Annotated in this window: 104 protein-coding genes, 2 tRNA genes and 4 pseudogenes (2 of these 110 cut by a window edge); 75 read left to right on the forward strand and 35 right to left on the reverse strand. The window is 48.9% G+C overall.

Annotation, left to right across the window (positions count from 1 at the left end; translation table 11 throughout):
- Both LPB400_RS04635 and pmbA read right to left on the reverse strand, forming a co-directional pair.
- Positions 1 to 296 carry the 5' portion of a glycosyltransferase gene (locus LPB400_RS04635; protein ID WP_070461404.1) on the reverse strand. Its footprint begins 874 nt before the window's first position, so 296 of the gene's 1,170 nt are visible here — the first part of the coding sequence; it begins with the start codon at positions 294 to 296; its stop codon lies beyond the left edge, outside the window.
- Positions 297 to 383: 87 nt separating this feature from the next.
- The gene (gene pmbA, locus LPB400_RS04640) at positions 384 to 1,715 is read right to left on the reverse strand and encodes a metalloprotease PmbA (protein ID WP_070461405.1); all 1,332 of its coding nucleotides are present in this window, start codon (positions 1,713 to 1,715) and stop codon (positions 384 to 386) included.
- A gap of 124 nt (positions 1,716 to 1,839) precedes the next feature.
- Here pmbA and yjgA point away from each other — a divergent pair, with 124 nt between their 5' ends.
- The 4 genes from yjgA (at position 1,840) to LPB400_RS04660 (ending at position 5,912) form a co-directional block, all read left to right on the forward strand.
- On the forward strand, positions 1,840 to 2,373 hold the full coding sequence (gene yjgA / locus LPB400_RS04645; protein WP_070461406.1) for a ribosome biogenesis factor YjgA: 534 nt from the start codon (positions 1,840 to 1,842) through the stop codon (positions 2,371 to 2,373).
- Positions 2,374 to 2,444: 71 nt separating this feature from the next.
- Positions 2,445 to 3,155, forward strand: a complete 711-nt coding sequence (locus tag LPB400_RS04650) for a hypothetical protein (RefSeq protein ID WP_070607903.1) — start codon at positions 2,445 to 2,447, stop codon at positions 3,153 to 3,155.
- Positions 3,156 to 3,257: 102 nt separating this feature from the next.
- Positions 3,258 to 4,958: a single-stranded-DNA-specific exonuclease RecJ gene (gene recJ, locus LPB400_RS04655; protein WP_107792410.1), complete on the forward strand. Its 1,701-nt coding sequence runs from the start codon at positions 3,258 to 3,260 to the stop codon at positions 4,956 to 4,958.
- A gap of 18 nt (positions 4,959 to 4,976) precedes the next feature.
- Entirely contained in the window at positions 4,977 to 5,912 is a 936-nt protein-coding gene (locus LPB400_RS04660) for a DMT family transporter (protein WP_070461408.1), read from the forward strand.
- A gap of 94 nt (positions 5,913 to 6,006) precedes the next feature.
- Here the strand turns inward: LPB400_RS04660 and LPB400_RS04665 are convergent, their stop codons facing one another.
- Entirely contained in the window at positions 6,007 to 7,488 is a 1,482-nt protein-coding gene (locus LPB400_RS04665) for an aldehyde dehydrogenase family protein (protein ID WP_070461409.1), read from the reverse strand.
- 340 nt (positions 7,489 to 7,828) lie between these two features.
- Here LPB400_RS04665 and adhP point away from each other — a divergent pair, with 340 nt between their 5' ends.
- The gene (adhP, locus tag LPB400_RS04670) at positions 7,829 to 8,872 is read left to right on the forward strand and encodes an alcohol dehydrogenase AdhP (RefSeq protein ID WP_199900394.1); all 1,044 of its coding nucleotides are present in this window, start codon (positions 7,829 to 7,831) and stop codon (positions 8,870 to 8,872) included.
- Positions 8,873 to 8,941: 69 nt separating this feature from the next.
- On the opposite strand, the gene LPB400_RS04675 is transcribed toward adhP, so the two are convergent.
- Positions 8,942 to 9,865 (reverse strand): RluA family pseudouridine synthase, encoded by a 924-nt coding sequence (locus LPB400_RS04675; protein WP_107768833.1) that lies wholly within the window; start codon positions 9,863 to 9,865, stop codon positions 8,942 to 8,944.
- A 211-nt stretch (positions 9,866 to 10,076) separates the two neighbouring features.
- On the opposite strand from LPB400_RS04675, the gene LPB400_RS04680 reads away from it, so the two are divergent.
- Positions 10,077 to 10,379, forward strand: coding sequence for a hypothetical protein (locus tag LPB400_RS04680; RefSeq protein WP_107768832.1), 303 nt, complete (start codon positions 10,077 to 10,079; stop codon positions 10,377 to 10,379).
- 55 nt (positions 10,380 to 10,434) lie between these two features.
- Here LPB400_RS04680 and LPB400_RS04685 read toward each other — a convergent pair whose 3' ends face one another.
- Entirely contained in the window at positions 10,435 to 10,878 is a 444-nt protein-coding gene (locus tag LPB400_RS04685) for a hypothetical protein (RefSeq protein ID WP_225905490.1), read from the reverse strand.
- A gap of 29 nt (positions 10,879 to 10,907) precedes the next feature.
- On the opposite strand from LPB400_RS04685, the pseudogene LPB400_RS04690 reads away from it, so the two are divergent.
- The 37 genes and pseudogenes from LPB400_RS04690 to LPB400_RS04865 form a co-directional block, all read left to right on the forward strand.
- A pseudogene (locus LPB400_RS04690) lies at positions 10,908 to 11,177 on the forward strand (meta-pathway of phenol degradation family protein); the annotation flags it as partial.
- Positions 11,178 to 11,219: 42 nt separating this feature from the next.
- A pseudogene (locus tag LPB400_RS04695) lies at positions 11,220 to 11,462 on the forward strand (class IIb bacteriocin, lactobin A/cerein 7B family); the annotation flags it as partial.
- A 267-nt stretch (positions 11,463 to 11,729) separates the two neighbouring features.
- Positions 11,730 to 12,017, forward strand: coding sequence for a hypothetical protein (locus LPB400_RS04700; RefSeq protein WP_070461413.1), 288 nt, complete (start codon positions 11,730 to 11,732; stop codon positions 12,015 to 12,017).
- A gap of 293 nt (positions 12,018 to 12,310) precedes the next feature.
- On the forward strand, positions 12,311 to 12,538 hold the full coding sequence (locus tag LPB400_RS04705) for a hypothetical protein (protein ID WP_070461414.1): 228 nt from the start codon (positions 12,311 to 12,313) through the stop codon (positions 12,536 to 12,538).
- Between the two features lie 113 nt (positions 12,539 to 12,651).
- A complete protein-coding gene (locus tag LPB400_RS04710) occupies positions 12,652 to 12,930 on the forward strand; it encodes a hypothetical protein (protein WP_070461415.1) in 279 nt (92 codons plus the stop codon).
- Between the two features lie 580 nt (positions 12,931 to 13,510).
- Positions 13,511 to 13,779 (forward strand): annotated as a pseudogene (locus tag LPB400_RS10995) (hypothetical protein).
- 138 nt (positions 13,780 to 13,917) lie between these two features.
- Positions 13,918 to 14,574, forward strand: a complete 657-nt coding sequence (locus LPB400_RS04715; RefSeq protein WP_070461513.1) for a C39 family peptidase — start codon at positions 13,918 to 13,920, stop codon at positions 14,572 to 14,574.
- A gap of 319 nt (positions 14,575 to 14,893) precedes the next feature.
- Positions 14,894 to 16,219, forward strand: coding sequence for a replication initiation factor domain-containing protein (locus LPB400_RS04720; protein ID WP_413231327.1), 1,326 nt, complete (start codon positions 14,894 to 14,896; stop codon positions 16,217 to 16,219).
- Between the two features lie 53 nt (positions 16,220 to 16,272).
- Positions 16,273 to 16,569: a hypothetical protein gene (locus LPB400_RS04725; protein ID WP_070625698.1), complete on the forward strand. Its 297-nt coding sequence runs from the start codon at positions 16,273 to 16,275 to the stop codon at positions 16,567 to 16,569.
- 3 nt (positions 16,570 to 16,572) lie between these two features.
- Complete coding sequence (locus LPB400_RS04730; protein ID WP_070625700.1) at positions 16,573 to 16,770, forward strand: hypothetical protein; 198 nt, start codon at positions 16,573 to 16,575, stop codon at positions 16,768 to 16,770.
- A 79-nt stretch (positions 16,771 to 16,849) separates the two neighbouring features.
- The gene (locus LPB400_RS04735) at positions 16,850 to 17,068 is read left to right on the forward strand and encodes a major capsid protein (protein WP_219089569.1); all 219 of its coding nucleotides are present in this window, start codon (positions 16,850 to 16,852) and stop codon (positions 17,066 to 17,068) included.
- 12 nt (positions 17,069 to 17,080) lie between these two features.
- Positions 17,081 to 17,356 (forward strand): hypothetical protein, encoded by a 276-nt coding sequence (locus tag LPB400_RS04740; protein WP_219089572.1) that lies wholly within the window; start codon positions 17,081 to 17,083, stop codon positions 17,354 to 17,356.
- A gap of 392 nt (positions 17,357 to 17,748) precedes the next feature.
- Positions 17,749 to 19,308 carry an IgG-binding virulence factor TspB family protein gene (locus tag LPB400_RS04745; RefSeq protein WP_225905489.1) on the forward strand — a complete coding sequence of 520 codons (1,560 nt, stop codon included), beginning with the start codon at positions 17,749 to 17,751 and terminating at the stop codon, positions 19,306 to 19,308.
- Between the two features lie 9 nt (positions 19,309 to 19,317).
- Complete coding sequence (locus LPB400_RS04750; RefSeq protein ID WP_219089574.1) at positions 19,318 to 19,608, forward strand: DUF2523 domain-containing protein; 291 nt, start codon at positions 19,318 to 19,320, stop codon at positions 19,606 to 19,608.
- Between the two features lie 4 nt (positions 19,609 to 19,612).
- Entirely contained in the window at positions 19,613 to 20,782 is a 1,170-nt protein-coding gene (locus tag LPB400_RS04755) for a zonular occludens toxin domain-containing protein (RefSeq protein ID WP_219089576.1), read from the forward strand.
- A gap of 300 nt (positions 20,783 to 21,082) precedes the next feature.
- Positions 21,083 to 22,033, forward strand: a complete 951-nt coding sequence (locus LPB400_RS04760; RefSeq protein WP_219089704.1) for an IS110 family transposase — start codon at positions 21,083 to 21,085, stop codon at positions 22,031 to 22,033.
- 224 nt (positions 22,034 to 22,257) lie between these two features.
- The gene (gene hisS, locus LPB400_RS04765; protein ID WP_219089578.1) at positions 22,258 to 23,553 is read left to right on the forward strand and encodes a histidine--tRNA ligase; all 1,296 of its coding nucleotides are present in this window, start codon (positions 22,258 to 22,260) and stop codon (positions 23,551 to 23,553) included.
- Positions 23,554 to 24,183: a YfgM family protein gene (locus LPB400_RS04770; RefSeq protein ID WP_219089580.1), complete on the forward strand. Its 630-nt coding sequence runs from the start codon at positions 23,554 to 23,556 to the stop codon at positions 24,181 to 24,183. It begins immediately after the preceding gene.
- 141 nt (positions 24,184 to 24,324) lie between these two features.
- A complete protein-coding gene (gene der, locus LPB400_RS04775) occupies positions 24,325 to 25,782 on the forward strand; it encodes a ribosome biogenesis GTPase Der (RefSeq protein ID WP_049331367.1) in 1,458 nt (485 codons plus the stop codon).
- 297 nt (positions 25,783 to 26,079) lie between these two features.
- On the forward strand, positions 26,080 to 26,376 hold the full coding sequence (gene hfq / locus LPB400_RS04780; RefSeq protein WP_036493792.1) for an RNA chaperone Hfq: 297 nt from the start codon (positions 26,080 to 26,082) through the stop codon (positions 26,374 to 26,376).
- Positions 26,377 to 26,454: 78 nt separating this feature from the next.
- Positions 26,455 to 27,024 (forward strand): tRNA (mnm(5)s(2)U34)-methyltransferase, encoded by a 570-nt coding sequence (locus tag LPB400_RS04785; RefSeq protein ID WP_219089582.1) that lies wholly within the window; start codon positions 26,455 to 26,457, stop codon positions 27,022 to 27,024.
- Positions 27,025 to 27,079: 55 nt separating this feature from the next.
- Positions 27,080 to 27,454 (forward strand): SirB2 family protein, encoded by a 375-nt coding sequence (locus LPB400_RS04790; RefSeq protein ID WP_219089584.1) that lies wholly within the window; start codon positions 27,080 to 27,082, stop codon positions 27,452 to 27,454.
- 15 nt (positions 27,455 to 27,469) lie between these two features.
- Positions 27,470 to 27,958, forward strand: coding sequence for a 2-amino-4-hydroxy-6-hydroxymethyldihydropteridine diphosphokinase (gene folK, locus LPB400_RS04795; protein WP_219089586.1), 489 nt, complete (start codon positions 27,470 to 27,472; stop codon positions 27,956 to 27,958).
- 97 nt (positions 27,959 to 28,055) lie between these two features.
- Complete coding sequence (locus LPB400_RS04800; RefSeq protein WP_070713023.1) at positions 28,056 to 28,691, forward strand: deoxynucleoside kinase; 636 nt, start codon at positions 28,056 to 28,058, stop codon at positions 28,689 to 28,691.
- A 36-nt stretch (positions 28,692 to 28,727) separates the two neighbouring features.
- On the forward strand, positions 28,728 to 29,171 hold the full coding sequence (locus tag LPB400_RS04805; protein WP_003683206.1) for a peroxiredoxin: 444 nt from the start codon (positions 28,728 to 28,730) through the stop codon (positions 29,169 to 29,171).
- 75 nt (positions 29,172 to 29,246) lie between these two features.
- The gene (xerD, locus tag LPB400_RS04810) at positions 29,247 to 30,125 is read left to right on the forward strand and encodes a site-specific tyrosine recombinase XerD (protein WP_083303962.1); all 879 of its coding nucleotides are present in this window, start codon (positions 29,247 to 29,249) and stop codon (positions 30,123 to 30,125) included.
- Positions 30,126 to 30,357: 232 nt separating this feature from the next.
- Positions 30,358 to 30,558, forward strand: a complete 201-nt coding sequence (locus tag LPB400_RS04815; protein WP_003681978.1) for a (2Fe-2S)-binding protein — start codon at positions 30,358 to 30,360, stop codon at positions 30,556 to 30,558.
- 131 nt (positions 30,559 to 30,689) lie between these two features.
- Positions 30,690 to 30,923: a glutaredoxin family protein gene (locus LPB400_RS04820; protein WP_036472354.1), complete on the forward strand. Its 234-nt coding sequence runs from the start codon at positions 30,690 to 30,692 to the stop codon at positions 30,921 to 30,923.
- 69 nt (positions 30,924 to 30,992) lie between these two features.
- The gene (gene scpB / locus LPB400_RS04825; RefSeq protein ID WP_219089588.1) at positions 30,993 to 31,601 is read left to right on the forward strand and encodes an SMC-Scp complex subunit ScpB; all 609 of its coding nucleotides are present in this window, start codon (positions 30,993 to 30,995) and stop codon (positions 31,599 to 31,601) included.
- Positions 31,602 to 31,889: 288 nt separating this feature from the next.
- Complete coding sequence (gene recN / locus LPB400_RS04830; protein ID WP_070461420.1) at positions 31,890 to 33,551, forward strand: DNA repair protein RecN; 1,662 nt, start codon at positions 31,890 to 31,892, stop codon at positions 33,549 to 33,551.
- 115 nt (positions 33,552 to 33,666) lie between these two features.
- The gene (gshB, locus tag LPB400_RS04835; protein WP_070584324.1) at positions 33,667 to 34,623 is read left to right on the forward strand and encodes a glutathione synthase; all 957 of its coding nucleotides are present in this window, start codon (positions 33,667 to 33,669) and stop codon (positions 34,621 to 34,623) included.
- Between the two features lie 68 nt (positions 34,624 to 34,691).
- Positions 34,692 to 35,075, forward strand: a complete 384-nt coding sequence (locus LPB400_RS04840) for a diacylglycerol kinase (protein ID WP_219089706.1) — start codon at positions 34,692 to 34,694, stop codon at positions 35,073 to 35,075.
- 131 nt (positions 35,076 to 35,206) lie between these two features.
- Positions 35,207 to 35,686 carry a copper chaperone PCu(A)C gene (locus LPB400_RS04845; RefSeq protein WP_219089590.1) on the forward strand — a complete coding sequence of 160 codons (480 nt, stop codon included), beginning with the start codon at positions 35,207 to 35,209 and terminating at the stop codon, positions 35,684 to 35,686.
- A 126-nt stretch (positions 35,687 to 35,812) separates the two neighbouring features.
- Positions 35,813 to 36,916 (forward strand): tRNA 2-thiouridine(34) synthase MnmA, encoded by a 1,104-nt coding sequence (gene mnmA / locus LPB400_RS04850; RefSeq protein ID WP_219089592.1) that lies wholly within the window; start codon positions 35,813 to 35,815, stop codon positions 36,914 to 36,916.
- 93 nt (positions 36,917 to 37,009) lie between these two features.
- A complete protein-coding gene (locus LPB400_RS04855; protein WP_070461425.1) occupies positions 37,010 to 38,665 on the forward strand; it encodes an AMP-binding protein in 1,656 nt (551 codons plus the stop codon).
- A 124-nt stretch (positions 38,666 to 38,789) separates the two neighbouring features.
- Positions 38,790 to 40,424, forward strand: coding sequence for a CTP synthase (locus LPB400_RS04860; RefSeq protein ID WP_049348005.1), 1,635 nt, complete (start codon positions 38,790 to 38,792; stop codon positions 40,422 to 40,424).
- Between the two features lie 392 nt (positions 40,425 to 40,816).
- On the forward strand, positions 40,817 to 41,932 hold the full coding sequence (locus tag LPB400_RS04865; RefSeq protein WP_070461426.1) for a porin: 1,116 nt from the start codon (positions 40,817 to 40,819) through the stop codon (positions 41,930 to 41,932).
- A gap of 63 nt (positions 41,933 to 41,995) precedes the next feature.
- On the opposite strand, the gene LPB400_RS04870 is transcribed toward LPB400_RS04865, so the two are convergent.
- Positions 41,996 to 42,607: a CNP1-like family protein gene (locus tag LPB400_RS04870; RefSeq protein ID WP_199900396.1), complete on the reverse strand. Its 612-nt coding sequence runs from the start codon at positions 42,605 to 42,607 to the stop codon at positions 41,996 to 41,998.
- A gap of 109 nt (positions 42,608 to 42,716) precedes the next feature.
- On the opposite strand from LPB400_RS04870, the gene LPB400_RS04875 reads away from it, so the two are divergent.
- The 3 genes from LPB400_RS04875 to pyrC all read left to right on the forward strand — a co-directional run bounded on the left by LPB400_RS04875 (position 42,717) and on the right by pyrC (position 44,679).
- Entirely contained in the window at positions 42,717 to 42,941 is a 225-nt protein-coding gene (locus LPB400_RS04875) for a sulfurtransferase TusA family protein (RefSeq protein ID WP_003681929.1), read from the forward strand.
- A 12-nt stretch (positions 42,942 to 42,953) separates the two neighbouring features.
- Entirely contained in the window at positions 42,954 to 43,547 is a 594-nt protein-coding gene (locus LPB400_RS04880; protein WP_107792417.1) for an NMCC_0638 family (lipo)protein, read from the forward strand.
- 97 nt (positions 43,548 to 43,644) lie between these two features.
- Complete coding sequence (pyrC, locus tag LPB400_RS04885; RefSeq protein ID WP_107792418.1) at positions 43,645 to 44,679, forward strand: dihydroorotase; 1,035 nt, start codon at positions 43,645 to 43,647, stop codon at positions 44,677 to 44,679.
- A 134-nt stretch (positions 44,680 to 44,813) separates the two neighbouring features.
- Here pyrC and LPB400_RS04890 read toward each other — a convergent pair whose 3' ends face one another.
- The gene (locus tag LPB400_RS04890; protein WP_107792419.1) at positions 44,814 to 45,377 is read right to left on the reverse strand and encodes an RBBP9/YdeN family alpha/beta hydrolase; all 564 of its coding nucleotides are present in this window, start codon (positions 45,375 to 45,377) and stop codon (positions 44,814 to 44,816) included.
- A 233-nt stretch (positions 45,378 to 45,610) separates the two neighbouring features.
- Positions 45,611 to 46,543 (reverse strand): sulfate adenylyltransferase subunit CysD, encoded by a 933-nt coding sequence (gene cysD / locus LPB400_RS04895; protein ID WP_264081764.1) that lies wholly within the window; start codon positions 46,541 to 46,543, stop codon positions 45,611 to 45,613.
- A 197-nt stretch (positions 46,544 to 46,740) separates the two neighbouring features.
- On the opposite strand from cysD, the gene trhA reads away from it, so the two are divergent.
- Positions 46,741 to 47,367 carry a PAQR family membrane homeostasis protein TrhA gene (gene trhA / locus LPB400_RS04900; RefSeq protein WP_219089595.1) on the forward strand — a complete coding sequence of 209 codons (627 nt, stop codon included), beginning with the start codon at positions 46,741 to 46,743 and terminating at the stop codon, positions 47,365 to 47,367.
- A gap of 58 nt (positions 47,368 to 47,425) precedes the next feature.
- On the opposite strand, the gene LPB400_RS04905 is transcribed toward trhA, so the two are convergent.
- Complete coding sequence (locus LPB400_RS04905) at positions 47,426 to 48,856, reverse strand: alanine/glycine:cation symporter family protein (RefSeq protein ID WP_003745950.1); 1,431 nt, start codon at positions 48,854 to 48,856, stop codon at positions 47,426 to 47,428.
- 367 nt (positions 48,857 to 49,223) lie between these two features.
- Between LPB400_RS04905 and LPB400_RS04910 the strand changes: the two genes are divergently transcribed.
- Positions 49,224 to 49,952 carry a YebC/PmpR family DNA-binding transcriptional regulator gene (locus LPB400_RS04910; protein ID WP_049331317.1) on the forward strand — a complete coding sequence of 243 codons (729 nt, stop codon included), beginning with the start codon at positions 49,224 to 49,226 and terminating at the stop codon, positions 49,950 to 49,952.
- A gap of 60 nt (positions 49,953 to 50,012) precedes the next feature.
- On the opposite strand, the gene LPB400_RS04915 is transcribed toward LPB400_RS04910, so the two are convergent.
- The 4 genes from LPB400_RS04915 to tgt all read right to left on the reverse strand — a co-directional run bounded on the left by LPB400_RS04915 (position 50,013) and on the right by tgt (position 53,441).
- Entirely contained in the window at positions 50,013 to 50,504 is a 492-nt protein-coding gene (locus LPB400_RS04915) for a disulfide bond formation protein B (protein ID WP_039864291.1), read from the reverse strand.
- A 205-nt stretch (positions 50,505 to 50,709) separates the two neighbouring features.
- Positions 50,710 to 51,108 (reverse strand): c-type cytochrome, encoded by a 399-nt coding sequence (locus LPB400_RS04920; RefSeq protein WP_219089597.1) that lies wholly within the window; start codon positions 51,106 to 51,108, stop codon positions 50,710 to 50,712.
- A gap of 120 nt (positions 51,109 to 51,228) precedes the next feature.
- On the reverse strand, positions 51,229 to 52,239 hold the full coding sequence (gene hemH / locus LPB400_RS04925; RefSeq protein WP_219089599.1) for a ferrochelatase: 1,011 nt from the start codon (positions 52,237 to 52,239) through the stop codon (positions 51,229 to 51,231).
- Between the two features lie 86 nt (positions 52,240 to 52,325).
- A complete protein-coding gene (gene tgt, locus LPB400_RS04930; RefSeq protein ID WP_003745960.1) occupies positions 52,326 to 53,441 on the reverse strand; it encodes a tRNA guanosine(34) transglycosylase Tgt in 1,116 nt (371 codons plus the stop codon).
- A gap of 237 nt (positions 53,442 to 53,678) precedes the next feature.
- On the opposite strand from tgt, the gene LPB400_RS04935 reads away from it, so the two are divergent.
- The 11 genes from LPB400_RS04935 to accD all read left to right on the forward strand — a co-directional run bounded on the left by LPB400_RS04935 (position 53,679) and on the right by accD (position 63,480).
- A tRNA-Val gene (locus tag LPB400_RS04935) sits at positions 53,679 to 53,755 on the forward strand.
- A gap of 52 nt (positions 53,756 to 53,807) precedes the next feature.
- Positions 53,808 to 55,721, forward strand: coding sequence for a threonine--tRNA ligase (thrS, locus tag LPB400_RS04940; protein ID WP_219089602.1), 1,914 nt, complete (start codon positions 53,808 to 53,810; stop codon positions 55,719 to 55,721).
- Between the two features lie 17 nt (positions 55,722 to 55,738).
- Entirely contained in the window at positions 55,739 to 56,260 is a 522-nt protein-coding gene (infC, locus tag LPB400_RS04945; protein ID WP_079453677.1) for a translation initiation factor IF-3, read from the forward strand.
- A 142-nt stretch (positions 56,261 to 56,402) separates the two neighbouring features.
- On the forward strand, positions 56,403 to 56,600 hold the full coding sequence (rpmI, locus tag LPB400_RS04950; protein ID WP_003675505.1) for a 50S ribosomal protein L35: 198 nt from the start codon (positions 56,403 to 56,405) through the stop codon (positions 56,598 to 56,600).
- A 12-nt stretch (positions 56,601 to 56,612) separates the two neighbouring features.
- A complete protein-coding gene (gene rplT, locus LPB400_RS04955; protein ID WP_003675502.1) occupies positions 56,613 to 56,972 on the forward strand; it encodes a 50S ribosomal protein L20 in 360 nt (119 codons plus the stop codon).
- Positions 56,973 to 57,220: 248 nt separating this feature from the next.
- A complete protein-coding gene (pheS, locus tag LPB400_RS04960) occupies positions 57,221 to 58,210 on the forward strand; it encodes a phenylalanine--tRNA ligase subunit alpha (RefSeq protein ID WP_003683075.1) in 990 nt (329 codons plus the stop codon).
- A gap of 103 nt (positions 58,211 to 58,313) precedes the next feature.
- Positions 58,314 to 60,677 carry a phenylalanine--tRNA ligase subunit beta gene (gene pheT, locus LPB400_RS04965; protein ID WP_107768813.1) on the forward strand — a complete coding sequence of 788 codons (2,364 nt, stop codon included), beginning with the start codon at positions 58,314 to 58,316 and terminating at the stop codon, positions 60,675 to 60,677.
- 115 nt (positions 60,678 to 60,792) lie between these two features.
- Positions 60,793 to 61,095, forward strand: a complete 303-nt coding sequence (locus LPB400_RS04970; protein ID WP_003680933.1) for an integration host factor subunit alpha — start codon at positions 60,793 to 60,795, stop codon at positions 61,093 to 61,095.
- A complete protein-coding gene (locus LPB400_RS04975; protein ID WP_063076401.1) occupies positions 61,079 to 61,426 on the forward strand; it encodes a hypothetical protein in 348 nt (115 codons plus the stop codon). The genes LPB400_RS04970 and LPB400_RS04975 overlap by 17 nt, the downstream gene beginning before the upstream one ends.
- 326 nt (positions 61,427 to 61,752) lie before the next feature.
- A complete protein-coding gene (gene trpA / locus LPB400_RS04980; RefSeq protein WP_070461439.1) occupies positions 61,753 to 62,538 on the forward strand; it encodes a tryptophan synthase subunit alpha in 786 nt (261 codons plus the stop codon).
- 75 nt (positions 62,539 to 62,613) lie between these two features.
- Positions 62,614 to 63,480, forward strand: a complete 867-nt coding sequence (gene accD, locus LPB400_RS04985; RefSeq protein WP_070461440.1) for an acetyl-CoA carboxylase, carboxyltransferase subunit beta — start codon at positions 62,614 to 62,616, stop codon at positions 63,478 to 63,480.
- Positions 63,481 to 63,543: 63 nt separating this feature from the next.
- Here accD and LPB400_RS04990 read toward each other — a convergent pair whose 3' ends face one another.
- The 6 genes from LPB400_RS04990 to LPB400_RS05015 all read right to left on the reverse strand — a co-directional run bounded on the left by LPB400_RS04990 (position 63,544) and on the right by LPB400_RS05015 (position 69,951).
- Positions 63,544 to 63,990, reverse strand: a complete 447-nt coding sequence (locus LPB400_RS04990) for a GatB/YqeY domain-containing protein (protein ID WP_070461441.1) — start codon at positions 63,988 to 63,990, stop codon at positions 63,544 to 63,546.
- 97 nt (positions 63,991 to 64,087) lie between these two features.
- On the reverse strand, positions 64,088 to 64,300 hold the full coding sequence (gene rpsU / locus LPB400_RS04995) for a 30S ribosomal protein S21 (protein ID WP_003680926.1): 213 nt from the start codon (positions 64,298 to 64,300) through the stop codon (positions 64,088 to 64,090).
- Between the two features lie 277 nt (positions 64,301 to 64,577).
- Positions 64,578 to 66,425 (reverse strand): lytic transglycosylase domain-containing protein, encoded by a 1,848-nt coding sequence (locus LPB400_RS05000; RefSeq protein WP_107792423.1) that lies wholly within the window; start codon positions 66,423 to 66,425, stop codon positions 64,578 to 64,580.
- Positions 66,426 to 66,603: 178 nt separating this feature from the next.
- Positions 66,604 to 67,071, reverse strand: a complete 468-nt coding sequence (locus LPB400_RS05005; RefSeq protein WP_199900395.1) for an FxsA family protein — start codon at positions 67,069 to 67,071, stop codon at positions 66,604 to 66,606.
- 167 nt (positions 67,072 to 67,238) lie between these two features.
- On the reverse strand, positions 67,239 to 68,756 hold the full coding sequence (locus LPB400_RS05010; RefSeq protein WP_318839047.1) for a polyamine aminopropyltransferase: 1,518 nt from the start codon (positions 68,754 to 68,756) through the stop codon (positions 67,239 to 67,241).
- Between the two features lie 124 nt (positions 68,757 to 68,880).
- Positions 68,881 to 69,951, reverse strand: coding sequence for a porin (locus LPB400_RS05015; protein WP_219089606.1), 1,071 nt, complete (start codon positions 69,949 to 69,951; stop codon positions 68,881 to 68,883).
- A 327-nt stretch (positions 69,952 to 70,278) separates the two neighbouring features.
- Here LPB400_RS05015 and LPB400_RS05020 point away from each other — a divergent pair, with 327 nt between their 5' ends.
- The 5 genes from LPB400_RS05020 to LPB400_RS05040 all read left to right on the forward strand — a co-directional run bounded on the left by LPB400_RS05020 (position 70,279) and on the right by LPB400_RS05040 (position 77,532).
- Complete coding sequence (locus LPB400_RS05020) at positions 70,279 to 71,898, forward strand: ABC transporter substrate-binding protein (protein ID WP_107810831.1); 1,620 nt, start codon at positions 70,279 to 70,281, stop codon at positions 71,896 to 71,898.
- Between the two features lie 75 nt (positions 71,899 to 71,973).
- Positions 71,974 to 73,770: an aminopeptidase P family protein gene (locus LPB400_RS05025; protein WP_219089608.1), complete on the forward strand. Its 1,797-nt coding sequence runs from the start codon at positions 71,974 to 71,976 to the stop codon at positions 73,768 to 73,770.
- A gap of 231 nt (positions 73,771 to 74,001) precedes the next feature.
- Positions 74,002 to 74,922, forward strand: coding sequence for an oligopeptide ABC transporter permease OppB (gene oppB, locus LPB400_RS05030; RefSeq protein ID WP_036472303.1), 921 nt, complete (start codon positions 74,002 to 74,004; stop codon positions 74,920 to 74,922).
- Positions 74,923 to 74,994: 72 nt separating this feature from the next.
- On the forward strand, positions 74,995 to 75,903 hold the full coding sequence (gene oppC, locus LPB400_RS05035) for an oligopeptide ABC transporter permease OppC (protein WP_003683112.1): 909 nt from the start codon (positions 74,995 to 74,997) through the stop codon (positions 75,901 to 75,903).
- 24 nt (positions 75,904 to 75,927) lie between these two features.
- A complete protein-coding gene (locus tag LPB400_RS05040; RefSeq protein ID WP_107792428.1) occupies positions 75,928 to 77,532 on the forward strand; it encodes an ABC transporter ATP-binding protein in 1,605 nt (534 codons plus the stop codon).
- A gap of 84 nt (positions 77,533 to 77,616) precedes the next feature.
- On the opposite strand, the gene LPB400_RS05045 is transcribed toward LPB400_RS05040, so the two are convergent.
- Complete coding sequence (locus LPB400_RS05045; RefSeq protein ID WP_107792429.1) at positions 77,617 to 78,894, reverse strand: O-acetylhomoserine aminocarboxypropyltransferase/cysteine synthase family protein; 1,278 nt, start codon at positions 78,892 to 78,894, stop codon at positions 77,617 to 77,619.
- Positions 78,895 to 79,088: 194 nt separating this feature from the next.
- Between LPB400_RS05045 and LPB400_RS11000 the strand changes: the two are divergent.
- Positions 79,089 to 79,295, forward strand: a pseudogene (locus tag LPB400_RS11000) (IS30 family transposase); the annotation flags it as partial.
- Positions 79,296 to 79,540: 245 nt separating this feature from the next.
- Here LPB400_RS11000 and LPB400_RS05050 read toward each other — a convergent pair.
- Both LPB400_RS05050 and yaaA read right to left on the reverse strand, forming a co-directional pair.
- Positions 79,541 to 79,631 (reverse strand) — tRNA-Ser (locus LPB400_RS05050).
- Positions 79,632 to 79,710: 79 nt separating this feature from the next.
- Positions 79,711 to 80,490, reverse strand: coding sequence for a peroxide stress protein YaaA (yaaA, locus tag LPB400_RS05055; protein WP_107792437.1), 780 nt, complete (start codon positions 80,488 to 80,490; stop codon positions 79,711 to 79,713).
- Between the two features lie 170 nt (positions 80,491 to 80,660).
- Between yaaA and LPB400_RS05060 the strand changes: the two genes are divergently transcribed.
- Together LPB400_RS05060 and LPB400_RS05065 are read left to right on the forward strand one after the other, a co-directional pair.
- Positions 80,661 to 81,050: a RidA family protein gene (locus LPB400_RS05060; RefSeq protein WP_107792430.1), complete on the forward strand. Its 390-nt coding sequence runs from the start codon at positions 80,661 to 80,663 to the stop codon at positions 81,048 to 81,050.
- Positions 81,051 to 81,120: 70 nt separating this feature from the next.
- Positions 81,121 to 81,951, forward strand: coding sequence for a symmetrical bis(5'-nucleosyl)-tetraphosphatase (locus tag LPB400_RS05065; RefSeq protein WP_070873857.1), 831 nt, complete (start codon positions 81,121 to 81,123; stop codon positions 81,949 to 81,951).
- A 54-nt stretch (positions 81,952 to 82,005) separates the two neighbouring features.
- Here the strand turns inward: LPB400_RS05065 and LPB400_RS05070 are convergent, their stop codons facing one another.
- Both LPB400_RS05070 and LPB400_RS05075 read right to left on the reverse strand, forming a co-directional pair.
- A complete protein-coding gene (locus LPB400_RS05070; protein WP_219089610.1) occupies positions 82,006 to 83,379 on the reverse strand; it encodes an FAD-binding oxidoreductase in 1,374 nt (457 codons plus the stop codon).
- A 95-nt stretch (positions 83,380 to 83,474) separates the two neighbouring features.
- Positions 83,475 to 83,741 (reverse strand): hypothetical protein, encoded by a 267-nt coding sequence (locus LPB400_RS05075; RefSeq protein ID WP_219089612.1) that lies wholly within the window; start codon positions 83,739 to 83,741, stop codon positions 83,475 to 83,477.
- Positions 83,742 to 84,258: 517 nt separating this feature from the next.
- Here LPB400_RS05075 and LPB400_RS05080 point away from each other — a divergent pair.
- From LPB400_RS05080 to LPB400_RS05095, 4 genes are all read left to right on the forward strand, one after another.
- A complete protein-coding gene (locus LPB400_RS05080; protein ID WP_219089708.1) occupies positions 84,259 to 84,747 on the forward strand; it encodes an FKBP-type peptidyl-prolyl cis-trans isomerase in 489 nt (162 codons plus the stop codon).
- 217 nt (positions 84,748 to 84,964) lie between these two features.
- Positions 84,965 to 89,251 carry a 1,4-alpha-glucan branching protein GlgB gene (glgB, locus tag LPB400_RS05085; protein WP_219089614.1) on the forward strand — a complete coding sequence of 1,429 codons (4,287 nt, stop codon included), beginning with the start codon at positions 84,965 to 84,967 and terminating at the stop codon, positions 89,249 to 89,251.
- Between the two features lie 145 nt (positions 89,252 to 89,396).
- Entirely contained in the window at positions 89,397 to 91,382 is a 1,986-nt protein-coding gene (gene glgX, locus LPB400_RS05090; RefSeq protein WP_219089617.1) for a glycogen debranching protein GlgX, read from the forward strand.
- 313 nt (positions 91,383 to 91,695) lie between these two features.
- Positions 91,696 to 94,176: a glycogen/starch/alpha-glucan phosphorylase gene (locus tag LPB400_RS05095; RefSeq protein ID WP_219089619.1), complete on the forward strand. Its 2,481-nt coding sequence runs from the start codon at positions 91,696 to 91,698 to the stop codon at positions 94,174 to 94,176.
- A gap of 128 nt (positions 94,177 to 94,304) precedes the next feature.
- Here LPB400_RS05095 and LPB400_RS05100 read toward each other — a convergent pair whose 3' ends face one another.
- The 4 genes from LPB400_RS05100 to ribBA form a co-directional block, all read right to left on the reverse strand.
- A complete protein-coding gene (locus tag LPB400_RS05100; RefSeq protein ID WP_219089621.1) occupies positions 94,305 to 95,798 on the reverse strand; it encodes a surface lipoprotein assembly modifier in 1,494 nt (497 codons plus the stop codon).
- Positions 95,799 to 96,018: 220 nt separating this feature from the next.
- A complete protein-coding gene (locus LPB400_RS05105) occupies positions 96,019 to 96,975 on the reverse strand; it encodes a Slam-dependent surface lipoprotein (RefSeq protein ID WP_070461457.1) in 957 nt (318 codons plus the stop codon).
- A 152-nt stretch (positions 96,976 to 97,127) separates the two neighbouring features.
- Complete coding sequence (gene tdfG / locus LPB400_RS05110; protein ID WP_070461458.1) at positions 97,128 to 100,748, reverse strand: TonB-dependent receptor TdfG; 3,621 nt, start codon at positions 100,746 to 100,748, stop codon at positions 97,128 to 97,130.
- A 254-nt stretch (positions 100,749 to 101,002) separates the two neighbouring features.
- Positions 101,003 to 102,343: a bifunctional 3,4-dihydroxy-2-butanone-4-phosphate synthase/GTP cyclohydrolase II gene (gene ribBA, locus LPB400_RS05115; protein ID WP_107792507.1), complete on the reverse strand. Its 1,341-nt coding sequence runs from the start codon at positions 102,341 to 102,343 to the stop codon at positions 101,003 to 101,005.
- Between the two features lie 189 nt (positions 102,344 to 102,532).
- Here ribBA and LPB400_RS05120 point away from each other — a divergent pair, with 189 nt between their 5' ends.
- The gene (locus LPB400_RS05120) at positions 102,533 to 103,144 is read left to right on the forward strand and encodes a DUF4230 domain-containing protein (RefSeq protein WP_083290066.1); all 612 of its coding nucleotides are present in this window, start codon (positions 102,533 to 102,535) and stop codon (positions 103,142 to 103,144) included.
- A 65-nt stretch (positions 103,145 to 103,209) separates the two neighbouring features.
- On the opposite strand, the gene LPB400_RS05125 is transcribed toward LPB400_RS05120, so the two are convergent.
- Together LPB400_RS05125 and tsaE are read right to left on the reverse strand one after the other, a co-directional pair.
- A complete protein-coding gene (locus LPB400_RS05125) occupies positions 103,210 to 104,457 on the reverse strand; it encodes an N-acetylmuramoyl-L-alanine amidase (protein WP_107792506.1) in 1,248 nt (415 codons plus the stop codon).
- Positions 104,445 to 104,915: a tRNA (adenosine(37)-N6)-threonylcarbamoyltransferase complex ATPase subunit type 1 TsaE gene (tsaE, locus tag LPB400_RS05130; RefSeq protein ID WP_107792505.1), complete on the reverse strand. Its 471-nt coding sequence runs from the start codon at positions 104,913 to 104,915 to the stop codon at positions 104,445 to 104,447. Before tsaE ends, LPB400_RS05125 begins: the two co-directional genes overlap by 13 nt.
- A gap of 171 nt (positions 104,916 to 105,086) precedes the next feature.
- Here tsaE and pheA point away from each other — a divergent pair, with 171 nt between their 5' ends.
- From pheA to prfH, 3 genes are all read left to right on the forward strand, one after another.
- Entirely contained in the window at positions 105,087 to 106,175 is a 1,089-nt protein-coding gene (gene pheA, locus LPB400_RS05135; RefSeq protein WP_107792504.1) for a prephenate dehydratase, read from the forward strand.
- Between the two features lie 397 nt (positions 106,176 to 106,572).
- Positions 106,573 to 107,706 (forward strand): RNA ligase RtcB family protein, encoded by a 1,134-nt coding sequence (locus LPB400_RS05140; RefSeq protein ID WP_107792503.1) that lies wholly within the window; start codon positions 106,573 to 106,575, stop codon positions 107,704 to 107,706.
- Between the two features lie 2 nt (positions 107,707 to 107,708).
- Positions 107,709 to 108,347, forward strand: coding sequence for a peptide chain release factor H (gene prfH, locus LPB400_RS05145; RefSeq protein WP_070461463.1), 639 nt, complete (start codon positions 107,709 to 107,711; stop codon positions 108,345 to 108,347).
- Positions 108,348 to 108,433: 86 nt separating this feature from the next.
- Here the strand turns inward: prfH and LPB400_RS05150 are convergent, their stop codons facing one another.
- From LPB400_RS05150 to LPB400_RS05170, 5 genes are all read right to left on the reverse strand, one after another.
- A complete protein-coding gene (locus LPB400_RS05150) occupies positions 108,434 to 109,663 on the reverse strand; it encodes an HlyD family type I secretion periplasmic adaptor subunit (RefSeq protein WP_070461464.1) in 1,230 nt (409 codons plus the stop codon).
- 88 nt (positions 109,664 to 109,751) lie between these two features.
- A complete protein-coding gene (locus tag LPB400_RS05155; RefSeq protein ID WP_070461465.1) occupies positions 109,752 to 111,935 on the reverse strand; it encodes a type I secretion system permease/ATPase in 2,184 nt (727 codons plus the stop codon).
- A gap of 43 nt (positions 111,936 to 111,978) precedes the next feature.
- The gene (locus LPB400_RS05160; protein ID WP_219089623.1) at positions 111,979 to 113,208 is read right to left on the reverse strand and encodes a TolC family protein; all 1,230 of its coding nucleotides are present in this window, start codon (positions 113,206 to 113,208) and stop codon (positions 111,979 to 111,981) included.
- Positions 113,209 to 113,511: 303 nt separating this feature from the next.
- On the reverse strand, positions 113,512 to 114,771 hold the full coding sequence (locus LPB400_RS05165; RefSeq protein ID WP_219089710.1) for an RsmB/NOP family class I SAM-dependent RNA methyltransferase: 1,260 nt from the start codon (positions 114,769 to 114,771) through the stop codon (positions 113,512 to 113,514).
- A gap of 35 nt (positions 114,772 to 114,806) precedes the next feature.
- Positions 114,807 to 115,343 carry the 3' portion of a DUF1853 family protein gene (locus LPB400_RS05170; protein ID WP_219089712.1) on the reverse strand. The gene runs 333 nt beyond the window's last position, so the window shows 537 of its 870 coding nt (coding positions 334–870); its start codon lies beyond the right edge, outside the window — the gene reads right to left on this strand; its stop codon occupies positions 114,807 to 114,809.

A 115,343-nucleotide genomic window follows, 5' to 3' on the forward strand; every position in this document is an offset into this window, starting at 1 on the left:
GCTTTCATGCCTGCATTGACCCAGCGGATGCGGTCGATGTCGACAACCGGGCAGCGCGGGAAGAAATACATGCTGTCGTAGGCGTAAGTGTTGAGTCCGCCTTGCTGATGGCGGCGCAGGCCGTAGAAGCGCGAGAAGATGGTTTTCGGCTGACTTCTCAAGTAGCGGAACATGGGTACGACCATGCCGATTTTCATGCCTTCACGTTGCAGGGCTTGGGCTTGGAGACGGAAAAAGATTCCGTCCACGTCAGTTTCGGAAGAAGGATACCAAGAGGGGATAACGACAATATGCATGATGTGTTTTTTATGGAAGTAGATAACGGCGAGGCCGTCTGAAAAGAAAAGATATCTTTCAGACGGCCTTTTGTATATTTAGTTCAATCAGTTGCCGGCAACCGTCATTTTAGAAACCAAGATGGAGCCGATTTGATTGGATGAACGGCGTAATGCGTCGTCTGCCACGCCGGTGATGTCGCGGTACATATCCTGCAAACGTCCGGCAATGGTGATTTCCTGAACCGGATAGGCAATGACGCCGTTTTCCACCCAAAAACCGGCCGCGCCGCGCGAGTAGTCGCCGGTAATGCCGTTGACGCCTTGTCCCATCAATTCGGTAACCAGCAAACCTGTTCCCATTTCTTTCAACAGGTCGGCCTGCGTGGCGTGGGTGTGGTTCAGATACAGATTGTGCGCACCGCCGGCGTTGCCCGTTGTCTGCATACCGAGTTTTTTCGCGCTGTAACTGCTGAGGAAATAGCCTTCGACGATACCGTCTTTCACCACAAAACGCGGCTGCGTGGACACGCCCTCGGCATCGAAATAAGTGCTGCGGAACGAGCGCAGGATATGCGGTTCTTCGCGAAGGCTGAGAAATTCGGGAAGCACCTGTTTGCCGATACTGTCAATCAGGAAGCTGCTTTGGCGGTAGAGCGCGCCGCCGCTGAGTGCGCCGATAAGGTGGCCGATTAAGCCGACTGCGACAGTGGTATCAAACAGTACGGGATAGCTGCCGGTCGGAACGCTGCAGCTATTCAGACGGCGTAAAGTCCGTTCGGCTGCAGTTTGGCCGATGAGTTCGGGCGCGTCCATGTCTTCTTGACGGCAGGAAGAATCATACCAATAGTCGCGCTGCATGCCGTGTTCGTCGCTGGCGACCACGCTGCAAGAAATGCTGTGGTGCGTGCTTTGCTGGTGTGCGGCAAAGCCGTGGGTGTTGCCGTAAACATATTGGTAATGGCCGGTATGAACCGATGCGCCTTCGGAATTTTCAATGCGTTTGTCCGTTGACAGAGCGGCCTGTTCGCATTGCTTGGCCAAATCAATGGCGGATTCGGTACTCAAATCCCATTCGTGGTAGCGGTCGAGGTCGCCGATATGGGTTGCCATCAAGGCAGCGTCGGCAAGGCCGGCGCAATCGTCTTCGGCGGTATAGCGTGCAATATCGATGGCGGCTTTGACCGTATCTTGCAGGGCGCGTTCGGAAAAGTCGGCAGTGCTGGCTCGGCCTTTGCGTTGGCCGACATAGACCGTAATGTCTAAAGATTTGTCTTGTTGGAACTCGATTTGTTCGATTTCGCCCAAGCGCACGCTGACGCTTTGACCGAGCGACTCGCTGAAATCGGCTTCGGCCGCGGTGGCGCCGGATTGTTTGGCCAAATCCAGCGTGTGTCCGCACAAGCGCAACAGCTCGTCCGGTGTGTGGTTAAACAGCATAAAAAGGTTTCCTGACAGGGTTTTGCGGCATTTTAACCGTTTCAGACGGCCTCTGCAAAAATCGCACGGAAAGGCCGTCTGAAAACTGATAAAATAGGCAGATTCAGAAAATCAGGGAAACACAATGTTTGAACAAGAAGACGAATGGGTCAGCAAAACCCAAATGAAAAAGCAGATGAACGATTTGCAGGCTTTGGGTATGGAATTGACCAAGCTCTCCAGCGATACGCTGAAAAAAATCGGCTTGGACGAAGAGCTGTTCGAAGCCATTGCCACCTATAAAAAAATCACGTCCAACAGCGCGCTCAAACGCCAAGCCCAATTTATCGGCCGCCTGATGCGCGATACCGACCCTGCGCCCATCGAAGCTTATTTGGCCAAACTGCGCGGCGACAATACGGCACATAATGCCTTTTTGCAACGTGTCGAGCAGGCGCGTACACGACTGTTGGCAGACGATGGCGCGATTACCCAATTTATGGCCGATTTTCCGCAAGCCGACGCCGGCAAATTGCGTACCTTGATCCGCAACACCAAAAAAGAGCAGGAACAAAACAAACCGCCGAAAAACTTCCGCGCGTTGTTCCAAGAAATTAAAGCAGTGATGGAGGCCGGTCAATCCGACGTTTCAGAAGAAGGGAAGGATTGGGAAGAATAAACCTTAAGGCCGTCTGAAAACGGATTGCGGTTTTCAGACGGCCTGTATCGTAATACCGAAGGAGGATGACCATGAAATTTCGCCACTCTGCAATCGCCTTGCTGGTTGGTGTATTGACCCTCAATGGATGTACTACCGATCTTTGGGAAAGAAATAGCCCTTTCCATCAAACCACAACCGAAAAAACCGTCGCTAAAGACAATATTCAAGCATTTGGCGTGGTTGCCCAAGACAATACGCAACTGGAAACAGGCAGCTTGGTCATGATGGGCAAAAAATATTGGTTTGTCGTTAATCCTAAAGATTCGGCCAAGTTGAAGGCAGTTTTGGGCGCTAAGCTGAGTAAACGCTTTCAAATGGTTCAGCAAAACCCAAAACAGGTGTATGAGGCTTTGCCGGTTGAATTGAAATCTCCTGAAGCGCAAACTTTTCGCTCGAATTTCTGCCTGCGTTACGATACTCAAAAAGCTGCCGAGATTGCCAAGTTAAAACAGTTGGCGTTCAAGCCGGTTGAACTCGATGGTAAAACTGTCTACACACGGTGTATTTCTACCGAAGGTCATTATTATGCGACGCCGAAAAATGTTGCCGAAGACCGCCGTTTTGACACTGCCGTCCCGGTCAGAATTTATTATACGGAAACCAAAAAAAGCACCGACGTTTGGAAGTTGACGGGGAATATCCTGAAAACGCCATTTACATTGGCTTTGGACGCAGTCGGCGCAGTGATAGCAGGCTCATATGTCGTAGTCAGTGAAATTATCGATGCTTCACGCAAATAATATCCAAGGCCGTCTGAAAACGGATTGCAGGTTTCAGACGGCCTCCTCCTTAAAATAAATGTTTCAAAAAATTAATTTTTTCTCTATTTAATCCCACACACTATGTCCGTCAAAATTCAAACACGTTCCATTAATCCGACTGTTTTCAACGACTTGCTCACTGCCGGTACCGATCCTTTGATTGCGCGGCTGTGTGCTGCGCGTGATGTGCAAAGTCCGGCCGAGTTGGACGACAAGCTTGCTGCGCTTTTGCCGTATCAATCGCTGACAAACTGTGAAGCCGCCGCCGGACGTTTGGCGGATGCGATTGAGCGTCAGGAAAAAATCCTGATTGTCGCCGACTATGATGCCGACGGCGCAACGGCGTGTTCCGTCGGTATGAGCGGTTTGGCGGCGATGGGGGCGAAAGTGGATTTTCTCGTGCCCAACCGCTTTGAACACGGCTACGGCTTAACGCCCGAACTCGCCGAAATCGCTGCCGAGCAAGGTGTGGATTTGTTGGTGACGGTGGATAACGGTATCGCCAGCATTGCAGGCGTGGCGCGTGCGCAGGAGTTGGGTTTGGATGTGATTGTGACCGACCACCATCTGCCTGCCGAGACCGTGCCCGACTGCATCATCGTCAATCCAAACCAAAAAGGCTGCGGTTTCCAAAGTAAAAGCTTGGCGGGCGTGGGAGTAATTTTTTATGTATTGATGGCTTTGCGTGCCGAGCTGCGCCGCCGCAATTATTTTTCAGACGGCCTGAAAGAGCCGAATCTGGGCGACCTTTTGGATTTGGTCGCACTCGGTACCGTCGCCGACGTCGTCACTCTAGACCACAACAACCGTATCCTCGTGTCTCAAGGGTTGAAACGGATGCGTTTGGGCAAAATGCGCCCCGGCATCCGCGCCTTGTTTGACGTGGCGCGACGAGATTGGCGCAAGGCTCAGCCGTTTGATATGGGCTTTGCGTTGGGACCGCGCATCAACGCGGCCGGACGGCTGGACGATATGTCGGTCGGCATTGCCTGTCTGTTGGCGCGAGATGACACCGAGGCGCAGGAACTGGCGGCTCAGTTAAACAACCTCAATATCGAGCGCCGCGAAATCGAGCAGTCTATGCTGCAAGACGCGCTGAATGCTTTTCCTGAAACCCTGCCTTCAGGTCAGACGACGTTGGTGGCGTATCGCGACGACTTCCATCAAGGCGTGGTCGGCATTGTTGCCAGCCGCCTCAAAGACCGTTTTTATCGTCCGACCATCGTATTTGCGCCTGCCGACAACGGCGAAGTGCGCGGTTCGGGACGCTCCATTCCCAATTTGCACCTGCGCGATGCTTTGGACTTGGTATCCAAACGCCATCCCGATTTGATTTTGAAATTCGGCGGACACGCAATGGCGGCGGGTTTGAGCATACTCGAACACAATATTCCTGCGTTTCAGACGGCCTTTGAAGAAGCCGTACGCGAGATGGTGTGCGAAGACGATTTGTCGCAAACCTTCATCACCGACGGCAGCCTGCCCGCACGCGACATTACGCTGGAACAGGCGCAAAACCTTGCCCGACACGTTTGGGGGCAGGGCTTCGCGCCGCCGAGTTTTACCGATGAATTTCACGTTGTCCGCCAGCAGCCTCTGGGCGCGGAGGGCAAACATAAAAAAGTCTGGCTGCAAAAAGACGGCTACGAATTTGAAGCCATGTTCTGGCGTTGCAGCGAAGACATTCCCGAATACATCCGTACAGTGTACCGTCCCGTTGCCAACGAATGGCGGAATAATCTCGAATTGCAGCTTTATATCGACTACTGGGAAGCCGCGTAAATAAAGGCCGTCTGAAAAATGAAGAAACAAAAAACTTGGCTCGGCTTTTCATTGGCGCTGCTTGCCACCATGACTTGGGGCTCGCTGCCGGTAGCGGCGCAACAGGCCTTAAAAGCCGTCGATGCGCCCACGCTGGTGTGGATACGCTTTTTAGTGGCGTCGCTGGTGTTGTTTGCGTTGTTGGGACTGACCGGCAAGCTGCCGAGGCCGTCTGAATTTTCCAAGCAAACCTTATTTTTATTGGTGCTGGGTATTGTCGGCATTTCCGCCAACTTTGTGCTCGTTGCCATGGGTTTGCACTATATTTCGCCGACAACCACGCAGGTGTTGTGGCAACTCTCGCCCTTTACCATGATTTTGGTCGGCGTTGGCGTGTTTAAAGAAGCCTTTACGCATTGGCAAAAAATCGGCTTGATGCTTTTGCTGACGGGTTTGGTCATGTTTTTCAACGATAAATTCGGCGAACTTTTCAGCTTGGGCAGCTACGCGGTCGGCGTGATGATGGCGGCTTCGGGCAGCATGATTTGGGTGTGCTACGGCGTGGCGCAAAAACTTCTGTCCAAACATTTCAATTCGCAACAAATCCTGCTCATGATTTATTTTTGCAGCAGCTTTGTTTTCCTGCCGTTTGCCGAACCGTCGCAAATCGCCCATATCGGCAATCCGTTTTTATGGGGCTGCTTTATCTATTGCTGCCTGAACACGCTGATCGGCTACGGTTCATTCGGTGAAGCGCTCAACCATTGGGACGCTTCAAAAGTCAGTATCGTTACCACGCTGATACCTGTATTTACCATGATATTTTCCACCATCGGCCATCATCTCGCCCCCGATTATTTTGCCGCTTCGGATATGAATCTCGTCAGCTATGTGGGTGCCATGGTGGTTGTGGCCGGAGCCTTGCTGGCGGTGGCCGGAGAGAAAGTAATGGGGCTTTTTTTGAGAAAGATATGAAGCTTTATTGAGAAACAGAATAAAACAAGGCCGTCTGAAACAGGTTTCAGACGGCCTTTATATTTTCTAAATCAGATTAATGTGGAACGGCGGATTAATAGAAGCCTTCGCGTTCTTCACGGGTGCTGATGTAGATGTTTTTCACTTGGGTGTAGGCGGCGAGCATCATTTTGTGGGTTTCGCGGCCGATACCTGAAGTTTTGTAGCCGCCAAACGGTGCACCGGCAGGCAGGCGGTTGTAGCAGTTTACCCAAACGCGGCCGGTTTCCAATGCATTGGAAACGCGCAGGCAGCGGTTGATGTCGGTACTCCAAACTGCGCCGCCCAAGCCGTATTCGCTGTTGTTGGCCATTTTGATGACTTCTTCTTCGGTTTTGAATTTAATCACGGTGGCAACAGGGCCGAAGATTTCTTCTTGGGCAACACGGGCTTCGTTGCTGCTGGCCTCAATCAAAGTAGGCTCGACAAATTCGCCTTTGCCCAATTCGCCTTCGATTTTTTTACCGCCGGTAATGATGCGGCAACCTTCTTGTTCGCCGATTTTGACGTATTTCAAAATGGTCTCGAGTTGACCGGCATTGACTTGCGAACCCATTTGGGTGTCGTCTTCCCAAGGCAGGCCGACTTTGATTTTTTTGAACTCTTCCGCCAAGGCATTGACGAATTTATCGTAAATACCTTCCTGAACGAAGATACGAGAACCGGCGCAGCAAACTTGGCCTTGGTTGAACAAAATACCTTTTTGCGCGCCTTCGAGGGCTTTGTCGAAAGGCATATCGTCGAAGAAGATGTTGGCGGATTTGCCGCCCAACTCCAAAGTGGACGGAATCAGTAATTCGGCAGCGGCGATGCCGACGCGACGGCCGACTTCGGTTGAGCCGGTAAAGGCCAGTTTGTTGAAGCCTTTGTGGTGCAGCATGTATTCGCCGGATTTGGAACCGCGGCCGGTAATCACGTTCAACACGCCTTTAGGCAGCAGGTGGTTGATTTTTTGAGCGAGGGACAACAGGCTCAATGAAGTGCTGGAAGAAGGGTGGATGACGATGGTACAACCTGCGGCCAATGCCGGAGCGATTTTCCATGCGGCCATCAAGAATGGAAAGTTCCAAGGAATGATTTGGCCGACAACGCCGATCGGTTCGCGCAAAACGATGGACAGGTCTTCGGCGTCAAGCTGGGTCGCAGTGCCTTCTTCGCCGCGGATCACGCTGGCGAAATAGCGGAAATGGTCGGAAGCCAATGGTACGTCGGCGGCGCGAGTTTCGCGGATCGGTTTGCCGTTGTCCAAGGTTTCTTGCAGGGCGAACAATTCGGCGTTTTCGTCAATTACATCGGCGATTTTGTTCAAAATGGCCGCGCGTTCGGTAGTCGTGGTTTTACGCCATGTTTTGAACGCTTCTTGTGCAGCGGCTACGGCAGCATCGACATCAGCATCGGTTGCGTCTGTGAACTTGGCCAACTCATCGCCATTAGCAGGGTTGTAAGAGGATAAAAGTTTGCCTTCGCTACCTTTCGTCCATTCGCCGTTGATTAAAAGACCATATTCTTTATCAAACACATTTAAATCTTTTGCCATAATGCTGTCTCCTTAATGAGTGGGAAGGCGTGTTTCTGCGCCATAAAAACAGCTTATGCTTTTTTCTTTTTAAGTTCAAGTACTAAAAATGAGAATGTTCTCAAAATTTACGTTTGCAATGTTGTTTCATGTAGCAGGCCGTCTGAAAAATAAAGGATTTGATTGAAATGAAATTGCATTTGTTAATGTATTTAAAGATTTATACGGCTTAAATAGATCCTGTTATGATATAACATTATAACTATTTGTTTTTAAAAAGATTATGGGTTGACGGCTTCGGATATGGGGAGTATTCTCATTCATAGCTAAACAGTTTTTCAACACCCTAGGAGACTCTCTCATGAAAATGCATGCTGTGGTAGTAAATAAAGATGTAGCAGGTGATGTAGAAGTTGTTGAACGCGAACTGCGTCCGCTGGAATATGGCGAGGCGTTGGTGGAAGTCGAGTGTTGCGGCGTGTGCCACACCGACTTGCACGTTGCGGCAGGCGATTACGGCGACAAACCGGGTCGCGTGTTGGGACACGAAGGCATCGGTTTGGTTAAAGAAGTTGCCGACGGTGTGAAAAATCTGAAAGTCGGCGACCGTGTCAGCATCGCATGGCTGTTCCAAAGCTGCGGTTCTTGCGAATATTGCAATACCGGCCGCGAAACCTTGTGCCGCTCTGTATTGAACGCAGGCTATACTGCCGACGGCGGCATGGCGACCCACTGTATCGTGAGTGCCGATTACGCGGTCAAAGTCCCTGAGGGCTTGGATCCTGCGCAAGCTTCGAGCATTACTTGTGCCGGTGTGACCACTTATAAAGCGATTAAAGTTTCCGGCGTTCGTCCGGGTCAATGGATTGCGATTTACGGCGCAGGCGGTTTGGGCAACTTGGCGGTTCAATACGCGAAAAAAGTGTTTGGCGCGCACGTTGTTGCCATTGACGTCAACGATGACAAACTGGCTTTTGCCAAAGAAACCGGCGCTGATTTGGTAATCAATGCCGCCAAAGAAGATGCGGCTCAAGTCATCCAAGAAAAAACCGGCGGCGCACACGCAGCCGTGGTAACAGCCGTATCCGCTGCAGCGTTCAATTCAGGCGTTAATTGTGTCCGCGCCGGCGGCCGTGTCGTTGCAGTCGGCTTGCCACCTGAGTCTATGGACTTGTCTATCCCACGTTTGGTATTGGACGGCATCGAAGTGGTCGGCTCTCTGGTCGGTACCCGCAAAGATTTGGAAGAAGCATTCCAATTCGGCGCAGAAGGTTTGGTTGTGCCTAAAGTCGAATTGCGTGCTTTGGATGAAGCGCCTGCCATCTTCCAAGAAATGCGCGAAGGTAAAATTACCGGCCGTATGGTGATTGATATGAACAAAGAGTGCAGCTGCATTCATCACTAATCGAATGATTCTGTGACAAAAAGGCCGTCTGAAAAATTTCAGACGGCCTTTTTCATTGGATTGGATAATTTAAAGCGTAAAGCTGCTTTCAAATACGCGGATTTCTCCGCTGACAGGATCGGTAAACTCTATTTTTTTAGCCAGAAGTTTTAAAGGTTTGTCGTAGTCTTCATCACCGGCCGCCAATGGGGTAGGGTAAAGCGCATCGTTCATCAGCGGCATATTCAAACTCATCATATGCACGCGCAGCTGGTGTTTCTTTCCTGTATGCGGCGTGAGGCGGTAGAGGCTGAATGCACCGCGGTTTTCGATAAGCTCGATGGTCGTGTGGGCATTGGGTTCGCCTTCCGTTTCCCGCGTGAGAAAGAATTTTTCGCCGCGTTCCATTCGTGACGAAATATCCAGCGGATAGTCCAAATCCGTCCGCGTCGGCGCCACCGCTTCATAGGTTTTTCGGACGGTTTTTTCTTGGAACATGGTCTGATAACCACGACGCGTGGCAGGGTTGAGCGAAAGCAGCATAACGCCTGCCGTATCTTTGTCCAAGCGATGAATCGGCGTAATGTCTTCAACATTCAAATGCTGCAATTCCGGCCGCAGACGCAGGCGCGTGAGCAAGGTTTCCCGCAAAAACCTGCCGCTGGGGATGACGGGCAGAAAATGCGGTTTGTCCACTACAATCAAATGCTCGTCAATATGCAAAATCTTTTCTTCAAACGGAATACGCGGCTCGCTCTCACGGCTGGTTTCACGGTAATAAAACATCGTCTTGCCGGGTTCGAACAAGGTATTTTCATCAAACGGCACGCCATCCGCACCCACCACAAAACCGCTGTTCAGCCGCCGCCGCCAGTTTTCTTCGCCGACAAAGGGAAAATGAGCGCATAAAAAATGCAGCAGCGGCAAGCCGTAAAACTGCTTTTCATGCGGTAAAACCAAGTAGCTGGGTTTGACACCGTTTAAAAGGGGTAGGGGATTGGTACGTTTTTTCATGCGGCGGATTGTACTCGGTTTTTAGGATTTTTTCAGACGGCCTTGTTTATATGGAAAATAAACTTCTAATAACGGATATGTATTGATGCAGGTTTTGTGTTTAAATAGCCTCTATAAATGGAATCAGATAAACTGGTTTTGTTTGAACTTGCTTTTATGGCATGAATTAAAGAAATGATAAAGAAGCAATATTTGAGAAAAGGAGAATATTATGCAGAGAAAAATCGGCATAATCATCATGTTATCCGCGTTTTCCGTATCCGCTATGGCGGGAGGGGAAGTTCGGCTTGGCAAGAGTAAGGCATACGATAATGAGTATGAACTTGTGGCAGAGCATGAAGTCAATGAAGAAGTTTCACAATTAAATCAAGACGAGTATGCCGCACATCCAATACGCAACGATAGCGGCGTCATGCAGTCAGGAAAAGTGGCTTCAGACAGACAAGCCGTTTCCCAATACGGAAAACCTAATTTGCCGCCTGTCCGCTTAAATCCGCATCCTTCACGACCTTGATTTCAAAATCAAAGGGCTGCTCCATTTGTTTGGGCAGCCCTTTTGTTTTGTCGGCTCACTCACATTTTTGTTTGCGCAAAACAAGTTTGTAATCGGTTTTGATGCCGGTTTGATCGCCAATCATCTTAAAATCATCTATCAAACAACGGTTTTCTGTACATTTCAACGTGAAATCTGCACCGACCCTATGGCCGTCAAATTGTTTAAATGTTGCCCGGACGGTATGGGGAGAAGTGACCTTGACTTGCAAAGTTTTATGGAAGTTGTCAGGATGATCCTGACCAAAACCCAAGTAGTAATGTATCGGCATGTCACATCCCATCTCCATATCGGGTTGCTTACGGATATTTGTGTCGAATTTATTGAATTGTCGGATAATTTTTTGTAGTTCAGGCGTGGTAACACGATTGTGTTCAGAGCCTAAATCCACTTTGGTCAGGTAAACCTTTTTGACTAAATCTATTTTTGCTTGATTATTTGTGGCGTTATCTGCAGCCATCGCTTGAGAGAAAAAGGGAGGGCAGCTTTTTCATATCGGGCAACTATTGGCTGCTCAACTTCAACATCTCATTTGCCGCCAACTACAGGATCAGCCTCACGGGCGACATCCAATGGCTGGGCAGGAAGCCCGACCGACTGGACGGCGAACGGGAATGCTCCGGAAATACATCCATCTACGCCCATCTCGGTGCAGGTTTCGGTTTCACCAAAACCACGGCTTTAAACGCATCCGCACGTTTCAACGTTTCAGGGCAAACCAGTTCCGAACTGAAATTGGGCGTACAGCATACATTTTAAGCAGTTTTTGATTTTCCAACGTTGTAATCCAAAGGAGTTGTTATGAGAAAACAAATTACCGCAGCCATGATGATTCTAACGATGATTGCCGCTCCGGCGATGGCAAACAGCATGGAAAATCAGGTATTTGAAAACCAAGTGTTCCACACGCAGGCAGATGCGCCGATGTAGTTGGCGGAACTATCGCCGCAGGAAATGAAAGACACTGAGGGGGCTGTTGCTCCTTGGGTAGCCGGTGGTATCGTAGGAGGCATATGGGGAGGTGCCGGCTATATGCATGGGGCGTCTATCAAGGTCATTACAAATGGGACAATGCCAAATTTGCAGATAACGTAGCAACAGGTGCTGTCATTGACGCATCATTTGGTACTGCGGGGGCAATTGCCAGTGGAGGAGTCAAATTTATTCCCAGCCTGACAAATGCAGGAGCAAACATATGGAGAGTAAATAGCACACTTGCCAACAATGGTGCAAATCGCGTATGGCGTAGATAAATCATAACAAGCAGGTAATGAATTAAAGACATTACCTGTTTTTACAGAAATTTTTAAAATGGATGATTTGATTGCAGCTTTTTTAGGCTATTTATCAGGTAAATATAGCGAAGGGAAAATAAGCAGATTAAAAATATCTCTAACGGCAGGAAGTATTTTCTTTGCAGTATTCTTTATTCATGACCTGATAATTTTTATTATTGATGGAAATAAGGAAAATCTTTGGAATTTTATTACTAAGATAATGAAAGATTTATTTTTATTTTCCTGTTCTGTTATCTTATTATGCTATTTTTTGTTATTTATTGCCGAAAAAGTTGGGGAAATAATAAATAAAATTAAATAAGATATTTGAATAATAAGCTAATCGATATGGCTATTAAAACAATTTAATCATTTAATTTTAATAATTTTTTAATATTTATCTTGGATTTGAAATACTGCAATCAGGAGGCTAAAACTTCCATTATAATGGTAAGTATATATTTCATTATTTTAATTTCATCAAAAAACGAAATTCAAGATTATACATGCCGCCAATAGTTTTCTTGATTGTTTTGTGTATTTATCTGATATATCAACATCTCTCTATTTTATTTCGAATTTTATTGTTGAGACTTGCATTGAAAATCATACAAGATGATGAAAAATAAATATATTTTAATAAAAACAGCAATCAGTATAACTGCCATATTTATATTTTATCTTCTAATTCAAGAAAGCAGCGGAAAAACTGAAAAACCATCATATTTCTTGATGGCCATGTTTCTAAACTCGCTTTGGTTTGATAAAGAAAATAAAACAGTTATGGCTGCCGTTACGGCAATTATTGCCGCCTACTTTATATTTGTCGCACTATCCGATTAATAAGCAAACAAAAAAGGCTGCTTGGAAATTTCAGGCAGCCTTTTAGGAGGATTTTGATGGAACATTATCTCCTCCCCAAGAATTTGTTATGAAAAAAACAAATCACCGCAGCCATGATGATTCTGACGATGATTGCTCCCGCAATGGCAAACAGCTTCGACAATCAGACATTTGAAAGCCAAGTGTTCCACACGCAGGCAGATACGCCTATGCAGTTGGCGGAGCTTTCTCAGAAGGAGATGAAGGAGGCTGAAGGGGCCATGGCGCCGTTGGTGGCACTTGGGTATTTAACTAGGATAGGTACTTTTGTTGCTGCAAGATATGCTACCCCAGTAGTTCGAGGGCTCATATTTTTTATGGACGCCAATTGGCTAAGACTCCAAAATAATTAGAATTTGTTGCGGGCTTGGGCAATAATTGCCCAATCATATTGTGTATTTTATGAGGGGTGGTGATGATAATTGAAGTTGAAATTGATAGTACTAATAACGAGCAGATTTCTTTTTTAAAAAAATAGCCGTTGGTCAAGCTCTGAAATTATAAGAAAATTTCCAAATAATAAATTATTTTTTTCAAAAAATACGCTGCATTATAATAATGCGGACAAATTACTGTGCAGGACAGTCATTTTTCCGGAAGGGACGATTCTTTCCTACGAAGAAAATTCCAAAAAATTTAATTTACAGGTAAAAAATGCACAAAAAAATAATATTAAGTTGCAAGGTGTATATACACCTTCCACCGAACTGGTTCATGTAGTTCATAATCTTTGCCTGTTAGGAAATGTAGTTCTCCGTATCATAGGAGATAATACTGATTTGAATAATATAGAAAAAATAGAACTTAATTTTGAGAAGTTTGATAAGTATTTTTTTTATATCGGAAGATATGGAAATAATGTTTATAAATAAATAAACCAATTTCCAACCAAGCCTGCTATCGGTTTGGTTGGAAGTAAGAGGAGGTAAGGTAGTGTTTCCTGTTATTTTCTTTTCGACATTGGGCTGTATTTTAGTATGGATAAAAGATATGCCTAAAATAAAATCAAAAAAAATTTTGGGAATATCCTTATATATTATAGGAATAATAAATGTAATAATCGGCTATGTATTAATTAAAAATATATTAGTTTCTGTTTCGGATGAAATTGGAATAAAATATCTTGCAATATATTTATCAAATATTTTTTTTGGACAATCCTGATGATGGTATTCGTAAAAAGACTGTCTAAGAAGCGGTAAGGGCAGTAGGTCATGGTGCAACATGGTTTGCCCCTAATACCTGTTATATCCCTTACTATTTATACTATTAAGAATAATTATGTAAGAGGTCGTCTGAAAGCTTTTTCAGACGACCTCTTACATATATCTTTAGAAGGTATGATGATATTAAAACGTATTTGTCTGTCAGTGCCGATTGCCGTTTCTTTATCCGGTCTTCTGAATGCTGCACCTATGTTTAACGATAATCCTGTTGTTTACGGAAAAATCAAAGTGCAAAGTTGGAAAGAGAGGCGCGATTTCAATATTGTAAAACAGGATTTGGATTTTTCCTGCGGGGCGGCTTCGGTGGCGACGCTTTTGAACAATTTTTACGGGCAAAAGCTGACGGAGGAAGAAGTGTTGAAAAAACTGGATAAGGAGCAAATGCGCGCGTCGTTTGAGGATATGCAGCGCATCATGCCCGATTTGGGTTTTGAGGCGAAAGGCTATGCCCTGTCTTTCGAGCAGCTCGCGAAGTTGAAAATCCCCGTCATCGTGTATTTGAAATACCGCAAGGACGATCATTTTTCGGTATTGCGCGGTATAGACGGCAATACGGTTTTGCTTGCCGACCCGTCGCTGGGTCATGTTTCCATGAGCAGGGCGCAGTTTTTGGATGCTTGGAAAACTCGTGAGGGAAATTTGGCAGGTAAGATTTTGGCTGTTGTACCGAAAAAAGCGGAGACGATTTCAAATAAATTGTTTTTTACACATCATCCCAAGCGGCAGACGGAATTTGCAGTCAAACAAATCAGGCTACGGCGTGTAGAGTGAGTCAAAGGCCGTCTGAAAACTTTTTCAGACGGCCTTATATATTGCGCCCTATCGCAGGGGCATTTTTAACATAACTAAAGCCCCTTTAACAAAGGGGCTTTTTTATGTGCATCGTCTTCTACACAGTAAATCCAGAACCTCCAACATTCCCAAAATCTTTCATTGTGCGCATCTTCAAAGATGACGAACAACGAACACAATGTCTTAAAACAATCAACATCCCTATTTCTTCTCCAGATCACCTTTTTCATGCACAAAACGCAGCAAACGAATATGGCCGTTTATATGTAAGTGGAATCATGAGTAAGGAGAATTTCCAATGAAAAACGAACTGAACACAAAAGCGCGTATAGCCGCCTTTGGCGGTGGCAGCGCAAGCGACACGCCAAAGGCGGATTCACGCGCGCCGATGGCGCCCCCCTTATCTAACAGGGGGGGAGCAGAAACCGAAGCGGCTTCATGTACCGAACAGGAAACCTTTGAGAAATACACCACGTTTCTTACTGATTCAAAAGGCCGTCTTATTGAAGTTCCTTTGCGTCGTGGCAAAGCAAATTCCGCATTCATCGACCAAATCAGTTTTTCAATCCACGAAGATACTTTTTCCCTGCTCGCCGGTTATCCATTGGTTGCCGATGATGAATACATCGTCCGCGCATCTATGGTTCTGGCCGATATTTTTGGTTTCGGTATTACCGAAAAAGCCAAGCATTCAGGCGGTCGTTTTTATGATTCCTGCTGGTTGATGGGTACAGACAATGCCCAATATGGCCGCGTCCATTTCGGTGGTCAAAACAATACCATGCTGATTGAAGTCACGGCCACGGGTTGCAATGCAGCATCTGATGGTTGGGAATCAAGACTTTATAACTTCATCATACAGGCTGTACGTCCCAAAATTACCCGTATCGACATTGCCAAAGATTTTTTTCAAGGCGAATACACGCCCGAGCAGGCCAAATCCGACCGCCTCGCAGGTAAGTTCACCAATCATCACATGATGCCTGATGGCGAATCGGTCGGTACGGATTGGGAATCAAACAACGGCAAGGGAAAAACCTATTACGTCGGTTCCCGTGAATCATCTAAATACGTTCGCGTTTACGAAAAAGGCAAGCAACTTGGCGACAAAGAAAGCCAGTGGGTGCGTTTTGAAATCGAATTCAAAGCCAAGGATATTGTGATTCCGTTCGAAGTATTGACAGTTCCGGGCGAATACTTCGGCGGTGCATACCCTGTATGCGCCCAATTCCAAGAGAAAGCCGAACGCATTGAAGCAGTGAAAAAGAATCTCGAATTGACCTTTGAACGCTGCATCGAAGTAGCGAAAAACCAAGTCGGCCGTGCCATCAATGCCGCGAAATCCATGTTTCCGCAAAAAGATCGCTCGGAAATCTTAGCCATGTTTGAAGCCGATCATGACTTATTGCCCAAACGCTTAAGCCTTGAAGTGTATTCATGTACCGAAAACCACGCACCGGCCATACACGATAAGCCCGAAGGCAGTTTATGGCTTAACGAATCCGCCCAAGTTTTACTTGAAATGGCCATTGAACAAAAAAACAAAATGACGAAGCTCATTGAGGCCAAGCGTGAACAAGATTATTTGAATCTGATGTATGACCGATATGCATGTAGATTTTAAAAGGCAAAACGCTGCCGCCTTCAAGTGCAGTGTATTCGATAAGGAAACACATCATGCAAATGCAAATTCAAGGCCAAATCATGGGCGTTAAACGCTTTAACGGCCAAATTGACGGCAAAACTTTTGATTATTGCCGCGTTATCGTGTCTACACCGCTGGATAGCAGCCAAGGCAACGCATTAGGTAGTTCGGCTACCGAATACGATTATGGCGGCTCCGTTAACTTCGAACAGTTCAAAAGCATTTCATTCCCATTCGAAGCTGCTTTAACGGTTGAACTCGTTACCAACGGTAAAAGCCAGAAACTGAAAATTCTCGGCTTCCAGCCCAAATCACCAAACAAAGGCTAAAACATGACAATTACCCGCGTTTACATTGTTCAGTCACGGGAAACGGGCGACTTCCTTTATCCGTCTGATACGGGTGATGTGGGTCATACACCGTTTGTCAATGAAGCCGGTTATTTCTACGACCGAAACGAAGCGGTAGAAACCGCTTTATCCGAAATCGGTGAAAACTTTATTGTCTTCAGCTTTTTATCAGAATTTTAAAAATTCAGGCTACAGGTGCGGTCTGAATAATAGCAAAAGCACCTATTCAATTTTGTTTAACTCACTAAAGGAAAACATCATGAAATTGATGAACACTTGCCGTAAATACGGCGTAAAACTGGCCGTTGTTGCCGCTGCTCCTCTGGCTTTTGCTACACAAGCCTATGCCGCTTTGCCAGAAGAAGCAAAAACAGGTATTGAATCTGCCAAAGCAGACGGCCTTGAAGCTGGTTGGCTGGTAGTCGGCGTATTTGCCGCTTTGTTCGTAATTGCCATCGTGAAACGCTTGTTGCGCTAATAGGTAATTAAGATGTACTACCAAGTCGGGAATAAATGTCTTGAGCAAAGCCAAGCTGAAAACGTCTATTTCAGCTTGGTAGTACCTCAAATTACCCAAGACGGCAAAATCATCAAACCTGAGTACAACGGCACAGTATGGAAACTGAACGGACAGACAATTAAAGCCGATTTGCCCAAATGCGATCCAAGTGACAATCTGAAAAGCGGTTTGGAAACAGGCTGGCTTTTATTCGGCGTGATGGCGGCTGTGTATTTTGTATCCATTTTAAAAAGGGTTCTCAAATGATGGATTACTATTTTTACTTGGGGCTGGTCGTACCTGTTTTGATAGGGGCGATTTTATTTAAGGATTGATACCCTATTCGGGTAATGGCAAAATCTAACTTTCAGCAATCATTACGAAAGTTAGTATTATGTTTTATATTTCAGAAGAAGAATTGAGATTTAAAAAAGATACGAATCCCAATTATTCAAATGAAAAATTGTGTCATGTGTTTATGACTGAATTATTCAATTTGAAAAATTTGTATCCGTTCCATAATTTTATTGAGATTGCGAAAAACGCAATGCAATATTATTTGAACAGAAGTTACTTAAATGAAGTAATTGTATTTTTTGAAGACCATTCAATTCTGAAGGTGGATTTCACAGAAGACGGATTCGGATGGTCTGAACATTATGATGAGGATATTACAACGGCTTTTTATTACGGTCGTTATACTTTTAGGTTGTAATTTTGCTTTTGCAGAAGCTGAAATTGTGGTTGAAACAAATGGACGAATGAGGGTTGTTGCGGGCGAATATAATAGTAATGGTGTTCGTCCTTGGAAGTATATAAGTGGTAAAGGACCCATGTTTTATCATGAGTATTCTCCCCATTTTGATAAAAGTCTAGCCGTACGCCATGCAGCTTCGGGAGCAGTTTCAAAATCAAAAGTACCTGTTCAGGTATTGAATACAGTCTCCCGAAAAGCTGTCCTTTCAGGCGCATTTGGCCTGGTAAAAGCAGGCGCAAAACTTGGTCTAAAAGCTGTTCCTTATGTTGGTGCTGCTTCATATGCTTATGATGCCTATCAAGCCGTTAAGTCTCCTTTGGAATCAGAAGGTTACAAATGGAACGAAGCAAACGAAGAGTTTTTAAAAGAATGGCCGGCACGAAATTGTATTTGGGTTAGAGACGAAAGCGACAGAGTGCAAGATGTTGCATGTTATGGCGTTGATAGTTCTGTTTTAAGTGCTTACAGAAAAGGCGGTAAAAGCCAACGCGAAGCAGAAGAACTTATGAAAGGCCAAATGGAAAAACTGGCTGGCCCTTTTTGGGAAAAACGTAAAAAGGAACTTGATAAAGATTTAAATTCTAAATTTTGGGAATATTACCATTTAGATGAATGTCGATTCGATTTAAATGGAGGTGGTTGTTCAGTTAAAAGAGGTAGTGACGGCAGAAGTACAGTTTCTTTTCGTTTAAAAATGAGAGACACAGAAGTCCTTGATCAAGAAACATTTCTAAAAATCTCAACCCCTTCAATAGATGCAAACCCTACGCCATTTGTAGAAGGCACGGGTAAACCTGAATATAACGAAAAAGTATCAGTTCCTGTCGGTACTGTTGTAACCATTGGCCCTGTCACTCCCGAAAATGGCAAGCCGGTTCAAATTACCATTACTTTCGGTCAAGATTCAAATGGCAACTCAACTGCAAAAGTTGAAACAACGCAGCGTCCTGATTTGACACCGGGCGGATCTGAAGCACCCAATATAAAGCCTGACCCTGACCCTAAGCCTAATCCTGATGGCAAGCCTGATAAAAAGCCGGATGATAAACCCGATTCCGATGATAAGCCTGATAAACGTCCAGATGATAAACCTGATCCCGATGATGATCCATCTGATAAAGATAAAGATAAAAGAAAAGAAGACAAAAAAGAAGAATCAAAAGGTTTACTTTGTGATTTTTTTCCAGACATTTTAGCCTGTGACAAAATGGGCAAGCCTGAAGAGGGAATGTTTGACGCTATAAGTATTCCTCAAACTACCGATGATAGGACATGGTCGTCAGACGATTTCCTGCCGCCAAATGGTGTTTGTCCTCAACCAAAAAGTTTCAACATTTGGGGAAAGCCGGTACAAATCAGCTATGAACCGCTCTGCGTCTTTATGGAAAAAGTTCGTTTTGCCGTTCTGCTCGGATTCATCATCATGTCCGCGTTTATTGTTTTTGGGTCTTTGAGGAAATAAGAGGTACTTATGCCATTACTTGCAGGTCTTATACCTTTATTGGCAATTTTGCTCAAAATGCTAATTGTCAGGATAATTATTGCTACTGGCATGACGTTTGTAACATATGCAGGCTATATTATTGCGCTAAATAAATTTAAAGATTACACAGTAAATGCCATAAATTCCATGCCGTCTGATATTCTTAATTTACTTTTAATCGGTGGTTTTGGCCAAGGTCTCGGTTATTTATTCGGCGCATTCAGCTTTTATATTGGAATGAATACATTAAATAAATTAACTTTTATTATGCCAAGGTAGCGTTATGATTTATTTGTTTACAGGGAACATGGGGACTGGCAAAACATCACGCGTTGTTGCCATGATTCTGAACAATGAAGACGGTTTATTTAAGATGAAGCTTGAAGATGGCACCGAAGTAGATCGCCCGCTTTATTTCTGCCATATCGACGGCTTGGATAAACGTAAATTCAACGCCCACGAACTCACCGAAGAAGAAATAATGTCCGCACCGTTGCGCGATATTATTCCGCAAGGCGCCGTCTTAATTGTTGATGAAGCGCACTATACCTATCCTGTTCGTGCTGCCGGTCGTCCCGTTCCTCCCTATATTCAAGAATTAACCGAACTTCGTCACCACGGCCATACGGTTATTTTGATGACCCAACACCCTAGTCAGCTTGACGTATTTGTCCGTAATCTCGTATCAAAACATACGCACCTTGAGCGAAAAGCAGTAGGTATGAAGCAATATAGCTGGTACAAATGCGTTACCAGCCTAGATAATCCTGCCGCAGTAACAGGCGTTGAATCATCAAGCTGGAAGCCGCCAAAAGAAGCGTTTAAATATTACAAATCATCCAGCCAGCATCAGAAGTTTAAAAAGCAAATTCCGCTTGCTGTTTGGGCTTTGATAGGTATATTTGCTTTCATGGCTTGGAAAGGCTACAACGTTTATCAAATCTATCAGCAAGGCACTGGCCAACAAGAACAGGTCGAACCACAGGAAGCAGCCGCCAGTCAGTCGCAAATGGAATTACCAACGGAAACCGAGCCAACGGCCAAAATTGATAACAGTCTAAACCCGACAGACTTTATTCCAAAGTTGGCCGAAAAACCAGAATCCAAACCGCTTTATGACAATGTAAGACAAGTTAAAACTTTTGAATACATCGCCGGTTGCGTTGATGGTGGTAATAGTGGTTGTACATGTTACAGTGACCAAGGCACGCCGCTAAAAGAAATCACAAAAACAATGTGCAAAGACTACGTACGCAACGGTTTGCCATTTAACCCTTACAAAGATAAAACCCAAACTATCCAGGCAACACAGCCCCAAAACCAAGCCAAATCCAATGACAATAGTCAAGTTTTAGCACTTGGCGGCAAATCTCCGCAAAATCTCATGTATGACGGCTATGTAGAGGCAGGGGAACAATTCCAGCAACGTGGAGGGACTGTCGGATCTAATTAATCAAGCTGCTTTTTACTGTGTTGATGTAGCCCTAAAGGCGGAATCAATATGGTAAAAAGTAGCACGGGGTGCGGGAACTCCCGCTATTGTCCGCATTTTCTCTATAAGCTAAAACCTGTAAACCGTTTGATTTAGACGGCTTACAGGTTTTTGTTTAGCGCAAAACAAAGCCTGGGCGGTTTAGGCAGTAAAACGGCCAAAGCAAAAAGCTGCACAAAAGAAATGCCGAATCGCCCATTTATCCTAAAGATTGAATACCATCATAGCCGTGCAAACAGGCTGAATCATAAGGAAAATGCAATGAATGTAATAGGATTCGATATTTCCAAAGACACCATAGACGTAACTTTGCTTAGAAACAGCGGCCAAGTAGACTATATTAAAATAGCCAATGCCTTCGAAGGTTTCGAAAAACTAAATGACTGGATACGATCAAAACGTATCCGCAAAATCAGTATCAGCATGGAAGCAACCGGCATTTATTACGAAGAAGCTGCTGACTATTTCAGTGCAATTTATCAAGTCTTCGTTATAAATCCTCTGAAAATTAAAGAATACTCAAAAAGCCAGTTCAGCCACACAAAAACCGACAAAGCCGATTCAAGGCTGATAGCAGAATACACAAAACGCCATTTAGACAAACTCACGCCGTTCAAGCCGTCTGAAAATCCAACCCTGTACAAACTGATAAGCCTGCTTCAGCAACTCAAACAACAGCAAAACGAAAGTCAAAACAGACTGCACGCCGCAAAAGATACCTTTATTCGTGCCACACACGAAGCAATCATATTGCTCTTGGCCAAACAGATAGACCAAACGGCCAAGCGAATAGACCTCATGATTCAGCAACAAGATAGCCTGAATACGCATTACAAAAATTTGCAAACAATCCCCGGTATAGGCAAAGATACCGCTGCAATCCTGCTAAATCATCTCACAGACAAACAATTTAAGACGGCCAACCAATTCGTATCATTCGCCGGATTAAGTCCGCGCATTGAACAATCAGGAACCAGCGTAAATAAAAAAGGCAGATTAAGCCGCTACGGTCACCGCCGGCTTAAACGCGCCTTGTTTATGCCCGCGCTTGTCGCCTATCGAATTAAAGCCTTTCCTAAGTTAGTTCAAAACTTATCTCAAAAGCCTAAAATGATCGTCATTGTTGCTTTGATGCGCAAACTCGCCAAAATCGCCTACTACATCCATAAAACACAAAAGCCGTTCGAAAAAATGCGCTATCAAATAGCTTAACAAAAACAAACAAAAAAACGGCTGCCGTAAAAGCAGCCGTGACTTGTTGCATTCGATGGAAAAGCAATAACTAAATATTAAGTAAAAACAATTAAATATAAAATAAATCGAAATTCATATTTGACAATGCTATATACCATCTTTTGATTTGTTCCCAACCTCACAAACCCTTAAAAATCAGCTATAATGCCCAACTATTTGATTTTCGCTTATCCCATATTGAAATGGCACAAAAAATTCAATCTGTAAAAGGTATGAACGACCTTTTACCTGTCGAACAAAAAGATTTCAAACTGACGGCTGCGTTTTGGCAGGCGTTTGAAGATACGGTCGGCCGTTGGACACGCGCTTACGGCTATCAGCAAATCCGTACGCCGATTGTCGAGCAAACCGGTTTGTTTGTCCGCTCCATCGGCGAGGAAACCGATGTGGTCGGCAAGGAAATGTACACCTTCTCCGATTCAAACGATTCTTTGAGTTTGAGCTTGCGTCCTGAAGGTACGGCTTCTTGTTTGCGTGCGGTGGTCGAACACAACCTTCTCTACAACAGCCCGCAAAAGCTGTGGTATATGGGGCCGATGTTCCGTCGCGAGCGTCCGCAAAAAGGCCGTTATCGTCAGTTCCATCAAGTCGGTATCGAGGCTTTGGGTTTTGAAGGGCCGGATATTGATGCGGAAATCATCGCGATGTCTGCCGACTTATGGGAAAAATTGGGTATTCGCGAATACCTGACTTTGGAAATCAACAGCTTGGGCAACCGTGAGGAACGTGCGGCACACCGTGCTGCATTGGTTGAATATTTGACCCGCTATGAAGCGCAACTGGACGAAGACAGCAAACGCCGTCTGAAAACCAATCCTTTACGCGTTTTGGATACGAAAAACCCTGATTTGCAGGAAATCTGCAACGCGGCGCCGCGTTTGGTGGATTACTTGGGCGAGGCTTCGCAAAACCACTATGCACGCTTCAAGGCGATGTTGGACGGTTTGAGTATTCAATATGTTGAGAATCCGCGCTTGGTACGCGGTTTGGATTACTACAATCAGACGGTTTTTGAGTGGACGACCGACAAACTCGGCGCGCAGGCGACTGTGTGTGGCGGCGGCCGTTACGATGGTTTGATTGAAGAGCTTGGCGGTAAGCCTGCGCCGTCTATCGGCTTTGCGATGGGTATTGAGCGCCTGCTGCTTTTGGTTAGCGAATACGGCTCGTTGGAGGTGAACGCCGCGCCTGATGTCTATGCAATGCACCAAGGCGAAGGTGCGGACTTGCAGGTGATGAAATACGCGCAAGCTCTACGTGCTCAAGGTTTCAATGTGATGCAGCATTCCGGCTATCAAAGCCTGAAGGCGCAAATGAAAAAAGCAGACAACAGTGGCGCACGCTTTGCCCTGATTGTGGCTCAGGATGAGCTGGCAAACGGTACGGTTACCCTGAAAGATATGCAGGGCAAACACGAACAACAAACCGTTGCCGCCGCTGATTTGACAGACACTTTACAACAATGGAAGAACGCATAAATGGCAGCCCATTTGGAAGAACAACAAGAGTTAGACAACTTTAAATATTTTTGGAAACGCACCGGCCGTTGGATTTTTGCCTTGCTGATCGTGGCGGCCTTGGGATATTTGGGTTACACCATTTACCAAGGCCAAAAAGCGTCAAAAGATCAGGAAGCCGCCGCCGTATTGGCGCAAATGGTGGAAAAGGCGCAGCAAAAAACCGACCAAAAAGCCATCAATGCCGATTTGGCCGAATTGCAAAAAAACTATCCTGATTCTATTTCGACAGCCCAAGCCACTTTGATGGTAGCGGCAACCGAGTTTGATGCCGGCCGTTATGATGTGGCGGAAGGTCATTTGAATTGGGTGCTGAAAAACCAAAACGCACCGCTGGTTCAAGCTTTGGCGGCGCAACGTTTGGGCGTTGTCCTGTTGCAGCAGAAAAAATACGATGCCGCCATCAATGCCCTGAATACTCAGGTTGAGGCTGACTTCGAGCCTTTGATGCTGGAAACCAAAGGCGATGTTTACGTTGCCCAAAATAAAACCAAAGAAGCCGTACAAAGTTACGAAGCTGCTTTGAGTAAATTGCCGCAAACCGCAGTAGGCCGCGAATTGCTGCAAATGAAAATCGACAGCTTGAAATAAGTCTGTTTGAAATCAAGGCCGTCTGAAGTTGCCATGACTTTTCAGACGGCCTACACTTATCCTTATCAACCGTGTTTTTAAAACACCTGCTTGTGTTCCGCTCCCGATTTTAGGCGGCACTTGACACAGAAAGACTCCATCATGAAACCAACCATCGCGCTTGTCGGCCGCCCAAATGTCGGCAAATCTACTTTATTCAACCGTTTGACGCGCACCAAAGACGCGCTCGTGCATGACTTGCCCGGCCTGACGCGTGACCGACATTACGGTCATGGTAAAGTCGGCAGCAAACCTTATTTGGTCATCGATACCGGCGGCTTTGAGCCGGTTGTGGACAGCGGCATTTTGCACGAAATGGCAAAACAAACCTTGCAGGCTGTCGATGAAGCCGATGCGGTTGTGTTTTTGGTCGACGGCCGCACCGGTTTGACGCCGCAAGACAAAATCATTGCCGACCGTTTGCGCCAAAGTCCACGTCCCGTTTATTTGGCCGTGAATAAAGGCGAGGGCGGCAATAGGGCCGTGCTTGCCGCCGAGTTCTACGAACTTGCTTTGGGCGACCCTTATGTTATCTCAGGTGCGCACGGCGATGGCGTGTATTATCTGATTGAAGATATTTTGGAAACCTTCCCTGAGCCTGAAAAGGAAGAGGAAGAAGCGAAACATCCTGTTTTTGCTGTAATCGGCCGTCCAAATGTCGGCAAATCCACGCTGGTTAACGCCATTCTCGGCGAAGAGCGTGTGATTGCCTTTGATATGGCAGGCACGACGCGCGACAGTATCCATATCGATTTTGAACGCGAAGGCAAGCCGTTTACCATCATCGATACCGCAGGTGTGCGCCGTCGCGGCAAAGTGGATGAAGCGGTGGAAAAGTTCTCCGTTATCAAAGCCATGCAGGCAGTTGAGGCGGCAAACGTTGCTGTTTTGGTATTGGATGCGCAACAAGATATCGCCGATCAAGATGCGACGATTGCGGGTTTTGCTTTGGAAGCAGGCCGTGCTTTGGTGGTGGCGGTCAATAAATGGGACGGCATTAGCGAAGAGCGTCGCGAGCAAGTGAAACGTGATATCAACCGCAAACTGTATTTCCTTGATTTTGCTAAGTTCCACTTTATTTCTGCGTTGAAAGAGCGCGGTATAGACGGTTTGTTTGAAAGCATTCAGGCTGCCTACAATGCGGCGATGATTAAGATGCCGACGCCGAAAATCACGCGCGTATTGCAAAGCGCGATCGAGCGTCAACAGCCGCCGCGTGCTGGCTTGGTGCGTCCGAAAATGCGTTATGCCCACCAGGGCGGCATGAATCCGCCGGTGATTGTGGTTCACGGCAATTCACTGCATGCCATTTCTGACAGCTACACACGTTATCTGACCCAAACGTTCCGCAAAGCCTTCAATCTGCAAGGGACGCCGCTCAGAATTCAATACAATGTTTCGGAAAACCCGTATGAAAATGCGGAAGACAAACCGAAGAAAAAACCGTTGCGCCGTGTCAGCCTGAGCAACCGTATTGAGAAACGCGAAGGCCGCAAGGAAGAGAAAAACCGCTTCAAGAAGAAAACTAAAGTTAGCGTGAAAAAACAATTCAGCAAATAAGCACAAAGGCCGTCTGAACAATTTCAGACGGCCTTTTTATCATAAAAAACAGCTTATTAGAACTTCATAGCATATTTTCGATAGGATTTGCCGAATTTAAAAAAACATCCAATTTGGGTTTAGGGTTGTTGTGAATATGGAAATGAAACAGTCGGTTTGACGGGAAGTTCCCTTATTGCTGGATTCCTAAACGGTGTGATAGAAAAAAATAGTTGGTAATTTATCCTATTCGGGGCTACAATCCCATCAAACGCCGATTTTGGCGTCTTTACAATCATAATAATGGAGCTCAAGAATATGACAGCTAAAGGACAAATGTTACAAGATCCTTTTTTGAATGCGTTGCGTAAAGAGCACGTTCCGGTTTCAATCTACTTGGTAAACGGCATCAAGCTGCAAGGTCAAGTGGAATCATTCGACCAGTACGTTGTTCTGCTGCGTAATACTTCCGTCACTCAAATGGTTTACAAACACGCTATCTCAACAATCGTTCCTGCACGCGCAGTCAGCCTGCAACACGAAAACAAACAACCTCAAGCCGCTGCTGCAGCTGCTCCGGTTCAAGTTGAGACTGTGCAACAACCTGCCGAATAAATGATGTAACGCATTCCTGTTTTTCAATACCTTACCGCTTTTGCGGTAGGGTATTTTTATTTTCAGACGACCTTTATCATGCTGCTTGAGAACATTCTTCCCTTTGCCCACTCCCTGTTACGACAAGCCTTAAAATCGGGCGGCCGCGCTTTGGATGCGACGGCCGGAAACGGGCATGATACTTTGCTGTTGGTGCAGTCGGTTGGTGAGACGGGTAGGGTGTGGGCATTTGATGTGCAATCCAAAGCACTGGCGCAGACTCAAGGCCGTCTGAAAGAAAACGGCGTAGATGGCCGGGTAGCCCTGATACATGACGGCCATGAAAACCTTTTGTCTTATATTGACGAGCCTTTAGATGCCGCAGTATTTAATTTCGGTTGGCTGCCGGGGGGCGATAAAAGCTGTACGACTGAGGCGGTAAGCAGCATCCGTGCGTTGACGGATACTTTGGGTTTGCTGAAAGAGGGCGGCCTTGCTGTGGCGGTATTGTATCCGGGGCATGAAGCCGGCCGAATAGAGGCTGAAGCGATTGTGCAATGGGTGGAAACTTTGCCGCAGGAAGACTTTGCCGTGTTACGTTATGGCTTTGTCAACCGCCGCAATGCGTCTCCCTATCTGCTGGCGATTGAAAAGTTGCGTCAGAAATAGATGTTTGCGGTAAAATAGCTGCTTTGTTTTTCAACCCTCAACATAAGAAACTGCCATGCAATATCTGTTTGTAAAATACAGCCATCAGATTTTCGTTGCCATTACCATCCTGTTGTTCAACATCCGTTTTTTCCTGCTCTGGCGTCATCCTGAGAAGCCGTTGGCAGGCATTTGGAAAGCCATGCCGCATTTGAACGATACCATGTTGCTGTTTACCGGCTTGTGGCTGATGAAGATTACCCATTTTTCGCCGTTCAATGCGCCGTGGCTCGGCATGAAAATCCTGCTGTTGCTGGTTTATATTGTGTTGGGCATGATTATGATGCGTTCGCGACCGCGTTCGCTGAAATTCTATATCGTCTATGTTTTGTCCATGTCGTGTGTTGCCACGATTGTTTTCCTTGCCAAAACCAAAACGCTGCCGTTTTAAAAGAGGTCGTCTGAAATGTATCCGCATTTTGCCGTTATCGCTTTGGGCAGCAATCTCGCCAATCCTGCCGAACAGGTTCGCTCCGCTTTGGCCGAATTGGCCGCGCATCCTCATATCCGGCTTGAAAAGACTTCTTCCCTGTATCTGACTGCGCCGGTCGGCTATGATGATCAGCCCGATTTTGTGAACGCGGTTTGTGCGGTGAAAACATCATTGGACGGCGTAGCGCTGTTGGCAGAGTTAAACCGCATCGAGGCCGAATTCGGGCGCGAACGTACCTTCCGCAATGCGCCGCGCACCTTGGATTTGGACATTATCGATTTTGACGGTATCCGCGGCGATGACCCGCATCTGACCTTGCCGCATCCGCGCGCGCATGAGCGCAGTTTCGTTATGTTGCCTCTGGCCGAAATCCTTCCGGATTTCGAGTTGGGCGAGCATGGCCGTGCGGCTGATTTGGCTCAGGCTTTGGGCGGACAGGGTATTCGCCTGCTGAAAGAATAAGGGCCGTCTGAAAAACGGACTAAAACAAGAAAGGGCGTGTTGGACACGCCTTTTTTGCTATAAAATATTGTTGGGAAACACATTACAAAGAGTTACTATGAATCCTCGTTATATTGTTGTCGAAGGCGCCATCGGTAGCGGCAAGACTGCTTTGAGCCGCCGCTTGGCAGAGCATTTCAGTGCGTTGCTGTTGTCGGAGAATCCGGATCACAATCCGTTTCTCATAAAGTTTTACAGCAATGTTTCCAATAATGGCTTGGCTGCCGAACTTTTCTTCCTGATGCGCCGCGCTGAAAGCGTGAATATTATTGAAGACCAATGTGCGCAAGGCGGAATGGTTGTGGCTGATTTTTTGCCGGAAAAAGACCGTATTTTTACGCCTATCGTTTTGAATGATGACGAGCAGCAGCTTTTTGCCGATATGAAGCAACGTATTCTGCCGCAATACGCAGAGCCCGATGTGGTGATTTATCTGCAAACAGCCGTCGAAAACAACCGCAAACGTCTGCAAAAACGTCACGAAGGCATTATCAGCTTGTTCCCCGAAGGCTATTTGGGACGGGTGCATGACGAATACAGCCATTTCTTCCATTTGTATCAAAGCGCGCCTTTGCTGACCGTCAATGCCGATGAGTTGGATTTGGCCGGCAATGACGACCACTTCCAGCTTTTGTTGCGCGCATTGGAAGATTTTCAAGGTACGCGCAGTTATTTGAATTTAAGCGAAAAATAAACGAAGGCTAGGTTTAGGCCGTCTGAAAGGAATAATATGTCAAAATATCAATTCACACTCCCATCTTCTTCCGGCAGCGATTTTAACTCCGCCGAACATTTGCCGTTGGTTGTCTATTTTTATCCTAAAGACAGCACGCCCGGCTGTACCACCGAAGGCTTGGATTTCAATGCCCGATTGGAGCAATTCAAAGCATTGGGCTATACCGTTGTTGGTATTTCGCGCGACGGCGTCAAATCGCATCAGAATTTCTGCGCCAAACAAGGCTTCCAGTTTGAATTGTTGAGCGACAAAGAAGAAACCGTCTGCAAACTGTTTGACGTGATCAAGCTGAAAAAGCTTTACGGCAAAGAATCCCTCGGCATCGAGCGCAGCACGTTTGTGTTAGACGAAAACGGCGAAATCGCCCATGAATGGCGCAAAGTCAAAGTGGCCGGACACGCGCAGGAAGTTTTGGATACAATTTCTCAAGCCTCTTAATAGGGCTTTGAAAACCTAAGGCCGTCTGAACGGATGTAAAGTCATGCCGTTCAGACGGCCTTTCAATACAGTTTGATGAATATGGACGATTTAATAGACAAGCTGCTTGAATCCCTTTGGTTGCAAGACAGGCTCAGCCACAATACGCTGCAAAGTTACCGCCGTGATTTGGTCAAAGTCGCAGCGCGGTTGGCCGATGGCGGGCAGGATTGGTTGAGTGCCGATGAGTTTGCCCTGTCTGATGCCGTGTATGCAGAGGGGGAGAAAAACACGTCCCAAGCGCGGGCATTGTCGGCTTGCAAGCGTATGTACGGCTGGTTGGAAGAAACAGGACAAAGAGCAGACAATCCCACCCGTTTTCTCAAAGCGCCGAAATCGGAACGCAAACTGCCCACGCTGATTACCGAAGCCCAAATCGATGCACTGCTGGCTGCACCGGATGTAGAAACGCCGCATGGCCTGCGCGACAAAGCCTTGCTCGAAGTCATGTATGCAACAGGTTTGCGCGTGACCGAAGCCGTCAAATTGACGCTCAGCGATATCGATTTACATCGCGGCAGTATCCGCACCATAGGCAAGGGCGACAAATTGCGCCTGGTTCCGTTGGGGCAGGAAGCGGCATATTGGGTGGAGCGCTATTGCAACGAATCGCGCCCATTGTTGCTGAAAAACAAAATCTGCGACGAAGTGTTTGTCAGCCAGAAACGCAGCGGCATCAGCCGTCAGCTTGCATGGATGATAGTCAAAGAATATGCCGAAGCGGCCGGTATTGCTTCGCTCAGTCCGCACGGTTTGCGCCATGCTTTTGCCACGCATTTGGTCAATCACGGCGTCGATTTGCGCTCAGTCCAGATGATGTTGGGACATTCCGATATCAACACCACGCAGATTTATACCCATGTTGCCAATATCCGTTTGAAAAACATGGTTGATGAACACCATTCCCGTTCATAAATAAAAGCGGCATCTCGAAGATGCCGCTTCGCTTTTTGTTATTGAGCCTGTCTGAAAGGTTATCAAACTTCAAAATTATAAAATATCAATCAAAATATAAAATTTCATAGAAAAATTTCAAAGCAAAAGGACTGTGTCAATATTGCAATGCAAACCGTTTTTATTTATATTTACGTTCAAGAATAAATCCTACTCTCAATTACAGAGGGTAACAAAATTATTGGAGCACATCATGTTTGTCTGCATCTGCAACGCCATTACTGACCACGACATCAAAGAGACCATCGCCGCCGGTGCAACCACCATGAGCGATTTGCAGGCTCAATTGGGCGTGGCAACTTGTTGCGGTTGCTGCGGCGAATTGGCTGCATCGTTTTTGACTGCAAGCAGTGCTCAAAATACCGTGACTGCCGGTATCAACGTTCAGTCTTAATTTCAGAATACACACAAAGGCCGTCTGAAGGCGTCGTTTCGCGCCTGTTCAGACGGCCTTTGTCATGCCTGTATGGTTTGGCGGCATTTTGCTATACAATGGCCGTTTTTGTCCCTCCGAGAGTAACCGCCATGAAACTGACCTTGATGTTTCGGGAATATTGCAGCCTGTGCCACAAAATGCGCGAACAATTAAAGCCTTATCAGGAGCAGTTTGGATTTGAGCTGGATATTGTCGATGTTGATGAAGATCCGGTTTTAGAAGAAAAGTACAATGAACTGGTGCCTGTTTTGCTGGATGGCGATACCGAAATCTGCCATTGGTTTTTGGACGAAGAAAAACTGAAAGCGCATTTGAGTGCATAACAAACTGTTGACCATATTGTCTTTCAGACGGCCTTTGGCTGTTTATGCCGTCTGAACATTGATTTTATTATGACTGAAAAACTTTCTCCCGATGCGCTGATTGAAGCGGCGCTGTTGACGCAAGTCGAACCCTTAAACGAAAAAGCCATGCGCGAATTGTGCGTGCCGCCGTTGTCGCAAGACAAGCTGATTGACGTGTTGGCGCAATTGAAGGCCCGCTGGCAGGGCAGGGCTTTGCAACTGGTGCATACCCATGAGGGCTGGCGCTTCCAAATCGTCCGAGCCGCATTTGAACGACTGGGCAGCCTGCAAGAGCAGCGCGCGCCGCGTTATTCCCGCGCCGTGATGGAAACGCTGGCGATTATTGCCTATCAGCAGCCGGTAACGCGTGGCGATATCGAAGGCATACGCGGCGTGGCGGTGTCACAAAATGTCATGCAAACCTTGCAGGATAGGGGCTGGATTGAAGTCATCGGCCACCGTGATTCTGTCGGCCGTCCGGCTTTGTGGGCAACAACGGCAACATTCTTAAGCGATTTGCGTTTGGAAAGTTTGGAAGAATTGCCGCCACTGACTGAATTGGGCGAGCTGGTGTTGCCTGATTTGATGGAAACGCCGCCGACAGGCGATGAGGAAGCTGAAGAAGCAGTAGAATCAGGAAGCAGACTGATTAACTGATTTGAATGTAAAGGCCGTCTGAAACAATCGTGTTTCAGACGGCCTTTATGTTAGTTATTCTAGCGTTTTATAGCATTAAATGAACGCTTTATATCATTGAATAAGCCAGCCAGGGTAACAATATGGCGTGGTGCGTTTAGCAGTTTCTTAAAAAATAATTTGTTTAAAATAAATATCTTAGATAAACCATAAGAAAAATCTGATTTAAACTATAAAAAATCTTAGTTATAATCAGCTTATCTAAAGCTATTCCGCATAGTTGCGGGTAATTTACTAAGGAATACTGCAATGCTGTTGGCACTTTCTTTGCGTGATTTTGTCATTGTTGAAAACCTGAATCTTGATTTTCAAAACGGCTTTACCGTATTGACGGGCGAGACCGGCGCAGGCAAATCGATTACTCTGGATGCGATTGGCCTGTTGTTGGGCGATAAAGCCGATTACAGTCAAGTGCGAAGCGGCGCCAAAGAAGCGCAGTTGTCGGCTTTGTTCGATATCAGCGGTTTGCCTGAACTGAAAGCGCAGCTGCAGGAGCAAGGCCTTTTGGAAGAAGATGCCGAAGAGCTCAGCATCCGCCGTATTATCGATGCCAAGGGTAAAAGTCGCAGTTATATCAATAATCAGGTAGCAACATTGGCGCAGCTGAAAGCTATTGGCGAGCAGTTAATCGATATTCACGGCCAAAATGCCCATCATTCGTTGAATCAAGAGTCTGCGCAACGCGAGTTGTTAGACGCATTTGCTGGCAGCAAAGAGCAGGCAGAAACGGTCAAACAGCTTTATCAAAATTGGGTCAATGCGAAAAAAGCCCTGCAAGAAGCGCAAGAGCAGGCAGAAACCATGGCCATCGAACGCGAGCGTTTGGAATGGCAGTTTAATGAATTGAACCAATTGGAGCTCAAACCCAACGAATGGGAAACCTTAAGCCAAAGCCACGACAGCCTGGCGCATTCGGCCGAGTTGCTGCAAACCGCCGAGCAGGTGAGCGACAGTATAGACGGAGACAACGGCATCCAACGTCAAATCTACCAATGCCAAAAACTGCTGGGCAATCTGCAAAACATTGAGCCGCGCTTTGCCGAAAGTCTGAATATGCTGGCAAGTATTGAAGCTGAGTTGGGTGAAATCAGTGCCAATATGCGTGATGTGGCCGGTCGCAGCGACATCGATCCTAATGAATTAGCCGCACAAGAAAGCCGTATGGGCGAATTGATGAGCATGGCGCGCAAATACCGCATTGAGCCGGAAGAGTTGCCGCAAAAGTTGGCAGAAATTGACGAGCGCCTGCAAAACCTGCACGCGGCTGCCGATTTGGAAGCCTTGGAAAATACAGTCGCACGCAATCTTGCCGAATACCACGAAGCCGCGCATATTCTCTCCGCCATGCGTCATCAGGCGGCTGGTCGTTTGGGCGAAGAGACCACCGAGCATATGCAACATTTGGCCATGAAGGGCGCACGTTTTGACATCGTCTTGTTGCCGTCTTCGCCGACCGCACATGGTCTGGAGCAGGTACAATTCCAAGTGGCGGCGAATAAAGGCAATCCGTCCCGACCTTTGAATAAAGTGGCTTCCGGCGGCGAATTGGCGCGTATCAGCTTGGCTTTGCAAGTGGTTGCCAGCCAATACACGCAAGTGCCGACATTGATTTTCGACGAAGTGGATACCGGTATTGGTGGCGGCGTCGCCGAAATGGTCGGTAAAGCTTTGCGTGCCTTAGGTAAAAAACATCAAGTCTTGGCGGTAACCCATCTTCCTCAAGTCGCCTCTTGCGGTGAAAACCATTGGCAGGTCCGCAAGCATAGCGAAGGGGAGCAAACCGTCAGCGAAATCAGCGTGTTGAACCATCATCAGCGCATTGAGGAAATCGCGCGTATGCTGGGTGGCGAAATTATTACTGATACTACACGCAGCCATGCCGCCGAACTCTTGCATTTGGCAGCCGCCTAAAAGCCTCAAGGCCGTCTGAAAATAGGATTCAGACGGCCTTTTCTATATTTTGCCACCTTTTCAGGCAGGCAGAATACAAGGTATGATTATATCGTCTATTTACAAGGAAATTTTGATGAAAGTCCTGTTTATCGCCGATCCAATGGCAAGTTTTAAAACCTATAAAGACACTACTTACGCCATGATGCGTGAAATGGCAAAGCGCGGTTGGCAGCTTTTTCATACCTTGAGCGGAGAATTGTCCGTCCGTGAAGGCTTGGTGGTGGCTCAGGCGGCGGCATTTGAGTTTGTCGGCGCGAAGAACGATGACGATCATGAATGGTTTAAAGCAGAGGCAAAAGTTCAGACGGCCTTGAAAGATTTCGATGCGGTCATTATGCGCACTGATCCGCCGTTTGATATGCAATATCTGTATGCGACCCAGTTTTTGACGTTGGCACAGCAGCAGGGCGCAAAAGTATTTAACAGCGGACAAGCAATGCGCGATTTCAATGAGAAATTGGCGATTTTGAACTTCAGCCAGTTTACCGCGCCCACTTTGGTTACAACACGTTCCGCCGATGTCCGTGCCTTTTTGAAAGAACACGGCGACATCATCATCAAACCTTTGGACGGCATGGGCGGTATGGGCATTTTCCGCCTGACCGAATCCGACCCCAATATCGGCAGTATTTTGGAAACCCTGATGCAGCTTGATTCACGCACCATCATGGCGCAACGTTATATTCCTGAAATCGTACATGGCGACAAGCGCATTCTGATTATCGGCGGGGAAGTTGTTCCGTATGCTTTGGCGCGTATTCCGCAAAACGGCGAAACGCGCGGCAACTTGGCTGCCGGCGGCCGCGGCGTGGCGCAGGAGTTGAGCGAGCGCGACCGTGAGATTGCAGAAACCCTTGCGCCGGAATTGAAGCGCCGCGGTATTTTGCTTGCCGGTTTGGATGTCATCGGCAGCAATCTGACCGAAGTTAACGTAACCAGCCCGACCGGCTTCCAAGAAATCATGAAGCAAAAAGATTTCGACGTTGCCGCCATGTTCGCAGATGCCGTTGCATCTTGGGCAAAACAATAGAACCAAAGGCCGTCTGAAGATTGACCCGACCGTTTCTCTTCAGACGGCCTTTTTATGTTGAGAATATGATGGAACCATCTTCCTACGCATCTGAAAAAAAAGGTAAAAACGGCATTAAGCGCATCATTAATGCGTTCGGTTATTCCAAAGACGGACTGGCTGCCGCGTACCGTTATGAAAGTGCATTTCGCCAAGTTTTTTGGTTGAACCTGATTTTAATTTTTTTTGCTTTGTTCCTTGATTTCGGCCCGCTCACTAAAATGGTGCTTGTTGTCGCATCGTTTATTTCACTGATTACCGAATTGTTTAATACCGCCGTCGAGGCAGCCGTTGACCATACCTCTACTGAAAAACACGAGCTGGCCAAGCGTGCCAAAGATGCCGGTTCGGCCGCGCAACTGATGGCTTTGTTCATGTTATTTATTGTTTGGATTGTTGCATTAACTGCTTAGAAATGTGGTAATATGGTAATTCATTAGGATTAGATAGTATTAGTTAATCTATATCAAAGTTTTCAGACGGCCTTCGGTTGTAAGATGAAGGCTGTATATCCCAGCCATTTGGCAAACATAAGGAGCAAAACATGAAAAAATTAATGGCAACCCTGATTCTGGCAGGCTTGGCAACTTCCGTATCTGCAGCCGGTATCTATATTGAAGACGGTTGGGCACGTTCTACCGTTGAAGGTATGAAAATGGGTGGCGCATTCATGAAAATCCACAACGATGAAGCTAAAAAAGACTTCTTGGTTGGCGGCAGCAGCCCGGTAGCCGAGCGTATCGAAGTACATACCCATGTAAACGACAACGGCGTAATGCGCATGCGCGAAGTTAAAGGCGGCATCCCGCTGGAAGCAAAAGGCGTAACTGAGCTGAAACCAGGCAGCTACCACGTTATGTTCATGGGTCTGAAAAAACCGCTGAAAGAAGGCGAAAAAGTACCTGTAACCCTGAAATTCAAAAACGCGAAATCTCAAACTGTTGAGCTGGAAGTGAAAACTGCACCGCAATCCGGCATGGATCACGGTCACGGCCATGGTCACGGTGGCGCGCATCAGCACTAATTGCTTGAATTTGCATATAAAGGCCGTCTGAAAGTCATTGGGCTTTCAGACGGCCTTTTCTGTCGCTAAATCAAAATGTGCTAAAATTATGCTTTAAAAAATGCATTTGAAACCCACATTCCACTCATGAATACTACCAACACACCAACAAACATCATCGTCGGCCTTTCCGGCGGCGTCGATTCATCCGTTACCGCGGCCTTGCTCAAACAGCAAGGCCATCAAATCAGCGGCGTGTTCATGCAGAACTGGGAAGATGACGACAACGACGAATATTGCAGCATCAAACAAGACTCCTTTGATGCCATTGCCGTTGCCGATATCATCGGAATCGATATCGACATCGTCAATTTTGCCGCGCAATATAAAGACAACGTATTTGCCTATTTCCTCACAGAATACAGCGCAGGCCGTACGCCAAATCCGGATGTCTTGTGCAATGCCGAAATCAAATTCAAATGCTTTTTAGACTACGCCATCGAGCAGGGCGCCGATACCATTGCCACCGGACACTATGCCCGCAAAGAAATTCGCAACGGCGTGCATTACCTGCTCAAAGGCTTGGATCAAAACAAAGACCAAAGCTATTTCTTATACCGCCTCAAACCTTTCCAACTGGAGCGCGCGATTTTCCCATTGGGCGAGTTGGAAAAGCCTGAAGTCCGCCGTCTTGCCGAAGAATTCAAATTACCGACTGCAACCAAAAAAGACAGTACCGGTATTTGCTTTATTGGTGAACGCCCGTTCCGCGAATTTCTGCAAAAATACCTGCCGACCAATAATGGCAAAATGGTTACCCCTGAAGGCAAAGTAGTCGGCGAACACGTCGGCTTGATGTTTTACACGCTGGGCCAACGCAAAGGCTTGGGTATCGGCGGCGCAGGCGAACCATGGTTTGTCGCGGCCAAGGATTTGACCAAAAACGAACTGATTGTCGTCCAAGGCCATGACCATCCTTTGCTTTATACACAAAGCCTGATTATGAACGATTTGAGTTTCACATTGCCGGAACGTCCGAAAGAAGGCCGCTATACCTGCAAAACGCGCTACCGCATGGCTGACGCGCCTTGTACGTTGCGTTACTTGGATGATAAAACCATCGAGCTTGTTTTTGACGAGCCGCAATGGGCGGTAACTCCCGGACAGTCAGCGGTACTGTACGACGGCGATGTGTGCTTGGGCGGCGGTATCATCATGTCCACCGACAAGCCTGTCATTATTACTGCTTAATAAAAGGGCCGTCTGAAAACGAAGCGGCAGATTGAATAAAGCCTTTCAGACGGCCTCGATTTCAAAAAACGACTAAATAAAAGACTGATCAACATGGAAAAACTCTGGCTCAAAAGCTACGAACAAGGCGTCAACCCCGAAATCGATATCTCTCAATACAGCTCCATCAGCGACGTATTCCGTCAAAGTGTCGAGAAATTCTCGGATAAACCTGCTTTTCAAAACATGGGCAAAACGCTGACTTATGCCGAAGTGGGCAAGTTGGCGACCGATTTTGCGTCTTACCTGCAAAACGTATTGAAACTGCCGCGCGGTGAGCGTGTGGCAATTATGATGCCGAACGTTTTGCAATATCCGATTGCGCTTTTCGGTATTTTGCAGGCAGGTTTGGTGGCAGTGAATACGAATCCGCTTTATACGCCGCGCGAGTTGGAACATCAGTTGAAAGACAGCGGCGCGACAACGATTGTCGTGTTGGAGAACTTTGCCAATACGCTGGAATTGGTGTTGCCGCGTACACAAATCAAACATGTGATTGTCGCGTCGGTCGGCGAGATGTTCGGCATGATTAAGGGCGCGTTGATGAACTTCGTCATCCGCAAAGTGAAAAAAATGGTGCCGGAATACCGCATTCCCAATACCATCACTTTTCAGACGGCCTTGAAGCAAGGTGCGGCCAATACGTTCAAGCCAGTCGAGTTGACGCGCGACGATACTGCCTTGCTGCAATATACAGGCGGTACAACCGGTTTGGCGAAAGGCGCCGTCCTTAGTCACGGCAATATCTGCGCCAATATGCTTCAGGCGAAAGAATGGATTAAATTCCAACTGAGCGAAGGCGAAGAAACCGTCATCGCCGCGCTGCCGCTTTACCACATCTTTGCCTTGACGGTAAACCTGATGATTTTCGCCAATACCGGTTCTAAAATCATCCTGATTACCAACCCTCGCGATATGAAAGGATTTATCGGTGAATTGAAAAAAGAGCCGATCAGCGTATTCATCGGTGTGAATACCCTGTTTAATGCGATGGTCAACCGTCCGGATTTTGCCGAAGTTGATTTTTCCCGTTTGAAGCTGACTTTGGGCGGCGGTATGGCAACACAAAAAGCCGTGGCGGAAAAATGGAAAAAAATTACTGGTACGCCGATTGTGGAGGCTTACGGCTTGACCGAAGCCAGCCCGGGCGTATGTTGTAATCCTTTGAATATCGAAGCTTACAGCGGTGGTATCGGCTTGCCTGTTTCTTCAACCGAGGTCGAATTGCGTGATGCAGACGGCAAAGAAGTGCCTATCGGACAACCGGGCGAATTGTGGGTACGCGGCCCGCAAGTGATGAAAGGCTATTGGAACCGTCCGGAAGAAACCGCCAAAGCAATCGATGCGCGCGGCTTTTTGGAGACCGGCGACATTGCTGTTATGGATGAAAAAGGTTGGTTGAAGCTGGTGGACCGCAAAAAAGATTTGATTGTGGTATCTGGTTTCAATGTGTATCCGAACGAAATTGAAGAAGTGGTGGCTAGCAATGACAAGGTTTTGGAAGTCGCCTGTATCGGCGTGAAAAATGAGAAAACCGGCGAAGCGATTAAGGTCTTCGTCGTACGCAAAGATCCGTCTTTGACCAAGGAAGAGTTGATCGATTTCTGCCGTAAAGAGCTGACGGCGTATAAAGTGCCGAAAGACATCGAATTCCGCGACGAGTTGCCAAAATCCAACGTTGGCAAAATCCTGCGCCGCGAACTGCGCTGATATATAGAATCAGTATGATAAGGCCGTCTGAAAACGCTGTTTTCAGACGGCCTGAAGCTTTTGCCGTTTGCCAGAATATGCTGCTTCAAGTTAAAATCACACATTCCAACATGGGTATCACATCATGACTAAATTTATTTTCGTAACCGGCGGCGTTGTATCTTCTTTGGGTAAAGGTATCGCCGCCGCTTCTATTGCTACTATTCTCGAGTCGCGTGGCTTGAACGTGACCATGCTTAAGCTCGACCCGTATATCAACGTTGACCCGGGTACCATGAGCCCGTTTCAACACGGCGAAGTATTCGTGACCGATGACGGCGCGGAAACCGACCTCGACCTCGGTCATTACGAGCGTTTCATCAACGCCACCATGACCCGCCGCAACAGCTTCAGTACCGGCCAAGTCTATGAAAACGTGATTGCTAAAGAGCGTCGCGGCGACTATTTGGGCGGTACCGTACAAGTGATTCCGCACATTACCGATGAAATCAAACGCCGTATCCATGAAGGCGCGGCTGGTTATGATGTGGCGATTGTTGAAATCGGCGGTACAGTCGGCGATATCGAATCGTTGCCTTTCTTGGAAGCCATCCGCCAAATGCGCAGCCAGCTTGGCCGCAATAATACATTGTTTGCCCACCTGAGCTATGTTCCTTACATTGCCGCCGCCGGTGAAATTAAAACCAAACCGACCCAGCATACCGTTAAAGAAATGTTGAGCATCGGTTTGCAACCGGACATCCTGATCTGCCGTATGGACAGAGAAATGCCTGCGGACGAGCGTCGTAAGATTGCATTGTTCTGTAACGTTGAAGAACGCGCCATCGTGGGCAGCTACGATGTGGACAGCATTTACGAATGCCCTGAAATGCTGCACAACCAAGGCATCGACAGCATTATTACCGAGCAGTTGCAGCTGAATGTCAAACAAGCCGATTTGACCGAATGGAAGAAAATCGTTCACGCGATTCAAAATCCGAAACACACCGTCAAAATTGCGATGGTCGGCAAATACGTTGATTTGACCGAGTCCTACAAATCATTGATCGAAGCCCTGAAACACGCCGGTATTCACACTGAAACCGACGTACAAATTACCTTTGTCGACAGCGAAAGCATCGAGAAGAGCAATGGCGACGTTTCCATGCTCAAAGACATGGACGCGATTTTGGTGCCGGGCGGCTTCGGTTCACGCGGCGTGGAAGGCAAAATTGCCGCCGTACGCTATGCGCGTGAAAACAACGTACCATACTTGGGCATCTGCCTGGGCATGCAAATTGCCCTGATTGAGTACGCCCGCGATGTTGCAGGCTTGAAAGGTGCGAACTCTACCGAGTTTGATTTGAAATGCGCCGCGCCTGTCGTTGCCCTGATTGACGAATGGCAAACTGCCGACGGCAGCGTAGAAACCCGTGACGAATCTGCCGATTTGGGCGGTACCATGCGTTTGGGCGCGCAAGAAGTTGACCTCAAACCGGGCAGCCTTGCCGCAAAAATCTACGGCAGCGAACATATCCGCGAACGTCATCGCCACCGCTACGAGGTCAACAACAACTATGTTCCTCAGTTGGAAAAAGCCGGTTTGGTCATTGGCGGCGTATCTGCAGGCCGCGAGCGTTTGGTTGAAACCATCGAATTGCCAAATCATCCTTGGTTCTTCGCGTGTCAGTTCCATCCGGAATTTACTTCCAATCCGCGCAAAGGCCATCCTTTGTTCAGCGCGTTTGTGAAAGCCGCGTTGGGTAACAAAAAAGCCTGATTGATGTGATTGAAAAAGCACCCGTTTCCGGGTGCTTTTTTGTTTTCAGACGGCCTTAGAAGTTATTTGTCTTCATTGACTTCGCGGTCGTTTAAAGGTTGTACGGGACGGTTGTTTTCGCCGCCGATAATGTCGCGCATAGCTTTAAACTGCGCCGCATTTGCCTAAACCGGAGTTTTTAAGACAACCCAAGTCACGTTTTCGCTGCAAATAGGAAAGGCCGTCTGAAATTTCTTTCAGACGGCCTGTTTTATTTAAAAATGTTGTAAAAAGTCTAAACTCTAATGAATAAAAGTGTCTATCAAGATGAAAGTAGTTGTTTGTAGCGTTGGAAAACATTAATATTGCCAAACGTGTTTTCACGAGATTTTAACTTTGTTTTGGAGAGAATAATGAAAAAATCGATTATCGCTTTGGTTATTGCCGGTTTGCCGCTGGCTGCCTCTGCAGACGTCATTCTGTATGGTCAAATCAAAAGCAGCGTGACCGTCGGTCAAGTAAAAATCAAAGGTGATGCAGGTTCTGAAACCAGCTCTACCGCAACCAGCATCAATGACAATACCTCCCGTATCGGTTTCAAAGGCAGCGAAAACCTCGGCGGCGATTTGAAAGCTATCTGGCAAGTTGAACAAAAAACGGCCATTACCGGTGGTTCTCAAGGTTTTGCCAATCGCGATTCCTTCATTGGTTTGCAAGGTAAATTCGGTAAAGTCCGTGCCGGTAAACTCAGCAATATGCTGAACGAAATGGACACCATCGATCCATGGATGTACAAAACCAATGCCGCAGGCTTGGGCATCTTTACCCGTACCGGCAACCGTAACGCCGCTGTACGCTACGACAGCCCGGATTTCGGCGGATTCAAATTCAACGTGTCTTACGCACCGCGCGACAACCGCAATCCTTCAGACAAATACACGCACACCAAACCGGCCAAAGACCAATACACCGGCGGCGTGAGTTTCTCTAAAAACGGCTTTACCGCCAATGCGGCTTACGGCCACTACAACGGCGCGTACACCGACAAATCAGGCAAAGTCAAAGCGGCGCAAATCGCCAAAGTCGAAACTTATTACGATAAAGACAATCTCTTTGTCGGCGGCGGCGTACACTATGCCAAAGGCCATGAGACAGGCAACGAATATTTAGGCTATTTCACCGATGGTTTTAATGAGTACAAGGGTAGTGACATTACTGTCGATTCAGGCAAATCTGAAGCCGTGAAAGTAGTTGATGCAGCGGTAACAGTCGGCTACAAATTGGGCAATGTCACCCCACGCATTACTTACGCGCACGGCTGGCCTGCCAAGGGCGTGAACAGTGGAGAAAAATTGGTGGATAAATTCGACCAAGTCGTTGTCGGCGGCCAATACACCTTCAGCAAACGCACCGGCGTAGTTGCCCAACTGGCGTATCTGAAAGTCGGCAACAAAACCCGTCTGACTGCAGCCAACAAAGGCGGCGTTGAACAAAAAGCCGCTTCTGTGGGCCTGTATCACAAATTCTAAGCTGTCTCTAAAGACAAGGCCGTCTGAAAAATTTCAGACGGCCTTTTTGTTGATTAAAGCGGTTTATTTGTCGTGGTTGGTCAGCGTTGTGCCGTGACGGCCGCCGCGTTCTTTCAAACGTTGTACCAAGCCTTCGACCGTTGTCGGCATGCCGTCGATACAGAATGCCTGATACAGGGCGGTGTGCAGGGCATCGTTGCGGCTGAACGCATTGCCGATCAGCTTCCAATCGCCTTTGCGCGGTTCAATCCAGCGGCGGTTTACTGTATCGCCGTAAGCGAATACTTTGTAAGACGAACGCTTGTCGTTGCTGTAAGTAAAGGATGTGCGGGCGCAATAGAGGCCTTCGACGGAGAGGTTGTCGTAGCCTTTGTCGGAGCGTACGTTCAAGACGTAGCGGATGCTGTTGTCCGGCGCAGGCATGATTTGCAGGCTGCTGAGCAGGATTTTGGGCTGCTTGCCGTAGGTTTCGTTGACATAGAGGTCGAACCAATCGCTCGATTGGGTATCGGGCAGAGGCGGCAACTCGGCTTTGTGTTCTTTAAACTCGCGTGCGGCAACTTCTTCAGGGCTTTCCTGATAACGCGTGTTGGTCAGCGTATCTTTTTGGCTGAAACCCAAAGCAAATGCTTGAGTCGCGGCAAGGCTGAGGGCGAGAAGGGCAAAACGGCGCATAGACAGCTCCAAAGTGAAAAACGGCTTTATTTTATGGGCTTGCAGGGTGGGGTGCAAGTAAGTGCGGTATAATTGACGTTAATTCTGATTAATATGACGAGTTTTTATCATGAATACACAAACTCTGGATGTCATCGGTTTGAAATGCCCGTTGCCGATTTTGCGTGCCAAAAAAGCTTTGGCGCAAATGCAGGAGGGCGAAGTGCTGACCGTATTGGCCACCGATGGCGGTGCGCCCGGCGATTTTGAAGCGTTTTGCCGTCAGACCGGACATGTTTTGTTGGAATCGAGCGAGGCCGACGGCGTGTTCAAGCTGGTGTTGAAACACAAATAAAGGCCGTCTGAAATGTCTAAAGCCGTCGCGTTGTCTGCCGCCGTATTGGCCGTCTGCCTGAGTGCATGCGGTAATGAAGGCGTTTCGCCGCAGAACGCTGCCGATTATGCCCAAAATGTCACTGACTTGTTCCGCCAAAGCTGTGTGGCCGCAGACGGCGATGCCGCCCTTGTCGGCGAGTTTGCCAATGCCAACAAACTGATTTTATTGTCGAAAAAAGAGATTGCCGATTTGCCTGCCGAAATGATGGATTTGGAGGCATTAAGCATTTGGAAGAAAACGGTAAACGGCGCAGATTATTATTTGAGCCTGACCGAAGACAGTTGCAGCGTGCGCACGGCTAAAGCCAACGACCATCTGATTTTCAAACAATTTTTGGCTTTGGCAGAAAATCCGCCGCAAGGTTTGAACGCTGAATTGCGTGCCGATAATTTGTCGGAAGCCCCGTTGCCCATGCGTCAGATTTCCTACGCATGGCGCGCGTCCGGCAGTTCGAAAGAAACCTTGTTGACCGTCAAAACAACGTCGTCCGAGCATTTTCCGGTACAGGCTGTTTTTTATTTGACCCATCATTCTTACGACAATAAGGCCGCCGTTTTACCTTAGACCGGTTGACGATTGGAATATCAAATTAATAGCAACCGTTACTGCCGAATAAAGGCCGTCTGAAACATTATCAAACCAAACCACTCGAAAGTAAGCTATGCAAACCCTGACCATCATCCGCCCCGACGATATGCACTTACACCTGCGCGACGGCGACGCGCTCAAAGCTGTTGCCCCGTACACCGCCCGACAAATGGGCCGCGCGGTTATCATGCCCAACCTCAAACCGCCCGTCGTCAGCGTTGACGATGCCCAAGCCTACAAAGCGCGCATTATGGCCGCCCTGCCTGAAGGCAGTACCTTCCAGCCGTTGATGACGCTTTATTTGACCGACAACGCCACACCCGAACTCGTGCGCGAAGCCAAGGCTGCCGGTATCGTGGCTTTCAAACTCTATCCTGCGGGCGCGACCACCAACTCCGATTCCGGCGTGACCGACTTGTTCAAACTCATCCCCGTGTTGGAAGAAATGGCGAAACAGGGCATTTTGTTCTTGGTTCACGGCGAAGTGACCGATCCTGAAATCGATATTTTCGACCGCGAGGCCGCCTTTATCGAGCGCGTGATGAAACCGGTTTTGGCGCAAGTGCCGAATCTTAAAGTCGTGTTCGAACACATCACCACTGCCGAGGCCGCCCGACTGGTATTGGAAGCCAGCGATAATGTGGCTGCGTCCGTGACGCCGCAACACTTGCTGCTCAACCGCAACGACCTTTTGGTCGGCGGCGTGCGTCCTCATCATTTCTGCCTGCCTGTACTCAAACGTGAAACCCACCGTCAGGCTTTGGTTGCCGCCGTTACCGGCGATAAGGCGCACAAATTCTTCCTCGGCACAGACTCTGCGCCACATGCCAAAACTGCCAAAGAAAATGCTTGCGGTTGTGCCGGTATGTTCAGCGCGATGACCGCCATCGAGCTTTATGCCGAAGTGTTTGAGAAAGCAGGCGCGTTGGATAAACTGGAAGCCTTTGCTTCTAAAAATGGCCCGCGTTTCTACGGTCTGCCTGAAAATTCTGATACCATCACACTGGTCAAACAAACGCAAACCGTACCTGCCAGCGTACCTTACGGCGATGGCGAACTTGTACCGATGAGGGCCGGCGGTGAGATTGAATGGACGGTGCAATATTAAATTTGCCGTCAATAAGGCATAAAAAGAAACAACCTGCTTGAAAAGGCAGGTTGTTTTTTTATGGTCGTTCAGACGGCCTGTTATGGGGAGGAAAGACAGACGAGGCCGTCTGAAAACCGAATTATATTGTTTGTTTATTCGGTCAACATGGGTTTCAGTGCTTCCCAAGCCTGCGGCAGTTGGGTAAAGCCGTCCGAAGCCATCAAATGGCCGCCTTCGGGAATATGAGTAACAGGGCTTTTGAGTTTGGCCGCCATGTCCAAAGTCAGTTCGGGCGGAACATGGGTGTCATTGTCGGAAACCAGACAGTGTTTGGGCATGTCGATTTTGCGCAGGATGTTGAAATCGGGCGACGCTGCTTTAATGTAGGCATCGAGCGCAGGTAGGGGCGGCAGCGTATCGGCAAAACCGGCGGCAAGCAACAGGCCGCCGATTTTTTGCGGCTGTTGGCGGCTGAGGAAGTGAAGGAGGGTAATGCAGCCGAGGCTGTGGCCGACTAGGAAGGTATGGGCATCGGGCTTGCCAATGTGCTGGTCAAGGGTAAACTGCCACGAGGTCGTGCTTGGTTTGTCGGGATTGGGCATGGCGAGGGAGATTGCTTGTGCGCCGGTGCTTTTGATTTGGGCGCAAAGCCAGTCAAACCAGTTGCCGTGCGGATTGCCTTCAAAGCCATGTACGATATAAACGCGTCGGTTCATGTTTCTCCTCCTTCAGACGGCCTGAGACTTTTGTCTAAATCTCTGCCTGCAAGTGTTTATTATACCATGTTTGTTTATGTTTTATTGTTTGTCGCTTTGTCAGGATTTTTGATTAAGTTTTTGTTGTTAAATGATATTTGCAAGAATAATAAAGCAAACAACACGGCAGGGGCGGATGGCTTTGCCGTGTTGTTCGGGTTTGAAATATATAGGGGCCGTCTGAAAAAAACAGTTTAGAAATAACCTTGTTTTTTACGCTCTTCCATTGCCGCTTCCGATACGCGGTCGTCCATGCGTGTGGCACTGCGTTCGGAAATGGTCGCGGCGGCGGTTTCCGCAATGATGTCTTCGGGTGTGGCGGCGGTACTGGCAACCGGGCAGGTGCAGGAAATATCGCCGACGGTACGGAAGCGGACATCGCGGATTTGGGCAACTTCGCCTTCGCGTTTTGGGGTCAACGGGGTAACGGGAACGAGCAGGCCGTTGCGTTCGACAACTTCGCGTTTGTGGGTGTAATAAATCGGTGGCAGGGCGAGTTTTTCGCGTGCGATGTATTGCCAGATGTCCAATTCCGTCCAGTTGGAAATCGGGAATACGCGCATGTTTTCGCCTTGGAACAGGCGCGTATTGTAGAGCGACCATAATTCAGGACGTTGGTTTTTAGGATCCCATTGGCCGAACTCGTCGCGGAAAGAGAAGATGCGTTCTTTGGCGCGCGCTTTTTCTTCATCGCGGCGTGCGCCGCCCATCAGTGCATCAAAGCCTTGTTCTTCGATGGTTTCAACCAGTGTAACGGCTTGGGCAGCGTTGCGTGAATCGGTTTCGCGGCGCAAGACGACGCTGCCTTTGCGGATGGACTCTTCTACGCTGCCGATCACAAGTTGTACGCCGGTGCGTGCGACCGTGTCGTCGCGGAACTGGATGACTTCGGGGTAATTGTGGCCGGTATCGACGTGCAGGAGTTTGAACGGCAGTTTCAGCGGGCGGCCTTCGATTTGGAAGGCTTTGACGGCAAGCGCCAGCAAGACGACGGAGTCTTTGCCGCCGGAAAACAGCAGGGCCGGGTTTTGGGCGTTGGCAATCACTTCGCGGATGATGTAGATGGATTCGGCTTCGAGCCAGTCGAGGTGGTGGTTTTGGATGGACATTTTTTCTCTCTTTGCAATCTTGGCGATAGCCGATACTTTAGTGAGGCCGTCTGAAAAAGGGAAAGAATGGTTTGTTTGTTGCAAAGATGTTTTTGTTATATTGCCCAAGTGTGTTTTCAGACGGCCTTTGCGCTTTAACTTATTTTTAACCCGATTTCTCTGACGAAGCGCCTGTCTTCGCGTACACTTTGGTTTTTTAGAAATGAGAATGGTTTATGTATCACGGCGAGAGATTTAATGCGTACAGCCATTTGGCCGGTTTCTTATTGGCAGTGGCGGCCTTGGTGCTGATGCTGGTGAAAGCGGTGGAATCGGCGGACGGCTATCGGATTGCCGGTGCACTGACTTACGGAATCTGCCTGCTGCTTCTGTATTTGGGTTCAACCTTATACCACAGTATTCCGCAGCCGAAGGCCAAGGCGATTTTGCAAAAGGTCGATCATTGCATGATTTATCTTTTGATTGCAGGCAGTTATACGCCGTTTACGCTGATTACCCTGCAGGGCAGCTGGGGCTGGTCGCTTTTCGGCGTGTCGTGGGGGCTGGCTTTGCTGGGCATTGTTCAGGAGCTGACGATCGGGCGCAAAAGCGAGAAGCGGCTGCTGTCGATGGTGATTTATGTGTTAATGGGATGGCTGATTGTGGTGGCGGTGTGGCCGCTGATAAAATCGCTTTCAGCGGGCGGATTATTTTGGCTGGTGTTGGGCGGCGTGTTGTATAGCGCGGGGATTTATTGGTTTATCAATGATACTAAAATCCGCCACGGCCACGGTATTTGGCACTTGTTTGTCTTGGCAGGTAGTTTGACGCAATTTATCAGCATTTATTTTTATGTGTTGTAGATTCAGACGGCCTGAAATAAAAAACCTCTCAGTTTGACTGAGAGGTTTTTGTTTGTCGTTAATCAGGGTTTTTGTCGTGGAATTCGTGGAATTCGTAGTTGTAGGTCAGCTCTTTGCCTGCTTTGGTTTGCGCCAGATAATCGTCGTAAACCGCACGGATTTCCTTACGCAGCAGGAAGAGGGCGATTAAGTTCGGCAAGACCATAAAGCCGTTGAACATATCGGACATGCTCCAAACCAAATCCACTTTGCCCAATGTACCCAATACGATGGCCACCAAAACCAGTGCGCGGTAGATGCCCAAGTGTTTGCCGCGGAACAGGAAGCGGATATTGGATTCGCCGAAGTAGTACCAGCCGATGATGGTGGTAAAGGCGAAGAAGGTCAGACAGACGGCGAGCAGTTGAGAACCGAAACCCGGAAAGGCCTTGTTAAAAGCCAGTTGGGTAACCGCAGCGCCGGTTTCGCCGGAGAGGTTGGCGTCGGTCAGCAGGATAATCAGCGCAGTTGCCGTGCAGACCATCAGCGTATCGATAAAGATACCGATAAACGCGGCCATACCTTGTTGCACGGGATGTTTGACGTTGGCGGTTGCATGAGCGTGCGGGGTCGAACCCATACCGGCTTCGTTAGAAAACAGGCCGCGTGCCACGCCGAAACGGACGGCCTCGCGCATACCGATACCGGCCGCACCGCCCAATACCGCTTCAGGATTAAAGGCGGCAACAAAAATATGGCTGAACATCGGAATAATGTGGTCGGAGAATTTGAACAAAATAATCACGGCACACAAGATGTAAATCACCGCCATAAACGGTACGACAAATTGCGCGATACCGGCAATGCGGTTGATGCCGCCGATGATAATCAGGCCGGCGAGTACGGCCACCGCAATACCGACTGCCATCGGCGGAATATTAAAAGCTAAATTCATAGCCGAGGCGATGGAGTTGGATTGTGTCGCGTTGCCGATGAAACCCAGCGCGATAATCAAGGCGATGGAGAAAAAGCCGGACAGGAAACGCGCCGCGCCCCGGCCGATTTTCGGGGTCAGGCCGTGCGTAATGTAAAACGCTGGGCCGCCGATGTATTTGCCGTGGCTGACCACGCGATATTTTTGCGCTAAAACGGCTTCTGCAAAAATGGTAGACATGCCCAAAATGGCAGACAGCCACATCCAAAAAATGGCACCCGGGCCGCCGGCGGTAATCGCAGTGGCGACACCGGCCACGTTACCGGTACCGATTTGCGCGGAAATCGCTACGGCAAGCGCTTGAAATTGAGACAGGGATTTGCCTTCGTGGTCTTTGTCTTTTTTACTGAACAAGCCGCCGAAAACGGATTTGAAACCTGTTCCTAATTTGGTAATTTGCGGCGCGCCCAAGTACAGGGTAAAAAACAGGCCGATGCCGATTAAGGCATAAATCAGCAGGTAGTCCCAAAGAACCAGATTGACTGCACCCACCAGAGCAGACAATATTTCTTCCATAATATAACCTTTAAGAAAAACAAATAAAAAGAAAATGATACGGGCAACTACTCCCGTTCATTTTCGCGGTTGGCAACAAGGGCGAGCAGGCCGTTTTGCCGTTTAATACCGGTTTAAGTTGTTAACAATCCTGACCGATTTTGTCATCATACCGTAAACCTTCGTGAATTAAAACGGAAAACTGACAAAGGTTTGCCGCAAATGTGCTTCTTTATTTTAAAAAAGGTTTCTTTGTTTTCAGACGGCCTGTTTTTGCAAATGTTTGGGCCGTCTGAATATTTTGGCTAAAGCTAACTTATGATAAAATGCACGCCTTACAAATGAAGCAAATTCCGCCTCAGAGCGTGAAAAAACGAAAGGAATCAACATGGCAGGCCATAGTAAGTGGGCAAATATCCAACACAAAAAAGCCCGACAAGATGCCAAACGCGGCAAAATCTTCACCCGTCTGATTAAAGAAATTACCGTTGCTGCCCGTATGGGCGGCGGCGACCCCGGCGCAAACCCGCGCCTGCGCTTGGCTTTGGAAAAAGCCGCTGAAAACAATATGCCTAAAGACAACGTGCAACGTGCCATCGATAAAGGTACGGGCAATCTGGAAGGCGTGGAATATATCGAGTTGCGTTACGAAGGCTACGGCATCGGCGGCGCGGCTTTGATGGTAGACTGCCTGACCGACAACAAAACCCGTACCGTTGCCGATGTGCGCCATGCATTCACTAAAAACGGCGGCAACTTGGGTACCGACGGTTGCGTAGCGTTCAACTTCGTTCATCAAGGCTATTTGGTGTTCGAACCGGGCGTTGACGAAGATGCGCTGATGGAAGCGGCTTTGGAAGCCGGTGCGGAAGACGTCATCACCAACGATGACGGTTCCATCGAAGTGGTTACCGCACCGAACGACTGGGCAGGTGTAAAAGCAGCATTGGAAGCTGCAGGCTACAAATCTGTTGACGGCGACGTTACCATGCGTGCCCAAAACGAAACCGAGTTGAGCGGCGAAGATGCGGTTAAAATGCAAAAACTGATTGACGCATTGGAAGATTTGGACGACGTACAAGACGTTTACACTTCTGCCGTGTTGAATCTGGATTAAATAGTTTAAAGAACAAAAGGCCGTCTGAAATTTCAGACGGCCTTTTTATATCGAAACCAATCAGATTTTTCTGGTTTTCAACCAAGCCCAAAGCAGCAGCAATACCACGAAGCTGAAATACAAAATACTCCACACCGGCAGGGCGACGCCGAATAGATAGTCCGGCTCGGCGCAGTTGCCAAAGCCGCGAACGATGGGTTCAAACCAATCGAACAAAGGCCAGTCGCGCAAGCGGAAGGTCCAAGGTGCGCCGCAAGAAGGGGCGGTGCCGGGCGGCAGGCTTTGCAGCCAAATTTGATAGGCGGCGACACCTGCGCCATAAACGGCCGGAGCGGCAATCAACAATGCCGAGAGCGAGCGGGCAAATTTGGAAGATTGAGAACTAAATGCCGTAACAATGGCCAACAGCCCGACAGCCAATACGCACAAGCGTTGCAGGATGCACAATACGCACGGGTTCATGCCCAAAACGTATTGGGAAATAAAGGAGCCGCAGGCAGCAAATATGGAGAGGACGACTAAAAATAAAACAGTCTTGCGGAAAAAGTTCATAACATAAAACCTTTCAGACGGCCTGGACGCAAAACAGCCGCTAAATAACGTTTACTTTAACACAAAACGCATATGCTTTTTTTGATTTGACGGTTTTTTGCGTATGTTTGTTGATGTTGCATAACCATAAATATGGAAACAAAAATGTGTTCCATATCGAAAAGGCCGTCTGAAATATTCAGACGGCCTTTATGGGAGAGACGTTTTATTTTTTCCCGTGAGATTTTTTGACATCTGCTTCAGTAATCGTACCGCCGCCATTATTGAAGGCGTTCATGATGTAAGTGGCAACGGCGGCAACATCGGCATCGTTGATGGCGGTAGAAGGCATGAAGCCGTTGTAGGATTTGCCGTTTACTTTAATCGGGCCGTTGATGCCTTTGGTCATGCTTTGCAACAGGGCTTGCGGTTTTTTATTGATATAGTCGGACTGGAATAAAGGCGGGAACATGGCACCCCGACCTTCGCCTTTTTTACCGTGGCAGGCAGCGCAGTTGGTTTCGTAAATTTTTTGTCCTTTGCTCATCAGCGCGGCATCAGCGGCAAAAGCAGTTGGGAGGCTGAGTGCGGTCAGAAGGAGCAGGATAGGGCGGAGTGCAGTCATGATGTGTTCCTTTTTGAGTGGTGTTTTTGATGGCCACACGCTTGGTTTGCGTTTTAATAGCTTGATGATAACGCTAAAGGCCGTCTGAAAGTGAATTTTTCAGACGGCCTTTGGTTTAGGTCAAATCCAGCCTTGCAGATTGGCCCGACTTAATTGTGCAAGTGCGGCAATCCAGTCGGCGGAATCGTTGAGGCAGGGGATGTAACGGTATTCTTTGCCGCCGGCGGCGTGGAATTGTTCGCGTCCCATAATGGCGATTTCTTCCATGGTTTCGAGGCAGTCGGCCAGGAAGCCGGGGCAGAATACGTCGAGTTTAGTTGTGCCTTGTTTCGGCAGCTGATCAAACAGGGCTTGCGTGCTGGGCTTGACCCATTGGGATTTGCCAAACTGGCTTTGGAAAGAAACGATGTATTCTTGTTCGGACAAGCCCAATGCCTGCGCCAACAGCTTGGCAGTATGGTGGCACTCGTCAGGATAAGGGTCGCCGTCGTCGTGATGCTTTTGCGGAATACCGTGGAAACTCAACATCAGTTTTTCGCTGCGTCCGTTTTGAGTCCAATAGGCTTCAATATGCTGCTTCATGGCTTGAATATAGGCGGCATCGTCATAATAACGGGAGACGGTGCGGACGCTCATTTGGTTGCGTTGCAGCAATAACTCTTGAAACACTTTGTCCAAAGCCGCGCCGGTAGAAGAGCCGGCATATTGCGGATAGAGCGGGATGACCAGCAATTTGCCCACACCTTGGGCTTTGAGTTCCGCCAAAACGTCGGCAACGCTTGGATTGCCGTAAGTCATGGCATGACGGACGATGACATCGGGCAAATGTTTGGACAGGGCTTCTGCTTGGCGGTGTGTGTAAACCTCAAGCGGCGAACCTTCTTTAAACCAAACTTTTTCATAGGCATGCGCGCTTTTTTTCGGGCGAAAAGTCAATACCAAGCCGCGCAATATCGGTTGCCATAAGAGCTTGGGCAGTTCGACAACGCGTTGATCGGACAGAAATTCTTTCAAGTAAGGCTTGACTGCGGTAGCAGTGGGTGCATCGGGCGTGCCGAGGTTGAGCAGCAGGACGGCGGTGCGGTTTTGTGCGGTGTAGGCTAAGGGCGGTTCGGTATGGAAACGGGACATGATTGTGCTTTATTAATTAAGAATATTGAGGCCGTCTGAAAAGCAGTTTAAAGTTAAAACCTGATTTCAGACGGCCTTTAAAAAGATTAATCCACACCGCGGGCGCGGTTTTCATGGAATTGCGCCTGCCAATCGGCAAATTTGCCTTGTTCGATGGCTTCGCGCATTTCTGCCATGATGACTTGGTAGAAGTGCAGATTGTGGATGGTGTTGAGCTGTGCACCCAAGATTTCGCCGACTCGGTGCAGATGGTGCAGGTAGGAGCGGCTGAAATTTTGACAGGCGTAGCAGGTGCAGCTTTCATCAATCGGACGCTTGTCGAGTTTATGTTTTGCGTTTTTGATTTTCAAATCGCCAAAACGGGTAAACAGCCAGCCGTTACGCGCATTGCGGGTAGGCATGACGCAGTCGAACATATCCACACCGTGTGCCACACCGTACACCAAGTCTTCAGGCGTGCCGACGCCCATCAAATAATGCGGTTTGTGTTCAGGCAGGATAGGGCCGACGGCGCGCAACATACGGTACATTTCGGGCTTGGGTTCGCCAACGGATAAGCCGCCGATGGCCAATCCGGGGAAGTCGAGCTCTTCCAAACCTTTCAGTGATTCTTCGCGCAAATCTTCATACATCGCGCCTTGTACAATGCCAAACAGTGCATTTGGGTTTTTCAGGTCTTCAAAAGCCTTTTTGCTTCGTTCCGCCCAGCGCAGGCTCATTTGCAGCGATTTTTGCGCTTGGCTGTGCGTTGCTTCGCCAGGGGTGCACTCGTCCAACTGCATCACGATGTCGGAATTCAATACAGTTTGGATTTTCATCGACACTTCGGGCGAGAGGAACAGTTTGTCGCCGTTGATCGGGCTTTGGAATGTACAGCCTTCTTCGGTCAGCTTGCGCATGTCGGATAACGAAAATACTTGGAAACCGCCCGAGTCGGTTAAAATCGGCTTATCCCAACCGATAAATTCGTGCAGACCGCCGAATTGTTCGATGACTTCCAAACCTGGGCGCAGCCACAGATGGTAAGTGTTGCCTAAGATGATTTGCGCTTTGATGTCATGCAGGTTTTGCGGGTTCATCGCTTTGACCGAACCGTAAGTGCCAACCGGCATAAATACCGGCGTTTCGATTTTGCCGTGGTTCAGTTCCAAAGTGCCGCGTCGGGCATGACCGTCTTTTTTGTGTAAGGTAAATTTGAGCATAGCAATAATAGATTGGACGTTCGCGTGTGTGTGAAATGAAAGGGCAGATTATAAAGGATTTTTCGTTGGTTGACGGCTGGATTTTATCTTTGTCAAAACAATGCTTCAGACGGCCTGAATGATGGAGGAAATAAAAAATGAGGTATAAATCAAACAAAAATATTCAGGCCGTCTGAAAAGTATTTACAGATGCTTGCAAAAGGGAACACGCTTCGTTACAATAAGCGACTTAGATGAAGGCACATAGCTCAGTTGGTTAGAGCACCACCTTGACATGGTGGGGGTCGTTGGTTCGAGTCCAATTGTGCCTACCAAATTTCCATAACGGCTTTATGCCGTTATTTTTTAATGTTTTGGAGCTTTCTGATGTTGAACATTACCTTGCCGGACGGTTCGGTCCGCCAATATGAATCACCCGTTACCGTGGCGCAAATTGCAGCGTCTATCGGTGCAGGTTTGGCAAAGGCAACGGTAGCGGGCAAGGTTAACGGTAAATTGGTGGATGCTTGCGATCCGATTACCGAAGATGCCCACGTTCAAATCATTACGCCTAAAGACAAAGAAGGCGTGGAAATTATCCGCCACTCCTGCGCGCACTTGGTCGGTCATGCGGTCAAGCAGCTCTACCCAGATGCCAAAATGGTTATCGGCCCGGTGATTGAAGACGGGTTCTATTACGATATCGCAACTGAAAAACCATTTACGCCTGATGATGTAGCAGCCATCGAAGCGCGCATGAAAGAGTTGATTGCACAAGACTATGACATTATTAAAGTGATGACGCCTCGTGCAGAAACCATCAAAATTTTCCAAGATCGCGGCGAAGAGTATAAATTGCGTCTGATTGAAGACATGCCTGAAGTGGAAGCAATGGGCATGTATCATCATCAAGAATACGTCGATATGTGCCGCGGTCCTCACGTTCCCAATACCCGTTTCTTGAAAAACTTCAAGCTGACCAAGCTGGCAGGCGCATACTGGCGCGGCGACAGCAACAATGAAATGTTGCAACGTATTTACGGTACGGCTTGGGCAAGCAAAGACGAATTAAAAGCCTATATCCAACGCATCGAGGAAGCGGAAAAACGCGACCACCGTAAGCTGGGTAAACAATTGGATTTGTTCCACCTGCAAGATGAAGCGCCGGGCATGGTGTTCTGGCATCCTAAAGGCTGGACTTTGTGGCAAGTGATTGAGCAGCATATGCGCAAAGAGCTGAATGCTGCCGGTTATAAAGAGGTAAAAACGCCTCAGATTATGGATAAAACCTTCTGGGAAAAATCCGGCCACTGGGAAAACTATAAAGACAATATGTTCGTGACCAGTTCCGAAAAACGCGAATACGCGGTTAAACCGATGAACTGTCCGGGTCATGTGCAAATTTTCAATAACGGCTTGCGCTCATATCGCGATTTGCCGATGCGTTTGGCTGAGTTTGGTTCTTGCCACCGCAATGAACCAAGCGGTGCGTTGCATGGTCTGATGCGTGTTCGCGGTTTTGTGCAAGATGATGCGCATATCTTCTGTACCGAAGATCAAATCGTCGATGAGGCACGTGCATTCAATGAATTATTGGTTCGTATTTACAAACAATTCGGCTTCCATGATGTTGCTGTGAAGTTGTCCCTCCGTCCTGAACAACGTGCAGGTTCTGACGAAGTTTGGGATAAAGCCGAACAAGGCCTGCGTGACGCATTGACTGCTTGCGGCGTAGAGTGGGAAGAGTTGCCTGGCGAAGGTGCATTCTATGGTCCTAAGATTGAGTACCATGTCAAAGATGCCTTGGGTCGCTCTTGGCAGTGCGGTACCCTGCAGTTGGACTTCGTATTGCCGGAGCGTTTGAATGCAGAATATGTAACAGAAAACAACGACCGTGCGCGTCCTGTAATGTTGCACCGTGCTATTTTGGGTTCATTGGAGCGCTTCATCGGTATTCTGATTGAAAACCATGCAGGCTCATTCCCATTGTGGCTTGCTCCGGTTCAAATGGTGATTATGAATATCACCGAAAACCAAGCAGATTATTGTCGCGAAGTGGCTGCTAAATTACAGGCAGCAGGCTTCCGTGTCGAATTGGATTTGCGTAACGAAAAAATCGGTTACAAAATCCGTGACAACAGCCAATACCGTTTCCCTTATCAAATCGTTGTCGGCGATAAAGAGAAACAAGAAAACAAAGTTGCGGTACGCCGCAAAGCAGAAGACTTGGGTTCTTTGAATGTAGATGATTTTATTGCACAATTGCAGCAAGAAATCACTGACGCCCTCGTCAATCATTAATTTTTATAGGAGTATTCATCATCGCTCAAGAACGCGAAGCACGAATCAATGGTGAAATTACCGCCAAAGAAGTGCGATTAATCAGTGAGTCAGGCGATCAGCTTGGTGTCGTTTCAGTTCGTGAAGCTTTGGCTATGGCCGAAGAGCAAGATGTCGATTTGGTAGAAATTTCCCCGACTGCCAAACCGCCCGTATGCAAACTGATGGATTACGGTAAATACAAATACCAACAAGCCAAAAAGCGCGACGAAGCTAAGAAAAACCAAAAGCAGGTACAAATCAAGGAAATTAAATTCCGTCCGGGTACTGATGAAGGCGACTATCAAATCAAGATGCGCAACATCAACCGCTTCCTTGCCGATGGTGACAAAGTCAAAGTGACATTGCGTTTCCGCGGTCGCGAGATGGCCCACCAACAATTGGGCGCCCAACTGCTTGAACGCGTAAAAGAAGAGTTGGCTGAAGTGGCGCAAATCGAGTCCTTCCCTAAAATGGAAGGCCGCCAAATGGTGATGATGATTGCGCCTAAGAAAAAATAAAGCTATAATGCAAGGCTTATTTCGATTGCCGCTCGGAATAAGGTTTAATTAGCGGCAAAAACCGTGGTATTTTGGGTTCCAAGTGTTTGAAATTTATTTCAAAACCCCTTATACCTTATCTAATAACGAATGGAGTTTTCCAATGCCTAAAATGAAAACCAAGTCTAGCGCGAAAAAACGCTTTAAAGTACTGGGTAACGGTGGTGTAAAACGCGGTCATGCGTTCAAAAGTCACATCCTGACCAAAAAAACCACTAAAACTAAACGTCAATTGCGCGGCACCGCTATGGTGGATTCACGCGATTTGGCTTCTGTTGCTAAAATGTTGCCCTACGCTTAAGGAGTTTAAAATATGCCACGCGTAAAACGCGGTGTTACCGCTCGTGCTCGTCACCAAAAAGTCTTCGCGTTAGCCAAAGGCTACCGCGGTCGTCGTAAAAACGTTTACCGTGTTGCCAAACAAGCGGTAATGAAAGCCGGTCAATACGCATACCGTGACCGTCGCCAACGCAAACGTCAATTCCGTCAACTGTGGATCGTTCGTATCAACGCAGGTGCTCGTGAAAATGGTCTGTCTTACAGCAAATTCATGAACGGCCTGAAACGCGCTGCTATCGAAATCGACCGTAAAGTATTGGCTGATTTGGCTGTATTCGACAAAGCTGCATTTGCACAATTGGTTGAAAAAGCTAAAGCTGCTTTGGCTGCTTAATTCGATAAGATTATTTAAAAAGGAAGCTTATGCTTCCTTTTTTCTTTTCTTAAAGAAATCCTATGTAGTTGATTTTCTTTCTTTAAACTCTATTTTTTTATACTAATTTGCGATAAAATAGGCCTCTCTTATCAAACGGATTGGCCGCAGTAAGACAAAAGGCCGTCTGAACGGGTTTGTAATCAAATCCAACAGACGGCTTTGTTGTTTCAGACGGCCTGCCATCAACAAACAGACGATAAACCACCATGGAAAATGTAAACCGTATCGTTGCAGAAGGTATTGCCGCTATTGAAGCCGCGCAAGACTTCAATGCCTTAGAACAAATTAAAGCACGCTATCTTGGTAAAACCGGCGAATTGACCGGACTTTTGAAAACTTTGGGTCAAATGTCTCCTGAAGAGCGTAAAACCATAGGCGCGCACATCAATGAATGCAAAAATCAGTTTCAGACGGCTTTTAATGCCAAACGCGATGCCCTGAATGAAGCCAAGCTGCAAGCCCAATTGGCTGCAGAAGCCTTGGATATTACTTTGCCGGGCCGTGCACAAGAGCATGGCGGTTTGCACCCAGTGACTTTGACTTTGCAACGTGTGGTTGAGCTGTTTCACGGTATGGGTTTTGAAGTGGCGGACGGCCCTGAAATCGAAGACGATTTCCACAATTTCCAAGCCTTGAATATTCCTGCAAATCACCCCGCGCGTGCGATGCAAGATACCTTCTATGTTGAAAACGGAGACGTTTTACGCACACACACTTCGCCTATTCAAATCCGCTATATGCTCGACAAAAAAGAGCCGCCTATCCGTATTATTGCTCCCGGCCGTGTTTACCGTGTGGACAGTGATGCCACTCACTCGCCTATGTTCCATCAGGCCGAAGGTTTGTGGGTAGAAGAGGGTGTCACTTTTGCCGATTTGAAAGCAGTGTTCACTGACTTTATCCGTCGCTTCTTTGAACGCGATGACCTGCAAGTACGTTTCCGTCCGTCTTTCTTCCCGTTTACTGAGCCTTCTGCCGAAATCGACATTATGGGTGAGAATGGCAAATGGTTGGAAGTAGGTGGTTGCGGTATGGTACATCCTAACGTGTTGAAAAATGTGAATATCGACCCTGAAAAATATACCGGTTTCGCTTTCGGTATCGGTCTCGACCGTTTTGCCATGTTGCGCTACAACGTCAATGACCTGCGCTTGTTCTTCGATAACGATTTGAACTTCTTGAAGCAGTTTAAATAAATTTCAGATGGTCTTTTGATAGGCCGTCTGAAAAGTGAATAGATATTACTGATTTCGTCTGATAAAAATTTGTTTCAGACGGCCTGATAGTAGAGAAAATAATATGCAATTTCCTTATTCGTGGCTGAAAACTCAAGCCAATCCTGATCTTTCTGCCGATAAACTGGAACATCTTTTGACCATGGCCGGTTTGGAAGTGGAAGAAATCGATACTGCCGCCCCTGCTTTCAGTGGCGTGGTTGTTGCCGAAGTAAAATCTGTTGAAAAACATCCTGATGCAGACCGTTTGAACGTTACCCAAGTTGATGCCGGTACGGGCGAGTTGGTTCAGATTGTTTGTGGTGCGCCAAATGTCAAGCCGGGTATTAAAGTGCCGTGTTCGTTGCCGGGTGCCGTTTTGCCGGGTAACTTTAAAATTAAGCCGACTAAAATGCGCGGCGTACCATCAAACGGTATGCTGTGTTCGACCAATGAACTGGGTTTGCCTGATGATGGTGTAGACGGTCTGCACATTCTGCCTGAAGATGCGCCTGTCGGTGCCAATATCCGTGAATACTTGGATTTGGACGATACGCTGTTTACGTTGAAAATTACGCCTAACCGCGCTGATTGCTTGAGCGTTAAGGGTATTGCGCGTGAGGTTTCTGCGTTGACTCAATGTGCGTTTAGGCCTGTTGAAATTCAGACGGCCTTTATCGGCAGTGAGAAAAAACAGGCTGTCCGTATTGACGCACCGGCCGACTGCGGCCGTTTTATCAGTCGCGTTATTGAAAATGTCAATGCGAAAGCGGCTACTCCCGATTGGATGAAACAACGTTTGGAACGCAGCGGTATCCGCAGCATTTCCGCATTGGTGGACATCGGCAACTATGTGATGCTGGAAATCGGTCAGCCTATGCATGTTTTCGATGCTGACAAGCTGTCAGGCAGTTTGATTGTCCGCCGTGCTCAAAATGGCGAGACTTTGGCGTGTCTGAACGAGAAGACGGTTACTTTGGCTGACAATACACTGGTGGTCGCTGATGAAAAAGGTGCGTTGAGCTTGGCCGGCTTGATGGGCGGCGAGGCAAGCGCGGTTTCAGATGACACGCAAAATATCGTACTGGAAGCTGCTTGGTTTGCTCCGGAGATTATTGCGGGTAAATCCCGTCAATACGGTTTTGGTTCGGATTCTTCTTTCCGTTTTGAGCGTGGTGTGGATTACCGCTTGCAAGCTGATGCCATTGAGCGTGCTACCGAATTGGTGTTGCAGATTTGCGGTGGTGCAGCCGGTGAAATGGTTGAAGCACAAGGCAAATTGCCCGAGGCAAAACAGGTCGAATTGCGTTTAGGCCGTCTGAAAACGGTATTGGGCGTTGAAATCCCTGCCGAGCAAGTCGAAATTATCTTGCAACACTTGGGTTTGCAGCCTGAGAAAACCGAAGAAGGCTTCCGTGTTACTTCTCCTAGCTTCCGTTTCGACATCGAAATCGAAGCCGATTTGATTGAAGAAATCGGCCGCGTTTACGGTTATGAGAATATTCCTGACGACTATACTTCAGGCCGTCTGAAAATGTTGGCCTTGCCTGAAACCAAACGCCCTCGTTTTGCGGTTTATAACGAAATGGCGGCTCGCGGTTACCGCGAAGTGGTCAGCTATGCGTTTGTGGATGAGCAATGGGAGCAAGACTTTGCTGCCAATACCAATCCTATCCGCCTGCAAAATCCGTTGGCGGCGCAGTATGCCGTCATGCGTTCTACGCTTATCGGCGGTTTGGTGGAAGTTTTGCAAAACAATTTGAATCGTAAGCAAAACCGTGTACGCGTATTTGAGATTGCCCGTGTGTTCAGCAAAGATTCGGCTGATCAATTTGTTCAAAACGAACGTATCGGCGGTTTGTGGTATGGCTCCGTGCTGCCTGAGCAATGGGGCGAGAAAACACGCAACGTGGATTTCTACGATATGAAAGCCGATGTTGAGAGCCTTTTGAAAAACAAGGAAGTATCCTTTGTTAAGACCGAACATCCGGCATTGCATCCTGGTCGTGCCGCCAATATTGTTTCAGACGGCAAAGTAGTTGGTTTTGTTGGCGAGTTGCATCCGAAATGGCTGCAAAAATATGATTTGCCACAAGCGCCGCTGGTATTTGAAATCGATATGGATACTGTATTGGGTCGTGAGAAAACCCGTTATCAGTCTGTATCCAAATTCCAAGCTGCACGCCGAGATTTGGCATTTGTAATGCCTGAAGCTGTGACGCATGATGATTTGTTAAATGCCCTGAAAGCGGCGGCGAACAAGCTGGTTCAAGAAATCAGCGTGTTTGACGTTTACCGCGGTACGGGTGTGCCTGAAGGCATGAAGAGCGTTGCTGTTAAAATTATTTTGCAGGATATGGAAAACACGCTGACAGATGAAGTCATCGAGCCTTTGGTTGCGAAAATGATTAAAGCGGCAGCCGAAAAAGACGCACAGCTTCGCGCTTAAAATTAAGATAAAAGTTGTCGCCAAAAATTGCCAATAATATTTGATTTTTTGGTGAAGACTTGATTTTTAAAAGAATTTTGGTAATAATTGCACCAGTTTGAATGAAGGTAAACACATGACACTAACTAAAGCAGAATTGGCTGATATTTTGGTCGACAAAGTCAGCAACGTCACCAAGAATGATGCCAAAGAAATCGTCGAGCTCTTTTTTGAAGAAATCCGCAGCACTTTGGCGCGTGGTGAAGAAATTAAAATTTCCGGTTTCGGTAATTTCCAATTGCGCGACAAACCTCAACGCCCAGGTCGTAACCCTAAAACAGGCGAAGAAGTGCCGATTACCGCACGCCGTGTGGTAACTTTCCATGCCAGCCAAAAACTTAAAGGCATGGTGGAGCATTACTATGACAAACAACAATAATCCGGTTATTCCTGCCAAGCGTTATTTTACGTTGGATGAAATGTGCCAATTGGTGCAAATCAGTCCGGCTCAGTTTGCCCAATGGCAACATGAAAATAATGTTGTGATTGGATACGGTGGCGATCGATATACGCGTTCAGATGTGGTTAAGTTGTTGAAACTGAAAGATACGTTTGAACCATATATCGATACGTTCAGCCGTGGTGCTTTGGATGCAAACGGCAATCCTGCTGCCAATGCAGAAGAAGTCCGTCATGGTCTGATGCAGATTTTGTCTGATTTGGAGCGTCATCTTGGTTCTGAACAACAAAATCACCATGTCGAGCTATAATCGATAAGAAAATTCTGATCAAAAGTGCGAAGGCATACAAAGATTTGCATAATTGATTCTAATAAAGGCTGTTTGAATGATTTTCAGACGGCCTTTATTGTTTTATATTGCTTTCAAAATATCAGAATCTTGATTGCAAATGATTCTATGAAATAGCCGTAAATGTTATACTTAGCCTCTTGTTTGCCGATTGGAAAGAACCAGTCATTAGATAATGCGGATAGATACCGCCTTTTCATGGCAGACTGAGGTTTTTAAAACAAATGTAACGGCAGAATAAACAGGCTGCCGGACAACATTCAAATCGATGAAATGGATAGCAGAAAATGAGCAGAATCCAACAAACTTTCTCAGCGCTCAATGGCGCAAAAGCACTGATTCCTTATATTACGGTGGGTGATCCCAGCCTTGAGACAACCTTGGCATTGATGCATAGCCTGGTGGCTAATGGTGCTGATATTTTGGAACTAGGTGTGCCGTTTTCTGACCCTATGGCGGATGGCCCGACTATTCAACGTGCGGCTGAAAGGGCGTTGGCAAATCATGTTTCTTTGCGCGATGTATTGGAAACAGTACGCTTGTTCCGCCAAACCAATGATAAAACGCCGGTTGTGTTAATGGGTTACTTGAACCCGGTACATAAAATGGGTTATCAGGCGTTTGCGCAAGCGGCTGCCGAGGCAGGCGTAGATGGCGTGTTGACCGTGGATTCTCCGGTAGAAACCATTGCGCCTTTGCATGACTCGTTGAAAGCGCAAGGTATTGATTGTATTTTCCTTATTGCGCCAACAACAACTGAGGAGCGTATTCAAACGATTGCCAAAGTAGCCGGCGGTTTTGTGTATTATGTATCGCTCAAAGGTGTAACCGGTGCTGCAAGTTTGGATACTGAAGAAGTTTCGCGTAAAATAGAGCTTTTGCGCAAATACATCGATATTCCGATTGGTGTCGGCTTCGGCATCAATAATGCGGAGAATGCGCGTAAAATTGGTGCGGTAGCGGATGCCGTTATTGTCGGCAGCCGTATCGTCAAAGAGATTGAAAGCCATGCGGGTAGCGAGGCCGAAGCAGTAGGTGCGTTGGTTAAAGAGTTGAAAGACGCGATTCGCTAATATTTTTTATTCCATTATTTCAGACGGCCTTACGTTTAACTGGCCGTCTAAATTCTGAATCCTAAGGAGTCATTCATGAGCTGGCTAGATAAAATTCTTCCTCCGAAAATTAAAAACCGAAGCAGTTCGTCCAGCGTCCCTGAAGGTCTGTGGCACAAATGTCCGTCTTGTTCGGCAACGGTTTACTCAACCGAGTTGAAACAAAACAGCGAAGTCTGCCCGAAATGTAATCATCACAATCCGCTTTCTGCGCGCGAACGTTTGGACCTGCTTTTGGATGAAGAAGGCCGTGAAGAGATTGCAGCCAATATTAAACCGACAGACCCGCTGAAATTTAAAGACAGCAAAAAATATCCGGATCGCCTTGCTGCTGCGCGCAAAGCAACCGGCGAAGACGATGCTTTGGTTGTTATGAAAGGCACCATGAACGGCCTGCCTGTCGTGGTGGCTGCGTTTGAATTCCGTTTTATCGGCGGCTCTATGGGTTCGGTCGTGGGTGAGCGTTTCGTTCAGGGTGTACGCCGTGCTGTTGCAGATAATTGTTCGTTTATTTGCGTGGCGGCTTCCGGTGGTGCGCGTATGCAGGAGGGTTTGAACTCTTTGATGCAGATGACGAAAACCAGCGCGGCTTTGCATTTGCTGACTGAAAAACGTCTGCCGTTTATTTCCGTATTGACCGACCCGACCATGGGCGGCGTATCTGCCAGCTTTGCCTTCTTGGGTGATGTGGTTTTGGCAGAACCGAATGCTCTGATTGGTTTTGCAGGTCCGCGCGTTATCGAGCAGACTGTACGCGAAACCTTGCCGGAAGGTTTCCAACGTGCAGAATTTTTGTTGGAGAAGGGCGCAATCGACCAAATTGTCGATCGCCGTTCCATGAAAAAACGTATCAGCGATTTGATTACTTTGTTGCGTCATGAAGGTAAAGTAACTGCTGCTTGATGAGCACAATAAGAAAGGCCGTCTGAAAATAATATTTCAGACGGCCTTTTTGATTATTGATGATTAAGCAGTCAATGCGGCTTTCAAAACCTTGTTGACTTCGCCCATGTCGGCTTTTCCGGTCAGGCGGGTTTTCAGTACGCCCATGACTTTACCCATATCTGCCATGCCTGATGCACCGGTTTCTGCAATAGTTGCTTCAACGACAGTTTTGATTTCTTCTGCAGACATCATTTGGGGCAGGTAGCGGTTGAGGATTTCGATTTCCGCGTTTTCTTTGTCAGCCAAATCTTGACGGCTGGCTTCGGTATAGATTTTGGCACTGTCTTTGCGTTGTTTCACCATTTTGGTCAGGATGGAGATGACTTTTGCGTCATCGGCTTCGGTACGCTCATCTACTTCAAATTGTTTGATGGCGGCATTAATCAGGCGAATGGTGCTTAAAGACACTTGGTCTTTGGCGCGCATGGCAGTTTTCATGTCTTCGGTTAATTGTGTTTTTAGGCTCATAATGTTCTCACTTTATATAAAGAGGCCGCCTGAAAAAACAAAACACACCACAAAGCTGCCCTTGCGGTGTGTCGTTTATCACAGGGCAGGCCTGTAATTAGTACATTTTAGGAGGCAGTTGTTGGCTGCGCAGACGTTTTTGCAGACGTTTGGCTGCAGCAGCTTTTTTGCGTTTGCGTTCAGTAGTTGGTTTTTCGTACGCTTCACGGGCGCGCAGTTCGGTCAACAGACCGGTTTTTTCTACGGCACGTTTGAAACGACGCATGGCAACTTCAAATGGTTCATTCTCTTTAACACGAATAGCAGGCATTTTATTTCCTTTAAATTTTGTTCAATCAAACCGTTTTAAGAAATAGAGGACGGTTTGTCATAATGGGGTAGTTGTTGTATCGCTGGTTTGCCTAGGGCAGGGCGGGATACGCGCCGTGATGTAAACATCACCTCCTAACAAGTCGGCTTTTGCCGTGCAAGTGACCTTTTCGGTCAGAAACAATCGGGCGATTATCTTATAAACCCGATAGTTTGTCAAGGTTGCAGGCCGTCTGAACGTTTGATTCTGTCTCACTTTTCAGACGGCCTATCGGGTATTAATAGCGGCTGGGAACCGTACCCATACGTTGTTTCAACGAAGTTTGCGGTTCGTTGAACAATGACGCGTAATAAGTCGCGTTGGTCATGACTTTTTTCACATAATCACGGGTTTCGGTGAATGGGATGGTCTCGGCGTAGATGGCGCCTTCCAAAGGCGAAGAAGCCTGCCAGTTGCGGGCGCGGCCTGGGCCGGCGTTGTAGCCTGCGGTGGCCATCACTTCGTTATTTTGCAGGCGGCGTTTGGCATCTGCCATGTACCAAGTACCCATGCGGATGTTGCCGTCCATGGTGTAGAGTTCGCTGCTGCTCATGCCGATTTTGCCGGCGATTTCGCGGGCGGTTGCAGGCATGACCTGCATCAGGCCTTGCGCGCCGACGCTGGATTGCGCGCCCATGACAAAGCGGCTCTCTTGGCGAATCAAACCGTAAACCCATGCCGGGTCAACGCCTGCCTGTGCGGCATAGCGGACGGTCAGGTCTTTAAACGGAGAGATATAGCGCAGTTTGTAGTTGAGTTTGTGGTCGGTACGGTCGGCGCTGTTGATTGCCATGTCGTAGAACTGGTTGTCAAAAGCGACTTGCGCGGCAGTCAGCAGGTTGTCTTCGTTGAAATCGCGGGTGGCAAAACGCCATTCTGCCTGCGCCTGACGGCGCATTTTGGAGTCGCCGTTGTTTTGGCTGTTTTTAAACAGAACCAATGCGCGTTTGATGGCACCGTCTTCGCTCATGCGGCGGACGTCTCTGGCATCGGCATCGGAAACGTTGTTGCGCGTATTGATGCGGCGGCCCAGTTCTTCACCTGCCATTACGGCGTAGAAATTGCGGCCGGAAGCGGCGGCTTTTTCGTACATTTCTTTGGCGTGGCTGCTTTTGCCTTGTGCGGCAAAGCTGCGGCCCAGCCAATATTGCCATGTCGGGTCTTTTTGCAGTTTTTCAGGCATATGCTGAATCACGCTTGCCAATTCATCCCAACGTTGCAGGCGCAAAGCGGCGCGTGCGTACCATTCTAATTGTTCGTCGGTCAGTTGCTTGCGGTCGGAAACGCGGCCGTAGTAGCTCAAAGCAGTCGGCATGTTTTGGCTTTGTGCATGGTAGTGGCCCAGTACGCCCCATGCGAAGCTGCGTTGTTCGCGGCTGAGGCCTGATTCCATGTCGGACAGGGTAGCGGCGGCAGAAGCGGATTTGCGTGCATCTTTGCCGATCACGCTCAACAGGCTGTATTCGGTCGCACCTTGCGCTCCACCTTCAAACGGGCTGCCCAATGCGGCGGCGAGGTTGCGTGCATCTGTGGTTTGACTGTTGCTCAACAAGCCGCGCACGCGACGCCATGCGTCGTTGGTGTTCAGACGACCTGAAGCTGCCGCACTTTCAACCAAGCGGGTACAGCCGGCAGGTAGTTTGCCGGTCACGCGAACCAGCTCGGCGGCTTTGCTGTAATTGCCGCTGCTCAAATCGGCATAACATTGCACTTCTTGGGCGACGCCGGCGGCGTTCAATTTACTGAATTCTTGACGGAACAAATCCCATTGGCCGCGCGCGCCCAAGGTTTTCAGCCATTCGTTGCGGACGTTTTCAGCCATTGCGCTGTCGCTGGCTTGGGATAAAAATTGTTGTACCCAAGCATCGTCACCGCGTTTGGCGGCATCAATGGCGCTTTGGTATTGGCTGTAATCGGACAGGACTTTGGATTCGCTGTCAGCGCGGCGTGAAGGAATAGAAGTGGATTTAGGCTGAACGACGGTTTCGGTTTTCGAAGCAGTCGGTGTGTTTTGGGTGGCGCACGCCGATAAAACAGCGGCGGTAATCAAGCTGAGGGAAAGAGGGAAAAGACGTTGAACGTTCATTGGATACCGTGTCGTTTTTAGAATCAAAATAGTTGCTTATTTTAAATGATTTATGCGGAATAACCGAATTACAAACTGATATTTACATTTTCAAAGCCCGGAAAAGACTAAGGCCGTCTGAAATATGAAACACTTTTGAGGTATTCCTAATTCAGACGGCCTGTTATGAAGGCAGTCGTCAATCGGGTTTATGTTCGATATAGTCTTGCGGTTTGTCGGCTTTGCTGGTGCGCGTAACCGTGTATTCGCCTTCGATAATGTCTTCATCATCTTTGGCGGAGCTGTAAGTTTGGCGGTTTTGGAAAGACTGCGTAGAAGAAACGGCCGCGTTGCCTTTAAACGGAATCAGCAAGAGCAGGGCAAAGGCGGTTGAAATAAAACCCGGGCTGAGCAGGAAAACCGCGGCGGTAGTATAGCGAATCGGCCACAGCATCTGATAGAGGGAAATGTTTTGTCCGCTACGGACGGCTGCGCCTGCGAGCAAAAGGCCGGAGATGCCGGTATGGCGCAGCATAAAGATACCGCTGATAAAGCTGAGAGCCATCACAAACAGCGTCCAACCACCGCCAAGCCAGTCGGCAACCCAGACGATGGACATGATTTCCAAAAAGATTAAAACCAAAAAACCGATTCCAAAATACTGCATAAGTGTTTGTTCCTTCATTCAACGGATAGTGTCGATTGTCTTCTATCTAGATAAAGATAAACCTTATTTTTTCAAGCAAATGCTGTGTGAAAAAGGGTAAACGGGTAATGAGGCCGTCTGAACGGGGATAAAAAGAAGACAGATGTTTCAGACGGCCTTTAGATATTTTATCGCATCACATTGTTCCAATCGCTTTCAAAATAACTGACGAGAATTTGGTTGTTCAAATAATTTGCTTCAACCTTGCGCCTTGCCATATCGGGCGGAAAGCGGAACATTTCAGCGACGGTCTGGGCATTGAGATAGCGGGTGGGTACGTCGAATTTTTGCGGAATGGGGAAGTTTTGGTCGAAGCCTGCTAATACAAATCCCCATTCGCCGAAGGAGGGGACGTAAACATGATAAGGCGCGGTGGAAAGGCCGGCCGCTTCGAGGGTGGCAACGACCGACCAGTAGGCATTGGGGGCGAAATAAGGCGAAGTCGATTGCACAACAATCTTGCCCTGCGGCTCAAGATGACGGGCAACGAGGCGGTACATGGGGACGGAGTAGAGTTTGCCCAGCGAGAAATTGGACGGGTCGGGCAGGTCGATGATAATAACGTCGAATTTTTCAGACGACCCTTCCAGCCATTTGGCGGCATCATCGTTGACGACGTGCATTTTGGGATGGGATAGCGAGCCTTGGTTGAGCACGCTCAAGGTGGCGGAGGTTTTAAAGGTGGCGGTCATGTCGGGGTCGAGATCGACCAAAGTAACATTTTTGACCTGCGGATATTTCAAGACTTCGCGTGCCGCCAATCCGTCGCCGCCGCCGAGAATCAGGACGCGTTCGGCATTAGGAACCATCTGCATGGCAGGCAGAACGAGTGCTTCATGGTAACGGGCTTCGTCGCGTGAGGAGAATTGCAGGTTGCCGTTGATGTAGAGGCGGGTGTCGTCTTTCCAGCGTGTAACGACGAGCCGTTGGTAGGGCGAGTGGCTTTGATAGACAACGGGATCGCCGAAATAGCTTTGTTCGGCTTTGAAAGAGATACGGTCGGCGTAGGCGAAGAGCGTAATGAGCGCGGTCAATACGATAAACGCACGCGTACGGATGGCGTGATAGCGGGGTAATTCGGATTTGAAAACGCGTGCAGTCAGGTAGGCGACGGCGGCGTTGAAAATGCCAAACAACAAGGCGGAACGCGCCATGCCGAGTTTGGGGGCGAGCAGAAGCGGAAATAATAACGAGACGGCGAGTGCGCCCAAGTAGTCGAAGGTCAATACTTTGGAAACGAGTTCTTTAAATTCCGCACCTTTTTGGTTTAACACGCGCATGACCAAAGGAATTTCCATGCCGACAACCATGCCGACAATCAGTACAAAAGCGTAGAGCAGGGTGCGGAACGGGGCGGCGGATAAACCGAAGGCCACAAATAATGCCAGCGCGGAAATGCCGCCGATGATGCCGACCAGAAGTTCGATTTCGATGAAGCGGTGCAATACGTCTTTATCTTTGATGTATTGGGTCAGGTGGGCGCCGATACCCATTGAAAACAGATAAAGCCCGATGACGGAGGAAAACTGCAAAATACTGTCGCCCAAAAGATAGCTTGCGAGCGCGGCGATGATGAGCTCGTAAGCGAGGCCGCAGCTGGCGACGATAAAAACGGAGATGATGAGGGTGCGGTGGGCGTTCATGATGACGTTTTTGTTGCTTGAGTGTGGGCAATGTAATGATTTTTAAGGTGGGCTGCAAGTTTAATTATAGGATGTAGAAAAGGCCGTCTGAACAAATTGTTTCAGACGGCCTTTAATCTGTCAGGCATTAATAGCGGTGTTTGAATACCATGCCCACGGCGTAAGAAGATTTTTTCGGCAAATCTTCGTCGTATTTCGGATTGACGTTTTCTTTCAACCAGCCGGCGCCGAGTGTGGCGGTTGTCCGTTTGGAGAAGCTGTAATCGGTGCTTACGGCGACGTGTTTGTAGTCTTCGCCGACAGAGCTTTTACCGTAGGCAAAGCCGATTTGAGGTTTGAAATTGCCTACTTTGTATGAGCCGGACACCATAAATTCTTTGGTGTTGTTGATTTCTTTGTCGTAAGAACCGGCTACGTTTCCTGCCGCATCTTTCCATACGCCCCAGCAGCTGAAGCCGTCGCAAGTATTTTTGGCGTATTGGAACGCGGCATCGACGGAGATTTTGTCTTTGCTGTATCCGGCCATAAATGCATGGGCTTGGAAGTCTTTGGTTTCAGTCGGAGAGTCGTTGGGTGCGTATTCGGCAGCGTAGTGGGCTTTGAAGCCGTTGCTTGGGTGGTAGTAGTCTACACCCCAGCCGAAGACCCAGTCGCCGTCACGTTTTTTATCCGGATTCCAGTCGTTGTTGTTGCGTGCGGCATTGGAACCTGGGGAAACGTTGAATTTGAATTGGAAACCGTTTTTCCAAGGAGACTCATAAGCCATGGAAACGCGGCGTTGGCCGAAGCGGGAAATTTTGCCGAATTCCAAAATCGAGCTGTTGGTGTCGAACGGGTTCAGATAAATGCTGTTCATGGGCGTACTGATGTAACCCATTTTGACGGTGCCAAGGTTTTTGTAGCTGTTGAGAGCGACGTATGAGTCGGCAGTACCCCAGCCGCCCCAGCGGTCGGAATCGAAGTAAATAAAGGAGCCAAGTTGCCATTTCAGCCATAAGTCGTTGTTGAGTCGTACTTCATCGGAGAGATAAAGACTGGAACTTTTATCGGAAATGGTTGTATTGGTGACGCCGGTTTTATTGTTGTGTTCGACCTCGGTCATAATGTATATGGTACCGTTCATTTTAGGTTCGGCGTGGGCGATGCTCATGGAAGAGCCGATGAGGGTAATGGCAACAAAACAAGATAACTTGTTCATTTTGTTCTCCTTTTATGTCTTTTATTAATTGGGGATGGGGGAATTCGGATAATCTTATTTGACAAATTATAAAAAATCAATACATTTGTAATTTATCGTAGGATAAATTGAAAAATAGTTTTCAGTTACGTATTTTTGTGTTAATTTGCCAACAATCTTGGATGGCTCACTATTATTCTGGTGGAATATGTGGTTTATAACACTATTTTCATGGTTTGAAATAGATGATTTAACTATGCTGGAAAAGTTCTAAATAAATGTAGTTTAGTGTAGCTTGAATAATTAGGCCGTCTGAAAAAGAAGAATACCCAAAAGAAGGAATGAAATATGGCTGGAAAAACCTATCCGCTGTTGGCTGCATCATTGGCTGCCGTATTCGCGCTGTCGGCGTGCAGCCGTGATGTCAAGCCTGCTCCTGAGTTTAAACGTACCGATTATGAGCGCGTGGTGGTCAGCAACGGCGTTGAGCCGGGTACGCTGGATCCTCAGATGAGCGGCGATATGGCGGCTGGTGCGATTATCCGTCAGTTGATGGATGGTTTGGTCGGTACGGATGCCGAAGGTAAAACCATTCCTGCTTTGGCGGAAAAATGGGAAAGTGAGGGCGAGCGCATTTGGACCTTCCATCTGCGTGATGCCAAATGGAGCAATGGCGATCCGATTACTGCCGAAGATTTTGTGTACAGCTTCCGCCGTCTTGCCGATCCGGCCACCGGCGCACCTTTCGGCAGCTATTTGGTCGATGCCCAAGTGGAAAATGCGGAAGATATATTAAACGGCAAAGCCAAGCCTGAGACATTGGGCGTCAAGGCGTTGGACGCGAAGACCCTGCAATTTACGCTGATTGCGCCCGTGCCTTATTTTCCCGATATGCTGATTCAGCAATTCACATTTCCGGTTCACCGCGCCACTGTTGAAAAATATGGCAATAAGTGGACGCAGCCCGGTCAGTATGTTTCCAGTGGCGCTTATCTCTTAACGGATTGGAAAGTCAACAGCCACATCAATATGGAACGAAATCCCAATTATTACGATAAAGACAAAGTGGCCATTCCGAAGGCGGTTTTCTTGTCAGGTAGCGGCGAGTACAACCGTTATCGCGCCAATGAAATTGATGTGACTTACGGTATTCCCAGTGATCAGGTCAAAGTGGCGGATATTGAGTTTCCGGGACAAGTGAAACGTACAACTTCTTTGTGCAGCTGGTATTTGGAGCCGAACCACGAAGCGGCGCCGTTTAACGATCCGCGCGTCCGCAAGGCACTCAATATGCTGACGCGCCGCGACATCGTCGTCAAAGTGGGTGGCCGTGGCGATACGCCTGCGTTCCAATTGACGCCGCCGCAAATGCAGGGCGTGATTCCTGTTTATCCGGAGTGGAAAGAGTGGACGCCTGAAAAACGCATCGAAACCGCACGCAAACTGTTGAACGAAGCAGGCTACAACGATGACCATCCGCTTGAGTTCGATATTTTGTACAGCACCAGCGAAGCATCCAAAAAACAAATTACTGCCGTGCAGTCGGTGTGGAAAGCTGCCATTCCGTTTATCCGTCCGACTTTGTCTAACGAGGAATGGAAAACTTATTTGGATACGCGCGCGCAAGGCAATTTCAAGGTTTCGTTCAGTGGTTGGTGTTCCGATTTTAACGATCCGGCGGGCATGCTCAATATTTTGAAATCCAACAACTCAAACAATGCATTCCGCTACAAAAGCGCGGCGTTTGACACATTTATGAACAATACGCTGAAAGATGGCGTCAGCAAGGAAGCGCGCAGCCAGCTCTATGCCGATGCGGAGAAGCAGCTTCAAGAAGACGCTACACTGATTCCGTTGTATCATCAGGTTGAAGTGCGTATGGTCAAACCCGATATTATCGGCTATTCCGACAAAGACCCTTTACGGAACTACACAGTCAAGAACTGGTCGTTCGCACCGAAAAAATAGATTGATTATAGACAGCACAAGTTTTCAGACGGCCTTGATGACAGAGGCTGTCTGAAACAACAGGAGACATAACACATGAAATCTGTACAACAACGTTTGTCCGCTTTACGCGAAGCCATGAAAAAACATGGCGTGGACGCGTTTGTCATTCCTTCCGCCGATCCACACCTTTCCGAATACCTGCCCGAGCATTGGCAGGCACGTCGTGATTTTTCCGGCTTTACCGGTTCGGCCGGCACTTTGGTGGTGACCGCCGATAAAGCAGGCGTGTGGACGGATAGCCGCTATTGGGAACAGGCAGGCCAACAGCTTGCGCCAAACGGCATCGAGCTGCAAAAAATGGGCGTTGATGCGCCTTATACCGAGTGGTTGGCACAAAATCTGCCCGAGGGCGCAGTGGTCGGCGCGCCTGCCGATATGTTCGCACTCAGCGGCGAGCGCGGTTTGAAACAGGCACTTGCCGCCAAAAACATCCGCCTCGAATATCCTGAAACCTTGTTGGACGAAGTGTGGGACGACCGTCCTGCATTGCCGACTCCGGAAATCTACGTTCACCATCCCGACTATGTTTCCGAAACTGCGGCCGAAAAACTGGCTCGTATCCGTGCGGCTATGAAGGAGCAGGGCGCAGATGCGCATTTGGTTTCTTCTTTGGACGACATCGCTTGGATTACCAATCTGCGCGGCGATGATGTGCCGTTCAACCCTGTGTTCTTGTCCCATCTGTTTATCAGTCAAGACAAAGCCGTATTGTTTACCGATGCAGGCCGTCTGAAAGCCGAATCTGCCGAAGCCTTGAAAGTGGCAGGTTTTGAAGTATTGCCTTATGCGCAAGCGGCGGATTACTTGGCAAGTGTTAAGGGCGCATTGCTGATTGATCCGAACAAAACCGCCGTCGGTACTTTGCGCCGCCTGCCTGAAGACGTCCGTTTGATTGAAGCCATCCACCCAAGCACATTCTTCAAATCGGTTAAATCCGATGCCGACATCGCCCATATCCGCAATACCATGGCGGAAGACGGCGCGGCATTGTGCGGCTTCTTTGCCGAGTTTGAACAAATCTTGGCAGACGGCGGCGAATTGAGCGAGCTGGACATCGACGGCATGCTCTACAAACACCGCAGCCAACGTCCCGGCTTTATTTCGCCAAGTTTCGACACCATCGCCGGCTACAATGCCAATGCCGCCTTGCCTCATTACAGCGCGACACCGGAAAACAACAGCAAAATCAAAGGCGACGGTATGCTGCTGATTGACTCCGGCGGCCAATACTGGGGCGGTACGACCGACATCACGCGCGTGGTGCCTGTCGGCAATCCGAGTGCGGCCATGAAACGCGACTACACTTTGGTGTTGAAAGCGCATATTTCTCTGGCGGAAACCATTTTCCCTGAAAACATCAAAGGCCCGATGATTGATGCCATCTGCCGCAAATCGCTCTGGCAGGCGCAATGCGATTACGGTCACGGTACAGGTCATGGCGTGGGCTATTTCCTCAATGTGCACGAAGGCCCGCAAAGCATTGCCGTTGCCGCCGTACCGCAACCGCATCACGCAATGAAGTCAGGTATGCTGACGTCCAACGAGCCGGGTCTTTACCGTCCGGGCAAATGGGGTATCCGTATCGAAAGCTTGGTCATCAACCGTCCGATTGAAAACCCAGAGGAAACCGAGTTTGGTAAATTCCTGTATTTCGAAACCGTTACCCTCTGCCCGATCGATACGCGCCTGATCGATACCAAACTGATGACTGGCAGCGAAATCGAATGGCTGAACCAATATCACGCCGAAGTGCGCCGCCGTCTCGAGCCTTTGACAGAAGGCGCGGCCAAAGCATGGCTGATTGAGCGCACCGAACCTTTGGTGCGTTAACTTGAAAGGCCGTCTGAAACGGCGGATATCAAGTTTCAGACGGCCTTATAACAACAATTATCTACAAACTACAAAACCTTACCCGACTCCGAATAAAAACAATAACCCGGTCGGAATAGAGAGAGAAACCGGCGCGGCGACGTTACAGATGCCTGCTGCCATTCATCCGATTTCCGCTTCAGGTCAGCTTGTTTTCACGAGTCCGGTATGTTCAGACAGGACAGCCTGATTATGTTGAAATTCATCATCAAACGGATATGTGCTTCCATCCCGACTATGCTGGTGTTGATTACCGTATCGTTTTTCCTGATGCGGCTTGCACCGGGCAGCCCGTTCACAGGCGAACGCAATCTGCCGCCTGCGGTCATGGCCAACATCGAAGCCAAATACCACCTCAATGACCCGATGTACCTCCAATATTTCCACTACCTCAAGCAGTTGGCGCAGGGGGATTTGGGGCCGTCGTTCAAATATAAAGATTTCAGCGTTAATGAGTTGCTTGCCCAATCCCTGCCGGTATCGGCAGAACTTGGCTTCTACGCCTTTTTGATTGCCGCCATCTTCGGCATGTTTATCGGCATCATCGCCGCCTTAAAACAAAACAGCTGGCTGGATTATTCGCTGATGAGCGGTGCGATGACTGGTATCGTCGTTCCCAGTTTTGTGATGGCGCCGGTATTGGTACTGGTGTTTGCCGTCAGACTGCAATGGCTGCCTGCAGGCGGCTGGAACGATGGCGCACTGATGAATTTGATTCTGCCCGTCGTTACTTTGTCCATCGGTTATGTGTCCAGTATCGCGCGGATTACGCGCGGCGCGATGATCGAAGTATTGAACAGCCCCTTTATCCGCACGGCACGCGCCAAAGGCCTGCCCATGAGCCGCATCATCCTGCGCCATGCGTTGCGTCCTGCCATGTTGCCGATTGTTTCTTTCTTAGGCCCGGCATTCGTCGGCATCATTACCGGCTCCATTGTGATTGAAAACGTGTTCGGTATTCCCGGCGTCGGACAATTGTTTGTCAACGGCGCGCTCAACCGCGACTACGGCATGATTTTGGGTTTGACGATTTTGGTCGGCATCATGACCATTTTGTTCAACGCCATACTCGATATTCTGTATGCCATTATTGACCCGAAAATCCGTTATTAATCCCATTTGCGCAAAGGCCGTCTGAAACGTTCAGACGGCCTGAAGAAAGAATAAAAAGCGAGAGAGAACATTATGTTATTCAAAAAGAAGCAGACTCAGGCCCTTGCAGAGGCAGCAGAATACGCCCAAGTACACGGCAAAAGCCTGTGGAGCGACGCATGGCGGCGTTTTAAACAGAACAAAGCGGCGGTGTACAGCATTATCATCCTGTTGCTGATCAGCATTTTTGTGATTGTGGCGCCATGGATTGTCCGCTACACCTACGACTTCACCGACTGGGACAATATGCAGATTCCTCCGTCCTTTTCTACCCATCACTATCTGGGTACGGACTTACTCGGCCGTGATTTGTTGTCGCGCGCGGCAACCGGCGGACGTATTTCCTTGCTGGTCGGTGTGGCCGGCGCATTGGTGGCCGTTGTCATCGGTACGCTTTATGGCGCGATTGCCGGCTTTATCGGTGGTAAGCTCGATTCGCTGATGATGCGCTTTTTGGAAATTTTGAACGCGTTTCCATTTATGTTTTTCGTGATTCTGCTGACCACGTTCTTTGGCCGCAACTTGCTTTTGATTTTTGCCGCCGTGGGTTTGGTGTCTTGGTTGGACGTGGCGCGTATCGTGCGCGGTCAAACCTTGAGCTTGAAGCATAAAGAGTTTGTCGAAGCGGCGCGTGTGAGCGGCGTGGCAAAACGTAAAATCGTGACGCGCCACATTATTCCGAATGTTTTGGGCGTGGTGATGGTGTATGCCTCTTTGCTGGTGCCGGGCATGATTATGTTTGAATCTTTCTTGAGCTTCTTGGGCTTGGGCGTGCAAGAGCCGATGACCAGTTGGGGTTCGATGTTGCAAGAAGGCGCGATTTCTATGGAAGCTGCACCATGGCAGCTGCTCGTGCCGAGTTTCTTCTTGGTAACCACTTTGTTCTGTTTCAACTTTATCGGCGACGGCCTGCGCGATGCGCTCGACCCGAAAGACCGCTAAACCGCAACCAAAAGGATAATCAAAATGACAAAACAGTTACTGGTTGTAGAAAATCTGGACATCAATTTTGAATTGCATGAAAAAAACGTGCACGCCGTGCGTAATGTCAGCTTTAAAGTGGCAGAGGGCGAAACATTGGCTTTGGTCGGCGAATCCGGCTCGGGCAAGTCTGTAACATCTATGTCCGTTATGCGCCTGCTGCCTGAGAAATTTGCCCGATACAGCAAAGATTCGCGCATTACTTTTGACGGCATTTCCATTTTGGATGCCGATGAGAAAACCCTGCGTGATTTGCGCGGCAACCGCATCAGCGTGATTTTCCAAGAACCGATGACCTCGCTCAATCCGTTTATGCGTATCGGTACGCAACTGATTGAAGCGGCACGTGTGCACAATAAAAAGCTCGGCAAAAAAGAAGCAGGGCAGAAGGCATTGGCATTGCTGGAACGTGTGGGCATCAAAGAAGCCGAACGCCGCATGAAGCAGTATCCGCATGAGTTTTCCGGCGGCCAGCTGCAACGCATTATGATTGCCATGGCGCTCATTAATGAACCTGACCTGCTGATTGCCGATGAGCCGACCACTGCTTTGGATGTAACCATTCAAGCCGAGATTCTCGATTTGCTCCATGATTTGCAACAGCAAATGGGCATGGCGATTATCTTCATTACCCACGATTTGGGTTTGGCGGAACACTATTCCAAAACCGTCTGCGTCATGCGTAACGGCGAAATTGTCGAGCGCGGCAAAATCAAAGAAGTATTTGCCCATCCGAAACACGAATATACCGCCGAACTCATCAATGCCATTCCCAAAGGCATGAAAGAGCCGGAAGAAAACAACGCCGGTGTGTTAATCGATGCCGATAATGTCAATGTTTCTTTCGTATTGAAGCAAAACTTTTTTGGCAAACCGCTCAAAACCTTTGACGCCGTCAAAGGCATCAGCCTCAAAATTAAAGAAGGCGAAACATTGGGCGTCGTCGGCGAGTCCGGTTCCGGCAAATCCACACTGGGCAAAGCCGTCATGCAGATGCTGCCTTATACCGGCCATATTTCCTTTGAAGGCAAAGACCTGAAAAACTATACCGCCGAAGAAGCACGCCGTCTGAAATCGCAACGGCAAATTGTGTTCCAAGACCCCTTCGGTTCGCTTTCACCGCGCCTGACCGTTGGCGAGATTATTGGCGAAGGTTTGACGGTTCACCATCCTGAAATGACCAAAAAAGAACGTATCCAGCGCGTTTTGGAAGTCATGAAGGAAGTGTCCCTGCCGCTTGATGCGCTCAACCGTTATCCGCATGAGTTCTCCGGTGGCCAGCGTCAGCGTATCGCTATTGCACGCGCCGTTATCCTGCGCCCGAAATTCATTCTTTTGGACGAGCCGACCTCTGCACTTGACCGCTCCGTGCAATCCAAAGTGGTCGAACTTTTGCGCGACTTGCAGAAGAAATACGGCCTGACTTATATGTTCATCAGTCATGATTTGTCTGTCGTACGCGCTGTCAGCGATAATGTGATTGTGATGAAGCAGGGCGAAATGGTTGAGTACGGCAGCGCGGATCAGATATTCCACCATCCGCAAAACGATTACACCAAACGTTTGATTAACGCTGCATTTGATTTGTAGAAAAGGAAAAGGCCGTCTGAAAAGAAATTTTCAGACGGCCTTTTTAAGCGGAGGCTTTTTTCATCTAATTAGCGTTGCTATTGCCTATGCCTGTGCGGCATCCAATGCCTGCGCCAAGTCGGCAAGCAAATCGTCGATATGCTCGATACCCACGCTCAGGCGTACCATGTCGGGGCTGACGCCTGCTGCGGCGAGTTCTGCATCGTCAAGCTGACGGTGGGTCGTTGTGGCAGGATGGGTAGCCAGCGATTTGGCATCGCCGATATTCACCAAACGCAGGAAGAGTTGCAGTGCGTCAATGAATTTCGCGCCGGCTTCACGGCCGCCTTTAATACCAAAACTCAGCAAACCTGAGGCTTTTTCGCCGTAGTCGCGGTCAATCAAAGCTTTATACGGACTGTCAGGCAGTGCAGGATAGTTCACCCATTCGACCCGCGGATGTTTCTTTAAGAATTCGGCTACTTTTAGGGCGTTTTCGCAATGACGTTCCATACGCAGGGCGAGGGTTTCCAAACCTTGAAGCAGTAAAAATGCGCTGTGCGGAGACAGGGCGGCACCGGTATTACGCAATGGGACGACGCGAGCGCGGGCAATGTAGGCGGCTGCACCAAAATGTTCGCAGTAGTTTATGCCGTGGTAAGACGGATCAGGCTGATTGAAAGTTTTTTCAAAGCGCGGATTGCCTGCCCATTGGAATTTGCCGCCGTCGATAATGGCACCGCCAATCGTTGTACCGTGACCGCCGATGTATTTGGTCAAGGATTGGATAACAATGTCGGCACCGTGCTCGATCGGGCGGAACAATGTGGGCGTAGCAACGGTGTTGTCCACCATCAGTGGCAGCCCTTGAGCGTGCGCGGCTTGTGCGAATGCTGGAATATCAACGACATTGATGGCGGGATTGCCGATAGATTCGCAATACACCAGTTTGGTGCGGCTGTCGGTATTGGCAGCAATTTCTTCGGGTTTGGCCGGATCGATAAAGCGTACTTCTATGCCTTGGCGCGGCAGGCTGTGGGCAAAGAAATTGTAAGTGCCGCCGTAGAGCGTTTTGGTTGCGATGATGTTGTCGCCTGCTTCAACCAAGGTTTGAACGGCATAGGTAATTGCCGCCATACCGCTGGCGACAGCCAATGCGGCGATACCGCCTTCCAAACGGGCAACGCGTTCTTCCAAAACGGCAGTGGTCGGATTCATCATACGGGTGTAGATATTGCCCGCTACATCAAGATTGAACAAGTCTGCGCCGTGTTGCGTGTTGTCGAAAGTGTAGGAAGTGGTTTGGTAAATGGGGACAGCAGCGGATTTGGTAGTTGGTTCGGATTGATAGCCTGCATGCAGGGCAATGGTTTCCCGTTTCATTTAAATATCCTTGTAGCGATTAAATAATGATAAATAGAGGCCAGTAGTAACGGATTTGAAGGGCAAACTTTCTATAATGGAAAAGTTTGGATGCAGCAATATACGGCCTTTCCTATAAGAAAGATTACCATGAGCGACACGCAACTGACCCAAGAAGAACGATACCACATTCAAGACCTGTCCTACCACCACACCATCATCGAATGACACCCCATCATAATGCCGTTTACCGCGACCTTCTCAAGATGAAAGCAACGGCAGTACTCTGTGGCAACATCTTGGAATATGCAGCAACCCTACTGCAAACGATACGGCGGCACATGGCTCTAAGGCAAAATGCACGATCGCGTCTGCATAGAAAACGCCCCTCCATGGTCGAGCAAAAATTCTGCATTGGTGATAGGTAGGCCGATACCCTTGACGGCAAAGATTAGAAAAGTAAATACCTTTGAAAATTCCCCCAAATTCTTAAATGTCTGGGTGGGGCTTTAGGGATTTGGGGGATTTCAAAGGTATTAGGCCGTCTGAAACTATGTTATAGAAAGTTTCAGACGGCCTTTACGGGATTCTTTGGATTTGAAAATAAAAAAGACTTGAATCATCAAGTCTCGCATTTCATTTTCACTAGATAAAAAAATATTAAGAATGGCGGAAGCGGTGAGATTCGAACTCACGGAGGGCTATCAACCCTCGACGGTTTTCAAGACCGTTGCATTAAACCGCTCTGCCACGCTTCCATTCTTGAAGCCGTAATATTAATGGAACTTACGGTCTTTATCAAGAGGTATTTTAGAAAAAATATCTAGGATTCTGTTTTTATTTGGATTGTTCTTCACGCATGAATATCCATTCGGCTTCGTTTGAAGCTGCTTCATTGAATGAATAGCCCTCGTAGTCGAAATTTTTGAGCATTTCAGGCTCGGTAATGCCGTGTTCTGCCGCGTAGCGCACCATCAAACCGCGCGCACGTTTGGCGTAGAAGCTGATGATTTTGTATTTGCCGTTTTTCTCGTCTTTGAAAATCGGTGTAATCAGGCGTGCGTTGAGTTTTTTGGTGTTGACAGATTTGAAATATTCTTGTGAGGCGAGGTTGATTAAAACGTCGCTATCGGCCTGCTTCAGCGTTTGGTTGAGTAGGTCGGTGATTTTATCGCCCCAAAATTCGTAGAGGTTTTTGCCGCGTGAGTTGGCAAAGGCTGTGCCCATTTCCAAGCGGTAGGGTTGCATCAAGTCGAGCGGGCGCAGTACGCCGTATAAGCCGGAGAGCAGGCGGACGTGTTGTTGCAGGTAGTCGATTTGTTCCGGTTTGAGCGTATTGGCGGCGATGCCTTCATAGACGTCGCCGTTGAACATAAATACGGCCTGTTTGGCGTTTTCAGGGGTAAACGGCGTGTGCCATACGGCATTGCGTTCGGCGTTGAGCAGGGCGATTTTGTCGGAAACATGCATCAGCTCGGCGATTTGTTGGGGGGCAAGCTGACGCAACTCCTGCATCAGGATTTCTGCTTCGGGCAGAAGGTCGGGCAGGGTAAAGCTGCTTACGGGGGCGGGGTCTTTTTCGTTGAGGTTTTTGGCTGGGGATAAGACAAAAAACATGATAATTTCGGCTTTGAAATGAATAATGTGTGGGATTGTAGGTTTAAAATCGGGGAAGAACAAGATGGGAGAAACGCATTAATTGAATGCTTTTATTGAAACGTATTTCTGTTGAAAGTAAAATTCGAAGCTTCCACCTGATTCTGACATTTCTACTTGAGGAGAATATCATGTCTAAAACCATTATTCATACCGACAAAGCCCCTGCCGCGATTGGCGCATACAGCCAAGCAGTCCGCGCAGGCGATACGGTTTATATGAGCGGTCAGATTCCTTTGGATCCGGTCACGATGACTGTGGTCGGCAATGGCAACTTCCGCGCCGAAGCAGTGCAAGTATTTAAAAACCTGCAAGCCGTAGCCGAAGCGGCCGGCGGTTCTTTGAACGATATCGTCAAACTCAATGCTTATTTGACCGATTTGGCCAACTTTGTCGTGTTCAATGAAGTGATGGCTGAATTTATCGAACAACCTTTCCCTGCGCGCGCGGCAGTTGGCGTGGCCAGCCTGCCTAAAGGCGTTCAGGTTGAAGCAGAAGCAGTATTGGTTTTAAATGCATAATTGATGTTTTCAGACGGCCTAGGCTGGGCTTGAGGCCGTCTGAAAATAATAACAACGGAAAACAATAATAATGGCACATTACGCAATCGGAGACATTCAAGGCTGTTTTGACGAGCTGACTTTGTTGCTTGCCAAAATCGGCTTTAATCATGGTACGGACACCCTTTGGCTGGTCGGCGATATTGTCAATCGCGGCCCGAAGTCCTTGGAAACCCTGAAATTTGCCAAAGAGCATGACAGCAGCGTGCAAATGGTTTTGGGCAATCATGATTTGCATCTTTTGGCCGTCGGTTGCGGTGAAGGAACGCTCAAGCGCAGCGATACGGTTGAGCCGATTTTGTCCCATCCCGAGAGTCAATCCTTATTGGACTGGCTGCGTCATCAACCGCTTTTGGTGCGCGGTAACAGGCATGTGATGGTGCATGCCGGTATTTTGCCACAATGGTCGGTTGATAAAGCCGAAAGCCTTGCCCGTGAAGCCGAGGATGAATTGCAAGGTAAAAAGTACAGGAAATTTTTTGGCAAAATGTACGGCAACAAGCCGACTGCGTGGACGGATGATTTGACCGGCTACGAGCGCCTACGGATGATTGTTAATGTCTTTACCCGTATGCGTGCGCTGACGTACAAAGGCGAATTGGATTACGAATATAAATCCACTTTGAAGAAAATGCCGCTTTACCTGCGCCCTTGGTTTAAAGCACCTGATAGGCAGAATTTGGATTATATTACCGTGTTCGGGCATTGGTCGTCGTTGGGCTACGTTAATACAGACCAAGTAATTGCTTTGGATACCGGCGCGTTGTGGGGCGGAGAGCTGACAGCGGTCAATTTGGATACCAATGAAGTAATACAGGTACCGTCTTTGGGCGGATTGGACTGGAAAACGGCATTGAAATAGTTTGGATAAGATAAAAGGCCGTCTGAAATGTTTCAGACAGCCTTTTCGTATTGGTTAATCCAAAGAAGGCAGGAGTTTGTCCGGATTCATAATGCCATAAGGGTCAAGCTGATTTTTGATGGAATGCATCAGAACAAGTTCGGCCTGCGTACGCACACGGGGCAGCCAATGTTTTTTGATGATGCCTACGCCGTGTTCTGCGGCAATCGTACCATGGCAGGCAAGAATGTTTTCATAAACAATGGTATTGACGGCGTCTTCGTATTGGTAGGCTTCGTTGCTCAATACGTTGGGCAGGAATGTATTGTAATGCAGGCTGCCGTCGCCTAAATGTCCGAAGCAGACAATCTGTATGCCGGGAAAGCGGGTTTCCAAGGCAGGGGCGCATTGGCGGACAAAGGTGGCCACTTGGGCGATAGGGACGGCGATATCGTGTTTAATACTGGTGCCGAGTTTGCGTTGGGAAGCGGAAATATTTTCACGCAAGGTCCATAAGTCGGAGCGCTCTTGCTCGGATTGCGCCAAAATGCTGTTTTCCCATCCGTTTTGATAGAGAAATTCGGCAAGCTTTTCATCCAGTCCGGCATCGGGAACAGAGTCTGCAAGTTCAATCAAAATATGCCATTCCGCATCAGCAGGCTTTTTGAGTTGGCTGAATTCCGAAGATAAATCGAGAGCAAAGCGGCTGATCAGCTCGAAGCTGGTCAAGTGCTCGGCAAAATGGCCTTGCACCGCAGTCAAAAGTGAGACGGCGGATTCAATATCGTCTAAACCTACCCATGCGGTCGCTTTGGTTTTGGGCAGGGCAAAGAGTTTGAGTGTGGCGGCGGTAATGATGCCCAATGTTCCTTCGCTGCCGATAAAAAGATGGCGCAAGTCGTAGCCGGTCGTGTTTTTGTGCAGGGGCTGAAGGTGGGAAACCAGTTCGCCGTTTGGTAAAACGACTTCCAAACCCAATACCAAATCACGCATGCTGCCGTAACGCAAGACATTCAAACCGCCGGCATTACAGGCGATATTGCCGCCGATTTGGCAAGAGCCTTCGCTGGCAAGACTGAGCGGAAACAGTCGTTCGGCTTCGGCTGCCGCCTTTTGAGCATTTTGCAAAATCACGCCTGCTTCAACCGTCATGCTGTTGTCGGCAAGGTTGATATCGCGGATACGGTTGAGCTTGGAGAGGTTGAGCAGTACACCTTCGCTGGTTACCGTTGCGCCGCATAATCCGGTATTGCCGCCTTGCGGGGTTACTCGGATGCGGTTTTCAAAACAGAAACGCATGATTTTCTGCACGCTTTCGACGGAGTTCGGCTGTAAGACAATATCCGGCGAAGAAACAAAACGGCGGCGTTGGTCGTTTAACAAGGCCGGAGTGGCTTCGATGATTTCAGAGGCGGAAAGAAACTCAGCAAAACGGTCGTGAAGGTACATGGCAGTCAGGCGGAAAAGTCGGGAAGGGAAAAATGAAGAATGTAAAAAAGCAGGATACGCAATGGTATCCTGCTTTTCTTATATTCAAAAGAATATTATTTAGCAGCTTCAGAAGCAGCGGCTTCAGCAGCAGATGCAGCAGCTTCAGTAGCAGAAGCAGCGGCTTCAGTAGCTTCGGTAGCAGCAGAAGCAGCGGCTTCAGTAGCAGATGCAGCGGCTTCAGTAGCAGATGCAGCAGCTTCAGTAGCAGAAGCAGCGGCTTCAGAAGCAGCAGAAGCAGCAGTTTCAGCAGCTTTATCAGCACCGCCACAAGCGGCCAAAGCTAAAGACAACAAAGCAGCAGCGAACAGAGATTTTTTCATTTTTGAGGACCTTTTTTAAATCGATTTAAACATTTAAACTAAAAATAGCCGTCAAACGGCCTGTACAGTAGAAATTCATTGCTGAATTTTCGTTATTATGCCCCACGGGGTGGGCCAATGCAACGTTGCTTAACCGTTTGCGGATTAAAATCAATACAAAATTAGCGAAAATAATGTAAATCAGGGAGGCAGGTAAAAAATCATCTAAAAATATTCATAATTAATGAACTTTTAAAAAGTTGTTTATATTCAATAATTTGATTATTTTTAACTGTTGTTGGCTTTAAGGGTTTGGAATGTTTTTGCGTTTGGGGAATTTTTTGTAATTTAGCAACTTTGTGTTGTGAAAAAGCAACTTTGTATGGATTGGAATCATTCAATTTTGTTTTTTATATGGACTTTTTCGGTTTTGTTGTGTTCGCCAAAAGTATTTGTTTAAGGTAAACCGATTGTTTAGTTACAGCTGTGATAAAATAGCCTGAACTTGACTTTATAAATATTGATTAAGGACGACATGATGTCTATTGTTAAAAATTCCGTAGTTTCCCTGCATTATGAAATGTACGATGCAAACAACCAGCTGTTGGACAAAACCGAAGAGCCGATTGCTTACCTGCATGGCGGTTATGACGGTATTTTCCCTTTGGTGGAAGAAGCGCTGCATGGCAAAAATGTAGGCGATACCGTTGAAGTGGCTTTGTCGCCTGATGATGCCTTCGGCGAGCAAGATCCTGAGCTGGTGCGTATTGAAGATGCAAGAATATTCCCTGTTGAAGGTGAAGTCGAAGTCGGCATGATGTTTGAAGCCGATGATCCGGAAACAGGCGATGTATTGATTTATCGTGTAACCGATGTTGCTGACGGTAAAGCCGTAGTGGATGGTAACCATCCTTTGGCCGGTATGAAAGTATTGTTCAAAGCGACTGTTGAAGGTGTGCGCGATGCGACTGAGGAAGAAATTGCCCACGGTCACGTACATGGCCCGCACGGTCATCACCACCACTAATTAGGCTTGAAGCATGATAAAGGCCGTCTGAAAAGGAATGAAACCTTCCTTTTCAGACGGCCTTTAAGTTTTTACAAGACAGATAAATAGGAAATTTTGGCGCAGGTCAAATCAAACAGGGAAATATGGATTTTGTTAGAGACTACAATAAATTACATATAACGGTGCGACACAATCTGTATTAAGATTCAGATATTGGTAAAACAGGCAGAGTGCAATGAGTGAAACATTGGAGCGGCAGGCTGTAGAGGCCGGTATTGATTTAGGCTACCACGACATCAACGGTATATATCATGCGACCAAACCTGAAGTTTTGGAATCGATCGTTGCTGTTTTGGACAAAAGCAAACCGGATTCATACGGCCTTTATCTGAATACGATGGTCGCGCATGAAAACGGCGAAGAATCTTTACAGATGCCGTCTGAATTTCATGGTGCGGAAGCGGTCGTATTGATTGATGAGGCGGATGAGTGCCAGAGCTTGACTTTATATCCGGGCGACAACGATACGCTTTGGATTAAGCTGCCCCGACTGGCTTGCGGTTATTACACGTTGTCGGCCGATACCGGCGGCAAATGTTTCCTTGTACGCCTGATTGTTGCGCCTGAATCGGTTTACCAACCCAAACTGCTTGCCAATGGCGGTCGGATGAATGGTTTGACCATGCATTTGTACAGCCTGCGTTCCGAGCGCAACTGGGGCATAGGCGACTTTACCGATTTGCTGAACCTGATGAAATATGCGGCGGAGAAAAAGCTGGATTTTGTCGGTATCAACCCTTTGCACGCCTTGTTTACCAGCAAGCCTGCCTTTGCCAGCCCGTATAGCCCTTCTTCGCGCGAATGGCTTAATCCGATTTACTTGGATATCGAGAAAGTCGGTGCGTTTACTTATAACGAGCAACTGAAAAACTGGCTGGCACAACCGAAAATCCGTCAGCGCATTGCCGCTTTGCGTGTTACGGAAACGGTGACTTATACGGCGGTTTGGGCATGCAAGCGTGATGCGCTGCATATGGCGTTTAACGCGTTTGAACAAGATACTTGCGTAGCTGCGGCAAATGAACGCGCTGCATTTGAAGCATTTGTATTAGAAAAAGGCAAGGCTTTGCAAGGCTTCGGTTTGTTTGAGGCTTTGAACCAGTATTACAGCTGCCCTGGACAAGTGGGTTGGCAGTCATGGCCGTCTGAATTTCATCAGCCTGATGGCGAAGCAGTAGAAAAATTCGCGCGCAGCCATGAACGTGAAATCCGTTTTTATCTGTGGCTGCAATGGCTTTGCGCGGAGCAGTTGCAAGAAGTCAACAAAGCCGCTGCCGAATACGGTGTCAAACTCGGTATTTACGGCGATTTGGCGGTCGGCGTGGCGCGAGGCAGCGCGGATACTTGGTTAAACCGTCAAGATTATTGTATGGACGTATCGGTCGGTGCGCCGCCCGATCCTTTGGGACCGACAGGGCAGAATTGGAATTTGCCGCCGCTTAATCCATCGATGTTGAAGCATACGGGCTATGAAAAGTTTGCCCATTTGTTGCGCGAAAACATGCGTCTGTATGGCGTGTTGCGGATTGACCATGTGATGGCATTGTGTCGTTTGTGGTGGGTTTTAAACGATAAAACAGCGGATTTCGGTGCATATGTGCATTACGACGCCGAAGTGACTTTCGCCATTTTGGCTTTGGAAAGCCAGCGTAACCGTTGCGTCATCATCGGCGAGGATTTGGGAACGGTACCCGATCAAGCGCGTTATCTGCTCAACCGCTATCAAGTGTTCTCTTACAAAGTAATGTATTTCAGCAAGGGCTGGAACGGTTTTCAATTACCTGAAGAATACCCCGAGCAGGCGATTACGGTCATCAGTACCCACGATGTTGCGCCGCTGGCAGGTTATTGGACAGGCAAAGATTTGGATACGATGTTCAAACTCGGTACTTTGCCTGATGCAGCCGCTTTTCAGACGGCCTTGGACGAGCGCGAACACGATAAAGCCGATTTGCTGGACAAATTGAAATATACCGGCTGTCTGGGTGCGGACGTACAAATGCCGGCAAAAGCCGATGAAACCTTGCTGGCGGCTTTGCACAAATACGGCGCATTGAGCCGCAGCAAGCTTTACGCCGTACAACTGGAAAACCTGCTGGGCGTCATTGACAATTTGAATGTCCCCGGCGTAACGGACGGCTATCCGAACTGGGCGCAAAAAATGCCGGTTTCTTTGGAAGATTTCCCACAACACCGCCTCATGGGCGGCCAACTTGCCATTATTGACGAGGTACGCATGAAAACAAACAGCCAAATCAAGGCTTATCATGAACTTGACCAAATCGAGCGCGATACGGTCGAAAGCCTGTTTCTTGCCACCCACAGCGACTTGTTCGCTTATTTGGGACGACACCGCCTTGCAGAGGGTGATGAAGTAGTGCGCGTTTTGATTCCCGGCGCAGTAAGTGTGGATATTGTGAACCGCCGCAGCGGCGAACTCATCGTGCCGTCTGAAAAAATTGATGAACGTGGTTTCTTTGTGGCTGTTTTGCCCGATGATGCGCCCGATTACGCTTTGAGTATCCGTTATACCGAAGACTCCGAGCCTGTGATTGAAGAAGACCCTTATCATTTCAGCTCTGCGTTGCAAGACATGGATTCCTGGCTGTTGGCCGAAGGCAAGCACCTGCGTCCTTATGAGATTTTAGGTGCGCATTTTGCCGAGTTGGACGGCGTGAAGGGCGTACGCTTTGCCGTATGGGCGCCAAATGCACAACGCGTTTCCGTTATCGGCGAGTTCAACAACTGGGACGGCCGTCGCCATGTGATGCGTTTCCACCGCGACAACGGCATTTGGGATATCTTTATTCCGGCAGTCAAACTCAATGCCCTTTACAAATTTGAAATCCGCGATGCCAACGGCAATGTGCGCGAGAAAGCCGACCCGTATGCTTTCGGTGCGGAACTGCGCCCGACTACGGCATCTATCGTGCGCGGTTTGCCTGACGAAGTGGAAGAACCGGCTTTCCGCGCTCGTGCTAACGCCATTGATGCGCCGATCAGCATTTATGAAGTGCATTTGGGTTCGTGGAAACGCAATCCGGAAAACAATTTCTGGCTGACTTACGAAGAGCTCGCCAAAGAATTGGTGGCATACGTCAAAGACATGGGCTTTACCCATATCGAGTTTTTGCCTGTTTCCGAATATCCGTTTGACGGCTCATGGGGCTATCAGGCAACCGGTTTGTATGCGCCGACCAGTCGTTTCGGTTCGCCGGAAGAATTGCGCGCATTGATTAAAGCCGCGCACGATGCAGGCATCAGCGTTATCCTCGACTGGGTAGTCGGCCATTTCCCGACCGACGATCACGGCCTGGCCAAATTCGACGGTACCGCGCTGTACGAACACGCCGACCCGCGCGAAGGCTACCACCAAGACTGGAACACCCTGATTTACAACTTCGGCAGAAACGAAGTAAAAAACTTCCTGCAAGGCAATGCCCTGTATTGGATAGAACGTTTCGGCTTTGACGGTATCCGCGTTGACGCGGTTGCTTCGATGATTTACCGCAACTATTCGCGCAAAGACGGCGAGTGGATTCCGAACCAATACGGCGGTCATGAAAACCTTGAAGCCATCGCTTTCCTGCGCGATACCAACACCATGTTGAAAGAGGAGGTTCCGGCTGCGACTGAAATCGCCGAAGAATCTACATCATTTGCCAATGTGACCCGCCAAGAAGGTTTGAACTTCAGCTTCAAATGGAATATGGGCTGGATGAACGATACTTTGCGTTACATGATGGAAGACCCCATCAACCGCAAATACCATCACAATAAAATGACCTTCGGCATGATGTACCAGTACAGCGAAAACTTTGTCCTGCCACTTTCACATGATGAAGTCGTACACGGCAAACGTTCGCTGCTCGGACGGATGCCCGGCGACTGCTGGCAACAATTTGCCAACCTGCGCGCCTACTACGGCTTTATGTACGGCTTCCCCGGCAAAAAATTGTTGTTTATGGGCAACGAGTTTGCACAAGGCCGCGAGTGGAACTACAACGAAGGACTGGATTGGTTCCTGCTGGAGCAAGAGGGCGGTTGGCACAAAGGCGTACAAGACTTTGTGCGCGAGTTGAACCATGTCTATAAAGACACCGCGCCGCTTTACCAATTGGACCAATGGCCTGAAGGCTTTGAGTGGTTGGTTGCAGATGACGGCGACAATTCCGTATTCGTTTTCGAGCGCCGCGACCGTGAAGGCAACCGCGTTATCGTCATCAGCAACTTCACGCCAGTTGTGCGCGAAGGCTATCGATTTGGTGTGAATTCTGCCGGCAAATACCGCGAAATCCTTAATTCAGACGACCTGCATTACAAAGGTAGCGGCGTTTCTGCCGGCGCAACGGTGGAGACAGAAGAAGTTTGGTCGCATGGCAAACCAAATTCCCTGTCTGTTACCGTACCGCCGTTGGCAACCGTTTACCTGTATCAGGCGGCAGTCAAAGACGAAGCGTGAATCAACTTTAAGGGTGAGCATCATGCCTGCCTAATCAGCTGAAAATTAAAAGATAGTGATATCAATATGACTCAAGGCCGTCTGAAAGATTTTCAGACGGCCTTATATTGGACACGAAACCAAATACATACCAAGGAATCATTCTATGACTGCCAAATCATGGCATATCGAGGAAGGCAAGCCTTATCCCATGGGCGCGACCCTGACAAGTAAGGGTGCGAATTTCACCTTGTTTTCCATCAATGCGGAAAAGGTCGAATTGTGTCTGTTTGATAAAGATAAAGAAACCCGTTTGGAGATGCCTTCGCGGCGCGGTTCGGTATTTTACGGATTTGTGCCGGACGTTAAGGCAGGGCAGAGATACGGTTTTCGCGTGTATGGACGTGAAAACGCAGAATACGGCTCATGTTTTAATCCCAACAAATTGCTGATTGACCCGTATTCCAAAAAAATTGACGGCAAACCAAGCTACCGTACCGCCGAAGAAATGGCATGGTTCAGGCCGGAAGATGAACGCGACAATGCTGCCGTTGCGCCGAAAAGCGTCGTGATCGGACGCAGCCGATTTAATTGGGCCAAAGATTGCCGTCCGGAAATACCGTGGGGCAAAACTATTATTTATGAAGCCCATGTCAAAGGGTTTACCAAGCAGTTTCCCGATTTGAAGTACGCAGGCACTTATAAAGCCTTGAGTGATAAACGGGTTTTGGCCTATTTGCAAGAGTTGGGGGTAACGACGGTCGAGCTGTTGCCGATTCATTATCATCTGGACGAATACCATCTTCAGCAGATGGGTTTGAGCAATTATTGGGGCTACAACACTTATTCCCATTTTGCCGTTGAGCCGTCTTATGCCGATAATCCCGAGCGTGCGGCGGCGGAGTTTAAACAGGCGGTCAAAGCCCTGCATCAGGCGGGCTTGGAAGTGATTTTGGATGTCGTGTACAACCACACGGCAGAGCAGGACGACAAAGGCCCGATGCTGTGTCAGCGCGGTATCGATAACACTTTATGGTATTGGCACACCTCTTACGGCAGCTATGAAAACTGGTCAGGTTGCGGCAATACGCTCAATATCGTTCGGCGCGATGTTACCCGTTGGGCGGCAGACAGCCTGCGCTATTGGGCTGAAGAGTTTCATGTTGACGGCTTCCGTTTCGACTTGGGAACCGTATTGGGACGTGAACCCGATTTCCAATCGTACGGCCGCTTTTTCCAAGTCTTGTATCAAGACCCGGTTTTGGCTGGTTTGAAGCTGATTGTCGAAGCATGGGACATCGGCGATGGCGGCTATCACTTGGGCAATTTCCCACAACCTTTTGCCGAATGGAACGGCCGTTTCCGCGATGATATGCGCGCGTTTTGGTCGTGGGAAAGCGGTAATTTAGGTGCATTTGCCGAACGCTTGGCCGGGTCGTCCGATATTTTCAACCACAGCGGCCGCCGTCCGTCTGCCAGCATTAACTTTATTACCGCGCATGACGGCTTCACTCTGCGCGATTTGGTCAGCTACAACGAAAAACACAACGAAGCGAATGGTGAAAACAACCGCGACGGGCATAATGAAAACATCAGCTACAACCACGGCGTAGAAGGCGAAACCGATGATGAAGAGATTTTGCTCAACCGTGAATACACGTCCAAAGCGCTGCTTGCCTCTTTATTTTTATCTAACGGTACGCCCATGCTGTTGGCCGGCGATGAGTTCGGCAACAGTCAGCAAGGCAACAACAACAGCTACTGCCAAGATAATCCAATTACATGGTTGGATTGGCAAAATGAGTCCCATGCGTTGCAAGATTACACTCAAGAGCTGATACGCGTCCGAAGCCAAATCAAGCTGCTGACAGATGATTGTTGGTGGGAAAAAGAGCGTGTGCAATGGCTCAATGCCGATAGCAGCCCAATGACCGAATATTGTTGGCACAATAGGGGCAGTAAGGCGATTCAGATTGTTTTGGACGACGAGTGGCTGCTGTTGGTAAATGCCAAACGTAGTCGTCAGTTATTTAACCTGCCTCAAGGTAATTGGGAAATTTCTTGCGTACCATCAGAGAAATTAAATTACGAAGAATCAGGGAAATGTGTTGTTGAGCACATGGGGATTTGGATTTTGCATAAAACAAATTAAATGGGAATTAAACTATTGTTTGATTAACGCTTTGATATTTTATTGGTATTTGTTCATTTTTGGCTTCGTGGTATAAATTGAAAATGCCGATAAGATGATTAATGGTTTGGTTGTTAATCAAATGTTTTATAAAGAAAAAATATCCTTTTTTTAAATCTTTCCGCTATAATCTCCTTAGTTTGTAACAAATCTACGCACCATTCCTTTCAGACGGCCTGTTGCTGTTGTCAGGCCGTCTGAAAACCGAGTTTCGTTGTTTTTAATAAAACCATCAGGCGCGTTGTCCAGTGCCTCACGCTAGAGAAAGGCTTCCATGGCTAAGAAAAAACTCCCCATCTCCGGTTACGATTATGTAATGCCTAAACCGGACGCCGAAACCATCCGTAAATCCATCGTTTACAAGCTGATTTTCATCTTGGGCGTAGATCCGAAGGAGGCAACTTCACACCAATGGCTCAACGCCGCCATGCTTGCCGCGCGTGACCTGATTGCGGAAGATTTCCTCAAAACACGCCGCGCCCACATCGACAACAGCAAACGCATGGTTTATTACCTGTCTATGGAATTCCTGCTCGGCCGTTCGTTTGTCAACGCGCTGATTAACGAAGGCGTTTACGCCGAATTTGAAGAAGCCTTCAAGCAACTGGGCAAAGAATTTGCCGATGTCTGCGAACAAGAAGAAGATCCAGGTTTAGGTAACGGCGGTTTGGGCCGTCTTGCCGCCTGCTTCCTCGACTCTTTGGCAACCCTGCGCATTCCGGCCATGGGCTACGGCATCCGTTACCAATACGGTATGTTCAAACAAGAAATCGTGGATGGACAACAAGTTGAAAAACCCGATTTGTGGCTCGACCAAGATTTGGCATGGCAATTTGCCCGTCCGAACAAACAATATTCCGTCCGTTTCGGCGGTCAAGTATTGAACTTGGGCGACAAAAAAGAATGGCAGCCGAGCGAAGAAATTTCCGCTTGGGCATACGATGAAATCATTCCGGGCTATGGCGGCGAATGTGCCAACCCATTGCGCTTGTGGACCGCACACGCAGGCAACCTGTTTGACCTTGCCGACTTCAACCGAGGCGACTATGCCTCTGCCGTTCGCGCACAAAACAGCGATGAAAACATCTCACGCGTCCTGTATCCGAACGACTCTACCGATTCCGGCCGCGAATTGCGCCTGAAGCAAGAATACTTCTTGGTTTCCGCTTCCGTTCAAGACATCGTTGCACGTCACAAATGCCGTTTCCCAAGCATCCGCACTTTGGCGGACGAAGTCGCCATCCATTTGAACGACACCCATCCGGTGCTCGCTATTCCAGAATTGATGCGCATCCTGATTGACGAAGAAGGCATTGCGTGGACCGAAGCATGGAATATGTGCTGTAAGATTTTCTCTTACACCAACCACACACTGATGAGCGAAGCCTTGGAAACTTGGCCGGTCGATTTGATGGGCCGTCTGCTGCCACGCCACTTGGACATCATCTTTGAAATCAACGCCTACTTCCTCAATGCCTTACGCGCCATCGGTAACTTCGACGACGACTTTGTCCGTCGCGTATCCATCATCGACGAAACCCACGGCCGTCGCGTCCGCATGGCATGGCTTGCCGTGATCGGTTCGCACAAAGTCAACGGCGTGGCCAAAATCCACTCCGATTTGATGACCACATCCATCTTTGCCGACTTCGCCAAAGTATTCCCAGAACGCTTTACCAATGTAACCAACGGCGTAACCCCGCGCCGCTGGATTAACATCGCCAACCCGGGCCTGACCAAATTCTTGGACAAACATCTGGGCAACGAAGACTGGCGCCTGCATTTGGATAACCTGACCAAGCTCAACGACAAAGTGGACGATGCCTCCGTACAGGCAGAGTTCGGCGCAGTGAAAAAAGCCGCCAAAGAGCGCCTTGCTAAATACATCGAAACCGAGCTGGGCATCAAGGTTAATACCGATGCACTTTTCGACATCCAAATCAAACGTATCCACGAGTACAAACGTCAAGCATTGAACGTGATGCACATTGTCGACCGTTATAACAAAATCTTGGAAAACCCGGATTTCGATTGGCAGCCGCGCGTGTTCATCTTTGCCGGTAAAGCCGCATCTGCTTATTACATGGCGAAGAAAATCATCCGACTGATTAACGATGTTGCCAAAGTCATCAACAACGACCCCCGTATCCGCGACCTGATTAAAGTTGTGTTCATCCCGAACTACAGCGTCAGCCTCGCCCAAATCATCATCCCGGCCGCCGATTTGCACGAACAAATCTCACTGGCGGGTACGGAAGCATCCGGCACCAGCAACATGAAATTCGCCCTCAACGGCGCGCTCTGCATGGGTACGCTGGACGGCGCGAACGTCGAGATTTTGGAAAAAGTCGGCGCGGACAACTGCTTTATCTTCGGTAACACCGTAGAACAAGTCGAAGAACTCCGCCGCAACGGTTACGACCCATTGAGCTATATCGAACGAGACAGCGACCTGCGCCGCGTCGTCAACCAAATCAGCCAAGGCACTTTCTCTCCGGAAGAGCCAAACCGCTACAACGACGTGTTGCAACCATACGGCGACTTCTATCAACTGATGGCCGATTTCCGCAGTTACATCGACACGCAATACAAAGCGGACGAACACTACCGCAACGTATCCGCATGGCGCAAATCAGCCTTGATCAACATCGCCAACATGGGCTTCTTCTCATCCGACCGCTCCATCGCCGACTACTGCCGCGATATTTGGTACATCAAACCATTGAGCGAAAAAGAACTGCCCGGCAAAAATTAAGCGTTGAGCAGATAGCGAAAGCCGATACATCGGAAAGGTGTATCGGCTTTTTCAGACGGCATGATATAGAAAGGAGTAAAACAGTATGGTTGTATCGCTGTTTTAGCGTATTTCTAAATGATTCAATTTTAAAATCGATATTTAAAATTTAGTAGCCATTCATTCTGACGGTAGCGGTAATGTGCTGTATTGCTATGGGAGATTGAGCGTCTGAAACGAAACTCAGGGTACACGCCTTTAAGGTTCCACTGCGGAAAGCCCACAACGGCTATCATTATGTATTGATTGTCGCGCCGCCGTCTGTTGTCGCTGACAAAATTTGCCGCGTCATAAAGACTGCGGCGGTGAAGCAGGATGGCGTTGAGGTAAGTACCGCTTGAAAAAAAACTATACGCTCCCAGCCGTGTTGTATATTCCTTGCTGGAAGAAGATTTTTCGGGATAGGCTTTGCGTGTTGCATCAAAGTTGGCGAACAGACCGCTTTTCGGCGTGATGGAAAATTCCGCCCCCGCGCCCAGTTCGTATTGTTTGTAGTCTGCAAAATAATCTTTGCTTTGTCCGCCGTATCCGGTCTTTTTCGCTCCGGCACGGGCATTGACACGCCAGCGCGGGGAGAGTGTGCGCGACCAGTCGGCATCCACACCCCATGCGCGGTAGTGGGTGTGGCGGTTGCGGAAGTCGTATTCGAAATAGGGCAGCAGGGAAAATGAGGAGCGTGCGTCGGCATAGGCGTATCCCGCGTACAGCGAACCGTTGTGATAGCCGTAATCCGGCATGGCCGCCGAATCTTTGTCTTTTTCCGTGTAGCGGTTGCCGTACAGCACACTGCGCACCTGTACACCGTGATGCCCTTTGAGCGGGACGGTTTTTTCGGCGGTCGCGCTATAGGATAAGAAGGTCGAATCCGTTGGCGCAGGCAGGGTGCGCTCCATCAGGCACATGCCCGCGATTTCCCACACGCATTGGTTGATGCCGTTGCCTTGGTTTACATTGCTGTTGTAGCCGTAGCCTAGACCGATTTGGCCGTGCCAGCGGCGGCGTTTGCCCAGTTCGGACAGGTAGTTTTCCACGATGGGGCGGGTTTCAGCAGGAATATCTGTTTTCAGAACTTTTTCAAATGCGGCGGCGGACTCTTTGTTTTGGTTGTCTTCGGCATAAAACCGCCCCGCTTCGAGCAGCAGGCGGGGGTTGTCGGGTTCGGCTTCCAAGGCCGTCTGAAAACTGTTCTCCGCCGCGCGAGAATCCCCTTCGGCCCGTTTTTGCAGTGCATCGGCCAAATAAATCAGCGCAGGTTTGTGCTGCGGCAGTTTGGCGTAGCGGGCGGCAAACTGTCGCACCTTGTACCACTGCCGCGCGTTGAGGGCGTGGTAAATCGCACTTTCCAGTTCTTCCGCCGTATCGCCGACTTGGTAGATTTCACCATCTATCGAAATATAGCCGTCGTTTTCTTCCACTTTCTCGCGGGCCTGTTCCGTGTCCAGCCAGTCACTTTCTCGATATTGCTGCGTTTGGCGGCTGCCCTCGTCCAGCAGGCGGCGGCGTTCGTCTGCGGCATCGTCGGACGGGGCGGCAAAGCAGACCGTACAGAGCGGCAGGAAAAGCAGGCAGAGGCGGTGGGTCATGTGATGGGGTCCTTTGGGGCGGGGAGGCCGTCTGAAAGAAGTAAAAAACAGAAATTCCGCAAGGCAATACAGGTTTGTACGGCACTTCGGAAACAGGTCAGCCGCAGTATATTTATGCCTACTGCGGCTGCGGTTAAAAAACGGCGGTTTTCCTGATCGCGGGAACGTACGGCCAAACGCCGAAAACACCGGCATTCCCTAATCGCGTAAGCGGACAAGGTTATTTTTTCGCGCCGCCGAAGGCTACGTCGTCGCCTTTGTTGTTGTCAGTTCCGCGTTTGGCATAGCCTGCCATGGCTGCCGCGCCATTGCCGTAGAATTGTCCGGTAATGCCTTCGTTATTGCGGCCTGGGATGCTGTTGAATGTACCTTTTGAATTGGTAATTTCAACACCGTTAAAGCTCAAATCCCTATCGCCCGCGCGTTTCAGTGCGCCGCTCATAGAACCTTTGTCGCCCGTACCGAATGTGGCTTTGATTTCACCGGTATAGAAATCGTTTTTGCCCGGCGTGTGCTTGTTGATACCGACAACGTTATAGGTAGCCGCAGCCAAGTTTCTGGTGTTTTTGGTCGGATTCTCACCCACGAACCAAACCGTACGGTTGCCGTCGTTCATATTCAAATCCGTGCTGTTGGCGATCTGATTGCTGTTGCCTTTGCGCGGTGCCCATTCGCCGAAGAAGACGTTGGTTGCCGCAGTCGGCACTTTGGCAAAGGTCATGCCGCCGAATTTCGGTGCAATCGGTAACTTTGGGTCGGCCATTTGGCGTACGCTGAACACTTCGGTGTTGTTGGCACGTTTTTCATACCACACTTGGGCGAGTTTGGTTTTCGAGAACCAGCCCGCAATCGGGTTGATGTCGCCGGGTTGCAGGTATTTCGGATTGGCCGTGCCATTTGCATTGGCGTTCTGATTGCCGCCGTTGATGGGCGTATTGCCGTATTTGTTGCGGATGCGCTGCGCGGGTCCGGCTTCGAGGTTGATGGAATTCGAATAACGGTTGTTTCCATCGCTGTCTATACTGATACCGGCACGGTTTGCACCAAACGGCAGCGCATCCGATTTTTGAGTTTTCACACGGTTTGTACTTGATTCTCCATATATATTCTCTACAGCCAAGGCAGAACCAAAAGCACCCATCAAAAGGGCGGCTAAGACGGTTTGACGCACATTCATGTTGAGACTCCTAAGAAATTGAAAAAAGCCTGCTTATCTTTGAAATATAGATGGCGGCAGAAAGCAGAAAAAAGACCGTCATATAAAAATAATATTGATAATCAATATTATATATACTAATTTGTTTTTGACAATAGGTCTGATTGAAAATTTTAGAATTTCGCTTTTAGGCCGAAGGTAACCGTCCTACCTGGGCCGGGAACGGGGGTGCTGGACATCGGGTCTAGATAATAGCGGTTGGCGAGGTTAGTAACGCCGAAATTCAAGTCTATATGTTTCCCTATGCGGTAGCGGGCATAGGCATCTAAAAGGGTGGCGGCATGCCAGCCGTAGGGTTTGCCGTTGCGCTCATACACCTGCCCCGCGCCGTCGGCAATCAGCTTGTCGTAGTTTTTCCGCTCCGCCTTGCTGTGATGGATGGCGCGCATGCCCAATTCCAGTTTTTTGTTGAAGAAGCGCGTGCCGACATCAAGGGAAAGCGAATATTTCGGCTGCAGGGACTGGAAGAAGCGGCTGAGGCCGAAGCCGCCTTCCAGGCATTCGGGTACGCGTTGCAGGTAATAGTCGAATTTGAAGGCGATTTGTTTGTCGCAAACCGCGTGTTTCAAGCGGTAAGTACCGCCGAAGGAGGCGAAGAAGCGGCCGCTGTCGAGGCGGCTTTGCAGCTCCACCCCCTTGCTGACTGCCCTGTCGTATTGGATCATGCCGCCGTCCATATTGGATGTGTCGATTTGGTTTTTGATTTTATTGCTGTAGTAGGTGAGGCGGAGGTCGCCTTGGCGCAGCTTGGTGAAATGCGGGGCGAAATTGAAATTGTAGCCGACTTCCCAGTTGGTGCTTTTTTCGGGTTTTAGGTCGTATTCGGCAACAACTTCCCTGCGGAGTAGGGCGTTGCTGCTGACTCCGGTCAATTCATACAGGCTGGGGAAGCGGCTCATGCGGGCATAACGGGCAAAGAGGCGGTGGTTGTCGGCAAGATCGTAGCTGACCGCCAGCATGGGCGACCAGGAATGCGCGCGTTGCTCCTGCGGTATGCGCCAGCGGTCGGCTTCGCCGAATTGATGCCTGACCCAAGCAAGGTTGTGTGGATGAGCTAACCGGTCTCTAGCAAAATCATTATCGTCTTCCGGTGGTGTCTGATTTGTATTGGCCAGTGCTTGCGATTCGGTAATCTGTCCGGGAGCAATATGTAAATTCGCCCCCGGAATATAGCGGCGGTGGCTGCCGCCCTTGCCTTGCGGATTATTTACCATTTCGCGGTATTTCTCGGGAGCAAGCTGTACTTTGCTGTTGTCGAATTTTCCCGAAACAATTGGGATAATCTGTTTGCGGCGTAGGACATATAGCACATCGGTATTTTTATCGCCATGTGTATATTCAACAAGCTGTCCATTTGGTTTGGCATACAAGCGTGTTTCCTGATCAACGAGAGTATCATGCGGATCAAAATCGTAACCGTTTTTTTCCTTAAAACGGCGGTTAAGGTCTTGATATTCTGCAACCTGTCCTCCGATTCTATCAGGGTTATAAAGCTGCAACATTCGCTTTTGGTTGGCAATATCTTCTTCATCCGCCAATTCAAAATACGGCATCATCAGGCCGGTAACATAGCTGTCCGAACCCAGGCCATACTGATACCAGGGGTTGCGTGCGGCACGCTGCCGCGCCAGTTCGATATTGCGTCCTTTAAAGTTCTGATAGCGCACGCCCGCCTGTATGTTCAGGCGGGAAGTCGGTTTCCAGTCGAAGACCAGGTTCGCGCCCCATTCGCGCTTTTTCGCCGACTGCGGGCCGCCCAAGGCCGCCATGCGAGTCAGTACGCCGAAAGTATTCATCAAATCATTGCTGTCGGCGGTATCGGTGCGTTCTTCCAGTGTTTCGCGCTGGTAGTCGGCGGCGAGGGTGAGGCTGAGTTTGTCGGAAAGGCGGAAGCGGTTGCTGAGGTTGAAGCCGTTGCGGACGACGTCGGTACGCTGCCGCGCACCGGGAACGATGATACGGTCGGGATGTTCGATGTAGTAGCGTTCCTGATTCAGCTTTTGCTTCAGTTCGGCCAGGTTCATCAGCCTGCCCAGATGGTTGGTCTGGTCGGTCATCACATTTTTATCGGCGGGCGTGATGGCGTAGTAGCCGCCCGTATGCCCCATCCAGCGGTCAGTAATCGCACGGTTGTTTTCATCGTATTCTGCCAGCTTGCGGGCGATTTTGTCGGGCGTGTCTTCTATCATGCGCAGCACTTCTTCATGGGTTCGCGCCGAACCGTAGGTGTTCGACGTCATCGCGCTTTCGCAGCTTTCCCCCCGCAGGTTAGGTGAGGGCTGTTTGCGTATGTTGCACCAATACCAAAGGTCGTACTCATAGTCGGGCGTAATGACGCCGACGACGGGGCCGCCGCTCTGATGGCGGTTGCTGTCGGTCTTCACCCGCCACATATCGGCCTGAAAATCTATCCATTTGTTGTTTTGCGGCTTCCATTCGTAGCCGATTTTGTAGGTTTTGCTGTCGATTTTCGTCCCTATGCCCGGTGCCTGCTGCGCAGGTTCGTCTAGGGATTGTTCGGCGAAACCGAGTATCCATGCCGTTATCAGGGGGTTGATTTCGCCGAAGCCGATTTTGTTGTCCATATATTGCAGGCTGATTTTTTGGTTGCCCGGCAGATACCAGTTGTTTTTCAGCAGCAGGGTTTTGGTGTCGGTGTGGCTGTTCATGATTTCTTCGCCCGGCCTGAACAGGACGGCCATATTCGGCACCAGGCTGGCGGAAGATTTGCAGAGTATGTCTTTTTCCCGTGGCGATTTGTCGGGATACTGGTCGTAACAGGCATCTGCACCGTAAATGGGGTTGTTGAGGTAGCTCTGATAACCGCGTTTGCCCGCGTAGTAGTTGCCTTTTTGGCGGTGGCTGTATGCGGCAAGGCCGTCTGTAATGTCGGTTTTGAAGGCGGCGGACAACATCAGCTGCCTGTCGTCTTTGAAGTTGGTGTGGCTTTTGCCGCCCGCATACTTGGTACCCGCGATGCCTTCGTCCAACAACAGGGCGGTGGGGGAAGGTTTGCCGGTATAGCCGGTCAATACATCGGGCATACCCGATACCCCGTCCGCCGTCGCGCCTATGGGCGAGAGAGTGCGGTAGTCGCGGCCTAAGAATTGGCGCAGGTCGTTTTTCTGCGCCACGGTGTTGCCGGAAAACTCGGTTTTGACTTCGATTCCCCAGTTTCTCCCTTCGGGGATGATGTCGGAAGGTTCGATGGTGCGGATAGACATCGCGCCGCCGACGCCCGATTTCACGCCGCGCGTGAGGGCCGGGCTTTTTTCCACCGCGATGCTGCGGAACAGGGCGGGGTCGAGGTAGTTGCGGTCGCCCACGCCGTAGTTGTTGAGCCAGACATCGACCGTCTGCTCCGTACCGTCCAGCGTTACGGGGATACGGCCTTTGCCGGTGATGCCGCGTATGTTGGGCGTAATCGCGCCGCCGGCGGTGCGGGTGTTCATGTTGTACACGCCGTTTAGGCCTTTGAGCACGTCGCCGGCGGATTGGACGCGGTAGCGTTCGAGGTATTCTTTGCCGACATAGGCGTTGGAGACGTTTTTGTAATACACGTCGTCCGCGCCTTTTTGGTCGTTGGTACGTTTGCCACTGACAACAACGGTATCCAATTCCTGGTATTGTTCTGGTCGAGCTGAGGTTTCGATGGTATTGGCAACGGTTAATGTACTGAACGCGCTGGCAAGGCTGAGAATGATTATTTTGGGTTTGGGAGTAAAAGCAGACATAGTTTCTCTTTGTTAAGAACTTAATATAATAGGTTAAAATACTCTTTTATATAAAAAATATAAAATTTTTAAATATTATTAATATTTATATCATAATTGATTATTCTTATCATTATTGAAATAATTTAATAAATAGTCGTTTTTATCATAATTTTATTTGGATAATATTCAGATAAATAGAGAGATGAAAAGGCCGTCTGAAAATTTTCAGACGGCCTTTTATTTCATTTGCTTTGAGAATCAATCAAGCAAGATTATTTCTCAGCTTCTTCAAAACCGACGACTTCGAGGCCGAAGCCGGTGAGGCCGGTGAAGGATGAAGGCTGGCCGAGGACGCGCAGTTTTTTGACGTTGAGGCCAGCGAGAATTTGTGCGCCTATGCCGTAGCTTTTGCTGTCCCATTTGTAGGCTTGGTTTGCGCCTTTGGGCAGGGTGCGGTCGAGCAGGGTGGCGCCGTCTTCGGTACGGTGCAGGAGGATGACTACGCCGCTTTCGGCTTGTTGGATGCGCTCAAGGGCTTTGGGCAATGACCAGGAATGGCGCGGGTTGGCTTGGATGAAGTCCATGACGCTGAAGGGTTCGTGGACGCGGACGAGGGTTTCTTCGTCGGCGGTTGGTGTACCTTTGACGAGGGCGAGGTGGGTTTCGCCTGAGAGTTTGTCGACGTAAACGTGTTGTTGGAACTCGCCCCACGGGGTTTGTACGGGTGCGTTGCCCATGTCTTCGAGCAGGCTTTCGGTGCGGCTGCGGTATTCGATGAGGTCGGTAATGGTGCCGATTTTGAGGTTGTGTTCTTCGGCGAATTTCATCAGTTCGGGCATGCGCGCCATGGTGCCGTCGTCGTTGATGATTTCGCAGATGACGGCGGCGGGAATCAGGCCGTTCATTTGTGCCAGATCAACGCCGGCTTCTGTGTGTCCTGCGCGGACGAGTACGCCGCCTTTTTGGGCACGCAATGGGAAGATGTGGCCGGGTTGGACGATGTCTTCTGGTTTGGCGGATGGGGAAACGGCGGTTTGAATGGTCAGGGCGCGATCGGCGGCGGAGATGCCGGTGGTAATGCCGTGGGCGGCTTCGATGGAGACGGTAAAGTTGGTACCGTATTGCGCGCCGTTTTTCTGGGTCATCATGGGCAGGCCGAGTTTTTCGACCATTTCGCCGTCCATCGGCAGGCAGACCAGGCCGCGTGCGTGTTTAATCATGAAGTTGATGGCTTCGGGGGTAACGAATTGGGCGGCCATCAGCAAGTCGCCTTCGTTTTCGCGGTCTTCGGCATCGGTGATGATGACCATTTTGCCGGCTTTGATGTCTGCTAGGATTTCTGGGATGGTGGAGATGTGGGACATGGTATTTCTTTCTTGGCTGATGGTGGGGGCGTGGCGGTCTTGGTGGTCTTGATCCAGCCACATGTCAGGCATATTGGCTGCCTGCTCGATTTTTCGGGCTTTTTTCTCGCCGAAAGATTTGTTTTTCAACAGGGCGGACAGCTCGCCTTGGTTGATGGCGATGGCTTGTGCAAACTTGGTCTGCTGGCCGTTGTGGTGTTGTGTTATCCATTGCCGCAGGTTGTGGCGGCGCAGGTCGGTGGTGTTCATGATGAGATGGAATTGAATTGTGTGTAATGGATTGTAGTCTTGTCTTTACCAAAAGGCAAACTTTGTTTATTGAGTTTTTTTATTACTTTTTAGTAATAAGTTTTAATATTTCAGACGGCCTGGGTATGGCTTGAAATTGACGGTTTTGGGAGAATATGGGGAATGTTTTGATGATTATTTTAACGGGGGATGTTTGAAATGAAAATGCTTGGGCGCGGATTGGTCGTGCTGGTGTTGTGTGCGCTGACGGCTGCAGGCGGCTGGTTTTATGCCCTGCATGGTCAGAACGAAGAACATCAGGTTTTGTCCCGTGAGGGGGTTTTGATGCAGATTAAGCAGATGAACCGCTTGGAAAGTACGGCATTTTATATCGATACGATTATCCGTACGGAGAAAAAAGGGGATTGGCGCAGGCTTTGGCAGGATTCTCAAAGCGGTATTTTTATTGTGCGCGGTAAGGTGTTGGCCGGTTTGGATTTGGACAAGTTAGGCGCGGACAATGTCAATATTGTGGACGACAAGGTCTTAATCAGCCTGCCGGCGGTGGAAATTTTGAGCGTGGATTTGGAAAATATCGAAGTGTACGATATTCAGACCGGCTCGTTTAATTTGCTGCCTATGGATAAGTCGGTATTTAAGACGGTGCAGGAAGAAGCGAAAAGGCAGGTATTGCAAAGCGCGTGTAAGGCTGAGATTTTGGAGCATGCCAACCGTCAGGCGCAAATCCAGTTGGAAAACTTATTTGCATTGACGCAGACGAAGGTGTCCGTCTATCCGGCTGCGGTAGGGAAGTGCGGTTAAATAGATTGCTTGAAAAGATAAGGCCGTCTGAAAAATTTTCAGACGGCCTTTGTTTCATCAAGCCATTATCCGCGTCGTAAAACGGCGGTATTGATGTATTTTTGAATACCGGTGGCAATGGCTTGGGCGCATTGTTGGCGGAAGGATTCGCTGCCGAGTAGCCGCTCTTCGGTAGGGTTGGAGAGGAAGGCGGTTTCCACCAAAATGGACGGAACATCCGGCGCGCGGAGGACAGCGAAGTTGGCTTCGTCAACGCGGCCTTTGTGTAATTGGTTGAGTTTGCCCAATTCGGTCAAGACGGAATGGCCGAGTTTGCGGCTGTCACGCAGGGTCGCGGTTTGGGTCATGTCCAAAATCGTGTTGTCGACATTGGGGTTGCCGCTGGTTTGTACGCCGCCGATGGCGTCGGCGTTGTTTTGGGTTTGGGCAAGGAATTTTGCCGCCGAGCTGGTCGCTCCTTTGGTATTGAGCATATATACGCCGGTACCGCGAGCGGACGGGCTGGTAAAGGCATCGGCGTGGATGGACACGAATACGTCGGCATTGCGTGCACGGCCTTTGGCAACGCGTACGCCCAATGGGATAAAGATGTCTTCGTTGCGCGTCATGAATACGTTGTAACCCAAGGCTTCGAGGCGTTTTTTGGTTTCGCGTGCAATGGAGAGTACAACGTTTTTTTCTTTGAGGCCGCTCGGGCCGATTGCGCCGGGGTCTTCGCCACCGTGACCGGGGTCAATCATAATCACGGGACGGCGGTTGCCGCCGCTGCCGCGATTGTTTTTAGGGGCAGGGGTGTCGTATGCGATATTGGTATTCGGACGTTGTTTGGGGACATTGCCGTTGAGCAAGGCCATCATCGGGTCGTTGGCATCTGCGCCGTGCGGATAGAGGTCGATAACCAAGCGGTTTCTGAAGTTGCCGACGGGGGCGAGCGCAAAGACTTGCGGATGGGAGCTTTGTTTGAGGTCGATGACGATACGCACGGTATTGGGCGTATTTTGACCAGCACGAATGCTGCGGATAAAAGGGTCGTTAGACAGCACTTTGCTGGAAATGCCTTGCAGGACGCTGTTGATTTCCGCTCCTTGAATATCTACAACCAACCGGCTGGGGTTGTCCAACATAAAATGTTGGTATTTCATCGAGTGGTTGCTCTCAAGGGTAACGCGTGTGTAGGCGTGCGCCGGCCAAATGCGGACGGCAAGGAATTGCGCAGGAGAGGCCGGTTTGGCCAATGCGGCACCAACGGGCGTGAGGGTGAGAAATAGTCCTGTGCCTTGACGGAGAATGTGTCTTCTAGTTAATTTGACCATGATTCTAAACTTTTTCGGCCTTGGTTTGTGTGGGCGGAAAAGGTGCAGGTTCTGCCCTTATCGGTATACGTCAATGTAATGGTAATATCTGCCGGAGGCGTGAATTCCCCGCCTTGCTGCGGCCATTCGATGAGGCAGATGCTGTCGGGCGCAAACAATTCGTCCAAACCGGCATCTTCCCATTCCTCGGGTATGGTAAAGCGGTAGAGGTCGAAATGGTGGAGGGTGAATGCATCCAGCGGATAAGATTCGACAATGGTGTAAGTCGGGCTTTTGACTGCGCCCGTATGTCCCAGTCCGCGCAAAATCCCGCGTGTCAGCGTGGTTTTGCCTGCACCCAGCCCGCCTTCAAGGTAGATGGTCAGCGGAGCGGAAAGCTGCTTGCTCCATTCTTCACCCAGTTTCAGGGTTGCTTCTTCATCGGGCAGAAAACGGGTGTACAGTCCGTTTGAGTGCATGGAATAGACCTTGTCGTTCAAAAGGCTTAATTATGATGGAATTGGCGGCGTTTGCAAACCTGATAGACGATAAAGTTAGATAAAGATAGTGTTGAGGCCGTCTGAAAACGGAATTCAGACGGCCTTTAATGTTAAAATGAAAATATCCCTCACAAAATTGCGAGACAGCTTATGCCTTTATCCATAGACGAACAATTATTGCCGCACCGCAATGCCATCGACAGCATCGATGCGGAAATCCTCCGTTTGCTCAACGAGCGCGCCGGTCATGCGCATGCTATCGGCGAATTGAAAGGGACAGGCGCGGTGTACCGTCCTGAACGGGAAGTGGCCGTTTTGCGCCGGATTCAGGATTTGAACCGCGGTCCTTTGCCTGATGAATCGGTCACCCGGCTGTTTCGCGAGATTATGAGCGAATGTTTGGCAGTGGAGCGTCCGCTGACGATTGCCTATTTGGGCCCGAAGGGAACATTTACCCAGCAAGCCGCCATCAAACATTTCGGCCACGCCGCACACACCATGGCGTGTACCACCATCGACAACTGCTTCAAACAAGTTGAAACGCGTCAAGCCGATTATTTGGTGGCGCCGGTAGAAAATTCGACCGAAGGCTCGGTGGGGCGCACTTTGGACTTGCTGGCCGTAACTGCGTTGAAAGCCTGCGGCGAAGTGGTTGTCCGTATTCATCACAACTTGTTGCGTAAAGACAGCCACGAAATCGGCGGCATTACCAAAGTTTTCGCCCATGCCCAAGCCTTGGCACAATGCAACGACTGGCTCGGCCGCAATCTGCCTAATGCCGAGCGTATCGCCGTAGCCAGCAATGCCGAAGCAGCGCGTCTGGTTGCCGAATCTGACAGTCCGAATGTGGCCGCGATAGCCGGACGTATTGCCGCGGAAATTTATCAGTTGAGCTTTGCCGCCGAGTGTATCGAAGACGAACCGAACAACACCACGCGCTTCTTGGTGATGGGTCATCAAGAAACCGGCCGCAGCGGCAACGATAAAACCTCTTTGGTCGTATCCGCACCCAACCGTGCCGGTGCCGTTACCTCCTTGTTGCAACCCTTCACCAAGTTGGGCATTTCCATGACCAAATTTGAAAGCCGCCCAAGCAAATCGGTTTTGTGGGAATATCTGTTCTTCATTGATATCGAAGGCCATCAAGGCGATGAAAATGTCCAAAAAGCCTTGCAGCTTTTGGGTGAACGCGCTTCCTTCGTGAAAGTTGTCGGCTCTTATCCGACCGTTGTTTTGTAAGGATTATTGGGTATCAAAGGCCGTCTGAAAAGTTTTCAGACGGCCTAAATTATGTTCTCAATAGTTGCCATTTATGCAACATCATTGGCAGATTGATGTCAGTAAGTTTGCATGATTGGAAATGAACCTTCTATAATCCGAACGTTTTTAATATTTTCATGCAAAGAAAGGAGCAAGCCATGACACGCAATACTTCAATCCGCTCAATCACATTCTTTGCAGCCCAAGCGTAGGTCTGACTTTCGGATAACGCTTTTCGCATTCCATGTCGCCCGCTTCGGGCTGCTTTCCCTACGATTATCGGCTAGAAACCAGGCCGTCTGAACATTTAGCAGACGGTAGATACCTATTGTCATCTGTTGACGGTTTCTATCCGTTTAAAAGAAAGCATAAACACATGGGCAATTATTCCCATCATATTCAAATTATTGCCGATTCAAATACATGGATTGAAGGCAACGCTGTCGCACAGCTTGAAACCACCGCCCGATTACCGCATATGTTGCGCGTTGCCGGAATGCCGGATTTACACGCAGGGCGCGGTTATCCGGTTGGCGCGGCATTTTTCAGCGACCGTCATTTTTATCCTGCCCTGATTGGAAACGACATCGGTTGCGGCATGGCGTTTTGGCAGACCGATTTACGCGCGGCCAAACTCAAACCTGCCAAACTCGCCAAACAGCTTGGCAATATCGATACGCCGCTAGATAAAGACGAACAGGTCGATTTATTAGGTGACGCTGTCGATATGCACCAATTTTCAGACGGCCTTGCTGTAGGTACGATTGGCGGCGGCAACCATTTTGCCGAGTTGCAAACCGTTGACACCGTTTATCGCACCGATTTGCTTCCGCCCGATTTTGATGAAAACCATCTGCAACTGTTGGTGCATAGCGGTTCGCGCGGATTGGGCCAGCAGATTTTGCAATACCATATTGCCGCCTTCGGGCATCAAGGTTTGGCGGAAGAGGGCGAAGCGGCGGCGGCCTATCTTGCCGAACACCAAACAGCCCTTGAATTTGCCAGCCTTAACCGCCGTTTGATTGTGGCCAGAATGCTTGACCGTTGGCGCGCAGAAGGAACATGCCTGCTCGATGTCCACCATAATTTTTTGGAACAAACCGAGATTGACGGCACAATCGGTTGGCTGCACCGAAAAGGCGCAACGCCCACCGATAAAGGCTTGGTCATGATACCCGGCTCGCGCGGCGATTACAGCTATCTGGTCCAACCTGCCGAAGATTGTCAAATTTCGTTGAATACCTTGGCTCACGGCGCAGGTCGGAAATGGCAGCGCGGCGAATGCAAAGGCAGGTTGTCGCACAAATACACTGCCGACAGCCTGCGCCAGACCGAATTCGGCAGCGTAGTCGTTTGTCAGGATAAGGCCTTGATTTTTGAAGAAGCGCCGCAGGCTTATAAAAGCATCGACAGCGTTATTGCCGCCATGAAAAACGCAGGTTTGATTGAATTGGTCGCGCGGTTTAAACCTGTTTTGACTTATAAAACCGGCGGCGAGTGTGGAGCGTAAAGATGAAACAGAATACACCAGCGGTTCATCTGCAAATTTCCACCGCGCAAGGGCCGGCAGAGTGCCGAATATTTGCCCGTTTCGTCTTGGGCAAGCTGCTTGCCGAAGCCCAATCAAAAGGCATTGATGCCGAACTCGTTAACGAAACCGCCGATAAGTACGGCATTTTGTCGGCGACGCTCAAATTGGCAGGGCAAAAAGCCGAAAGTTTGGCGCAAACTTGGCAGGGGACGCTCCAATGGATATGCCCCAGCCCCGTCCGCCCGAAACATCCGCGCAAAAATTGGTATATAGGCGTTTTTCGTTTGCCCGATATGCCGCAGACGTATGAAATGCCGTCTGAAAACGGAATCGAGTTTCAAACCTGCCGTTCGGGCGGTAAAGGCGGGCAACACGTCAATAAAATCGAAAGCGCCGTCCGCGCTACCCATAAAGAAAGCGGCATTTCCGTGTGGGTCGAGAGCGAACGCAGCCAGCATGCCAATAAAAAATTGGCGGTAATGTTATTGGCGCAAAAGCTGGCAGAGCATCATGCCGGACAGGCAGGAAATTTTGCGCAGGAGCAGCACACGCAACTCTATCAAGTTGAGCGCGGCAATCCGAAAAGGACGTTTGTCGGAGCGACGTTTAAGGAGAAGTAATTTGCCTGTCGGATAAACAGGCATAGTGAAAACATAAACCAAAGGCCGTCTGAAAACTTTCAGACGGCCTTTTATCAGTTTATCGATTAGCGTTCGCTCAACGCTTGTTTCATACGCGTAATCGGTTTGATCAGGTATTGGAAGATGGTTTTTTCACCGGTTTTGATGTCTACCGTTGCAACCATACCCGGAATAATCGGCATCGGTTTGCCGTTTTTGTCTTTCAGGGAGTTGTTTTCGGTTTGGACGAGAACGCGGTAATAAACTTGGTTCGGGTCAAGTTTTAAGTCGTTGGCACGGTTTTGCATAGAGTTGCTGACGGTATCGGCGCCGACGAGGGTAACTTTGCCTTCTAAACCGCCGTAGATGGAGTAGTCGTATGCGCTGACTTTAACCAATGCAGGTTGGCCTGCGCGGATAAAGGCGATGTCTTGCGGACGGATATAGGCTTCGACCAGCAGTTTGTCATCAACCGGGACGATTTGCATGATGTCTTCGCCTGCGTTCACAACGCCGCCGATGGTGGTGACTTTTATGCCTTTGACGATGCCGCGCATAGGGGCGCGGATTTGCGAGCGTTCAACCGGGTCGGCACGCATGGCAACGTTTTCTTTGGATTGCGCCAGTTCGGATTCGGCTTGCAAGAGTTCGTTGTTGGCATCGGCTTTGTAGCGGTTGCGGCGTTCAGAGATTTGGGTGGCCAAGTCTGCGGAATCGCGGCGCATTCTTAAAAGTTCGACTTCGGAAACATAACCTTCGGAAACAAGAGGAGCAGTAATGGCAATCTCTCGATCAAGTGCGGCCTTGCTTTGGGATAGGCCGTTGATGGCATCCACCATGACTTGGCGGCGTGCTTTGTAGGCGGCGATTTCGCGACGGCGAAGCTCGGGACCCACGCTGTCAGGGAAGGAGAGCTTGGTTCCGTAGGCTTCAGCTTTAAGGCGGGCAATAGTGGCTTCGAGGTTTGCGACTTTGGCTTCGCTTTCGCGCAAAACGGCGGAGCTGCGTGTGTCGTCGAGTTTCATCAGAATCTGATCTTTCTCGACCATATCTCCTTCTTTAACCATGATTTCGGTTACGATGCCGGGATCCAGGCTTTGGATTACTTGCTCACGGCTGCTGGGAATGATATTGCCGTTGCCACGGGTAACTTCTTCGACAGGGCTGTTGTAAGCCCAAATAACGAAGACAATCATCAGAATAAAAAACAGGATGATGACAATAAACTGGCCACTGTGTTTTTCTTTTTGCAGGGCGGCGTTGAGGTCGTTGATAAGGTCGAGATCTTTGGATTTGACGTTGTTTTCGCGGCTCATAATCGTGTGTCTTTATTGTGTTTGGTGGATTTTAACCATTAGGGCAGGCTGTTTGAAAGGGCAAGTAGGTTTCAGACGGCCTTTTGCTTTATCGTGCTGCTGATTGAGAGGCAGCAGCAGCTTGTTGCTGTTGTTTGGCGTTGGCTGCTTTGGCCTGTTCGTTTTGCATGAGTTTTTGCAATACGAGGTCACGCGGGCCGTCCATCACGACTTTACCATTATCCATCACAATGATGCGGTTGACGATTTGCAGCACTTGCGGACGGTGGGTCACCAAAAGCATGGTGCGGTTGCGACCCCATTGGGCAATAGCATTGAGCGCCATGCGTTCGGTAGCCTGGTCCAGGCTGGTGGTCGGCTCGTCCAGCAAGACGACTTTCGGGTTGCGCAAGGTCATGCGTGCCAGGGCGATGATTTGTTTTTGACCGCCGGACAAGCCTAAGCCGTCTTCACCCAGAGGCATATCCAAACCACGTGGATGGTTGCGGATGATTTTGTCGAGGCCGAAGCGGTTGAGCGCAGTCAGTAAGTCTTGGTCGGTAGAGTAGCTGCCGGTACGCGCCAAGTCCATATTTTCACGCAATGTGCCGAGGAACAGGCGTGGCGATTGGCTCAACAGCAGGACTTGATCGCGCAGGAAGTTGGGGTCAAGCTGGCGCATATCGACGCCGTCAAGGGTAACGTTGCCTTTTTCAGTGTCGTACAGACCGCTGGCCAGTTTGAGCATGGTGCTTTTACCGCTGCCGATACGGCCCAAAATACCGACTTTTTCACCCGGTTTGATGGTCAGGCGCAAATCTTCGACGGCGCTGTTGTTGTCGGCTTGATATTTGAACGATACATTTTCAAAGGTAATGTTGCCTTGTACGTTGTCCAAAGTAATGTATTTGCGTTCCGGATTGCGCTCGATAGGGCGGGTAACGATGTCGTTTACACCTTTGAGGGCAAGTTTGGCCTGTTGGAAGCGGGTGGCCAAACCAGCGATTTGTGCCAACGGCGCCAAGGCGCGGCCGGACAGAATCACAGAGGCAATCAATGCACCCATGGTGATACGTTCCGCATGGTTGTCGGCATGAATCAAATAGGTACCGACGACGACCAAGAAGACGGTATTGAGCTGCTGCATGGCAACGGCGAAGTTGACCATGAAGTTGCTGGTGTCTTTGACTTTGATGGAAGAAGCGGAAGTTTTGGCGGTGTATTCGTCCCAACGTTGTTGCGCCCAAGATGTGGCGTTGTTGGTTTTCAGGGTTTCGATGCCTTCGATGGCTTCAACGGCAAGGCCGGAGCGTTGCGAACCTTCTTTCATCGATTCGTTGATGTGGCGAGAGAGCGGGCGTTGTACGACAAAACCGACAATCACGACAATCGGAATGATGGTTAGGGGAACGAGTGCCAGTTTGCCGCCGACCATGGAAATTACGAAGATAAACAGCAACAGGAAAGGCAAGTCGACAATAGTCAACAAGCTGGCACTGGTCATGAACTCTCGCACGGCTTCAAATTCGCGCAGGTTGCTGGCGTATGAACCGGAAGAAGCTGGACGGTCTGCCAGACGTAATGCCATCACGCGGCGGAACAGGGCGGAGCTGATGATCAAGTCGGCTTTTTTGCCGGCAATATCGGTCAAATGACCACGAATCATCTTGGCGGCAAATTCAAACAAAATCGCCAAGACCACGCCGATGCTCAATACCCACAAGGTTTCATAGGCCTGATTGGGAATCACGCGGTCGTACACGTTCATCACATACAGGGAGCTGACGAGCGCAAGGAAGTTGATAATGATGGTGGCCAAAATGACTTGGTAGTAGTAGCTGCGGAAACGCCAAATGACTTTCCAAAACCATGCTTTGGGCAGATGGTATTCAGGCAGCTCCGAGCGCATATCGGTCGCCATTTTGGGTTTGATAAACCAGCAGTAGCCCAAATACAGGCCGGAAAGCTGCTCGTGGCTGAGTTCCTGTTCCAAACCGTCTACTTGGCGGATATGGTATTTGCGCTCTTGGCCGGAGCCTTCGATTTGGGTGATGACCGCTGCCTCTTCGTTGTGCAGGATAATCATGACCGGCACGGCGAGCGAGGGGATGTCTTCCAAATTGCGTTTGGATAAGGTGTTTTCAAAGCCGTGGCTGCGCAGGACTTCGACCAGCGAGTGATAGTTGACCTTAAGCTTTTTGTCGCGCACGACTTCGGCGGACAAAGCAGCTTCGGATACGGGCGCACCCAAAAGGCGGGTCACTAAGACGATATGTTCAATGATGGCTTTCATATTTTTTCGCGTAATGTTTTTGGTTTAACCGGCGGATATGGCTTTATTTTTGTGCCAAACCGACCCAAGCGGAGATTTTGGCCTGGGTATTTAAATAGTCGAGCGCCGCATCGCGGAAATCGTTGCGGGCGGCAACATAATCCTGCTCGATGGAGGATAACTCGCTGTATGCGCTCAAAACGTCGGTCAGCGTACGTCGGGCGATTTTAAACTGCAATTCGTACACTTTGATGACTTCTTTTTGGGCGGCGATGTGTTGCGCCGTCAACGCGGTACGCTGTTCGCTTTCCTGCATGTCGATGGCTGATGTTTGAACGCGTTCGTTCATGTCGCGCAGGATTTGTTCGGACTTGGCTTCTGCGGCAATCAATGATTTGGCATTGCGCTCTACATTGTGTCGTGCGGCAATATCCAACACATTCCATGCAACGTTTAAATAAAGCTGTCTGGTGTTACGCGTTGCACTGCCTTCTAAATTAAGGGCAGGCAGGCGTTCGGCTTTGGAAGCGTCCAAATCGGCACGGACGCTGTCGCGCTCGGCCAATTGCGCCTGATAGGACGGATTGTTGTTGCGGTTGGGGTTGTTGAAGCGTTCGCTGATGGATTTCGCCGTGTCGTTTTTAAACGGATCTTCCAAATCGTTGGCAGTCAGCTGGCGCGAGGTATAGCGGGACAGGCGGCTCAGTGCCAAATCCATGGTGCGGCGTTGTTGGGCAATGATGTTTGCCACTTGCAGTTGGCGCGCGCGCGCTTCAATCAATTCGGAACGGCGGCCGGCATCATATTTGACGATGGTATCCAAGTCTTTTAAGAGCTTGTTGTGGCGCGTCAAAGTCTGTTCGTTGAGGATCAGGGTTTCTTTTGCGCGCAATGCGCTCAGATAGAGGCGGCCGATATCGCTGCCCAGCTGCTCTTGGCTTTCGGTGTATTTGTGTTGATAGTATTCTTCGCGGCTGCGGTCGCGGCGGACGGCGGCTTCAATCGCACCCCATGAGTAGATGTTCACGCTGCCGCGCACGCCGACACCGTCTTCCATGTCGTTGCTGGAATATTTATTGTGTTGCGCCAGCACTTTTGTGCCGGTCAGGGTAACGACAGGATAATGGCGCGCACGCGTGGCTTTGGTCGTGCTTTGCGCTGCTTCTTGAGTGGCTTTGGCTTCACGCACAATCGGATCGCTGATTAAAGCGTCCCTGAGGATGTCTTGCAGGCTGTATGCAGAGGCCGTCTGAAACGGCAACAGACAGCAGGCGACGGCAACGGCCGATGACAATAAACGGGGCTTTGTGGGGGAAGAATAAATATGCGACATGATTTTTAACCAAATGATTTATATATTATCGTTGTCCGTATCGGGTATCGCCTGAGGCATGACCGGGCGAATTTTGAACGAGAACACATACATTTACAAAGCATAAAGCATTTTTGCCAGCTTTTCACAATATTCTGATAAAAGGTCGAGATACATGCCTTAAAGTATATTATTGCAGAGCGCGACTATCGTATCTAATGATTTTAATGTAAAAAATCTATCAAAAAGGCCGTCTGAAAGGATTTCAGACGGCCTTTTTCAACCTTAATCCTTGCGTTGCAATACGGCGGCAAAGAAGCCGTCGGTTTGGTGTTCTCTAGAGTTGAGGCGCAGGTATTTTCCGGTATCCAAATCAATCTTCAGGCTTTGCAGCAGTTCGGCGCAGTTGACGAGTTCAAATTCGGGATGTTCGGACAGGAAACGTTCGACTTGCAACTCATTTTCTTCCGGTAATACGCTGCAGGTGGCATACACCAAGCGGCCATGAGGTTTCACCAGTTTGGAGGCGGCATCGAGGATGCTGTGTTGCTGTTCTAAAAGGTTGGCCACGGTCTCGGCGGATTGGCGGTATTTAAGGTCGGGGTTGCGGCGTAAAGTACCCAAACCGGAGCAGGGCGCGTCCACCAACACGCGGTCGGCTTTGCCTGCCAGTCGGGTGATACGGGTATCGTGTTCGCTGCTGATGCGTTCGGGGTGGATGTTGGTCAGTCCGGCACGGGTCATGCGCGGTTTGAGGTTGGCAAGGCGTTTTTCGGCGATGTCGAAGGCGTAGATTCTGCCTTTGTTGGCCATTTGCGCGCCGACAGCCAAGGTTTTACCGCCGGCACCGGCACAGAAATCGACAACGATTTCGCCGCGTTTTGCGCCCACCAATAAGGCAAGCAGCTGGCTGCCTTCGTCTTGGACTTCCAACGTGCCGTCTAAAAACAGTTCGTGTTTGTTAAGCGCGATTTTGTTTTTCAGGCGGATGCCCCAGGGCGAATAAGGCGTGGCCTCTGCATCGGCACTTTCGGCTTGCAACAATGGCAGCACTTTATCACGTTTGCTTTTCAGGGTATTGACACGGATGTCGAGCGGGGCAGGTTGGTTGATGCTGCGGCCGAAGGCGAGGATTTCTTCTTCGCTCCAATGCTGTTGCAGTTGTTCCACCAGCCATTGCGGTAATTCTGCGGCGGTATTCAGGCCGTCTGAAAACTCGGTTTTACGGGCTTTCAAATTGCCGAGGAACTCTGTTTCTTCTTCATCAAGCAGGTCTTTGATTTGGCTGATGTTGGTGCTTCTGCCGAGAACCAGTGCGGCGAGTGCGGCTTTGCGCGGCTGCGCGTGCGGACGGCGCAGGGCGGTACTGATTTTTTGATAGTGGCGCAGTGCGGCAAAGGCGGTTTCGGCGATTTCGTGGCGGTCTTGGCGGCCGAGTTTTTTGTGTTCGCGGAAATAGGCGGAGAGGACGGCATCGGAAGGCTGTTTGAAAGTCAGCATTTCAGCCAAAACTTTGGCGGTATGGTCGAGTTGTGCGGCGTTCATAATGTAATGGGTTCTCTTAAAGTTGGTAAATGGTTTCAGACGGCCTTCATGATGCGTTCGATTTCGTGCCAAAAGCCGTCCGGCCGTAATTCCAAAACGGCAATCAAGCCTTGGTCGATACGGCGGATTTCGGTTTCGTTCAATGTTTCGGTTTCGGCAACACGCGCAGGCGCGAGATAGGCCATGCGGTCGAGCAGATGGTAGCGGGCTTCTTGGCGTTCAAACCCGTATTCCGCCCAATCTTGAATATAGATGCCGCGCCAGCCGTATGGATTAAGCGGCGGCTCAAAAGTATGGAAACCCTGTGGAAAAAATCCGATGCCGCGCACGATGGAAGCAGGAAGCAGATTTTCCGGCAGGCCTTGTGCGGTTAAGGTTGCTTTGCCTTGCGGCGTATGCAGCAGTTTGGATTGCTGCACCAGTTTGGCGGCTTTGTCCGTCAGCGTGTCTTTAGGATTAAGGCCGCGCAGGTTTTGCACTTGGTCTCCGCCGTAGTATTTACACGCCAGCTCGATATGGTAGGGCTGTTGGTTGAGGGAAACGACAAAATCTGCAGCTCCCAAAGTTTGGCC

This window comes from Neisseria perflava, from assembly GCF_019334725.1.
Taxonomy (GTDB): Bacteria; Pseudomonadota; Gammaproteobacteria; order Burkholderiales; family Neisseriaceae; genus Neisseria; species Neisseria subflava_A.

Coding starts and splice junctions, on each gene's coding strand:
- pmbA (WP_070461405.1), bottom strand. CDS start 1,715: ATGCTGTTTAACCACACACCGGACGAGCTGTTGCGCTTGTGCGGACAC.
- yjgA (WP_070461406.1), top strand. CDS start 1,840: ATGTTTGAACAAGAAGACGAATGGGTCAGCAAAACCCAAATGAAAAAG.
- LPB400_RS04650 (WP_070607903.1), top strand. CDS start 2,445: ATGAAATTTCGCCACTCTGCAATCGCCTTGCTGGTTGGTGTATTGACC.
- recJ (WP_107792410.1), top strand. CDS start 3,258: ATGTCCGTCAAAATTCAAACACGTTCCATTAATCCGACTGTTTTCAAC.
- LPB400_RS04660 (WP_070461408.1), top strand. CDS start 4,977: ATGAAGAAACAAAAAACTTGGCTCGGCTTTTCATTGGCGCTGCTTGCC.
- LPB400_RS04665 (WP_070461409.1), bottom strand. CDS start 7,488: ATGGCAAAAGATTTAAATGTGTTTGATAAAGAATATGGTCTTTTAATC.
- adhP (WP_199900394.1), top strand. CDS start 7,829: ATGAAAATGCATGCTGTGGTAGTAAATAAAGATGTAGCAGGTGATGTA.
- LPB400_RS04675 (WP_107768833.1), bottom strand. CDS start 9,865: ATGAAAAAACGTACCAATCCCCTACCCCTTTTAAACGGTGTCAAACCC.
- LPB400_RS04680 (WP_107768832.1), top strand. CDS start 10,077: ATGCAGAGAAAAATCGGCATAATCATCATGTTATCCGCGTTTTCCGTA.
- LPB400_RS04685 (WP_225905490.1), bottom strand. CDS start 10,878: ATGGCTGCAGATAACGCCACAAATAATCAAGCAAAAATAGATTTAGTC.
- LPB400_RS04700 (WP_070461413.1), top strand. CDS start 11,730: ATGGATGATTTGATTGCAGCTTTTTTAGGCTATTTATCAGGTAAATAT.
- LPB400_RS04705 (WP_070461414.1), top strand. CDS start 12,311: ATGATGAAAAATAAATATATTTTAATAAAAACAGCAATCAGTATAACT.
- LPB400_RS04710 (WP_070461415.1), top strand. CDS start 12,652: ATGATGATTCTGACGATGATTGCTCCCGCAATGGCAAACAGCTTCGAC.
- LPB400_RS04715 (WP_070461513.1), top strand. CDS start 13,918: ATGATGATATTAAAACGTATTTGTCTGTCAGTGCCGATTGCCGTTTCT.
- LPB400_RS04720 (WP_413231327.1), top strand. CDS start 14,894: ATGAAAAACGAACTGAACACAAAAGCGCGTATAGCCGCCTTTGGCGGT.
- LPB400_RS04725 (WP_070625698.1), top strand. CDS start 16,273: ATGCAAATGCAAATTCAAGGCCAAATCATGGGCGTTAAACGCTTTAAC.
- LPB400_RS04730 (WP_070625700.1), top strand. CDS start 16,573: ATGACAATTACCCGCGTTTACATTGTTCAGTCACGGGAAACGGGCGAC.
- LPB400_RS04735 (WP_219089569.1), top strand. CDS start 16,850: ATGAAATTGATGAACACTTGCCGTAAATACGGCGTAAAACTGGCCGTT.
- LPB400_RS04740 (WP_219089572.1), top strand. CDS start 17,081: ATGTACTACCAAGTCGGGAATAAATGTCTTGAGCAAAGCCAAGCTGAA.
- LPB400_RS04745 (WP_225905489.1), top strand. CDS start 17,749: ATGATGAGGATATTACAACGGCTTTTTATTACGGTCGTTATACTTTTA.
- LPB400_RS04750 (WP_219089574.1), top strand. CDS start 19,318: ATGCCATTACTTGCAGGTCTTATACCTTTATTGGCAATTTTGCTCAAA.
- LPB400_RS04755 (WP_219089576.1), top strand. CDS start 19,613: ATGATTTATTTGTTTACAGGGAACATGGGGACTGGCAAAACATCACGC.
- LPB400_RS04760 (WP_219089704.1), top strand. CDS start 21,083: ATGAATGTAATAGGATTCGATATTTCCAAAGACACCATAGACGTAACT.
- hisS (WP_219089578.1), top strand. CDS start 22,258: ATGGCACAAAAAATTCAATCTGTAAAAGGTATGAACGACCTTTTACCT.
- LPB400_RS04770 (WP_219089580.1), top strand. CDS start 23,554: ATGGCAGCCCATTTGGAAGAACAACAAGAGTTAGACAACTTTAAATAT.
- der (WP_049331367.1), top strand. CDS start 24,325: ATGAAACCAACCATCGCGCTTGTCGGCCGCCCAAATGTCGGCAAATCT.
- hfq (WP_036493792.1), top strand. CDS start 26,080: ATGACAGCTAAAGGACAAATGTTACAAGATCCTTTTTTGAATGCGTTG.
- LPB400_RS04785 (WP_219089582.1), top strand. CDS start 26,455: ATGCTGCTTGAGAACATTCTTCCCTTTGCCCACTCCCTGTTACGACAA.
- LPB400_RS04790 (WP_219089584.1), top strand. CDS start 27,080: ATGCAATATCTGTTTGTAAAATACAGCCATCAGATTTTCGTTGCCATT.
- folK (WP_219089586.1), top strand. CDS start 27,470: ATGTATCCGCATTTTGCCGTTATCGCTTTGGGCAGCAATCTCGCCAAT.
- LPB400_RS04800 (WP_070713023.1), top strand. CDS start 28,056: ATGAATCCTCGTTATATTGTTGTCGAAGGCGCCATCGGTAGCGGCAAG.
- LPB400_RS04805 (WP_003683206.1), top strand. CDS start 28,728: ATGTCAAAATATCAATTCACACTCCCATCTTCTTCCGGCAGCGATTTT.
- xerD (WP_083303962.1), top strand. CDS start 29,247: ATGAATATGGACGATTTAATAGACAAGCTGCTTGAATCCCTTTGGTTG.
- LPB400_RS04815 (WP_003681978.1), top strand. CDS start 30,358: ATGTTTGTCTGCATCTGCAACGCCATTACTGACCACGACATCAAAGAG.
- LPB400_RS04820 (WP_036472354.1), top strand. CDS start 30,690: ATGAAACTGACCTTGATGTTTCGGGAATATTGCAGCCTGTGCCACAAA.
- scpB (WP_219089588.1), top strand. CDS start 30,993: ATGACTGAAAAACTTTCTCCCGATGCGCTGATTGAAGCGGCGCTGTTG.
- recN (WP_070461420.1), top strand. CDS start 31,890: ATGCTGTTGGCACTTTCTTTGCGTGATTTTGTCATTGTTGAAAACCTG.
- gshB (WP_070584324.1), top strand. CDS start 33,667: ATGAAAGTCCTGTTTATCGCCGATCCAATGGCAAGTTTTAAAACCTAT.
- LPB400_RS04840 (WP_219089706.1), top strand. CDS start 34,692: ATGGAACCATCTTCCTACGCATCTGAAAAAAAAGGTAAAAACGGCATT.
- LPB400_RS04845 (WP_219089590.1), top strand. CDS start 35,207: ATGAAAAAATTAATGGCAACCCTGATTCTGGCAGGCTTGGCAACTTCC.
- mnmA (WP_219089592.1), top strand. CDS start 35,813: ATGAATACTACCAACACACCAACAAACATCATCGTCGGCCTTTCCGGC.
- LPB400_RS04855 (WP_070461425.1), top strand. CDS start 37,010: ATGGAAAAACTCTGGCTCAAAAGCTACGAACAAGGCGTCAACCCCGAA.
- LPB400_RS04860 (WP_049348005.1), top strand. CDS start 38,790: ATGACTAAATTTATTTTCGTAACCGGCGGCGTTGTATCTTCTTTGGGT.
- LPB400_RS04865 (WP_070461426.1), top strand. CDS start 40,817: ATGAAAAAATCGATTATCGCTTTGGTTATTGCCGGTTTGCCGCTGGCT.
- LPB400_RS04870 (WP_199900396.1), bottom strand. CDS start 42,607: ATGCGCCGTTTTGCCCTTCTCGCCCTCAGCCTTGCCGCGACTCAAGCA.
- LPB400_RS04875 (WP_003681929.1), top strand. CDS start 42,717: ATGAATACACAAACTCTGGATGTCATCGGTTTGAAATGCCCGTTGCCG.
- LPB400_RS04880 (WP_107792417.1), top strand. CDS start 42,954: ATGTCTAAAGCCGTCGCGTTGTCTGCCGCCGTATTGGCCGTCTGCCTG.
- pyrC (WP_107792418.1), top strand. CDS start 43,645: ATGCAAACCCTGACCATCATCCGCCCCGACGATATGCACTTACACCTG.
- LPB400_RS04890 (WP_107792419.1), bottom strand. CDS start 45,377: ATGAACCGACGCGTTTATATCGTACATGGCTTTGAAGGCAATCCGCAC.
- trhA (WP_219089595.1), top strand. CDS start 46,741: ATGTATCACGGCGAGAGATTTAATGCGTACAGCCATTTGGCCGGTTTC.
- LPB400_RS04905 (WP_003745950.1), bottom strand. CDS start 48,856: ATGGAAGAAATATTGTCTGCTCTGGTGGGTGCAGTCAATCTGGTTCTT.
- LPB400_RS04910 (WP_049331317.1), top strand. CDS start 49,224: ATGGCAGGCCATAGTAAGTGGGCAAATATCCAACACAAAAAAGCCCGA.
- LPB400_RS04915 (WP_039864291.1), bottom strand. CDS start 50,504: ATGAACTTTTTCCGCAAGACTGTTTTATTTTTAGTCGTCCTCTCCATA.
- LPB400_RS04920 (WP_219089597.1), bottom strand. CDS start 51,108: ATGACTGCACTCCGCCCTATCCTGCTCCTTCTGACCGCACTCAGCCTC.
- hemH (WP_219089599.1), bottom strand. CDS start 52,239: ATGTCCCGTTTCCATACCGAACCGCCCTTAGCCTACACCGCACAAAAC.
- tgt (WP_003745960.1), bottom strand. CDS start 53,441: ATGCTCAAATTTACCTTACACAAAAAAGACGGTCATGCCCGACGCGGC.
- thrS (WP_219089602.1), top strand. CDS start 53,808: ATGTTGAACATTACCTTGCCGGACGGTTCGGTCCGCCAATATGAATCA.
- rpmI (WP_003675505.1), top strand. CDS start 56,403: ATGCCTAAAATGAAAACCAAGTCTAGCGCGAAAAAACGCTTTAAAGTA.
- rplT (WP_003675502.1), top strand. CDS start 56,613: ATGCCACGCGTAAAACGCGGTGTTACCGCTCGTGCTCGTCACCAAAAA.
- pheS (WP_003683075.1), top strand. CDS start 57,221: ATGGAAAATGTAAACCGTATCGTTGCAGAAGGTATTGCCGCTATTGAA.
- pheT (WP_107768813.1), top strand. CDS start 58,314: ATGCAATTTCCTTATTCGTGGCTGAAAACTCAAGCCAATCCTGATCTT.
- LPB400_RS04970 (WP_003680933.1), top strand. CDS start 60,793: ATGACACTAACTAAAGCAGAATTGGCTGATATTTTGGTCGACAAAGTC.
- LPB400_RS04975 (WP_063076401.1), top strand. CDS start 61,079: ATGACAAACAACAATAATCCGGTTATTCCTGCCAAGCGTTATTTTACG.
- trpA (WP_070461439.1), top strand. CDS start 61,753: ATGAGCAGAATCCAACAAACTTTCTCAGCGCTCAATGGCGCAAAAGCA.
- accD (WP_070461440.1), top strand. CDS start 62,614: ATGAGCTGGCTAGATAAAATTCTTCCTCCGAAAATTAAAAACCGAAGC.
- LPB400_RS04990 (WP_070461441.1), bottom strand. CDS start 63,990: ATGAGCCTAAAAACACAATTAACCGAAGACATGAAAACTGCCATGCGC.
- rpsU (WP_003680926.1), bottom strand. CDS start 64,300: ATGCCTGCTATTCGTGTTAAAGAGAATGAACCATTTGAAGTTGCCATG.
- LPB400_RS05000 (WP_107792423.1), bottom strand. CDS start 66,425: ATGAACGTTCAACGTCTTTTCCCTCTTTCCCTCAGCTTGATTACCGCC.
- LPB400_RS05005 (WP_199900395.1), bottom strand. CDS start 67,071: ATGCAGTATTTTGGAATCGGTTTTTTGGTTTTAATCTTTTTGGAAATC.
- LPB400_RS05015 (WP_219089606.1), bottom strand. CDS start 69,951: ATGAACAAGTTATCTTGTTTTGTTGCCATTACCCTCATCGGCTCTTCC.
- LPB400_RS05020 (WP_107810831.1), top strand. CDS start 70,279: ATGGCTGGAAAAACCTATCCGCTGTTGGCTGCATCATTGGCTGCCGTA.
- LPB400_RS05025 (WP_219089608.1), top strand. CDS start 71,974: ATGAAATCTGTACAACAACGTTTGTCCGCTTTACGCGAAGCCATGAAA.
- oppB (WP_036472303.1), top strand. CDS start 74,002: ATGTTGAAATTCATCATCAAACGGATATGTGCTTCCATCCCGACTATG.
- oppC (WP_003683112.1), top strand. CDS start 74,995: ATGTTATTCAAAAAGAAGCAGACTCAGGCCCTTGCAGAGGCAGCAGAA.
- LPB400_RS05040 (WP_107792428.1), top strand. CDS start 75,928: ATGACAAAACAGTTACTGGTTGTAGAAAATCTGGACATCAATTTTGAA.
- LPB400_RS05045 (WP_107792429.1), bottom strand. CDS start 78,894: ATGAAACGGGAAACCATTGCCCTGCATGCAGGCTATCAATCCGAACCA.
- yaaA (WP_107792437.1), bottom strand. CDS start 80,490: ATGTTTTTTGTCTTATCCCCAGCCAAAAACCTCAACGAAAAAGACCCC.
- LPB400_RS05060 (WP_107792430.1), top strand. CDS start 80,661: ATGTCTAAAACCATTATTCATACCGACAAAGCCCCTGCCGCGATTGGC.
- LPB400_RS05065 (WP_070873857.1), top strand. CDS start 81,121: ATGGCACATTACGCAATCGGAGACATTCAAGGCTGTTTTGACGAGCTG.
- LPB400_RS05070 (WP_219089610.1), bottom strand. CDS start 83,379: ATGTACCTTCACGACCGTTTTGCTGAGTTTCTTTCCGCCTCTGAAATC.
- LPB400_RS05075 (WP_219089612.1), bottom strand. CDS start 83,741: ATGAAAAAATCTCTGTTCGCTGCTGCTTTGTTGTCTTTAGCTTTGGCC.
- LPB400_RS05080 (WP_219089708.1), top strand. CDS start 84,259: ATGTCTATTGTTAAAAATTCCGTAGTTTCCCTGCATTATGAAATGTAC.
- glgB (WP_219089614.1), top strand. CDS start 84,965: ATGAGTGAAACATTGGAGCGGCAGGCTGTAGAGGCCGGTATTGATTTA.
- glgX (WP_219089617.1), top strand. CDS start 89,397: ATGACTGCCAAATCATGGCATATCGAGGAAGGCAAGCCTTATCCCATG.
- LPB400_RS05095 (WP_219089619.1), top strand. CDS start 91,696: ATGGCTAAGAAAAAACTCCCCATCTCCGGTTACGATTATGTAATGCCT.
- LPB400_RS05100 (WP_219089621.1), bottom strand. CDS start 95,798: ATGACCCACCGCCTCTGCCTGCTTTTCCTGCCGCTCTGTACGGTCTGC.
- LPB400_RS05105 (WP_070461457.1), bottom strand. CDS start 96,975: ATGAATGTGCGTCAAACCGTCTTAGCCGCCCTTTTGATGGGTGCTTTT.
- tdfG (WP_070461458.1), bottom strand. CDS start 100,748: ATGTCTGCTTTTACTCCCAAACCCAAAATAATCATTCTCAGCCTTGCC.
- ribBA (WP_107792507.1), bottom strand. CDS start 102,343: ATGAACACCACCGACCTGCGCCGCCACAACCTGCGGCAATGGATAACA.
- LPB400_RS05120 (WP_083290066.1), top strand. CDS start 102,533: ATGTTTGAAATGAAAATGCTTGGGCGCGGATTGGTCGTGCTGGTGTTG.
- LPB400_RS05125 (WP_107792506.1), bottom strand. CDS start 104,457: ATGGTCAAATTAACTAGAAGACACATTCTCCGTCAAGGCACAGGACTA.
- tsaE (WP_107792505.1), bottom strand. CDS start 104,915: ATGCACTCAAACGGACTGTACACCCGTTTTCTGCCCGATGAAGAAGCA.
- pheA (WP_107792504.1), top strand. CDS start 105,087: ATGCCTTTATCCATAGACGAACAATTATTGCCGCACCGCAATGCCATC.
- LPB400_RS05140 (WP_107792503.1), top strand. CDS start 106,573: ATGGGCAATTATTCCCATCATATTCAAATTATTGCCGATTCAAATACA.
- prfH (WP_070461463.1), top strand. CDS start 107,709: ATGAAACAGAATACACCAGCGGTTCATCTGCAAATTTCCACCGCGCAA.
- LPB400_RS05150 (WP_070461464.1), bottom strand. CDS start 109,663: ATGAGCCGCGAAAACAACGTCAAATCCAAAGATCTCGACCTTATCAAC.
- LPB400_RS05155 (WP_070461465.1), bottom strand. CDS start 111,935: ATGAAAGCCATCATTGAACATATCGTCTTAGTGACCCGCCTTTTGGGT.
- LPB400_RS05165 (WP_219089710.1), bottom strand. CDS start 114,771: ATGAACGCCGCACAACTCGACCATACCGCCAAAGTTTTGGCTGAAATG.